Genomic DNA, 84666 nt, shown 5'->3' with positions numbered 1-84666 from the left:
GAGGTGAAGGGCTTGATCTACCTTCCAAGGTCGAGCCTTAAGGGTGGGCTCAAGCTGGTCTTCACCTCAATTGGTGGTAGCTAACCACCAATGAGAACAAGATACAAGGGTGGGCGGGTCTCCCGCCCGCGCGTTCAACCAGCTGATGAACAATCGCGCGGGCCACTTTACCGTAGTTTGAACGCGCGGTCGGCTGCGCGTGATCTGGTCCACTGGACCAGATCACGCCTACTAGAACAGCGACAAATTAGGCGACGGTTCCGGGGCCTTCTTCACCGTCTGCGGCGCTTCCCAGGTCTTCATGCGCGCCGCCGGATAATGGCGGAGAAAGCTGCGCGCCGTCTCCACGTCGCGGCAGGCCAGCCAGTCGTCGAGTTCTTCCGGCGCGAGGATGACCAGCGAGCGCTTCTCGTCGCCGGGCTTGTGCATGCGCGACATGAGCGGATGATCGTCGGCGTTGATCGTGATCTGCGTGAAGGCGGACTCGACCCGCCCGTCGGCTTCGGTCCATTCGCGCCACAGGCCGGCCACCAGGAAGGGGCTGTCGTCCTGCATGCCGATCGCATGCCGCAGCGCGCGCCCGCTTTCGTAGCAGGGCTCGTAGAACCAGGTCATCGGCACCGCGCACAGCTGCAGGCGGCGCCAGGCGGGCGCGAACGAGCGCCGTTCGCCGAGCGACTCGGCGCGCGCGTTCATCGTATCGAAGGGCTTGACGCCGGGCGGGATGTGGCGCCGCGGCACCATGCCGTAGCTGGCCAGGCAAGCCGCCGGGCTGCCGTCGCGGCCGCGGCGGATGATCGGCGCGCTGTAGTCCTTCCAGACTTCGTCGGGCCAGCGCCAGTCGGCCGGCAGCTCGCTGAAGGCACCGATTTTGCCGAACTTGCCGAGCTGTTCACGAGTAGGAGTATGGTAGTTGACGCACATGGTCCGTCCAGCATAGTGCAACTGCTAGAAATAGGCCAGCAGGCGCCCGCAGGCGATCACGGCACACCACAGGGCGAGCGAGAGCAGGGCGTGCAGCATGGCGCGCGGCGGCGCCCGCTCCGGCCAGGTGTCGAGGCGGCGGTAGGGCCCCGCATGGAAGGCCAGCGCGTTCAGGCCGGCCAGGCCGATCAGCGCCAGCTTGAGCAGGAACACGCGGTTGGCCAGCAGCGCCAGCGGATCGGCCACGAACAGCAGCAGCCCGGAGGGCGCGACCAGCAGCATGCTGCCGGCCGACCAGGGCAGGAGGTGGCGGGCCAGGTCCCGCACCGGCAGCTGGCGGCCGAAGCCGAGCACGCGCAGGTCGAACATCGCCACCGCGCCCACCAGTACGGCAAAACCGATGATGTGCAGGGTCTCGACGGCCGGGTACAGCCAGGCCCCCTCGCGCAGGGCCCGCGCCAGCGGCAGGGACGCGGCCCATTGGGCCGCATCGCCTGCGCCGGGCTGCATCAGCGCAGCTCCGTGGTCTTGTCCTTGATGGTGATGCGTTCGGCGCGCAGCTCGGCGGCATTGCTGCGGTGCGGATAGCCAACTACCGTGGCCTGGACGCCGACAGTGAGGTTTTCCTTCGGCAGGCCGCGGTTTTCCATGCGTCCCGGCGGCGCCAGCACCACCAGCCAGGTCTTGTCGGCCGCCTTCAGGCGCACGTAGCCGTGCGGCTGCATATAGCCGGATTCCTCGATGGTGCCGGACAGGGTCAGCGGCTTGTCGGCCTTGTATTCGCTCCAGCCGTGGTGGGCAAACGCGCTGGTGGTCACCAGGCCGGTCAACAGCGAGGCAAGCAAGAACGAGCGTTTCATGAACGAGCTCCCGTCAAGTAAAAAAGGCAAGCCATTGTACGCCCGCTGCCCGACGCACGGTCTCAGTTTTCGGCCAGGTGCGCGCGCAAGCGGCCGACCACGTCGAGCCGGTGCGGCCCCGGCCGCGCAACCAGGATCTCGCCCTGCCCGGCATATTCCTTCACCAGCGCACGGATATTGACGTCGTGCGTCACCAGTACCAGGTTGGTCTTGCTGCCCGCATTGCCGAAGGCGTCCACGCGCGCCAGGGTTTCGCGCAGCCTGGCGCGGGCGGCGGCCTCGGTGTCGCGGAACATGGAATCGAGCATCGGCGCCTCTTCCACGCGGCCGAAAGCGAGGCGGGCGGTGTCGAGGCAGCGGCACCAGCGGCTCGACAGCACCGGACCGAGCGGAATGCCGCGCTTGCGCAAGGCCGCGCCGATCGCGCGTGCGTCGCGCCGGCCCTCCTCGGACAGGTTGCGCTGGGTGCTGCACATGGCCAGCCGGAAGCCGGGCGGATCGCCGATGCCGGGATCGGTGACGGCATGCCGGATCAACAACACATAACCGCCCCCTTGCAGACGCTGCCACAGGTCGGCGTCGGCCGCTTTCAAGGAGCTGCTGGCAAAAAGCGCGATTGCTGCCAGGAAGGCGCGTCGCAGCATGGTGAACTCCTCGGATGGGCTGCCAACATTATCCTGCCGGGACGCATGGACGAGCGCACGGCTGCCGGTCAAGCTGGGCTGAGCGCAGATCGACGCTTCCATGCGCCCGGCGTGGACCGTCGACGGCGCCGCCGCTACACTGCCCGTGCAGTGCAGTGCACTGCGCCCTCAGGAGACGACATGCACAACACCTACCTGTCCGCCGCGCTGCTTGCGGCCTGCCTGGTCCAGCCCTCACTTGCCGCCGCCAATGAATCATGCGGCGAGCTCGCCACCGAGCTGGCCGCCATGGCGACGGCGAACCAGGCGCTGCGCCAGCGCATCGACTACCTGGCCCCCGAAAGCAAACCGCAGCAACGACTGGCCAGCCACGTCGCCCTGGTCGACCGGACCAACGCGCAGCGCCTGCAGGCCATCGTGGCGCGCTGCGGCTGGCCCTCGGCGGCCACCCATGGCGCACAGGCGGTCGAGCATGCCTGGCTCGTGGTCCGGCATGCGGAGCATGACAGGGCTTTCCAGAAACTGGTGCTAGACCTGATCGCGCAGGGAGACGGCGACGGCGTGGACCAGTCCTTCGCCTACCTGTACGACCGCATCGCGGTCCTGGAGAAGCGTCCGCAGCATTACGGGACGCAACTGTCGGCGCCGACGAAGGTCTACTGCGCCCTCGAATTCGATCGCATGGATGACCGCGCCCGGGTCGAGGCGCGCCGCGCGCGGCTCGGGATGGCGCCGCTGGATGACTACCGGCGCAGCGTGCTGGCGGCGCAGCGTTGCCCGGTTTCGCCCCAGCACGCCACGGATTACCACTACGGTCCGCCCGCCACGCAGGATCAAACGAAAGTGAAGGTCAGCTCTTCCGGCAGGCGCGACTTCGGCAGGCCGGCATTGAAGTCGGCCTCCGAGCGGTAGCCGAAGCTCGCCAGCACCACGCTGGCCAGGCCCTGCTCGTGCAGGCCGAATTCCGCGTCCAGGATGGCCTGGTCGAAGCCTTCCATCGGGGTGGCGTCGATGCCGAGCGAGGCTGCCCCCAGCAGGGCGGTGCCAAGCGCCAGGTAGACCTGCTTTTCGAGCCACTGCGGCATGTCGCGCGTGGTGTAGCGGTGGGTGCGCACATAGCCGCGCCGCCCCGCATCCTGGCCGTTTCTAGCGGCATCGTCGCGGAAGCGCCCGTCGCGCCCTTCCTGGGCCAGCAGGCGCTCCAGGTGGGCGTCGTCCATGTCGATGCGCGAGCAGAACACGATCACGTGCGAGGCGTCGAGGATCTTGGCGGTGTTGTAGCCGTAGCCGCCCTGCGTGGCCTTGGCCACGCGCGCCTTGCCTTCGGGCGTGCTGGCAACGATGAAATGCCAGGGCTGCGAATTCACCGACGAGGGGCTGTGGCGCAGCAGGCCGTACACCTGCTGCATCAGTTCTTCGGGCACGCGGCGTGCGCCGTCGTAGGCCTTGGTGGCGTGGCGCTGGCGGGCTGTTGCGAGAATATCCATCTTGTTCGATTCCGTGTAGGGCTTAGAAGTTTTCGAGCACGATCTTGCCGACTGCGCGGCCGCTTTCGATCAGGGCATGGGCGCGGCGCAGGTTCTCGGCGTTGATCACGCCGTAGTGTTCGCCCAGCGTGGTGCGCAGGCTGCCGTCGTCGATCATCTGCGCGACCAGATTCAGGAGCTTGTGCTGCTTGATCATGTCGTCCGTCTCGAACATCGAGCGCGTGAACATCAGTTCCCAGTGCAGCGAGATCGACTTGCGCTTGAGGGGCAGGGCGTCGAGCTGGGCCGGATCGTCGATCAGGGCGAACTGGCCCTGCGGCGCCAGCAGGTCGACGACGGCATCGTAATGCTGGTCGGTGTGCGTCAGGCTGATGACGATGTCCACCGCCGGGACGCCCAGCGCTTCGAGCTGCGCCCGCAGCGGCTGCGCGTGGTCGATGACATGATGGGCGCCGAGTTCGCGCACCCAGCTGCGGGTTTCTTCACGCGAGGCGGTGCCGATGACGCTCAAGGCGGTCAGCTTGCGCGCCAGCTGCACCAGGATCGAGCCGACCCCGCCGGCCGCGCCGATCACCAGCAGCGACTTCCCGGCGCCGCCGCCTTCGGCCAGCCGAAGGCGGTCGAACAGCAGCTCCCAGGCCGTGATCGCGGTCAGAGGCAGGGCGGCCGCCTGGGCGAAATCGAGCGTGGCCGGCTTGCGGCCGACGATGCGCTCGTCCACGGCCTGGTACTCGCTGTTCGAGCCCGGACGCACGAGCGAGCCGGCGTAGAACACTTCGTCGCCTTCCCTGAACAGGGTGACGGCGCTGCCGACGCCGCGCACGATGCCGCTGGCATCCCAGCCCAGCACCCGTGGCTCGGTCACGGCAGCGCCGCGGCGGATCTTGGTGTCGACCGGGTTGACCGAGACGGCGCGCACTTCCACCAGCAGGTCGTGCGGGCCGGGCGCAGGCATCGGCAGCTCGGTGTCCTGCAGTGCGGCAGGGTCGTCGATGGGCAGGCCGTGCTGGGTATACACTACTGCTTTCATGTTGAATCTCCGGTAAGTTTTAAGCCTGGATACGATTCTATGTAGCGGGCCGGTGCGGAAAAACCCGGCTGGAGCGATTTCACTTTCACAGTTGGAGAGAAAATGGTCAGGCTGGATGACCTGTCACTGTTCGTCCGGACTGCGGCCCTGGGCAGTTTTTCGAAGGCCGCGCGCGAGATCAACCTGCTGCCCGGGCAGGCCAGCGCGGCGATCGGCCGCCTGGAGCGCGAGCTCGACATCCGCCTGTTCGCGCGCTCCACGCGCAGCCTACGCCTGACAGAGGAAGGGCGGCGCTACCTTCCCTTTGCCCAGGATGCGCTGCAGGCCCTGCGCGACGGCTTCGAGGGCATCCGCGGCGATACCAACTGCCTCACCGGCACGCTGCAGATCGCCGCCCCGTCCGACTTCGGGCGCAACCTGCTGCTGCCCTGGATCTCGGAATTCCGGCGCGCCCATCCGGGGCTCGACATCCAGCTGCTGGTATCGGACCAGGTGGCCGACGTGTTCCGCGACCCGGTCGACATCGCCCTGCGCTACGGACAGATCGACGACGCCAGTTATGTCGCCCTGCCGGTCGCGCCCGGCAACCGCCGCGTGCTGGTGGCCTCGCCCGACTACATCGCCCGGCATGGGCGCCCTGCCACGCTCGACGCGCTGGCCGGCCACAACTGCCTGCAATACCGCCTGCGCGGCCGCACCTACGACCGCTGGTCCTTCCCGACGGCGGAGGGTGCGCGCCTGGTGCAGGTGTCGGGACGGCTGGTGAGCGACGACGCCGAAGTGGTGCGGCGCTGGGCCCTGGCCGGCGAAGGCATCGCCTATAAATCCTGGCTCGACGTCAGCGCCGACGTGGCGCAGGGTTGGCTGGAAGTGCTGCTGCCCGAGGTGCCGGGCGAGCCCACGCCGCTGCACCTGGTGTGCCCGCACCGCAGGCAGTTCTCGCCGGCGGTGAAGCTGCTGCACGCGCTGCTCGAGGAACGCTGCCGCCCGCTGGCGCGCACCGGCTAGGCGGCCTCGTTCATCTGCGCCACCAGCGCAGCGACGAGCGCCCCCGCCGGCATGGCGCGCGCCTGCGCGAAGTTGGCGCCGCCCCAGTTGACGGAATAGTCCTGGCTGCCCTGGCCGGACGCGGCGGCATGCAGCTGCTTGGCCGCATCGTAGGCAATCGGGTAGTCCGGCACCGGCGGATGTCCGGCTCCCCCCACCTCGGTGAACAGGCGGTTGACGATACCGCGCGCCGGCCGGCCCGAGATGACAGGCGTCAGTTCGGTCTGCAGCCCCGCGCCCGTGGCGATGAGGCTGCGATGATGCGCCGGCGCAGAGGATTCCGGACAGGCGATGAAGGCGCTGCCCATCTGGACCGCGCCGGCCCCGTGATACAGCGCGGTGCGGATATGCTTGCCGTCCATGATGCCGCCGGCCGCGACCAGCGGCAACGACAGCTTGTCGCGCAGCTGCTCCAGCAATTCGACCGTGGGCAGCGCCGGGTCGGGCGCGGACGGGTCGAACATGCCGCGGTGCCCGCCCGCCTCGATGCCCTGGGCGACGATCACGTCGATGCCGGCCGCCTCGATGCGGCGGGCCTCGTCGAGCGAGGTCGCGGTGGTGAACAGGACGATGCCGGCCGCCTTCAGGGCGTCGATCTTTTCCTGCGGCGGCAGGCCGAAATGGAAGCTGAGCACGGCGGGACGCTCGGCCAGCATCAGTTCGAACATGGCGTCGTCGTCGACGAAACTGCGGTAGATCTCGGTCAGCGCGGCAGGCGGCTCGGCGCCGAAGCGTTCGAAGTGCGGACGAAGCCACGCCAGCCAGGCCGCCTCGCGCGCCGCATCGGCCTGCGCAGGCGCATGGGTAAACACGTTGACCTGGAAAGGCCGCGCCGTCTTCTCGCGCACCGCGGCGATGGCGGCCCTGGCCTGCGCCGGCGTCATGGCGCCCACGGCGATCGAGCCCAGGCCTCCCGCTTCCGACACAGCGGCGGCCAGCGCCGGGGTCGACACACCCGCCATCGGGGCCTGGATGATGGGGTAGCGGATGTCCAGCAGCGACTGCAGCGCGTGAGGCATGATGCGGCTCCTTCGGATCGGGGTCGAATCATGAGTATAGCGAGACCCGTGCGCTCACGCTCCCCGCACCAGCAGCCAGGCCAGCACCAGCATCAGCGAGCCCGTGCAGGCTTCGATGGCGCGCCACACGGCCGGGCGGCCGAGCACGGAAGCGTAGCGCCGTGCGCCGAGGCCGAGCGCCGAGAACCACAGCACCGAGGCCGTCATGGCCCCCAGCGCAAAGGAAGGGCGGGCGTCGCCGGCCAGGCTGCTGCCCACGGCGCCGAGCAGCACCACGGTGTCGAGGTAGACGTGCGGATTGAGCAGCGACAGCGCCAGCACGGTGGCCAGCGCCCGTCCCAGGGTCTGCGACGTCGCCTCTGCCGACAGTTCGAGCACGGCGCCGCCTTGCAGGCTGCTCTTCCAGCAGCGCCAGCCGTACCAGACGAGGAACAGGGCGCCGCCGTAGCGCGCCACGGCCATCAGGGTGGGCGAGGCTTCCACCAGCGCGCCCAGGCCGGCGACGCCGAGCGCGATCAGGAGCACGTCGACAACGATGCAGGTAGCGACCGTCGCCGCCACGTGCCGGCCGCGCACGCCGGTGCGGATCACGTGCGCGTTCTGGGCGCCGATGGCCATGATCAGGCTGGCGCCAAGGCCCAGTCCCTGCAGGAAAACCGCTTGCGAAAACATGATGCTCCTCCACGAAAGCGACTATGCTCGCCCATGCCGCCCCTTAATTCAAATATATTCATGATTTCTAAACTTGGTTAAGCAAAACTGATGCAGATCGATCCTCGCCGCAGCGCCGCCTTCATCGCGGCAGTCGACACCGGCAGCCTGGAAGCGGCCGCCGTCCAGCTGGCCCTGAGCCCCTCGGCCGTCTCGCAGCGCATCTCGGCGCTGGAGCAGGACTTCGGCACGCCCCTGCTGGTGCGCAGCCGTCCCTGCCGCCCGACCGCACCGGGCACCCGGCTGCTGCAGTACCTGCGCCGCTCCACCCTGCTCGAGACGGAGTTCCTGGCCGACATGGGTATGGACGCCGGCCCGGCGCGGGTGGCGATCGCGGTCAACAACGACAGTCTCGCCACCTGGCTGCTGCCGGCGCTGGCGCCGATCCTGGCTGGCGAGGAACTGCTGGTTGAATGCGTACCCGACGACCAGGGCCACACCTTCGCGCTGCTGGAACAGGGCCGCGTGGTGGCCTGCGTGGCGGCCGAAGCTGCCCCGATGCACGGCTGCACCGTGCGCCCGCTGGGCCGGATGCGCTACCGGATGGTGGCGTCAAGGGCGTTTGCCGCGCAGTGGTTCGCCGACGGCTTCAACCGCGAGACGGCGCAGCGCGCCCCGGTAGTGGTGTTCGACCGCAAGGACTCGCTGCAGTCGGCCTTCCTGCTGCGCCATTTCGGCCTGCCGGAAGGGTCCTATCCCTTCCACTACGTGCCGGCCAGCGATCCCTTTGTTGCGGCGATCCGGATCGGCATGGGCTACGGCATGCTGCCGATGGAGCAGTGCGGCGCCATGCTGCAGGATGGATCGATGGTGGACCTGGCCCCCGCGCTATACGTGGACGTGCCGCTGTACTGGCACGCCTGGCGCATCCAGCCGCCGCGGCTCGAACGCCTGGGGGCGGCCTTGACGGAGGCGGCGTGCGCGGTGCTGCTGCCCCTGCCCTAGGCTAGGACCCGTGCACCAGTTTCAACCCGGCCCTGTTGGCGCGCTGTACGCCGCGCGCGGGCGCCACCGGCCACCACTGGGCCACGCCCCACAGCAGTTCCGGCACCAGGAACAGCCACACCAGGGGCAGCCCGCCGGCTGCCAGCGCCCACAGCATCCAGGCCGCGAACAGGAAGCGCCCGGCCCCGTCGTAGCGCCCGAGCGCCAGGCTCGGCTCCAGCAGGCGCCGCACGGACCATAGCAGCACCAGGCTGCCCATCAGGCAGGTGATCAGGATGTGGATCTGGGCGAAGGGCGCCAGCGGCGCGCCGCCCAGCCACAGGTTGAGCCGCGTGAGCTGCGGGTGCAACAGCGCGAAGGTCCAGGGCGTGGCGAAGGGCGCCACGATGAGGATGTCGAACAGGGCGCTGGCGCGCGTGATGCGGAGGTAAGTCGAGAGGGTGACGGTCGGCATGGCGGGCTCCTGCGGATGGATGACGCGTCCCCGATGCTGGCACGCCTTGCTTTCACGCTCCTTGCGATGGACGAAAAAAAGGCCGGACACTTGCGTATCCGGCCTGAAGATGGGAGAACTTGAAACCTGTGTCAGCGATCAGCTGCCGATACGGCCGCCGTCATTCTTGGTGATGACGATGGTCGCCGAGCGCGGGCGCTTGCCGGCGCCGTAGCCGGCGTTCGACGGCCACTGGCTGGTGTACTTGGTCGGATCGGCGATATTGGCGACCGCCGTGTTCTCGCCCGGGTGCTGGATGTTCACGAACAGCGCCTTGCCGTCCGGGGTCTCGGCGATGCCGGTGATCTCCGAGCCGACCGGGCCGACCAGGAAGCGCTTGAGCGTGTCCGCGGTGGCGGCCTTGCCGACGTAGGTGTCCACGTTCAGGGCCGTGCCGTTGGCGCGCTGGTGGCTCAGGGTGACTTTCTTGCCGTCGCCCACCTGGCCCGGCAGGCCTGCCAGCATCATGCAGTTGGTGACGTCGGTGTAGGCGCCGTCGTCGGTCTGGATCCAGCAGATGCCGGTGGACGGGGTGAAGGCCAGGCCGTCCGGGCTCGAGAAGTCCTGGTCGGCGGTGAGGCCGGACAGGTTCACGGTGCCGGCAGCGGCGCCGGCTTCGGCGCCGAACAGGTAGACGTCCCAGGTGAAGCTGGTGGCGGTCGAACCCGCCGCGCCTTCCTTGACACGGATGATGTGGCCGTTCGGGTTGCCCTGCTGCGCCGTCGTGCCCTTCATGTCGGTATAGACGCGCGGGTTGGCGGCATCCGGGGCGCTCTGGCTCGAGCTGCTCGGCTCGACGCGGCGGTTGCTGTTGTTGGTCAGCGTGAAATAGATGTCGCCGGTACCCGGGTGCACCGAGCACCATTCCGGACGGTCCATCATGGTCGCGCCCACGGCGTCGCCCGCCAGGCGGGCATTCACCAGCACGTCGGCCTGGTCGGCGAACTTGTAGGCGGCGTAGGCGGCGATGGCCGGATTGGTAATCGACAGCTCGATCCACTGGCCGCTGCCGTCGGCGGCGAACTTGGCCACGTACAGCTTGCCGCTGTCGAGGTATTTGTCGCCGGTGGCGATGCGGTCCGTCGGGGTGGCGTCGGCAGCGGCCCAGGTGGCGCTCGATACGAACTTGAAGATGTATTCGTTGCGCGAATCGTCGCCCATGTACACGGCCAGCGGCTGGCCTGCGACCGGCTTGCCGAACACGGCGCTCTCGTGGGCGAAACGGCCCAGCGCGGTGCGCTTCTTGATCGACTTGGTCTTGTCGTAGGCGTCCATCTCGACGATGTAGCCCATGCCGTTCATCTCGTTGCGGTAGTCGTCGCTGCCATTGCTCGACGCTCCACTTTTGCTGATGTTCCAGCGCTGGTACTTGTCTTCCGTACCGCCGGTCTCCCAGCCGTGGCGCGAGGCGGCGCCCTGGTTGCGGCCGTAGCGCTTGAGCGACACCACGCTCTTGTCGCCGCGCGCCGCGTCATCGGTCGCAGCGCGGGTAAAGTAGCCGGACCAGTTCTCTTCGCCCGACAGGTAGGTGTTCCACGGGGTCTTGCCGGTGCCGCAGTTGTTCAGCGTGCCACGGGTCCTGGTGCCGTTCGGCGAGTACTTGGTGATTGCCAGCGCATTGCCGCGCACCGGGCCGGACAGCTCGACCTCGGTCTGCTGGTGCACGCGGCGGTTGAAGCCGGACTCCTTCAGGTATTCCCATTTGTTGCCGTTGCGGCGCACTTCGACCACGGACAGGCCGTGCAGCGCCATTTCCTTGTCCACCTCGCCGGCCGGACGCGGCAGGCTCTGGGTGCCGCCGTTCGCGTGCACGAAGTGGGATGACAGTTTCTCGTCGGTGGTGGCTTCGTGGTTCATCGCCAGCAGGCCGCGGTCGGTGGCGGTGGTGGACGGGCCGTTGCTGGTGGAGACGGGGAAGAATTCCATGCCGTCGTGGTGATCGCCGGCGCGGTTTTCGAAGTCGCCGTCGGTGCCGTCGTTCTTGTAGGCGGCGCCGGTCGCGGTCAGCGGATCGCCCAGCGCATACAGGACGCTGGCGGTGTAGCCGGCCGGGACGACGACGCTGTCGGCCAGGCTCTTGGAGACGGCGGTGAAGCCGAGCAGCTTTTCCGGCGGCGGCGGCGGCGGGGTGGTGTTCACCGGCGGGGTGGCGGTGGCGGTATCGTTGTCAGAGCCGCCGCAGCCGCTCAGGCCGATGGCGCCCAACAGCGCGGATGCAGCAGTGGCGGCGCCGCCGCGCAGCAGGCTGCGGCGGCTCAGGCGGGCCTCGAGGACGGTGCTGAATTGTTCGTTCGACGAAACGTTCGACTCTCCGTCGTCATGGTCGACAGGGATGCGGGCGAGGTCGGTCGGCTTGTTCACGAGTAATCCTGTTCGTTGTTAGGAAATGTTCACGCATGGTAGGGAGGAAACATGACCAGCTTGTGACGGCCAGATAACAGTTTCATGACAAATTTGTCGAATTTAGCGACGCGGCAAAGGCGTGCAGCTATACTTTCGAGGGACTCGACAAGGACCCCCACCATGCAGGACAGCAGCGACGCCATCCACGCGCTCGACCCGGCCATGCTTGGCCAACAACTCTTCGAAGCCAGTCCCGACTGTGTCAAATTGCTCGACGCGGAAGGCCACATCGTCGCGATGAACGGCAACGGCTTGCGCGCCATGGAGATCGGCAGTCTCGACGCCTTGCGCGGCCGGCGCTGGCCGTCGCTATGGCCGGATGCCTGCCGCCCCGAGGTCGAGGCCGCGATGGCGGCGGCGCGTCACAAGGGCATCGGCCGCCTGCGCGCGTCCTGTCCCTCCGCAAACGGCGCCGTCAAGTGGTGGGACGTCACCATCAGCCCCGTCGGCGCGGCCGGCCTGCTGGCGACCTCGCGCGACATCACCGGCCAGGTTGCGGCGGAAGCCGAGCGCGAAGACCTGGTGCGCCAGTTGCGCACCGTGAGCGAACGCTTCCAGAAGATCGTCGGCCAGGCCGCCACCGGTGTGGTCCAGATGGACGCCGAGGCCCGCATCACCCTGGTCAACCAGAAGTACTGCAACATGGTGCAGCGCCGGGAATCGGAACTGCTGGGAGCGAGCGTGCTGGACGTGACCGCGCCGGACTCGGTGCCGGTGACGCTGGAAGCCGTGCAGCGTTTGCGCGCCGGCGAGCCCAGCGTCATCGTCGAGAAGGAATACCTGCGCCGCGACGGCAGCTTGATGCCGGCCACCAGCAGCGTGAATGCGCTGCGTGGCCCCGACGGCGAGTTCCAGGGGCTGGTGGCGATCGTGGTGGACACCACCGAGAGCCGGCGCGCCGCCGAGAAGCTGCGCGCCAGCGAAGAGCGCTACCGCACCGTGTTCGAATCGATGGACCAGGGTTTCTGCATCTTCGAGATGATCTTCGACGACCAGGGCCGTCCGGTGGACTACCGCTTCCTCGAGATGAACCCGATGTTCGAGACCCACACCGGCCTGCAAGGCGCGGTGGGACGCACGGCGAAGGAACTGATCCCGAACCTCGACGGCTACTGGTTCGAGACCTATGGCCGGGTCGCGCGAACCGGCGAAGCGGTGCGCTTCGAGAACGAAGCCCCGGCCATGGGCCGCTGGTTCGACGTATACGCCACCCGCCTGGGCGGGGCGGACAGCAACAAGGTGGCGCTGCTGTTCAGCGACATCACGGCGCGCAAACAGTCGGAGGCGACCCTGCTCGGCCTGGCCAAGGACCTGGCCCAGGCCGACCAGCGCAAGACCGAGTTCCTGGCCACGCTGGCGCACGAGCTGCGCAACCCGCTGGCGCCGATCCGCAGCGGCCTGTCCGTGATGCGCCTGAAGGGCGACGACGCCGCGTCGATGGCGCGGGTACGCGAGGTGATGGAACGCCAGGTCGGCCACATGGTGCACCTGATCGACGACCTGCTCGACATCGCCCGCATCAGCGGCGGCAAGCTGGAACTCAGGAAGGAAGGCGCCGACCTGCGCAGCGTGCTGTCCAGCGCCGTCGAAACCAGCCTGCCGCTGATCGAGAACGGCCGGCACGAACTCTCGGTGGAGGTGCCGGACGGCATAGTAGCGGCCGACGTCGACGTGAACCGCATCGCCCAGGTGGTGGCCAACCTGCTCAACAACGCAGCCAAGTACACCCCGGCGGGTGGGCGCATCGGCCTGTCGCTGCGCACCGACGGACAGGAGGCCGTAATCGCCGTCTCCGACAACGGGGTCGGTATTCCGCAGGATGCACTGACTTCCGTATTCGAGATGTTCAGCCAGATCGGCCACCACCTGGAGCGCTCGCAGGGCGGCCTCGGGATCGGCCTGTCGCTGGTGCGCCGGCTGGTGGACATGCATGGCGGCGCGGTATCGGCCGCCAGCGGCGGCGCACAGGCCGGCAGCGTGTTCACCGTGCGCCTGCCGCTCGCCGGCGGTCCGGCGGACGCGGCCGCTGAACCGGCAAGCGACGACCCCGGCGAGGCGGCGGGCGAAGGCACCAAGATCCTGGTGGTGGACGACAACGTCGATGCCGCCATGACGCTGTCGATGATCCTGGAAGCCTGCGGCTACGTCACCCGGGTGGCGCACGACGGCCCCGAGGCGCTGGAAGCCGCGAAGGAGTTCCGTCCCCAGGTGGCCTTCCTCGACATCGGCATGCCGGGCATGGACGGCTACGACACCGCCCGCGCCATGCGCCAGGTAGGCGGCTTGCAAGACATGACCCTGGTCGCCCTCACCGGCTGGGGCGCCGAGAGCGACCGCCTCAAGTCGAACGAGGCCGGCTTCGACCGGCACCTGACCAAGCCGGTGCAGCTGGACGTGGTGCAGGCACTGCTGGCCAAGCTGGCGGCCTGACGCCGTTCAGCCCTGGCGCTGGCCGAGGGCGATGCAGGCTGCGCCGGCCAGCGCCAGCGCCACCCCGGCGTAGTCGCTCCACACCGGCTTGATCCCGTCCACGACATACAGCCATGCCAGCGCCGTGGCGATGTACACGGCGCCGTAACTGGCGTAGACGCGGCCGCTGGCGGCCGGGTGCAGGCTCAGGAGCCAGACGAAGGCGGCCAGGCTGAGGGCGGCCGGCGCCAGCAGCCAGGCGGAACCCTTCCCGCTCAGCCACAGCAGGGGCAGGTAGCAGCCGAGCAGCTCGGCGACGGCGGTGACAACAAACAGGCCGGACATGCGGCCGAAGGACAATACATCGAGGGACATCGCGGCAGGGGTCTTGTGGATAAGCTCCCATCTTATCCTCAGTGATCTTCAGCAGGCCTGCGCCTCGAAGCATTGCCGGCTTTCCGCATCCGCCGGGAAGAAGCATTCCAGCCGCAGTTCGTGCACCGTGGCGTCGTGACCTGGGCATGGCGTGCGGCGGCGTCGGCTTCGTTCCAGGCGGCCAGGTAATCGCCGCATGGGGGCGGGGCGTGCCTGCGCCATGGATTTGCGATGTGGCGTATCCTTTCCGCGATGGCATGGATGCCGACAACCGATCTGGTGAACACCTTGAGCGAGCAAACACTTTCAGCAATCAAGCTCGGCGCGCAGCAGCTGGCGGACGTGGTCACCCTGCCCGCGCAGCAGCGCTACGGGCGCTTCGTGCAGCAGGTGGCCGATACCGGCGAGGTGTGGGGACTGTACCGCGATGGCTGGGCGCTGGCGAAAACCGACGACGGCACCCTGGTCTTCGCCATGTGGCCGGCCAGCGAATTCGCCGACCTGTGCGCCGAATTCGAATGGGACGGCTACGAGCCGCAAGCCTTCCCGCTGGACGACCTGATGACCGACCTGCTGCCCCAGCTAGAGGAAGACGGCGTCCTGCCCGGCATTTTCTACACGCCCGGCGACCGCGGGCTGACGCCGAACGCCGCCACGCTGCGGGTCGACCTGGAAAGCGAGCTAAGTAACAGGTAGGGTGGTCGGCTTCGCCGACCGCGCGTTCAAACCGGCATGAACAAGCCTCTACGTCACATCACCCGCAAACTATCACCGCGCGGTCGGCAGAGCCGACCACCCTACGACAAGCTTAATTCGTAGCGCACGTCGCGCCGGTCCTCGGTCTGCAATCCCTCGACCAGGTAGGCATCCCAGCCCAGCCTGCCGTCCTCGCCTTCCAGGCGCACGTTGCGCACGTCGGCTGCCAGCAGCACCAGTTCCACCTCGTATTCGAGCGACAGGCCGGTAAACAGCGCCAGCATGCTGCGCAGGGCGCGCGCCGCCAGTCCGCCCGGCAGGAAGTCGTTGAAGCCGGCCCGGTCCAGCGGCCCGACCACCAGCCGCAGCCGCAGGTCGCGCTGCCACACCCGCGCCCCGGCGATCGCGCCGCCCCCGAGCACGGGGTTGTCGCCGCCCAGGATGCTTTGCTGGTCGGGCGGCACCTCGTACCAGCAGCCGACGAACTGCTCGGCCACGACCTGCTGGCCGAAGTAATCCGACAGTACGCGCGCCAGTTGCACGCTCGATGCAGGCCGATGGCGGACGGAGGCCGCGAAATAGGCGATCGATTCGTCCAGCACCGCGCCGTCCTCGCTGCCCGACAGGCGTCGCCGCAGCGCGCCGCCACCCAGCCCGGCCAGGCTCAGGAGCAGGGGCAGGAAGGCGTCGTGGCCGTCGAGCTGGTACTGCAGCGCCAGCCGGTACTTGCGCCAGGCTTCGTAGAACAGCGCCAGTGTGCGGTTCGAGAAAGTGTCGAGGAAGGCGCGCGCCCCTTCCGCCTCGGGTTCGCCCTTGTCGAGCGACTGCTGCTCGGCGATGCGCTCGGTGTAGTGCAGGGGCAGCACGCCGTGCCCGCCCAGCAGGCCCATGAAGGACGGCGTCAGGCGCACGTAACGGAGCGCGCCCTTGTCCAGCGCCGCGGCCAGGGCCGCCGGCTGGGCGTCGATATCGCCTGGTTCGGCATGGATGGCCTCGACCTGGCTGGGCGGGAAGCCCAGCAACACCGAGTTCTGGAAGCGCAGGAACTGCGCCACCAGGCCCTGCGCCGGCTTGCCGCGGCGGCGCAGCCACAGCTCGAGCAGGCGCACCGCCTGGAAGTACTCGAAGCGGTAGGGCTCGCGGAACAGGCGCTCGATTACAGCAGGCTCAATTCGCCGCTGCGGGGCTGGCATGTGAATAAGTCCTCTCCGGATTTGCTCGATACGATCACCAGCCGGGTAAAGCTGTTGGCATGTACGTACAGGGCCAGGAAACGCTCGATCACCTGGGCGAACGCATGGATGCCGCTGCCCACGAAGGCTTCCTCGTCGATGCTCAGGCGCACCTCGACACCGCGCACGAGGCAGGTGAAGGGATTGCCGGCCAGCCAGGCCGTGGTGGGACGCTGGGCAATCGCCTTGATGCCGCCGATCTGGCGCTGCGAGGATGGTGAACGCGGCAGGTCGTACAGCGCCAGCATCTCGCGAAAGGCCTCGACGCCGCCGTCGGCCAGCGACAGGTGGTTCAGCGCCAGGTGCGAGATCAGGCGCCAGTGGGCGCCGCGCCCCCGCCCGAAGCGATGGGAAGCGGTGGGCTTGCGCAGGAAGGAAATGGCGCGTTCGTTCGAACCGCCTTCGAGGAACAGGTCGCCGCCCTGCTGGCCATAGGGGAGCAGGGCCGGCAGGTCGCGGTTGGTGCAGGTGAGCTCGATGTTGAGCGTGTCGGTTTCCACCTCGGCCGGGTCGAAGTCGATGTCGACGAGCGCCACTTGCGTCTCGAAGCCGGGGCTGTTGTCGGCCAGCGCTTCGTCGCGCCGGATGGCGTAGTAGTGGCCGGCGTCTTCCGGTGTCTGCGCGTGCTTCAGCGCATAGAAGGGGCGGAACTGCACCAGCGTTTCGCCCTGCGGCGTCTGCCGGACCAGGTTCAGCGACTCGATGGCGTAAACCTCGTAAGCGAAGGCGCGCCGGGCGTCGGCCAGCACCGGATAGCTGGCCGTGGTGTGGGTGACGCGGATCGGTTCGCCGCGCTGGCGGAACAGGTTGATCACCGGCGTGCAGCCCAGCAGCACGTTGTTGGTGGACAGGGTGCCGAGCATGCGCGCCAGGTTCGAGTCGGCGCGCAGGCCGCTCAAGGCCAGGTGCAGGGTGTATGTGCGCGCGCCGGGCGCGTGTGCGGCCAATGCGCGCAGGTCGATGTCGATGAAATTGAATTTCTCGGGAAAGCAGAAGTACTCGGTGAGCAGGCGGTAGGCGGCATGCGAGCGCGCCGGGAAGTCGATCAGCGACTCGTCGTCGCCGAAGCCGGCGGGCTGCACCGGAATGGCAGCCAACGGCGTCCAGCGCCCGCTGTGGTCGGCCTCGATGTAGGCCGCGACACCGCGCATGAAGATGGCGTCGCGCAGGGCGGCGCAGAACGAAGGTTCGCCGTCGAGGAAGACGCGTAGCAGGGGCAGGTCAAGCTGCGAGATGGCCCCCTGCTCGGAGGTAGAGGCGATCGTCAAGCTGATGCTGGACGTGGCGTTGCCCGGCAGGCGCACCGCCTCAGGCGCGTCGATGATGGCGGAAAAAACGGCGCGGGTCAGCGCCAGCGGCGCCACCGCGACCGGATACACGGTGCGGAAGGTGCAGGCCGCTCCACGCACCGGGCGGGTGCCCAGCTGGGTGCCGCGCGCGATGACGCCGGCGCCGGCCTGCTGGGCCGCCACGCCGGCGTCCATGCGCGCGATCGAGCAGGAGGGGAAAGGGCGCAGGTAGTGCGGATACAGCACTTCGAACAGCGCTTCGGTGAACTCGGGATAGTCGTCGTCCAGGCGCTTGGCGATGCGCGCGTTGAGCAGGGCGAACGATTCGATCATGCGTTCGGTATGCGGGTCTTCGCAGACTTCGCCGCTGATCAGGAGGCGCCCCGCGATGCGCGGGTAGCGTTCGGCGAACTCGCGCAGGTTGCGGCGCAGGTAACCGAGCTCGCTTTCGTAATACGGCAGCATCTGTTCCATGCTTACTGTCCACCCGAGTGAGCCAGCGCGGGGCGCGCGCCCTTGCCGGCCTTGCTGATGCTGTACTGCAGGGTCGAGGGCGTCAGCACCGCATCGAAATTCACCGGCTCCTGCGACACGCTCGCCACCAGCACGGCCGTGATCGAGAAGTTCAGGCGGTTGACCGAGTCGCCGTGCAGGTCCAGGCTGGCGCGCACGTTGCGCAGGCGCGGCTCATGACAGGCGATCGCCTTTTCGATGCTGGCGCAGATGGCGGCGCGGTCGGTCGGGCTCGAAAGGCACAGGTCGGCGAAGTCGCCCAGGCCGTAGCTGACCATCGAACGTGCGCACTCCGGATAGTCCTCGAGCGCCTCGTCCCTGATGGTCGAGCGCGTATTGAGCAGGGACTCGAGATCGCGCGCCACCGTGTCCTTCAGCTCTTCGATCGTCAGCCGCTGCGCCGCCTGCCTGGCGGCGCCTGCACCCGGCCCGCGGTTCGGCATACCCAGCAGACGGTCGAACAACCCCGGCGTGTATCCCTTCATCAGGCTCCCCTCCTGCCCTGCCTTGTGGATGGCGAAAACGAAATGCGATGTTGCCATGCCAGCCGGCACCAACCTTTGATCAACTTCACATAGGTAACCCTTTCCACTTGTTATGGTTTCTGGAGAGTCATCCACAAACAAGGGGCGGAGACATGACCAGCAAGGTTCTCTGGGGCGAAGGCCTGTTATTGCGGCCGCAGCACTTCCAGCGGCAAGACCATTACCACGAGCAGTGCCTCCACAAGAGCATCAAGGCAGTGCACCCCTATGCCTGGGGCGTCGAGGCGCTGCAGGTCGACCGCGAGGCCCTGGCCAACAGCATGCTGCGGCTGCTGGCCCTATCGGTGCGCTTCCAGGACGGCGAGCTGGTCGACGCGCCGGAGATCGATGCGCTGCCCGAGGCGGTGGACCTGGGCCTGCTGCCGCCCTCCACGCAGGGCATCACCTATTACGTGGCCCTGCCCGGTATGAAACCCTTCACCGGCAATTTCACGCCGCCCGGGCAGGCCAGCAATACGGCGCGCTTCGTGCAGGCCAACCAGGACACGCCCGACCTGTACACGCAAGCCGCGCCGGTGCAGCTGGCCTACCTGAACAAGGCGGTGCGGCTGGTGTCCGAGGCCGAGCCGCGCGATTCCTATGTCCACTTCCCGCTGCTGCGGCTGCGCCGCGCGTCCACCGGCGGCTTCGAGATGGACGACAGTTTCATCCCGCCGACGCTGTCGGTGGGCGCGGCGCCGGTGCTGTTCCAGCAGTTGCGGCGCCTGCTCGACGCGCTGCAGGCCAAGACGGCGGCCCTGTACGGCCACCAGCGCGAGCCGAGCCGCAACGTGGTGGAGTTCCGCTCGGGCGACATGTCCTCGTTCTGGCTGCTGCACACGGCCAGCTCGGCCTACGCGACGCTGACCCACCATTTCAACCATCCGGCGCTGCACCCGGAGCGCCTGTTCGAGCAGCTGCTCGACGTGGCCGGGGGCCTGATGACCTTCTCCAGGAGCTGGCTGCTGTCCGACCTGCCGGTCTACCAGCACAACGACCCGGGCCCGGGCTTCGCCAAGCTGCACACGATTATCCGCGAGCTGCTCGACACGGTGATCTCCTCGAAATACTTTGCCATCGCCCTCAACGAAGTGCGGCCGTCCTACCACATCGGGGCGCTCGACTCGGGCAAGATCGACGAGCGCACCACTTTCTATATTGCGGTGTCGGCCGCGATTCCCGCCGTCGAGCTGGTGGACGTGGTGCCGCTGCGCTTCAAGGTGGGCGCGCCGGACGACGTCGAGAAATTCGTGCTGTCGGCGCTGCCGGGTGTGCGCCTGCAGTACGCACCCCAGCTCCCTGCGGCGGTGCCGGTGCGTCCCGAAACCTGCTACTTCGTGCTGGAAGCGAAGGGAGCGATGTACGAGCGCATGCTCAAGGCGCAATCGATCTCGATCTACGTCCCGGCCGGCATGAAGGAACTGCGGCTCGAATTGCTGGCTGTCGCCGCATGAAGGCGGCGCAGGAGATTGCCTGCGCCACCAAGCTGGTCGCCGGCCAGCAGGCAAGGATCGACAGGGTTTGAATGGCGAACATGACAACAACGACGACAACCCCGGCACGCTTGACTGCCGCGTGGTTCAAACAAGGCGCAATTGTTATCACGACCTTTATCGTCTGCTGGGCAATCGCATCATGGTACTGGCGCCAGACAGACGAGGATCCCGGAACCGGCGAACTGGCACTGGTCCTGTTCCTCCTGCCCTTGGGCGTACTGTTAGCGCTATGGGGCAGTCGGAGGTTCATCGTGGCCCGTGCCGCGTCCATTGCTGCCAGCAGCTCCCTACCCGTTTCGTCCGCGTCGCCGACTGATGCAGCAGGCGCTACACCGATGCTGGCGATCGTCGCCACGGCATTGCGGTCCCCGCACGGCACATCGGCTGAAGAGCTCGCCAGCGCCATTGCCGATAACGCAGCGCGCGCGGACCTGGACAAGGAACTTGTCGATGACAATGGCTTCCGCGTGATGACGGCGCGCAGCGAGGACGCGCACGATGATGCGCTGCAGGACGAGATCGCCGATTGGCTGTCCAGCCAAGGCCTGCAGGTTCACCTCTCCGAAGAACAATGGCGCGGAGTTCACGCTGCTGGGCCCCGTCAGCGAACGCCGCCGCGACACCTCGGCCGACGACGCCCGCCCTGTCGATTCGGCGCCGCTGCTGGAATTGGTCGAACAGCTCGGCAAGACGGCGGCTGTGGATATCTCTCGGATCGGCATGGTCGTCGCCGACACCGCACACCGTCCCAAGCGCGTGCGGGAACTGACGGGCCTGAGCGCTCCGGCACTTCCACAGGTCGATGCCGCGGACGACATCACCCGCATTGGCCTCGGCAGTGGAAGCTGCGGCGCCGTGCCCTTCCTGACGGTACTGGCGCTGGCACGACACTACGCGCTCGAGCGCGGCGCACCTGTCCTCTGCATCGGCACCGAAGACCCTTACCTGCGCAGCGCTGCCCTGGTGCGTCCGCCAGCATAAGCCGCCGGGGACACCACGGCTCAAACGTTGAGGGAATTGACCACCAGCTTGCGCTTGCCGTTCGCCGCCAGCGGAATATCGCTCTCTTCCTGCAGCGAGATGTCGAAGAAACCACCCCAGCGTTTCTGCTGGGCGTCCAGCACGAAGGCGCGCTGTTCGTCATTCAGGCTGCCGTGGCGCGGCACCACGGCCAGCGTGATTTCTCCCTGCTTCTTCTGCCGCACCTGGTACAGGCGCACGAAGTCCCAGGTGACTTCGTCGATGACGATCGATAGTCCCGGAATGCGCTTGCCGTTCCGGTCCACCAGGAATTCGTGGCCGCGGCCCTCGATGCCCTGGCAGCGGCCATCCGCACCGATCAGCCCATAGTCATTGGTCCGGTAACGGATCAAGGGCATCACGTCGTTCCACAGCGAGGTGCCGACGATCTCGGGGCGCTCGCCATCCATGCGGTTCTCGTTATGGCCGTACAGCGGCTGGAACCGGTAATCGGATGTCCCCTGGTCGTCGACCTGCAGGAAGGCCAGGTTGGTGCGCTCCGAGAGGCCGTAATTCAGCGACACCGGCGCACCGAACAGCCGGCGGGTCGCGGCGAGCTGCGCCGGCGTCGCCGGTTCGGACGCCAGCAGCACGGCCTTCACTTGCACGTCGAGTTCGCCCGATTGCACCAGTTCCGCCAGCGCCGTCACCGAACTCGGGTAGCCGTGCACGTACTCCGGCCGGAAGCGCTTGATGGCCTCGACGATGGCCGCCTTGTGCTGTTCGTGGATGTGATAGGGCGAGAGCATCAGGCGGTTGCCGACCACGCGCACCGGTTCCTCGTGCGCCAGGCGGCGTGCATCGGCGCCGATGCGCAGGATGCGCGACTTGTCGAAGGAGAAGCCGAGCTTGCCCCACTCGTGGGTGAAAAAAGCTTTTTCGATGTCGGCCAGGCGCTTGGTGCGCCACAGGCCGATGCCCTGCCCGGACGAGCCGCCACTGGTCGCATACATCAGCTTTTCCGGGTCGAGGCGGCGGTCGAGGAAGTCGCGCTGCTGCGACATCACTTCTTCCTTGGCCAGGAAGGGGAAGGCAGCCAATACCTCGTGCACGGGTTCGTTCCTCGCTTCCTCGACGCTCAGCCTGACGCTGCGCTGGTAGTAGGGCACGTGTTCGAGCGCGTGCACGAGGATCTTGCGCAGCCGCCCCTCGGCCAGTTCGGCAATGGCGGCCTGGTCCTTCGACAGCATGTCGAGGACGCCGAAGAAGTCGGGGTGGTACAGCACGCGGCTCGGGATGTAGCGGCGCCAGGCGTAGTAGGGTTTGGCGAGCAGGTCGTGGATCGTCATGGCCTCACCCGTTCAGCACGCGCTTGAACTCTTCCGGCGACTTGTCGCCCAGCCCGAGTGCTTCCAGGGTCCTTGCCTCGGCGGCGAAGTCGCGGTCCAGCAGGCCGCTGGCGATGACGGTCAGGGCGTCGGCGGTCGGCGTCGGCACGCCCATCAGGCGGCCGATCGAGGACAGCAGCGCCAGGCCCATCGGCACGTCCTCGGTGATGAAGCGGGTCTGCAGCGTGGTCGGGCCTTTCGGGCCGCCTTCGCGCGCATAGCGGCGGAACACGGAAATCGAGGGCTGCGACAGGTCCTCTTCGTTGCGGAACTTGCACTCGTCAAAATAGGGCGAGGGCTTGCCGCCGGTGGCGGCGATGACGGCGTTCTTTTCGGCGTCGAGCTTGTACAGCAGATTCAGGACCGAGGGGGTGAAGGCCTCGCGGTACATCCAGAATTCGCCCTCCGAATGTTCGATGCGGCTGGCCGACAGCAGGGTGCCGATGGTGTGCACGATCAGGTTCGGATTGTGCATCGCGGACTCGACTACGTTGCTGCGCGTGGCGACATAGGTCGGGAACAGGCGGGCGGCGCGTTCCAGGCCCTCGGCGGCGCGATCGCGCGGCAGGAAGGCGAGGGCGTTGCGCGTGTTGCGGAACAGGACATTGACCACGCCGGGCTCGACGATGCGCGCGTCGTAGGGCAGGCTTTCGCCTTCGGCCAGCAGGAAGCCCTCCTTTTCCTGGTAGGGCAGGAAATAGCAGGAACCCATGTAGCCCGGCGCCAGCAGCACCAGCTGGTGCGCCTTCAGGTAGGGCCCGATCAGCGCGGCGATCTCGGCGTGGCACTGGGTTTGCGTGGTGATGATGATGGCGTCCGGCGTCTCGGCGAAGGCCTCGTCGACGTCGCGGGTGGCCAGGGCGATCGACGCGGTGCTGGTCTCGCCGCCTTTGGGATTGCTGATGAGCTTGATCGTGCGGGTTTCGCGCACGGTATCGAAATTCTGGTCATGCAGCGAGTGTGAGGTTTTGAGCAAGGCGACCCGGTGCCCGTCCTGCGCCAGGATCGCGCCGAGCGCGCATCCTGCATTGCCTGCACCTACCATTAACACGTTCATGCGTCCTCCATTCGACCGGGCGAAGGGCACGACGCGGCGAGCGTCAGTGCCAGGCGCCGCTGGCGCGGTGGCCCGGACATCGGTTCATCAAGGCGGCAACAGGGTATGAAGGAAGATCGCGCAAACGCTTCCCGGGAGAAGTCACAATGCTTCCCCGCGTCACCGCAAGAATTGAAAATTGTCAAGAAAGCAGCGGGTTAGGCCGCTCATCGATGAAATTAAGATAAGTTTGTTCAATTGGGAAGTCAACCGAAATCCGGCCTGGGTTCGTCAGCGGAAGACGTGTGGATAGGAGGGAAAAGAGACAACCTGTGAACGCCGGCACGCAAATCGACGTAAAGAAAGTACCCAGCATTGATTGCACATGCACTGTAGAGATAAGCCTTTATTATCTCGTCGCTCGATCTGAACAGTGATCCATGTTGAAGCTCAAAATCTATGCACACCGAGAGCTTCGGCATACACATTGTTACGACTTTAACAATTTGCCACGATCTTTGATTTACTTAAGCAACTATTCAAACTGGTTCAGCGCTCGGCGATGGAGTCGTCTACGAGACCTGTGCGTCCGACGCGTGGGGCGCGATACCGCCACAGGAGCAAGGCCACTCCTGCAATGCAGATGGTCCCAGGCACGCTGGCTTCCAGACCGAAGCCGGCGCCGGTGAGCCAGTCCGGTCCTGAAAGCGACTGCGTCAACAAGTGCGCAGTCTCGCTTCCGCTCACGCCGAAGCCGAGAACAGGGCCTTGAACGAGATTGGCGAAGACATGCATGCCGATTGGCAGGGCAAGCGAACCCGTGCGCAGGTATGCCAGCCCGAATGCCAGCGACGCGATGAAAATATTGAGCATGGCGATCCATCGGATGACGCCGCTCATGCCCTGATTGTTCATGTGCACCAACAAGAAGTGCGATGAACTGATGAGCAGAGCTGCATTCGGGCCGAGTCCGTCGCGAAGGCGCTGGAATACGAAACCACGGAAAAGCAGTTCTTCCAACACTGCCGCATACACGAGCGCAGCCACTCCTGCGGTAACGATGCTGTAGTGCGGTGAGATGCCGATTCGGGTCGCGCCGCTCACCAATAGCGTCATGGTCGTCAGAAGCCACAGCCCAGTGCCGATGGCAGCACCGGCCGCCAGCTGTCGCCACCACTGTCCATTCGGAAAGCCGGTCACCTCGAAAACCGGGCAACGGCGCAAGAACTGCACCAGCAATGTCACCACCACTACGGCGACAAGCTGCCATGACTCGGGGACCCGCCCTTCGGGCGCTAACTGGACAAGGCCGGCGACACTCATACCGAGGAGTACATAGAAAATCAGGATCCACCAGCCATGCCTTAGGCCATCATTCCCCATGAACAGTTTACGCACCATCATTCTGCTTCCTTTCTGGCCCGACGCGGACAAGTGTCGAGTGAGCGCGAATCGCCTTTGACACTTCAGCGGATCGATTTTTCTACTCGGCCTCATTCTGGAAATCCAGAATACGTGCGGGGTCGGTGTGGCACAAGGAGCGCCGGGCGCAATCCATTCCTGACGCAAACGCCATGAGCGCACGCGGGGTCCGGTCCAGTAGTCTGCTATGCAGGTCCGGTCTCGCCTGCGCAGAGTTCATGAACACAAGCACGCAACCAGCGATGAAGGGGATCCGCGTCCATGCGCGGGTGCCAGAGCATGCTGACGGTAAGGGGTGGCGTCTCGAACGGTAGGTCGAACGCATGCAGGTCGGCACGGAGGCTGCTGGTATGTCGCTTGGGCACGGTGGTAACCAGATCCGATCCCCGTATCAGCGCCAGTGCCGCCGAAAACCCGCTTACCGTCGCCACAATCTTTCTTTCCAGCCCAAGTCCATCCAGCACCTGGTCGACCAGGCCGGTGCGCCTGCCCTGGCGCGACACCAGCACATGTCGGGCGTTGGCATATTTAGCCGGGGTTAATTTGCCCTGGGTGAGCGGGTGGCCGTGGCGAACGACACCAACGAAACGATCCCGAAACAGGGCGCGCAGCCGCACTTCGGGGCCGGTTTCTTCGCTCAGCACGCCTGTTTCCAGATCCACCAGTCCTTGGCGCAATGCGGCACTTTCCTTGTCCACCTTCTGTACGAAGCGCAATACGACCCTAGGGGCGTCGGTAGCGACGCGTGCGAGCAGCGCTGACCCAAAATTTTCTACGAACCCATCGCTGGTCCGTAGGGTAAAGGTCCGGTTCACCTTTTGCAGGTCCAGCACCTTGGCCGGCCGAAGCACCGCTTCGACGTCCTGCGTGAGCTGGCTCACCGTATCGCGCAGTTCCAGCGCACGCGGCGTAGGTACCAGGCCCCGGCCGGCGCGTACCAGAAGCGGGTCGCCCGTCGTCTCGCGCAAGCGTGCCAGCGCGCGGCTCATGGCGGATGGGCTGAGATGCAGCCGGCGTCCGGCCCGGGCAACGCTTCCCTCCTGTAACAGCACATCGAGGGTGACAAGCAGATTGAAATCGGGTGTGGACATGATGACGGCCCCCGTGAACTAGCGTTGAACGCACGAATAACATGCAAATGCTGCGTCTATCGGCAGATATCAGGCGAGCATACCATAGGGTTTCGACCAACAAGAACGGATCGATCCGATGAAAACCACATTGATAGTCGCCTCCGACGAGGCAGGTCCGGCGAACTCCCGGCTGGCGCTCGCCTGCCTGTCGCTGACGATGCTGCTGCCCTCACTCGGCACAAGCATCGCCAACATTGCCCTGCCTACGCTGGCAGAAGCGTTTGCAGCGCCGTTCCAGCACGTGCAATGGATCGTGCTCGCCTATCTGCTCACAATCACGGCCTCGATCGTCAGCCTGGGACGACTCGGTGACCTGATCGGGCGCAGGTCGGTACTGCTCACGGGCATCGTCGTATTCATGATCGGCTCCGCGCTGTGTGCGCTCGCGCCGTCGTTTATCCTGCTTCTCGTCGGACGCGTAGTTCAGGGGCTGGGCGCTGCCGTCATGATGGCCCTGTCGATGGCACTGGTCAGCGAAGCAGTGCCCAAGGCTAAGACCGGCAGCGCGATGGGATTGCTGGCAACGATGTCCGCGTTCGGTACGGCCCTCGGACCGTCATTGGGCGGCCTGCTGATTGCCCACTACGGTTGGCAGGCGATTTTCCTGGTCAAGCTCCCGATCGGGCTGCTCACCGTGCTGCTTGCGAAACGCTGCCTTCCGCGTCCGGGCACGGTGCCAGAAGCGCGACGGGTGAAATTCGATCACCTCGGCACGATCATTCTCGCGCTTTCGCTGATCTCCTTTTCGTTTGCAATGACAGCAGGCAAGGACATGCTTGGTCTCGTCAATATCCTGCTGCTGATTGCCGCGCTCCTGGGCGCCGTGTTGTTTGCGCGCGTGGAAGCCTACGCGGTTTCCCCATTGATCGAGATCAGCGCCCTACGCGCCCCGCGACTGGGAAGAAGCTTTGTCATGAGCGCCCTTGTAGCAAACGTCGTGATGGCGACCCTGGTGGTTGGACCGTTCTACCTTTCCCGGACCATGGCACTCCCGGCGGCAAGCGTTGGCGCCCTGATGTCGACCGGACCTTTGGTCGCGGCGCTGGTGGGCATGCCGGCCGGACGCCTGGTGGACCGCTTTGGCAGCCATCGCATGACGGCGCTCGGCTTGCATGTCATGGCGCTCGGCACCCTCGGGCTCGCTTTACTGGACGTGGACTTGGGAAGCTGGGCGTATGTGCTGCCCCTGGTACTGATTACCGCTGGCTATGGGCTCTTCCAGGCATCCAACAACACTGCGGTCATGATCGACGTCGCCCCGGACAAGCGCGGCGTCATTTCAGGACTGCTCAGCCTGTCGCGCAACCTGGGCCTGGTTTCAGGCGCTTCCCTGATGGGAGCCCTGTTCGCCTTCGGTGTCGGCTCCCACGACATGGCACGGGCCACCCCGGGCGCCGTGGCGGATGGGATGCAGCTGACCTATGCCGTCGCCACCGGGCTGGTGCTCATCGCCATCGTGATCGCACGCTCTCTTCATCCGGCCGCCGGCAAGGGGCTGGAACAGCAGCGCACGTTGAAGGAGATGCCGTGATGTCCTGCAAACGAAGTCTGTTGTCTGCCCGGCTCGCCTTATGGACCTGTGTCGCGACCATGTCGGCCGCATGCGCCGCGGCGCCCGCTGCAGTCGAAGACGCAGCCGCAGCCGGCAAGACGGCCCCGACGCCGGCCGCCCCCTTTCCTGTGACGGCGGCCGGATGGGGGCCGGAACTGGGCAATGGCCTGATGGCCAGTCGCTGGGCCGAAGACTGGCGCGGCATGCGCGAGGCCGGGCGAGCGCCGTTTTTCAAGGCGCTACCCTTGGGCGGCCCGGCTGTGCTGACGCTCAGCGGCGAAAGCAGGCTCCGCGCCGATACGGTCCGCAACGCCCGGCTTCAGCACGGCCAGGATCATGAACAGGTTTTGTTGCGCGGCATCGTTGGCGCCGAGCTGCGGCTCAACCAGAGCATTCGCTTCTATGGTGAAGCCGGAACTGCCCAGGTGCGCGGCCAGCGCGATATCGCGGGCGCGAATTTCCAGAATGCGCTCTCGGTGCAACAGGCCCTGCTCGATGCACGATTCACCTCCGGCGGCCTGTTGATAGGAACGATGCTCGGGCGCCAGGAGTTCGCCGACGGGCCCCGTCAGCTGATCAGCCTGAGCGATGGCCCCAACCTGCATCGCAGCTGGAACGGGGTGCGCCTGTACGTGCACGGAAACAAGGCCCGCTTCGGCGCCTTTGCTTTGCGCGCCACGCGCCTGGGACGGGGCGGCCTGGATGAAGCGCCCGACAGCGGGGAACGCTTGAGCGGGGTGAACGGGAGCGTGCAGCTTGCTGCAGGCAGCGGAAACACCCGCTATGCCGAACCATTCTGGTATCGCACCGACAACGCGCATGCCCGCGTGGGCGGACGCACGGGGCTGGACGAACGCGACACACTCGGCCTGCGGGTCTGGGGGCGGCAAGGGGATCTGCGCTTCGACTGGACTGCCGCTCACCAAAGCGGCAAGGCGCTCGGCCGCGATATCGACGCATGGGGCGTGTTTACCGTGCAAAGCCTTGGCTTGTCGCGCGACGCCTGGAAGCCGCGTCTCACCGTGCGCGTCGATGCGGCATCGGGAGGTGGAAGTACCGGTACAAGCAAGCTCAGGACCTTCAACCAGCTATACGCCAGCTCGAGCTATCTCGGGGAAGGGCAATTCCTGAGCCTGAGTAACATGGTCATGCTTGCACCTGGCCTGAGCTTCACGCCGGGCGCGCGCTCCAGCCTCTCGGTGGAATACGGCCTCGTGCAACGGCTGAAGGAGGGAGATGCCGCTTACGCCGGGGGCATGCGGCCGTACGCCGGCACCCAATCCCTCCGGGGTCGCGAGGTGGGCAGCATCGTGCGCCTCGTGGCCTCGTGGTCGATCGCGCCGCGATGGACACTGTTCATGAACTATGAAGAGATGCACGCGGGTGACCTGCTCCGGCAGGCGGGCCTGTCGTCAGGGCGCTATGCCTACCTGGGTGCCAGCTACCGCTACTGAACGGCCAGGACCGGCATGGCTGACAAGCCCGGCTAGTTTGTTCCGAATCGAAAAGTCGTCGTGCTGCTCAAGGTCGATCCTGGCCGGAGAACGGTCGTGGGAAAAGTGGGGATATTCGGACTGTCCGGAAAATGCTGGGTTTCCAGCGCCAGGCCGCCGCCCTTCCACAAGGGACGTCCTTCGGCATCGCGCAAGCTTCCGTCGAAGCCGTTCCCGGAAAATACCACCAGCCCCGGCTCGGACGTGAACACCTCCAGGGTGCGGCCGGACGCCGGATCCGTCAGCGTTGCGGCATGGGTCCCTGTCAGGACGAAGCTGTGATCCAGTCCATTGCTTGGCTTGACGCGTTGGTCGTCGCCGTTGACGACCGGGCCCAGCCTGCGTCCACCGCGCAGGTCCAGGGCGCCGCTGACGGGAGCGATCTGGCCGGTAGGTATCCGCTTGCTGTCGGTCGGCAGCCAGCCATCGGCATGGACCTGCAGGATGTGCCCATACACGTCGGGAGAATCGGACAGGTTGAAAAACGCGTGATGGGTCAGGTTGACCACCGTCGCCTTGTCCGTGCTGGCCTGGTAACTGATGCGCAGCTCCCTGTCGGCAAGCTGGTAGCGTGCCTTCACCGAGAGATTTCCTGGAAAGCCGTTATCGCCGTCGGGACTGTGCAAGGACAGCGCAACACCGCAGTCGGTCTCGCTAGAAGCCCACAAGCGGCTTCCAAACCCCCGTGGTCCACCATGGATCGAGATGCCGTCCGGCCGCGTGGCCAGCCGGTAGCGCACCCCATCGAGCGTGAATCCGCCCTGGCTGATGCGTCCGGCAAAGCGTCCGACGATGCTCGAGAAATTACTCCTGCGCTCATACGAGGACAGCCCGTCCAGGTTACGAACGACGTTCCTGATATTGCCGGCACGGTCGGGTGCCTTGATCGAATGAATGATGCCGCCGTAATCGAGGAGCGTGACTTCGATGTGCCGGTTGCGCATGGTGTAAGCAAGCACCTGCTCGCCGGACGACAGGCTGCCGAAGACATGCGAGCGCACCGTGCATGCGTCCGGCGTCGCCGCCCTGGCGCCTGCACCGCAGGAGAACAGTGCGATGCTCAACAATACGGAACCCCACCCGTGACGCCGGCGTTTCATCGGGATCCCGACAGCGTGATCGATTGCTTCAAACGGATATCGTCCGAGGCGCTGCCGATCATCAGTTCAAAGCGTCCAGGTTCGGCGACACGCTCGAGTCGCTGGTTGATGAAACTCAGCGTGTCATGGTCGATCGTGAAACTGACGCGTTGCTGTTGGCCAGGCTGCAGCGCGATGCGTTGGAAACCCTTCAGCTCCTTCAAGGGCCGTACGGTCGAGGCGACCAGGTCGCGCAGGTACAACTGCACGACTTCGGCGCCGGCCCGCGCACCGCTATTCACCAGGTCGAAGGAGAGCGTGATGCGGCCATCGGGCGCCATGCTGGTACTGGATACACGCAGGTCGCGGTAGGTGAAGCTGGTGTAGCTCAGTCCGTGGCCGAACGCGTAGCGCGGAAGGTTGGGCGAATCGATGTAGGCGGACTTGTAGACGATGTTGCCGTCGCTTCGCACCGGGCGTCCCGTCTGGTATTGCTGGTAGCTGATCGGAATCTGCCCCATATTGCGCGGAAACGTCATGGGCAGCTTGGCGGACGGATTGACATCCCCAAACAACACGTCGGCAATCGCATGGCCGCCCTCGCTGCCGGGATGCCAGGCGTACAGGATGGCGGGGGCGTGGTCGGCCACGTTCTCGAAGATGAGCGGCCGTCCGGCAATCACGACGACGATGGGTGCCTTGCCGATCGCGCGCAAGGCGTCGAACAGCTCGCCCTGGCGCCCAGGCAGGCCGAGATGCGCGCGCGATTTCGCCTCGCCCGACATGTCCCAGCTTTCTCCGACGGCCAGCACGGCGATATCGGACGCAGCAGCGAGCTTCAATGCGGCATCGAAGTCCTCGGCGCTGGCGCATGCCACGTCGCAGCCGCGCGCATGGCTTACCCGTATGGCTTGCCCGGCGCGCTGGCGTATGGCGTCCACCAGGCTTGCCATCTTGCCGGCATTCGAGTGCACGATCCAGCCGCCTTCGAGATCCCGCCTGGCGTCGGCCAGCGGCCCGATCACCGCGATCGACTTGACGCCGGGCCGGATGGGCAAGCTGCCGGCATCGTTCTTGAGCAGCACGATCGACTTCGCAGCGGTACTGCGCGCCGCCTGCCGGTGGCGAGGATCGCCCAACGCCGCTTTTTCGCGTGCGGGATCGGAGAAGCGGTAGGGGTCGTCGAACAGGCCCAGTTCGAACTTCTTGGTGAGGATGCGCCGCACGGCATCGTCGACCAGGGCAAGGTCCACTGTCCCGTTCTTCACCTGGCTTGCAAGATGGGCGGAATAGGCACTGCTTTCCATGTCCATGTCGCTTCCCGCGATGAGCGCCTTCGCCGCCGCATCCGGCAAGTCGTTCGCGAAACCATGGACGACCATCTCGCGCACCGATCCCCAGTCGCTCACGACGAAACCCTTGAATCCCCATTGGCCCTTGAGCAGCGCGCGTTGCAGGGCGGCGCTGCCCGTGGCCGGTACGCCATTCAGCGTGTTGAAGGCGTTCATGAAGGTGGCGGCGCCGGCGTCGAGGGCCGACTTGAACGGGGGAAGGTAGGTCTCATGCAACTGCTGTTCGCTCATGTCGACCGCGTTGTAGTCGCGGCCCGCGACCGGCGCGCCATAGGCGGCGAAATGCTTGGCGGTGGCCATTACCGATGCCAGCCCGCCCAGCCGTGCTCCCTGAAAACCGCGTACCCGGGCAGCGGCGATGCGCGCGCCCAGGTAAGTGTCTTCGCCGGCGCCTTCCATCACCCTTCCCCAGCGTGGATCACGGCCGATATCGACCATCGGCGCAAAGGTCCAGTGGATGCCCGAAGCCGCGGCTTCGCGCGCCGCGATGCGCGCCGATTCCTCGATCGCCTCGAGATCCCAGGAAGCGGCTTCGCCCAGGGGGACGAGAAAGACGGTCTGGTAACCATGGATGACGTCGAGCCCGAACAACAAAGGGATCCGCAGGCGCGATTGCATGGCCAGGGCCTGCACGCGCCGGGTCTGCTCCGCGCCCTTGATGTTCAGCATCGAGCCTATCTTGCCGCTCCGGATATCGCGTTCGATATTCCTTACCGTATCGCTGTCCGGACCGGTATTGAACTCCTTCCCGGATAGCTGGTTGAGCTGGCCGATTTTCTCCTCGAGCGTCATCTGGCGCAGCAGTGCCTCGACCCGCTGGCCTGCATCGGCGTCGGCCGCACGCGCATCCGGACCCGCAAGCGTGACCAGCACGAGGGCGGCCAGCGCCCCTGCGCATGGGCTTTTCCATCGTTCGCCCAGGCGGCGAACCCGGTTCGTCTTCATCGGCATGACCATCGAAACCCTGTTCTAGAAGTTAGCGGACCAGGCATGGGCGCCGGTTGTCGAACTTCCACCCCGGGATCAGGAACTGCATCGCCTCCGCATCGTTGCGCGCTCCCAGGTCCAGCGCCTGGTACATCCGGTGCGCCTCGTCGAGCTGCCCGGGATCGAGCTCGATACCGAGGCCGGGCTCGGAAGGAAGCTGGACCATCCCGTCCATGATGCGCAGCGGTTCCCTGGTGAGGCGCTGGCCGTCCTGCCAGATCCAGTGGGTGTCGATCGCCGTCATCCTTCCCGGCGCCGCCGCGGCGACGTGCGTGAACATGGCCAGCGAGATGTCGAAGTGGTTGTTCGAATGGGAACCCCAGGTCAGGCCGAACATCTCGCACAGTTGCGCGACCCGTACCGAGCCCTGCATCGTCCAGAAGTGCGGATCGGCCAAGGGGATATCGACCGACTGCAGCTGGATGGAATGGGCCATTTGCCGCCAGTCGGTGGCTACCATGTTGGTGGCGGTGCGCAGGCCGGTCTCGCGCCGGAACTCCGCCATGACTTCGCGCCCGGAGAAACCGTTTTCCGCGCCACAGGGATCTTCCGCGTAGGCCAGCACCTCGTGCTTGTCGCGGCACAGGCGGATCGCTTCGCGCAATGACCAGGCGCCGTTCGGATCGAGGGTGATGCGCGCCTCCGGGAAGCGCTCGTGGAGGGCCGTTACCGCGTCCATCTCCGCATCGCCCGACAGCACGCCTCCCTTGAGCTTGAAGTCCGTGAAGCCGTAGCGGGCATGCGCCGCCTCGGCCAGCCGCACCAGCGCCTCAGGCGACAATGCCTCTTCGTTACGCAAGCGGAACCATGGGCAGTCGGCATCCCGTTCGTCACGATAATCGAGGCTGGTCTTGCCGCGGTCTCCGATGTAGAACAGGTAACCGAGCATGGGAACGGCGCTACGCTGGATGCCTTCACCCAGCAGCGCCGCGACAGGCAGCTTCATGAAGTGCCCGAGCAGGTCGAGCAGTGCCGACTCGACCGCCGTCACGGCATGGATGGCGATGCGCAGGTCGAAGGTCTGCGTGCCGCGCCCGCCGGCGTCGCGTTCGGCGAAGGTACGGCGCATCGCATTCAATACCGCGTTGTAGTTGCCGATGTACTGGCCGACGACCAGCGGACGCGCATCCTCGAGCGTTTGCCGGATGCTTTCTCCGCCTGGAACTTCCCCTAAACCGGTGTGGCCCGCGCTATCGGTCAGCACCACCACATTACGTGTGAACCATGGCGCATGAGCACCGCTCAGGTTCAGCAACATGCTGTCGCGTCCGGCGACCGGAATGACGCGCATGCTGGTGATGACAGGGGTTCCCGCTTCCCGATGAGACATGAATGGCTCCTGTATGGCCGGACGGGCCACGATCGATACTGTTGTGTGTTTTACGGCTGCAAGGTGTGGAAATACTAAGTCCATCCTCGAAAAAACGCCAGCAAAACGTTTTCTCTCTGCCCACGTATCGCACGCCGCCAACCCCAAGCCGCATCTGCATTCCCATTCTTAACAACGCTATGTATCCTAGGTAAAACAACGAGGTTAAGCGTTTTCCTAATTTTGTTGACTTTGCCTTATCTTATGAAATACGATTGCCATAACTAAAAGAAATGACAGGAGACAGGCAAGATGCGGCAACTGTTGAGAATTTCCTGGTTTGGCGCACCACAGGCGCTCGTCCTTGGCGTCTTGCTGGCCAGCGGGGCAAGTGCGGCAAGCGCCGACGAGTCCAACGCGCAGCTTATCCGTCGAAGCATCGGTGTCGCCTCTTCGCAGTATGGCAAGATGCTCGCGGAGGTGCAGGCAAGGCCCGGCTTCCCGCGCACGCTGGAAAACGGCGAAGTCAAGATGGTCGAGGTCAGGGACTGGACCTCCGGGTTCTTCCCCGGCTCGCTGTGGTACCTCTACGAGGCCACCGGCAAGGCAACATGGCGCGCCGCCGCGGAGGACTACACCGCGCGCATGGCCCCCGCCAAGTTCGACAAGACCCAGCACGACCTCGGCTTCATGCTCGGCGCCAGCTACGGCCACGGCTACCGCCTCACCAACAACCCGGCCTACCGCGACGCCCTGCTGGCCGGCGCCACCACCCTGGTCACGCGTTTCAATCCCAAGGTCGGCAGCATTCAATCCTGGGACCTGTGGAAGAACAGCACCTGGGCCTTCCCGGTCATCGTCGACAACATGATGAACCTGGAACTCCTGACCTGGGCCACGCAGGCATCGAAAGAGCCGCGCTACCGCGAGATCGCGATCCAGCACGCCGACACCACGCTGAAACACCACTTCCGCCCCGATCACTCGAGCTACCACCTGGTCGACTACGACCCCGCGAGCGGCGCGGTGCGCGGCAAGGTCACGGTGCAGGGCAATGCCGACGCCTCGTCCTGGGCGCGCGGCCAGGCCTGGGGCCTGTACGGCTACACCATGATGTATCGCGAAACGAAGAAACCCGAATACCTGCAGCAGGCGCACAATATCGCGGCCTTCTTCATGCACCATCCGCGCCTGCCTGGCGACAAGGTGCCCTACTGGGATTTCGACGACCCGGCGATCCCGAATGCGCCGCGCGACTCGTCGGCCGCGGCCATCGTCAGCTCGGCCCTGCTGGAACTGGCCCGCTTCTCCGACAAGGACATGGCCAAGCGCTACCGCGACTTCGCCACCGCCCAGCTGCGCAGCCTGGCCTCGCCCGACTACCTGGCGGCGCCGGGCGAGAACGGCGGATTCCTGCTCAAGCATGCGACCGGCCACAAGCCGGCCGGGAAGGAAATCGACGTGCCGCTCAATTACGCGGATTACTACTTTCTTGAAGCGTTACTGCGCTTGAAAGCGGGGATGAAGGGCAGCTGAGAAAGACCGCCGGCGTACTGGAACCGCTCGCGGAAGCGTTGCGCGGCGCCACCCGAGCCGGACATTTTTTAAAAAAGAAGAGGAGACAGCGTTGAACAAGAACAGAATCGAAGGCTTCGACATCGTGGTGAAGCCGCTCGCGGCGGTGGTCGCACTGGCCGTGGCCCAATGGGCCATGCCCGCCTGGGCCCAGGAAACGGCGCCGGAGGCGCAGCCGGACCCGAACAGGCTGCAGTCGGTGGTCGTCACGGCCAACAAGCGCGTCGAAAAGCTCGAAAGCGTCCCGATGGCGATTTCGGTGCTCTCGGAAGAGCAACTCACCAGCAACAACGTGCGCGAGATCGAGGACGTCATCGCCCTCACGCCGTCGCTCACCCAGGCCTCGGGCACCACGGCGGCCAACAATGCGCTGTTCATGCGCGGCATCGGCACGGTCTCGGTCGGCATCGGCGTGGAATCCGACGTCTCGGTGATCCTGGACGACATCCCGATCGCGGTGCAGTTCCAGGCCTTCCGCGACCTGGCCGACGTGGCCCGCATCGAAGTGCTGAAGGGGCCGCAGAGCACCCTGTTCGGCAAGTCGGCGGTGGCCGGCGCGATCAACATCGTGACCAAGCCGATCAGCGGACCCGTGACCTACCGCGGCACCGCCTACTACACGAATGACAAGGAATGGCGCCTGGCCGCCTCGATGGGCGGGCGTTTCACCGAGACCTTCGGCATGCGCATCGCGGCCAACAAGAGCGACATGCCGGGCAACTTCACCAACCTGACCACTGGCAAGAAGGTCAACGGTTCCTCTGGCAAGACCATGATGGCGAAGTTCAGCTGGACCCCGATCCGGAACCTGGACATCGACTTCTCGCCGCAGTACAACGAGCAGGAGAACACCCGCGGCGTCACCGCGGTAAACGGCTTCTACCGCACCACCGGCTCGGCCGAGGCAGGCAACCTGACCCGCGTTCCGGTCGACATCAGCACCGCCTACCTGGGCGGCAACCCGCGGCTGCCGGCGACCTCGGTGCTCGCCGGAATCGACCCGACCAATCCGCGCAACCGCCTGGTGCGGCGCGACTTCCCGACCGGGATCAGCTCGCGCACCCATGGGGCCGGCCTGAAGTTCTCGTACACGCTGCCGAACGATGCGACCCTGATGTCGATCTCGTCCTACCAGCGCTACAAGGCCAACGATTCGCGCGACCAGGACTTCACCGACGTACCCACCCTGACGCGCCCGGGCGAGACCATCCCCTCGATCGGCAACAACCAGTTCGGCACCTACGACATCAATAGCAAGACCCAGGAAATCCGCCTGGTGTCGCCGGACCAGGGCAACTTCCGTTACGTGGCCGGCCTCTGGTGGGCGCGCAACGAAATCGAGCGCCATTTCATCCGCGGCTTCTGTATCGCGCCAACCAAGTGCGCCGCCAACTCGCCCTCGAGCCCGACCAACTACTACACCGATATCTACAACGTGAACAAGGCGGTGTTCGGCCAGGCTACCTGGGAGTTCGCACCCACCTGGACCGTCGTCGCCGGCCTGCGCCGCAACCTCGAGGAATCGGGCTTCAACTACGAACGCAACTTCTATACCGACCAGCTGGACCGCTCGACCTTCGTGCCGGGCCCGGTGGGGGTGGACGTGTTCTCGAGCAGCGGCAACGAAGACTGGGCCACCACGGGCAAGCTGAGCATCCAGAAGCAGCTCACCCCGGACGTGATGGTGTACGCCATGACCGCCACCGGCCACAAGGGCAAGGCCTATGACGTGACCAGCGGCCTGCAAGCGCGCGCCGCCTTCCCGGTCGACCCGGAGACCAGCCGCACCTACGAGATCGGTACCAAGGCCAACCTGCTCGACAACCGGCTGGCGGTTGCAGCCACGGTGTACAAGACCGATTTCAAGCACTACCAGCAGAATACTTCCTTCGTGCTGCCGGACGATCCGACCATCTATACCCAGCTGAATTCGATTCCGAAGATCCGTACCAAGGGCTTCGAGATCGACGCCAACATGCTGCTCACCCCGGGCTGGACGGTGAATGCGGCGCTGGCCTATACCCGCCCGAGCATCGTCGACTGGAAGAATGGCCCCTGCTACAACGACAACACCAACCCGGCGATCGGCAACACCGGCAAGGGCGAGAACGGCTCCATCGCTGGCCGCAACCGCGGCTGCTTCCCGATCCGCGAAGGCTCCACCACCGGCATCCAGGATCTGACGGGCGGCGTCTTCCCGGGCACGCCCAAGGTCAAGGTGAATATCGGCAGCAACTACGATCTGCGCTTCAGCTCGATGCCTTTCCGTGCTTTCGTGAACGGCAATGTGCGTTACCAGAGCGACTACCAGACGTCGATCGCCAACGATCCGCGCGCGGTCAACGATGGCTACACCATCGCCGACCTGGGCTTCGGCCTGCGTGAGAACAAGGACCGCTGGCGCCTGAGCTTCCGCGTGAACAACCTGTTCGACCGCTTCTACATTCCGAATGCGAATGCGAGCGGGCCGAGCTTCCGCGCAGGACCGACCTCGACCTCGCCGAACATCACGGTGGACAGCTGGGTGCCGCCGCGCGATGTGTTCCGCTATTACAGCGTGCGCCTGGATGTGAAGTTCTGAGTCGAACCTGCCTGATTGTGCTTGGCGTAGGGGTGATCTCGTCCAGTGGACGAGATCACGCTTTGCCGGCCGCGCGTTCAAACACAATCGACGTTGCGATAACGCGTCCGATAGTTGGACGCGCGGTCGGCAGTGATTCAGGCCAGTGGCCTGAATCACAAACCGACCACCCTACAAAAAAAGCGGCGCCTTTTACCGAAGTAGAAGGCGCCGCAAGCTTTTGAAACGGCCACCGTGCAGCGCACGGCGGCATTCGACAATGATCAGTCCTTGTAGATCGGCCCGGCCAACACGAAGGGCCCGCCCTGGTACGTCGCGGTGATGTCGTCCGCCGGCGGACGCGCCGCGCTCGCCGGGAAACGGTCGGCGAATTCGCGCGAGCTGCGCTGGGGGACGTAACCCAGGTGCGCCGCCAGGCGGTTGTCCCACCAGCGGGTCGAATTGTCCGATACGCCGAAGCTGATGGTGTGGCCGACGCGCGGCGTGAACAGAGCGCAGCGCACCAGCTCCACCAGGTCGTCGTAGGCAAGGAAGGTGGTCATCATGCGCGCATTGCGCGGTTCGTCGAAGGACGAGCCGATGCGCAGGCAGACGGTCTCGATGCCGAAACGGTCGTAGTAGTAGCGCGAGAGCGCTTCGCCGAAGCACTTCGATACGCCGTAGATGCAATCCGGGCGCAGCGGCGCGCTGGCGTCGATGACCTGGGTCGTGGGGTAGTAGCCGACCACGTGGCTGGAGCTGGCGTAGATGACGCGCTTGACGCCCTGTTTGTGGATGGCTTCGTACAGGTTGTGCAGGCCCACGATGTTGGCCTGCACGATGTGGCCGATCTCTTCCTCGACCGAGACGCCGCCGAAGTGCAGCACCGCATCCACGCCTTCGAGCAGCCGGAGGACCGCATCGCGGTCGGCCAGGTCGCAGCGCACCACCTCTTCGCCGGGGCCGGCGGCAGGGATGTCCCTGACGTCGCTGAGACGGACGACCTCGGCCCATGGCTTGATGCGCTCGCGCAGCATCGTGCCAAGGCCGCCCCCGGCGCCGGTCAGCAGCAGACGTTTGAAAGGCTTGGATGGTGGTGCTTCGTTCATGGAATGGCTCCAGGTTGTGTTAAACGTTTAACTTAGTATATCGTAATAGCCGGCAGCGTCAATGCCGGAACCGTTCCTCCACGGGTTTTGACGCATTTTCCCGCTGGCTTAGGGGATGTTGGCAAACCCACACATGTTAAGATGCTGCGTCAATAGCGATTACCCATCCATGAAAAGTTCCGCCCCGACCATTCGCGATGTAGCTGCCGCTGCCCAGGTATCCACGGCCACTGTGTCGAAGTACATCAATGGTGCGCAGCGTTTCTCGCCCAAGGTAGAAGCGGCGCTGGATGCGGCGATCGCCAGCCTCGGCTACAGGTCGAATCCGCTGGCCAAGTCGATGATCACCGGGCGCACCAACACCATCGGCCTGTCGGTGCTGGACGTGACCAATCCGCACTTCAGCAGCATCCTGAAAGGCGCCAACCGGGTCGCGCACGACCACGAATATTCGGTGGTGCTGGTCGACACCGAGGAAACCCCGAGCCGTGAGCGCCGCACCCTGGAAGACCTGAGCCGGCGCGTGGACGGCATGATCGTGTCCTCGCGTCTGCGCGAGCACGAAATGGCCTGGATGACCAGCATGGACAAGCCGCTGGTCTTCTTCGGCGCCCTCAACGAACTGCCGATTCCGAGCGTGGCCAGCGACGACCATGGCGGCGCCTTCCTGCTGGCCCAGCACCTGCGCATGCTGGGCCACCAGCGCATCGCCTACCTCGGTTTCTCGCGCTCGCGGCGCGACGAGGAACGCCTCGGCGGAATCCGCGAATGCCTGGCCGGCGCCGGCATGGAGGTGAGCGTGTTCGACTGCGAAAGCCCGTCCCTGGCCGAAGGGGAACGCATGTGCTCGCACATCGTGCTGGGCCCGAACCGCCCGGACGCACTGATCTGCTACAACGACCTGATGGCGCTAGGCTTCATGAAGGAAGCGGCCAACCTCGGGGTGTCGATCCCGCGCGACCTGTCGGTGGTCGGCTTCGACAACATCCCCTACGGGAAGTACGTGACGCCGGCACTCACCACCGTGGACCTGCAGAGCGAACGCATGGGCGCCACCGCGATGTCCAAGCTGCTGTCGGTGATCCGCGGCGAAGAGGTCGAGAAGCTCACCAAGGTGGCGCCCCAGCTGGTGCTGCGCGCGTCGACGCAGGCACGCGGCGCCTGATCCTCCGCCCCGGCACGGCAAAAAACCAGGCCTGCAATACTTTACATTCCGGCAGTGTTCGCCTATATTTAGGAAAACGTTTAACAACACCGGAGACCTCCCTCATGCGTCACGCCCTATCCCTGCTGGCGGCAGCATCGCTGCTGGCTGCTCCCGCGTATGCCCAGAGCACCCCGCCGCTGCAGCGCAGCGTCGAGCAGGCCTATCCGCAGCTCGACTACCTGTTCCAGAAGCTGGTGAAGGAAAAAGGCGGCACGACCATCGAGGGACGCGAGTCGTTCAAGGCCAAGGACAAATTCCTGCCCGGGAAGGTCGCCACCGGCCTGGCCGACCTGCTGCTGCACCTGCCGAAGGACGACCCACGCCTGCCCGGCATGCTGCGCGACTATGCCGACATCGCCGACCTCACCATCGGCATGGACAACGAAAGCTGGGGCATCTATTACTATATCGGCGCGCTGCATCGCCTGAAGCAGGCCGGCCTGCTCGAGCGCGCCGTGCGGCCCGCCACCCTGGAAGCCCTGCGCAAGCGCCTCGACTGGCGCACGTTTGTCCGCGTTCCGGGCTACGAGCTGATCGACCTGCCGACCAATTACTACGGCGTCGCCTTCAGCATCGCGCGACTGCGCATGCTGATGGGCTGGGAAGATGTCGGCGGCAGCGAGGTCCTGCTCGACAAGATGCTCAAGCACTACGCCGCCTACTCGGGCGACTACGGCTTCAGCGACGAGACCGATGGCCAGGGGCGCTTCGACCGCTACAGCATCCTGCTCGCGGCCGAGATCTGCGAGCGTTTCATCGAAACCGGCCTGCCGGTCACGCCGGAACTCAAGGCCCTGCTGCGCAAGTCGGCCGAGGTGGCCCTGAACAGCGCCACCGCCGACGGCACCGGCTTTACCATGGGCCGCAGCCTCGGCCCCTACGGCGAGACCGCGATGCTGGAAATCCTGTCGACCGCCGCCTACCTGGGGGTGCTGAGCCAAGAAGAGAAAGAATATGCCTACGCGTATTCCAGCCGCATCGCCGAGCGCTACATGAAGTTCTGGTACAACCCGCAGATGCGTTCGGTCGACATGTGGAACAACGGCCGCCGCACCGACACCTACCGCGGCAAGCACCGCATCCTCGGGGAGAATTTCTCGCTGCTGCACCAGCTGATCGCCACCAACGAGATGTGGAACAAGGCCGGCATGAAGGACGTCGTGCCGCGCAAGGACCTGGCGAGCTGGCTGGAACGCACGCGTCCGAAGTTCAGCCTGACGCGCTTCGCGCGGGGCGAGCACGATCGCGCGCTGGCGATCTGGCGCGACAAGGGCCATGTGTTCAGCCTGTCCCTGATCAACGGCGGCCAGGGCCAGCACGCCAACAGCCCGTATTATCCGCTGCCGTTCGCGCATGACGTCGTATCGGGCGTGGCCGACAGCGGTCCGGCCAATGGCCAGCTGCTGCCGAAGTTCACCCTCGCCGACGGCAGCGAACTGATCGCCACGGCCTGGCTGAAGGATATCCAGGCCACGCCGCGCGGCGCCGGTCAGCTGGTGAGCTACCGCCAGGACGCGCTGACGAAACTGGGCAAGAACCTGCCGGTGAAGGATGGGCGCATCCGCGTCGAGACGGAATACAGCCTGCAGCCGGGCGCGATCACGCGCACCGACCGCTATATTCCGAGCGGTCCACTGGACGTCTCGGCGCTGACCCTGGACTTTGCTTCGTTCTCGAACGGCGCCACGGTGGACGGCAATACGGTGCGCTTCAAGGAAGGCGCGGTGCAGGCCTTCGAAGTGGGCGGACTGTCGTCCTGCACGGCGCAACCCACGACCAGCGAACTGCATCGCGCGCCCTACGGCCAGATGAACACGATCGTCCGCTGCGCTACCGGCGCGTTCAGCATGCGCGAACCGCTGGTGGTGCGCTGGACCATCCGCTACCAGTAATCGTCCCTGCTGCTGTTAAATCCCTGCGCGACTCCTGGCGCGTTTCAACCGGACCCGCGGCTGCGCCGCCGGTCCGGCTTTTTTTGATGGCGGCACTCAGCGGCGCGGGTGTTCCAGCGGATTCGGCAGGCTGCGGTCTCCGCCCATGCGCGCATCCCAGTTATTCGCCGGCGGCGGCACGGTGGACAGCGGCTGCGCGGCGTGACGGTCGTAGATCGCGATCCAGCCCGGTACGCGCGCAGGCCGCTCCTGCACGCTGCCCGCCATGCGTTCGATGACCGACGGGTCGGCGACGCCGGCGGCCGCAAAGCGCACCAGCCGGTCCAGGGCCGGATGCTGGACGTCGAAGATCGAGGCCATCAGCACCAGCGGCGCGGCCGCATACAGGTGGTAATGCAGGGCCTTGGCGACGCGGGCCATCTCGAGAGGAAGCGAGCCGTCCGGCTGGATCTGGCCCATCGCATGCTCGAATACCTTGCGGCCCCAAGCCAGGTAGCGCGCCTCGCCCGTCACTGCGCCGACCGCGGTGATGGCGAGGCCTTCCCAGTAATAGTGATTATTGCGCACGCCCTTGTGAGCGTCGGCGTGCGCGATCGTCAGGTCGGCCAGGGAACGGAACCAGGCTTCGATGCGCTTGCGCTGCTCTGGGCTGGCCGTGGCCTGCACCCGTGCGTAGCTCAGCGCCAGGCCTCCCAGGGTCCACTTGCGTGTGTAGTAGGACTGGTTGGTGCTCATCTTTCCCAGCAGCGCTCCCTGGCTGGCCCAGGATTCCAGCCAGGCCAGCGCGCAGCGGGCGTCCGCCGCCTGGCCGCGCAGCTGCCAGTCGTTAGCGGCGCGCGCGACAGCGTGGAGGTAATCGTTTACTGGCTTGACCGCCGCTTCGTTGCGCGCCTTGAGGACGGGATCGATCAGCGAGCTTTTCGTGTCCGTGTAATAGCGTTTGGCGTCGATGTCATGCACAGGCGCGGGAGGAGGGGAGCAGGCAAGGGCGCCGCCGTGCGCCAGCGCCAGTGACAGCAGGGCGATCAGGTTCCGGTATCGGAAACATCCCGGCAGGGGCAGTGTGGCTTCACGGTGAGGGCTGCGCATCTGGACTCCTTAAGAAAACGTTTACCAATCCTAATTCGGGTCCTTGATCTTGTAAAGGCGGGCGCTGCCGGGGTGCATTAGCCCGGTACAGTGCGAAAATCTACAATGCGCCTAACGGAAGTGTCCGTGACGACGGGGGAATGTCACCTTGACGAGATAAGGAGCAAGCGCCCAGCTTGCTTCGTCAGCGCTGCCCTTGGCTCGCAGTTATGCGCTTGCTTCATTTCCGACGGGGATGAACAGTCCCCGCTTTTGGATGTTGAGGGCGACATTCGTGCTGAAGCGGCGCACATTCGGGTTTTCTCCCAATAGCCGTGCCATGAAATCGTCATAGTCCGTCACATCGCGGGCGGTGACGACGAGCATATAGTCCCAGTTCCCCGTGACATAGAAGGCCTGCTGAACCGCGTCTTCCCTCGACAGCCATGCTTTCAAGCGCGCCAGCAGCTCCGGCGTTTCTCTTTCGATCTCCAGTCCGACGATGAAAAAGGACGGACGACCGACCAGCAGCGGATCGACAACCGCCACAATCGAGCTGATGACCCGGTCTGCCTTCAGGCGTTTCAGGCGCCTCTGGATAGCCGATGCAGACAAGCCAAGCTTGCCGGCAAGCTGATCGGCTGTAACGTCGGCATTTTGCTGGAGCAGTACCAGCAATTCCCGATCAAAATCGTCCAGGTTGGCCATTTGCATAATTCCTTGTGTTTTGCGCGTAAATGCGCGGGAAAACCGCGTTGATTGCGAAAAAGCGAGTAAATACCGCTTTTAACGACTTTATAATGATAGAAAAATGAACGCAAGTTCAATAAGCCAATTATCGAGGAATTCAGCCAGTGCATCACATCATCAAGATCTGTTCTGCCATCTCTGCGCTCCTACTCTTCACACATCCGCTTCCGGTCATTGCGCGCGACAGTTCAGCGGACGTTTCGCCAACGAGTCTGCTTGCAGCGCCGGCCAATCCGGTCGCCTACTACAATGCAAGGAGGAAAGCGCGAGCCCTCCTGGATGCCAAGCTGGCAGCCGAGGCCGAGCCCCTGGTCGAGCAAATGACACGCGACTATCCGCGTGATGGCGACAACTGGCGCATGCTGGGCGACGTCAAGCGGCAGCTGCGAAAGCACTTCGAATCGGCGCTTGCCTACCGAAGGGCGGGAGAGTTGCTGGGTTGGGGCACGTCGGAAGACCTGGCGGCGGTAGCGGCGATGGGTTATCTGAATGCCGGGAACAAAGGTGCAGCGCTCGAGATGCTGCGCCATCACGTCTCTGGTGGCGGCGAGATGAATCGATCATGGCTGTATGAGCACAAGGAATTCGCTTCGCTGCGCGCCGACCCTGAATTCCTCGCCATTGCAGGACGGCCTGACGCCAGCGGCTGGTCCCGGAACGCCGGCTGGCGCCGGGACCTCGATTTCTTGCGGGATGAAGTAAAACGCCTGAATGCCGATTACCGCGGCCATGCCCTGCCAACCGAGTTCGAACGACGCTACCGTGAACTCAAGGACAAGGTGCCGCAGCTGGCCGACGAGGAGCTTCTGGTCGGAATGAACCGCATGCTTGCCGTTCTACGCCAGGGTCATACGGCAGTCTATGCACCCGCGGACAGCCGCATCCCGTTCAAAGGGCTGCCATTCCAGATGTATCTCTTTCCCGAAGGGATATTCATCATCGATGCAGACACGCAAAACAAGCACCTGATCGGCGCCCGTGTGATCGACATCGAAGGCGTACCTGTCATCGACGCCTTGAAACGGGTGAATGAAACGCAGAGCATCGATGGCCTGAATCAGTATGTGTTTCAGGGAGTGAATTTGCTGCACTCCCTTCCCTACCTCAAGGGGCTGGGAATAGCGAGCTCTACAGAGACAGTCCGGGTCACGCTCCAGCAACCGGGGAAAGCCCAACGGTCTTTCGTTTTGGCTGCTTCGGCCTTCCGGGAAAGCGCGAAGTTGGTGCCCTTGGACGGTGTGGAAAACCCCCTCTTTCTTCAGCAAGCCAAGAAGGTGTATTGGGATCAGGCCTTACCCGACCATGACACCCACTACGTGCAATTGAACGCGATTGCCAACGAAACAAAGGAAAGCCTGGCGGAATATGCATTGCGTCTGCGTAGCCGCTTATCGGAAACCTCGCCGAAAAACCTCATCATCGATATGCGCTTCAATCCCGGGGGATCGACCAACAGCCCAGGCTATGTTGAATTCCTGCGCACGGTAATCGGCTTCAGCATGCTGCCCGAGCGTCAGGTGCTTGTCATCATCGGACGCCGAACCTACTCCGCGGCCGGCAATATGATTACCGAACTTGAGCAACTGGCAAATGCTGTCTTCGTCGGCGAGGCAAGCAGCGAATGCTGCACGTTCTACGGCAGCCCTTCGGGCTTTGTCCTTCCCTACAGTAAGCTGCGGGGCACGGTGTCGACAAAGCGATGGAGCCTCAGCCGCAAAGGCAACGATTTTCGACGCGAGATGAGCCCCGACGCACCGGTGATCACGACGGCTCAAGCCTATTTCGCCGGCCGGGATCCGGTACTGGAAACGGCGCTTCGCCTGATCCAACAAGGCCGCGCTGGCCCTCAAGCACCCAACGCTGCCCCATAAGTCACCTTGTCCGTCGTATCCAGAAAAGCGCGTTTTGGCAGGCATTGCGCCCATAGTTTGCTCCAGGTTTTTCGTGCCGCAGTGCGGCTGAGTTGTTGAGGCCTGCCGAGTGAACCACCCCGAGTTTTGTGGAGGCTCCATTATTTAAGAAAATGGAGCTATGAAGAAGCAACCCACGTATTCCCCTGAAGTCATCGAGCGCGCTGTGCGCATGGTCAGCGTTGCTGGCAGTGAGTATGAGTCGCAGTGGGCAGCTATCACGTCGATCGCGGCCAAGATCGGCTGCACGCCGGAGACATTGCGCCGCTGGGTAATCGGACTTCACGTACGTCTCGACCTGGCAGGGTTTCGTTTATGTCGCCTTCGTCATCCACGTCTTCGCCCAGAGGATTGTTGGCTGGCGCGTCAGCAGCTCGATGCGGACCGACTTCGTACTCGATGCGCTGGAGCAGGCGCTGTACGCGCGTCAGCCCGAACGAAACGAGCTGGTCCATCATAGCGACAGGGGATCGCAATATAACCGGCCTCCACGAAAACCGGGGCGGTTCAATAAGAAGGGCCTCAACACAAAGTGTCGAGGCCCTTCGTTGTGTCAAACTTTATTTGTTTGAGTCAGACTTTATTTGTCTGTGTCAGACTTTATTTGTAGTTCACACTTCCTGTGGCTAACCGAGCCTGGCTTACTCCACCGTCACCGACTTCGCCAAATTGCGCGGCTTGTCCACATCGGTGCCACGCGCCAGCGCGGTGTGATACGCCAGCAGCTGCAGCGCCGCCACGTGCAGGATCGGCGACAGGTCGCCATAGTGCTCCGGCAGGCGGATCACGTGCAGGCCGTCGCCCGAGGTGATGCGCGAGTCGACGTCGGCGAACACGTACAGTTGGCCGCCGCGGGCGCGCACTTCCTGCATGTTCGACTTCAGCTTTTCCAGCAGTGCATCGTTCGGGGCGATCGTGACCACCGGCATCTCTTCGGTCACCAGCGCCAGTGGGCCATGCTTCAGTTCGCCGGCGGGATAGGCTTCGGCGTGGATGTACGAAATCTCCTTCAGCTTGAGCGCGCCTTCCAGGGCGATCGGGTAGTGCATGCCGCGGCCCAGGAACAGCGCGTTTTCCTTGCGCGCGAATTCTTCGGCCCAGGCCATGATCTGCGGCTCCAGCGCCAGCACCGCGCTCAGCGCGACCGGGAGGTGGCGCATCATCTTGAGGTGTTCGGCTTCTTCCGCGTCGGTCAGGCGGCCGTTCACCTGCGCCAGGGTCAGGGTCAGCAGGAACAGCGCGGCCAGCTGAGTCGTGAAGGCCTTGGTCGAGGCCACGCCCACTTCGACGCCGGCGCGGGTGATGTAGGCCAGCTTGCACTCGCGCACCATGGCGCTGGTCGAGACGTTACAGATGGTCAGCGTGTGCGGCATGCCGAGGCTGCGCGCGTGCTTCAGCGCGGCCAGGGTGTCGGCCGTCTCGCCACTCTGCGAGATGGTCACGACCAGGGTCTTCGGGTGCGGCACGCTGTCGCGGTAGCGGTATTCGCTGGCGATCTCGACGTTGACCGGGACCTTGGCGATGCATTCGATCCAGTATTTCGCGGTGAGACCGGCGTAATAGCTGGTGCCGCAGGCCAGGATCAGCACGCGGTCGATGTCCTTGAACACGCCATAGGCGCCGTCGCCGAACAGTTCCGGCATGATGCCGGTCACGCCTTCCAGCGTGTCGCCGATCACGCGCGGCTGTTCGAAGATTTCCTTCTGCATGTAATGGCGGTACGGGCCCAGCTCGGCTGCGCCGGTGTGGGCGTGCACGGTCTTGACTTCGCGCTCGGCCGGACGGCCGTCGACGTCGACGATCCAGTAGCGCGTCAGCTGCAGGTCGACCACGTCGCCTTCTTCGAGGTAGATGATCTGGTTGGTGGTGCCGGCCAGCGCCATCGCGTCGGAAGCGACGAAGTTTTCGCTCTCGCCCACGCCGACGATCAGCGGCGAACCCTGGCGGGCCGCGACCACGCGGTGCGGCTCTTCGCGCGAGAACACGGCGATGGCGTAGGCGCCGTGCAGGCGCTTGACGGCCTGCTGGACGGTGTCGAACAGGTCGCCGTTGTACATGTGGTCGACCAGGTGGGCGATGACTTCGGTGTCGGTCTGGCTGGTGAACTCGTATCCCAGGCCTTTCAGTTCGGCGCGCAGCTCGTCGTGGTTTTCAATGATGCCGTTGTGGACAAGTGCGATGCGGGCATTGTCTTCGCTGGGCGAGAAATGCGGGTGGGCATTGTGCGAAGCAGGGGCGCCGTGGGTGGCCCAGCGGGTGTGGGCGATGCCGGTGAAGCCGTCCAGGCGCGCGTCGCGCACCTGGTCTTCGAGCTCGGCTACGCGCGAGGTGCTGCGTGCACGGGTCAGTTTGCCGTCGAGGTGGACGGCGACGCCGCAAGAATCATAGCCGCGGTATTCCAGGCGTTTCAGCCCTTCGATCAGGACAGGAGTGATATTGCGCTTGGCGACTGCACCGACGATACCGCACATAGGTTGACCTCTTTAAGATTAGCAATTAGGCCTATCGTAGAGCAACTCATATGAAATAAGCTTTCAGTTTCCTCGCATATTTGTTAGATTATTTCACCACATCAGAACGATGAAATATTATTTCATTTAGTCTGTTTTTATTTATCTTTATTTCATACGATGCCAGAACAATCTTCCCTCGACGAGCTCGATCGTCGCATCCTGAACACATTGCAGGCTGATGCATCACATACGAATGCCGAATTGGCTGAACTCGTCCACGTTTCGCCGCCTACCTGTTTGCGCCGCGTAAAGCAATTGACCGATAGCGGCGTCATCGAACGGCAGGTGGCGATCGTCGACCCGGCCAAGGTGGGAGCAGGCCTCACCGCCATCGTCGAGATCACGCTCGACGTGCAGGCGGCCGAGCGCATGGAGGAATTCGAGGCGCTGGTGGCAAACGATGGCGCCGTGCTGCAGTGCTACCGCGTGTCGCCAGGCCCCGATTTCGTGCTGATCGTGCAGGTAGCCGACATGCCGGCCTACCATGCGCTGGCGCACCGCCTGTTCACGGCGCACGCCAACGTGCGCAATGTAAAAGCCTACTTTTCCACCCACCGCGCCAAGTTCGACACCCGGATCGCGGTCTAGCCCAAGTTGTGGATAAGTTTGTGGAAGAGCACCGGGAAAACCACAGGACAAGCCTGTGGTTTTCCTGTGATTTTCCTGTTGCCAGCCTGTAGATTTCCGGTGGATTACTTCTTGGCCTTCACCGGCCGCGTCCACCCTTCGATGGTCATCTGCTTGGGACGCGAGATGGTCAGCTTGCCCGCCGGCGCGTCCTTGGTAAGGGTCGTGCCCGCACCCAGGGTCGCGCCCTTGCCCACGGTGACCGGCGCCACCAGCTGGCTGTCGCTGCCGATGAAGGCGTCGTCTTCGATCACGGTGCGGAACTTGTTGGCGCCGTCGTAATTGCAGGTGATGGTGCCAGCGCCGATGTTTACGCGCGAACCCACCGTGGCGTCGCCCACGTAGGCCAGGTGGTTGGCCTTGCTGTGCGCGGCGACCTGGCTGTTCTTGATCTCGACGAAGTTACCCACATGGACGTCCTCGCCCAGCTCGGTGCCCGGACGCAGGCGCGCGTAGGGACCGATCTGCGACTTGTCGCCCACCACGGCGTCCTCGATGTGGCAGAAAGGCTTGATCTGGGCGCCCGCGCCGACCTTCGCGTTCACCAGCACGCAGTGCGGCTCGATCGTGACGCCGTCGGCCAGCTCGACGCGGCCCTCGAACACGCAGCCGACGTCGATGACGACGTCGCGGCCGCAGACCAGCTCACCGCGCACGTCGATGCGCGCCGGATCCATCAGGGTCACGCCTTTTTCCAGCAGGGCATGGGCGATGTTCAATTGGTGGCGGCGCTCGAGCTCGGCCAGCTGGACCTTGCTGTTGACGCCCGCCACTTCCCACTCCGCCGAAGGCTGGGCCGACACCACGGGCACACCGTCCGCGACCGCCTGGGCCACGATGTCGGTCAGGTAGTATTCGCCCTGCGCATTGGTGTTCGACAGCGCCGCCAGCCATTTTTTCAGGTGGGCGGTCGGGATGCACATGATGCCGCTATTGATCTCGCGGATCGCGCGCTCGGCTTCGCTGGCATCTTTTTCCTCGACGATGCACACGATGCTGCCGTTCTCGCGCACGATGCGGCCCAGGCCGAAGGGGTTGGCCTGCTCGACGGTCAGGATGGCGAGCTTGTCCTTGCCGGCAGCCTCGACCAGGCGGCCGAGCGAGGCGGCGGTGGTCAGCGGCACGTCGCCGTACAGCACCAGGGTCGGCACGCTCTCGTCCAGTTGCGGCATCGCCTGCATCACCGCATGACCGGTACCGAGCTGCGGCTGTTGCAGGGCGGTGTCGATCGTGATGCCGGTCTCGACGGCCAGTTGGCCGACCATGTCCGGCACCGCTGCGCCTCCGTGTCCGTAAATCACGCATAATTTACTCGGCGATAGGCTACGCGCCGCATCGATTACGTGCCGCAACAGCGGTTTCCCCGCCAGTGGATGCAAGACTTTCGGCAGCGCGGATTGCATGCGCTTTCCCATGCCGGCGGCGAGGATCACAACGTTCATAAGCCGTCCTAAAAAGTTGATAATATGAAAAATTTTAACACGCCCGCTACCCTGCTCCGGCGCACCATTGCACTGTTCCTGATCGCCTTGACGGTGCTTGCTGCAGGTTGCAGTTCGGTGCGTTTTACCTATAACCAGGGTGACACCTTACTGTATTGGTGGCTGGATTCCTATGCCGACCTGGAAGGCGAGCAGGCCGACATCGCCAAGCGCGACATCGACAAGCTGTTCCAGTGGCATCGCCAGACCCAGTTGCGCGATTACGCGGCACTGCTGGGCAATATGCAGCGCCAGCTGGCCGGCAACCCGACCCAGGGCGACCTGGTCAAGCTGTACCAGGAGATCCGCGTCCGGGGCGAGCGCCTCGCCAACCGCGCTGTGCCGGAAATGACCACCCTCGCACTGTCCATCAAACCGGAGCAGATTGCCGACATCGAGCGCAAGTTCAATTCGAAAAACGAGGAATACCGGCGCAAATTCGTGGCGGGCAGCATCGAGAAGCGCCAGCGCGCCCGTTATAAGAAAGCGATGGACCAGATGGAGCTCTGGTTCGGCAATTTCAGCAGCGAGCAGGAAGCCATCCTGCGCAAGGCCTCGGATGCCCGTCCCCTCGACAGCGAGGCCTGGCTGGAAGAGCGCATCTGGCGCCAGCGCCGCGTGTTGGCCCTGCTGCGCAAGTTCCAGCAGGAGAAGCCGAACCGCGAACAGGCGGCGGCCCAGATCACGGCAATGCAGCGCGAACTGTTCGGCCGCATCGAGTCGCCCGAGCGCAAGGCCTTCTACGACAATTACCTGGACCAGACCACGAAATTCATGATGACAGCCATCCGCATCGCTACCCCGGCGCAAAAGAAGCATGCGCAGGAACGCATGCAGGGTTGGATCAACGATTTCCAGACGCTGGCAGTCGGCAAATAGCGCGCGTTTGCGCAAAACGGGCGGGGCAGGGCGCGGCGTAGGGCGCCGGCGGGGGCCAAACCTGCCCATGCTATAGTGCCGCCCATGCAAAAGAAGTCCTCCAAACCGCAAGCCCACGGGGCTCCCCGCCTGGCGCCGCGCCAGGTCCGCATCATCGGCGGCGCCTGGAAACGCGCCCTGCTGCCAGTGCTCGACGCCGAAGGCCTGCGCCCGACGCCGGACCGCGTGCGCGAGACCGTGTTCAACTGGATCAACCACCAGCTCGGCGGCGACTGGGATGGCGCCGCCTTCCTCGACCTGTTCGCCGGCTCGGGCGCGCTCGGCTTCGAGGCGGCCAGCCGCGGCGCGGCCTCGGTCACGATGGTGGACAACCACGGTGCGGCGGCGCGCCAGCTGGAGGCCAACCGCGACAAGCTCAAGGCCGGCAACGTGAAAGTGCTGCGCGCCGACGCACTCACCCTGGTGCGCGACCTGGCTGCACGCGGCCAACGCTTCGACCTGATCTTCCTCGATCCGCCCTACCAGTTGGGCCTGCTCAGCCAGATCCTGCCGCTGTGCCCGGCCATCCTCGAGGACGGCGGCCTGGTCTATGCGGAGACGGGCGATCCGCTGCCGCTGGAAGGGGACGAGCTGCCGGACTGGCTGGCCGGCTGGGATGCCATCCGCGCGGACAAGGCCGGCATGGTCTACTATTACTTATTGAAGTTGCACGAAGAAGCGGCGTAAGCACTGCCGGGACCATCAAAACTGCACAAGCATTGGGCAAGGCCTGCCCTTCGCCGGGGCGGCTGCCGGATTTTCAGGCATAATGCGCGTTCTGACAGGGTGATTCTCCAAGGGAGCCGCAATGGTTGTAGCCGTTTATCCAGGTACTTTCGATCCGCTCACGCGGGGGCACGAAGACTTAGTGCGCCGTGCATCGGGCCTGTTCGACCGCCTGGTGGTAGGCGTGGCCGACAGCAAGAACAAGAAGCCCTTCTTTTCGCTCGACGAGCGCCTGGAAATCGCCAACGAAGTGCTGGGCCATTATCCGAACGTGCAGGTGGAGAGCTTTTCCGGCCTGCTGAAGGATTTCGTGCGCCAGCACGATGCCCGCGTGATCGTGCGCGGCCTGCGCGCCGTGTCCGACTTCGAGTACGAATTCCAGATGGCCGGCATGAACCGCTACCTCCTGCCTGACGTCGAAACCCTGTTCCTGACCCCGTCCGACCAGTACCAGTTCATCTCCGGCACCATCGTGCGCGAGATCGCGATGCTGGGCGGCGATGTATCGAAATTCGTCTTCCCCTCGGTGGACCGCTGGCTGCAGAAGAAGATCGCGGCCATCAAGGCAGCTTCGGCCACCTGAGCTGGCCTGAGCAGCAACAAGCAAGGAACGAGTCATACCATGGCACTGATGATTACCGACGATTGCATCAACTGCGACGTCTGCGAACCCGAATGCCCGAACGACGCCATTTCCATGGGCGCCGAGTTCTACCAGATCGATCCGCACAAGTGCACCGAGTGTGTCGGCCACTTCGAGGAGCCGACCTGCGCGGTGTTGTGCCCGGTCGCCTGCATTCCGCTGAACCCAAACTGGCGCGAATCGCGCGAAGAGCTGCAGGCGAAATACGAACGCCTGACCTCCACCAAGGCGAGCGCCTGATCCCCGAAGCCGGCTTCCAAGCCGGCTTTTTACTTTCCCCTATTGTTTGACGCAGGCGCTCCGCCTGCGAACCTGGGCAAGCGCCTTGCGTGACGCGCCGCTCGTCCGGCGTGCGTGCAGCATGCCATTCCCCTACCTGTCGCCTCATATCCGCCATCGCGTGCCAATTCGTCCGAATCGCCGGCTCGCACCCCGCCCCATGTCTACAACAAACTCGTCCTGGAAGGCGCCGAGCCGTCCCCCGCGGCCGACATCTGCACGGCGATTCGGCTCATGGAACTGCCTGCCGCAGAGGTCGACTGCGAGCGAAAAATTTTGCTGCGTACGTTCCAAAAAGCCTTCAAAGGCGGGGAGCACCCGACTTTTGCTCTCCGGCATAACCAATACTCATGATGTATCCAAGATTAACTGTGAACTTCGTGTAACCTCATCCAATTCTCATCCATATGAGCTTATATTATGCTCAACTGTTGATTTATCAGGAGCAAAATTGCCTTATCAAAGCGCGCTTCGGAGGGATAGGCATTTTCGATATATACGCTCGATCTCTGTACATGTCCTGACAAAATCGCTCAACATTCCTGCATCGCATCGAATAGCGAAATATCGCCACGCTCGGCCGTGTAACTCTTCGTGAACTTTGTTAAATCAAACGGCCGAGAAAACCCAGGTGACGAAGAGTCACCATCGGCGGCCAGCCGAATGGTCTGAATCACCATCGGCAAGCCGGCAAGAGTGAAAGGAAGCGGGAGTACGGGCGAAAAAAAACGCGGCGTCCGGATCGGAGGCCGCGTTCAAACGGAGGAAATCGGATTCAGAAGCGCTCGGCCAGGCGGGTCTTCGGCGGACGCGGGCGTACGGTCAGCAGGGCGGCGCGACCCAGTCCGACCAGCAGCGGACGGAAAAACACCGCAAGACCACCCAGCAGTGCGAGGCCGCTGGCGGCACGGACGACCTGGCCGACAGGAAGGGCGGCAACGGCGGTCTGGAGGAAGCTGATCGAGGCAGACATGATGGATAAATTGTTCAGTTGTGAGCAATATAGTGCGACGCAACATATAAATCTAATTTTGTTCACTGATGACGCTTATGCATTTTGTGAATACTTGATGTACACTTCCAGGCACCCCTGTATTGCCACCGATACGTTCCCATGAGCTTTCTCACGCTTGACCTGAACCTGCTGCGCGTTTTCGACGCAGTGATGACCGAGCAAAACCTCACCCGCGCCGCCGGACACCTGGCGATGACCCAGCCGGCGGTATCGAATGCGATCAAGCGCCTGCGCGAAAGCCTGGGAGACGAACTCCTGATCCGCACCGCCTACGGCGTCAAGCCGACCCCGCGTGCGGAAGCGCTATGGCCGGCCGTGCGCCAGGCCCTGGCGGCGCTGGAAGCGGCGGTGATGCCGGAAACCTTCGACGTATCGAAAGCACAGGCCACGTTCCGCATGGCGATGGCCGACGCCACCGCCGCGCTGTGGCTGCCTTCGCTGATGCGCTCGATCGAGCGGGAAGCACCGGGCGTCAACATCCGCATGGTGCCGCTCACCACGCGTGAGCCGCGGCCGATGCTGTTGCGCGGCGACATCGACCTGGCGGTGGGCTTCTTCCCCGGCGTGGCGGCCCAGCTATCGTACGAGACCGGCTCGCCGATCCGCCACGAGCGCCTGTATTCCGGCGTGTATGTGTGCGTGATGCGCAAGGACCATCCGCTGGCCAAGGAAAAGCTGGACCTCGACACCTACTGCAAGGCGAATCACCTGCTGGTGAGCTTCTCCGGACGCGCCCACGGCCTGGTCGACGAGGCGCTGGCGCAAATTGGCCGCGAACGCCGCATCCTGCTGACGGTGAACCAGTTCTTCACGGCAGGACGGGTGGTGGCGAATTCGGATCTGATCACGGTGCTGCCGAAGCACCTGATGGTCTCGACCGGCATGACGGATGCACTGGTCTGGCGCGAGCTGCCCTTCCAGCTGCCGCCCGTGCACCTCGACATGCTCTGGCACGAGCGCGACGGCCGCAGCCCGGCGCACCGCTGGCTGCGCAAGAACCTGGAAACCATGTCGGAGAGTGCGGCGCCGAAGACCGGCGCCCGCAAGGTCGTCTAAGCGAACGCGCTTCGATCTACTGTAGGGTGGTCGGCTTCGCCGACCGCGCGTTCAACTCCATGATGAATTGACGCGAATCGATCGTTTTCAAGCTGCTGAACGCGCGGTCGGCATAGCCGACCACCCTACAGCAGCCGTCTGATCAATCGGGATCAGCGGATCGGCAGCTTGGTCGTGTTCTTGACCTCTTCCATCACCGCATAGGTGTGCGTTTCGCGCACGCCTTTCTGCAGCAAGGTCTTGCCGAGAAATTCGCGGTAAGCAGCCATGTCCTTCACGCGCGCCTTGACCAGGTAGTCGAAGCCGCCGGCCACCATATGGCATTCCAGCACCTCGGGAATCATCTGGACGCTCTGTTTGAATGCATCGAAGACCTCGGGAGTGGTACGATCGAGTACCACTTCGATGAACACCAGCAGCGACACGTCCAGCAGCTGCGGGTTGAGCTGGGCGGTGTAGCCCATGATGTAGCCGGACTCGTGCAGCTTGCGCACGCGTTCCAGGCAGGCGGCGGGAGACAGGTTGACCCGCGCGGCCAGCTCGACGTTGCTGATTCGTCCGTCGTTCTGGAGTTCTGCCAGAATTTTCTTACTGATCTTATCAAGCATGGTCGTCTCCTGCCATGTAAATATTATTCGGTCAGATTGTCTCACCAAAAACTATCTTTTGCTAGTCTGTCGTAAAAACAGAATTAATCCAGAAGATTTCCTTCTACAATCGAATCATTCCATTGTGTTCCGGAGCACGCCGGCCGCCTTTCGCGCGGTGCGGCGTTTTTTGCTGCGCCGGGCATGACGTTCGATTTCCTTTTTAGAAGAGTCACCATGCAGACTGCCGCCGCCCTGGCGCCCACCACGGCCCCTACCTTCGTCCCTTTCGATGCGCTCCAGCAGGAGGTCAAGCGCGACCAGACGCCGCTGCGCCAGGCCATCACGAATGCCTACCGCCGCGCTGAAACCGAGGCCGTGCAATGGCTGCTGGCGCAGGGAGCGAGCGCCAACGGCGACGCCTACATGCTGGCCCACCGCCTGGTGTCGAGCGTGCGCGACAAGCGGACGCGTTCCTCGGGCGTGGACGCGCTGATGCACGAGTTCTCGCTGTCATCGGAAGAAGGGGTGGCCCTGATGTGCCTGGCCGAAGCGCTGCTGCGCATCCCGGACAGCGAAACCGCCGACCGCCTCATCGCCGACAAGATCAGCCGTGGCGACTGGAAGAAGCACCTGGGCGAATCGCCTTCGCTGTTCGTCAATGCGGCCACCTGGGGCCTGCTCATCACCGGCAAGCTGGTCTCGACCAACAGCGAGAAGAACCTGGGCTCGGCGCTCACCCGCCTCATCGCCAAGGGCGGCGAACCGCTGATCCGCAAGGGCGTGGACATGGCCATGCGCATGCTGGGCAACCAGTTCGTCACCGGCCAGACCATCGACGAAGCGCTTAAAAATAGCCGCGACAACGAAGCCCGCGGCTACCGCTACTCCTACGACATGCTGGGCGAAGCCGCGCTGACCGAGAGCGACGCGAAAAACTACTACGCCTCCTACGAAACCGCGATCCACGCGATCGGCAAGGCCTCGAACGGCCGCGGCATCAAGGACGGCCCGGGCATCTCGATCAAGCTGTCGGCCCTGCACCCGCGCTACAGCCGCGCCCAGTACTGGCGCGTGATGAACGAACTGCTGCCGCGCGTGCGCAGCCTGGTCCTGCTGGCCAAGCGCTACAACATCGGCATCAACATCGACGCCGAGGAAGCCGACCGCCTCGAGATCTCGCTCGACATGCTCGAATCGCTGGCCTTCGATCCCGAGCTGGCCGGCTTCGAAGGCATCGGCCTGGTGGTGCAGGCATATCAAAAGCGCTGCCCCTTCGTGATCGACTTCCTTGTAGACCTGGCCAAGCGCAGCGGCCGCAAGTTCATGGTGCGCCTGGTGAAGGGCGCCTACTGGGACGCCGAGATCAAGCGCGCCCAGGTGGACGGCATGCCCGGCTACCCGGTCTATACCCGCAAGGTGTACACCGATGTGTCTTATCTCACCTGCGCGCGCAAGCTCTTGAGCGCGAGCGACATCCTGTATCCGCAGTTCGCGACCCACAATGCGCACTCGCTGTCGGTGATCTACACCTGGGCCAAGGCCGACGGCATCAGCAACTACGAATTCCAGTGCCTGCACGGTATGGGCGAGACCCTGTACGACCAGGTCGTCGGCCCGCGCAAGCTCGACAAGGCCTGCCGCATCTACGCGCCGGTCGGTTCGCACGAGACCCTGCTGGCCTACCTGGTGCGCCGCCTGCTGGAAAACGGCGCCAACTCATCCTTCGTGAACCAGATCGTGGACGAGAACGTGGCAATCGACACCCTGCTGGCCGATCCCTTCGAGCAGGCGCGCGCCGCCGGCGGCAAACCGCACCCGGCCATCGCCCTGCCGCTGCAGCTGTTCGGCGCCGAACGCAAGAACTCCGCCGGTCTGGACCTGGTCAACGAGAACATGCTGACGTCCACCGCCGAAGGCCTGGCCAGGCAGCGCCGGCACAACGCCGGACCCGCCATCGCAGGCCCGGTGGACGCGAACGCCGCCATCGACATCGTCAACCCGGCACAATCGGCCGACGTGGTCGGCCAGGTCGTCGAGGCCTCGCGCGCCGATGTGGAGACCGCGCTGTCCGCCGCCGCCGCCTTTGCCGGCGAATGGGAAAGCACGAGCGTGGAAAGCCGCGCCGTCATCCTCGAGCGCACCGCCGACCTGTTCGAGCAGAATGGCCTTGAGCTGATGGCGCTGGCCGTGCGCGAAGCAGGCAAATCGCTGCCGAACGCGATCGCCGAGCTGCGCGAGGCGGTCGACTTCCTGCGCTATTACGCGGTCGAGATCCGCGCATCCAGGGCGGAAGGCGCACTCGGTCCTGTCAGCTGCATCAGCCCCTGGAACTTCCCGCTGGCGATCTTCACCGGCCAGGTGGCCGCCGCCCTCGTGGCCGGCAACGTGGTGCTGGCCAAGCCGGCGGAACAAACCCCCTTGATCGCGCACCGCGCGGTGGAACTCTTCCACGAAGCCGGCTGCCCGCGCGCCGCGCTGCAGCTGCTGCCGGGCCGCGGCGAAGTGGTGGGCGCCGCCCTGACGCTTGATACGCGTGTGAAAGGCGTGATCTTCACCGGCTCCACCGAAGTGGCCCAGCTGATCAACCGCACCCTCGCCAAACGCGCGGAACAGGAAGGCATCGACATCCCGCTGGTGGCCGAAACCGGCGGCCAGAACGCGCTGATCGTCGACTCGTCGGCGCTGCCGGAGCAGGTGGTGCAGGACGTGCTGTCCTCGGCTTTCGACTCGGCCGGCCAGCGCTGCTCGGCGCTGCGCGTGCTGTTCCTGCAGGAAGACATCGCAGACAAGACCATCACCATGCTCAAGGGCGCGATGCAGGAACTGCGCGTCGGCAGCCCGGACCGCCTGGCCACCGACATCGGCCCGGTGATTGATGCCGAAGCCCAGCGCAACCTGCTGGCCCACATCGAGCGCATGCGCGCCACCGCGCGCAGCCACTACGCGCTGGAGCTGCCGCGCAGCCTGACGGACTTCGGCACCTTCGTGCCGCCCACCGTGCTGGAAATCGGCTCGCTGGCGGAACTGAAGCACGAAGTCTTCGGCCCGGTGCTGCACATCGTGCGCTACCGCCGCGCCGACCTGCCAAAGGTGGTCGACACCATCAACGGCACCGGCTACGGCCTGACCCTGGGCGTGCATTCGCGCATCGACGAAACCATCGACTTCATCGTGGCGCGTGCGCATGTCGGCAACATCTACGTGAACCGCAACATCGTGGGCGCCGTCGTCGGCGTGCAGCCCTTCGGCGGCGAAGGCAAGTCGGGCACCGGTCCCAAGGCCGGCGGTCCGCTCTACCTGAAGCGCCTGCAGCGCCCGCAGTGTCATACTGCGCCGCTGATGGAACACAGCCGTACCTTCGACGCGGGCCTCGACGCGCTGCTCGGCTGGCTGCGCAACAAGGACCAGGCCGAACTGGCCGCGCTGGCCCAGGGCTATGGCCGCACGGCGCTGACCGGTATCGAGATCGCCCTGCCGGGTCCGACCGGCGAACGCAACACGCTGGCCTTCACCAGCCGCGGCATGGTGTTGTGCGCGCCGCACAGCGCTAGCGGCCTGCTGAACCAGGTGGCCGCCAGCCTGGCCACTGGCAACCGCGCCTTGGTGCTGGCCGCGCCCGGGCTGATCCCGGCCGATCTGCCGGCGCTGGTCAAGGAGCGCGTGCGCTTCGTTGGCGAGGACGAGATCGACGCGAGCGAATTCCAGATCGCGCTGCTGGAAGCGGGCCTGCAAGGCGCGCTGCGCACGAAGCTGGCGGCGCGCTCCGGCGCCATCGTCGGCATCGTCGACACCAGCGCGCACGAGCCGGTGGCCCTGTGGCGGCTGGTGGCGGAACGCGCGGTCTGCGTCAACACGACCGCGGCTGGCGGCAACGCAAGCCTGATGACGCTGGGAGTGTAATCATCACGGGGAGCGCGAGCTCCCCGTTTCTTTGTAGGGTGGTCGGCTCTGCCGACCGCGCGTCCAGCTCCGGCATGCATTGCCACAACGCGTCCGTGAGCTGAACGCGCGGTCGGCCAAGCCGACCACCCTACGCATCGTCGAAATAGCAGTAAGGTAGCAGCAGTCCCATTCTTATAAACGTGGAGGCAGACATGCTTGTTGGCGTACCAAAAGAGATCAAGAATCACGAGTACCGCGTCGGGCTCACCCCGCCCTCGGTGCGCGAACTGACCCTGCGCGGCATCGAGGTCGTCGTGCAGCAGGGCGCCGGCGCCCAGATCGGCCTGTCGGACGAACAGTACGTGGCGGCCGGCGCCACCATCGCGGGCACGGCGAAGGACATCTTCGATCGCGCCGACATGATCGTCAAGGTCAAGGAGCCGCAGCCGCTTGAGTGCGCGATGCTGCGCGAAGGCCAGGTGCTCTATACCTACCTGCACCTCGCGCCGGATCCGGAACAGACCGCCGCGCTGGTGAAATCGGGCGCGGTCTGCATCGCCTACGAAACCATCACCGGCGCGGGCGGCGGCCTGCCGCTGCTGGCGCCGATGAGCGAGGTGGCGGGACGCATGTCGATCCAGGCCGGCGCCAGCCACCTGGAGAAATCCAAGGGCGGCATGGGCCTGCTGCTGGGCGGCGTGCCGGGTGTCGCCCCAGGCCACGTGGTGATCATCGGCGCCGGCGTGGTCGGCACCAATGCGCTGCAGATGGCGGTCGGCACCGGCGCGCGCGTGACCGTGCTCGACAGGAACGTCGACCGCCTGCGCCAGCTCGACCTGGTCTACGGCAACCGTATCGCCACGCTCTACTCCAACGCGCATGCGATCGAAGAAGCGGTGCTGTCGGCCGATCTCGTCATCGGCGGCGTACTGGTGCCGGGCGCCGCGGCGCCGAAGCTGGTGACCCGCGACATGATCGGGCGCATGAAGAAGGGCGCGGTGGTGGTGGACGTGGCGATCGACCAGGGCGGCTGCTTCGAGACCTCGCATGCCACCACCCATGCTGACCCGACCTTTGTTGTCGACGGGGTGATCCACTACTGCGTGGCGAACATGCCGGGCGCGGTGGCGCGCACCTCCACCTTCGCCCTGAACAACGCCACCATCGGCCACGCCGTGGCGCTGGCCACCAAGGGCTGGCGCCAGGCGCTGGCGCTCGACCCCCACCTGCGCAACGGCCTGAATGTCTGCCAGGGCAAGGTGACCTACGAAGCCGTCGCCCGTGACCTGAGCTACGACTACGTGCCGGCGGAATCGCTGCTGGGCTAGAGCGGCGCAGCAGCCAGGTCCCGGCATACGCGCCGGGTAATGTGGAAAGCGTATTGCGCGGCCACCGATTTCACGAAACGCATGAAATCGGTGGCCGCGTTTGCATTGGCGTTGTCGGACACGGTGCGGATCACGGCGCAGGGCACGCCCAGCTCGTAACACACCTGCGCCACCGCGGCGCCCTCCATTTCGACCGCCACCAGCCCGGGGAGGGCCCCATTGAGGCCATTCAGGCGCGCGCAGTCGGTCATGAACTGGTCGCCGCTGGCCACCAGGCCGCGATGCACGCGCGGCTGCACCAGCCGGAATTCGCGCCGCTCGCCTTCGCTGACGGCGCCGGCCAGGTCCTGCTCGAGGAACTCATGGGCGGCGCGCGACAGGCGCAGCGACAGCTGCAGGTCCGGCTGGAAGTGCGTCAGGCCGGTAAGCGGCACCTCGAAACGCGGGAACAGCGGGCTGGCGTCCATGTCGTGCTGGACCAGCGCTTCGGCCACCACGATGTCGCCGACCCGGACGGTTCTGTCGCCGGCGCCGGCCACGCCGGTGAACAGGATGTGGGTAACTCCAAACTTTTCCACAAGCGTTGTCGCAGTCATGGCCGCCGCAACCTTGCCAATTCGCGACAGAACGCACACAGCGTCGATTTCCCACAGGGTTCCTGCCCAGTACTCGCGCATGCCATGGACGAGCCTGGCGGGCCCTTCCATGGCTTCCACGAGCCCTATCTGTTCCTCGAGCAGTGCGCTGATGATCCCGAGCCGCATATTTTTCCTTGTTTATGGCGATTTTGTCATGAAAGCAGCTTGCGAAAATAGACCACGCGCTCCGTTTCGTCGAATCCGAGCGCCTGGTGCATCGCATGGCTGGCCGTATTCTCGAGCAAGGCGTCGGATGCCATCTCGGTGCAGCCCTGTTTTCTCACCCATTGTTCGGCAGTCTTGACCAGCAGGGCGGCAATTCCCTGCCCGCGGCATGCCGGATCCACGTACAAGCCCTCCAGGAAACCGACCGGAGACGACGCCGTTCCGTTCACATAATCGCTGCGCAGCGCGACTTCGACGAGTCCCTGGGGCTCGCCGAGCACGGAGTACGCGATGAACTGTGCATAACGGCCGGGTTGTTCACACAGTTCCTGCATTTCCGGCAAGTGTTCGGCCTGGTCTGCAGGCCATAAGGCGATGCGCAGTTGCAGCCAGCCGGCTTGTTCAACGCTTGTGCACGCTTTGATCGAACTCATGAGGCAAGGGTTTTGTACGCTTGAGTGCGCATTTTGCTTGTCTTGGAGGCGTGAGGCCAGCAAAAAACCGTTTTTGACGGCGCTTGCAGGCTTTTCCACGGCCTTTGCGCTTCACGGTATTAGTTAACTAAAGTTTGTATACAAACTGGTAGTAGATAGTAAACGCGCCTTCTTCTGTTGATAACTCGAGTTTACTCCACAGTATCAACGGTTTACGGCTGCGTTTACCACCTGCACAAACCTTGTGTGGCGTTTGAACGAAAGGTGGACAGATCTGGAGGAAGACAAAAACCGGGCTGTTCTGCACATCCGGTCCTGTGGAAATACATCGACTTTTCCACAGTCGCGTCAATTGAGGACGGCATGAAGCGGCAAAAACGGCTGAACGGCAAGGCGAGCTTCCGTTCCTGGCGTTCGACCAGCTTTGCTTTGCGCATGCAGGCATTCCATTGGTGGACGGCGATTGCCAGGACAACGTTTATGGCTGGCAGGTTCAGGCGCTCCGTAGAGTCCTTCCATCCGCGTTCTTGTCTTTGTTGTTGTAGTAAACAAGTTTGTATACAAACTGGTAGTAATAGTAAACGCGCATGTTCTTGTGGATAAGAGCAGTTTTCTCCACAGCGTCAATGGTTTACGGCCGCTTCAACCTGCTGCACAAAGCTTGTTTTTGAACTGTAGGAAACTTGGACAGAATTCCGGCTGATGGATATAAGCTGCTGTTCTGCACATTCGTTCCTGTGGATATCCCATCTGTTTTCCACAGCCAGCAAGAACCCAGTGCAGTTGGCGGGCAGACTGCCGGCATCTCCCTGGCCCGGTGTGTTGACCAGCGATGTCGGCCATTGTGGTGAACCGTTTGTCCCCGGTCGTCCAGCTGGCATCGCGTGTGGTCGGTATGAATGGGGAAGGAGGTGCTTCGGCTGTGCTGTCCGCTCCGGGATCCAGTCCTGGTGTGCCAGGCATGCCACGATAGCGAAAAATTTTTTTTGCGAACTTCTCCAAAGGTTTACAACCAGAATGTATATACAGGGTAGTAGTAATGGTTAACGTCGGCCCCATCCTGTGGAAAAGCCGGTTAACGCCTGATAAATCATTCACTTAGCGATCGTATAAGGCGGTGCAGCACTAGCGCGTGGACGGCTTGCTAAAACTGGACAAGATTTTCAAGACCCATTTTGCCTCCAGTTCTGCACATTTCAGACCTGTGGATATCAAGAGGCTTATCCACAGGTGGCCTCTGGACTTCCGTTTACGATCTGGTAAGCTTGCCTCAACGAATGACAAACGGAGGGTCTGTGGATCTCGACGTGCTGTGTCGAATGCCCTTGCCGCGCCGGTCGGAAGAAGGCGGCTTGCGTCCGCTCCTCCTGGACCAGGGCTGTGCGGTGCGGGAACGCTAGCCCGTGGAATCGGCCGGCGAGTACGATTACATCATCGTCGGCGGCGGGACGTCCGGCTGTGTGCTGGCGAACCGGCTGTCGCGTCATCCGGAGATCGAGGTCCTGCTGGTGGAAGCGGGCGGCAGGGACGACTACATGTGGATCCACATCCCGGTCGGCTACCTGCATTGCATCGGCAATCCGCGCACCGACTGGCTGTTCCGCACCGAGTCCGATCCGGGACTCAACGGGCGGGCGCTGATCTACCCACGCGGCAAGGTCCTGGGCGGCAGCTCGTCGATCAACGGCATGATCTACATGCGCGGCCAGCCCGCCGACTACGAGCGCTGGGCCGAGATCACGGGCGACGACTCCTGGCGCTGGGACAGGGTGCTGCCGCTCTTCAAGCGCAGCGAGGATCACTACCTGGGTGCGAGCGAATTGCATGGCGCGGGCGGCGAGTGGCGGGTGGAAAAGCAGCGCTTGTCGTGGCGGATCCTGGATGCCTTTCGCGAGGCGGCGGCGCAGACCGGTATCCCGAAGATCGACGACCTGAATGCCGGCCGCGGAGAAGGATCGGCCTATTTCGAAGTCAACCAGCGGCGCGGCATCCGCCTGAACACAGCCAAGGCCTTCCTGAAGCCGGCGGCGGGACGGCCGAACCTGACGATCATGACCGGCTGCCACGTCGAGCACCTGCTGTTCGAAGACGGGCCGCAAGGGAAGCGCTGCACCGGCATTCGCTTCACCGGCGGCGGGCGCGCGTTCACGGCGAGGGCGCATCGGGAAACCCTGCTGGCGGCGGGCGCGGTGGGCTCGCCGCAGCTGCTGCAGCTGTCCGGCATCGGCGCGCCGGAGGAGCTGCAAGGCCACGGTATCGCGCCCGTGCACGCCTTGCCGGGCGTCGGCGCCAACTTGCAGGACCACCTGCAACTGCGGATGGTCTTCAAGGTGCAGGGCGTGAAAACCCTGAACACCAGCGCCACTAACCTGTTCGGCAAGACCCTGATCGGGCTCGAATACGCCCTGTTCCAGAGCGGGCCGATGTCGATGGCGCCTTCCCAGCTCGGTGCGTTCGCCAGGTCGTCGCCAGGCCTTGCCGCGCCGGATCTGCAGTACCACGTCCAGCCCCTGTCGCTCGACAAGTTCGGCGAGCCGCTGCACCGTTTCCCGGCTTTTACCGCCAGCGTGTGCAACTTGCAGCCGACGTCGACCGGGCATGTGCGCATCGCATCGGGCGACAGCTATGCGCCGCCCAGGATCACGCCGAACTACCTGAGCACCGAGGCGGACCGCAAGACGGCCGCGGCGGCGCTGGCGCTGACGCGCCGGATCGTGGCCGCGCCGGCGCTGGCCAGGTACCGGCCGGAGGAATACCTGCCCGGCCCGCAATACCAGACCGAGGAAGAGCTGGCGCGGGCGGCGGGCCTGGTCGGCACCACGATCTTCCATCCGGTGGGCACCTGCCGCATGGGCCGCGCGGACGATCCGCTGGCCGTCGTCGACAGCAGCCTGCGGGTGCGCGGCGTCACGGGACTGCGTGTCGTCGATGCGGCCATCATGCCCTTTATTACATCGGGGAACACGAATTCGCCCACCATCATGATCGCGGAAAAGGCTGCGCAGGACATCCTGGCCGGACACCGATGGCGCCGGGCACGGCCTCATGGACTGCCCGAGGCCTGATCTGGATTGTCTGGGTCTTGCCCTTGCGCCGTGGTATCGTTGGGAAATAGATGCGTTGCTCGAGCGTGGCCGCGGGTAGGCCGCGCGAGCGGCGCTATCCAGCCATGGGAGGGGGCATGAAGCTCGAATCGCATTTTGTCGACGTGCACGGCCTGCGCATGCATTACGTCAGCGCGGGCGAGGGCCCGGCCGTGATCCTGATGCACGGCTTTCCCGACACCCATGAGATCTGGCGGCACCAGATTCCCGCCCTGGCGGCCAGGGGTTTGCGAGTGATCGCGCCCGACATGCGCGGCTACGGCAAGACCGATGCCCCGGCCGGCGTGGGCGCCTATGCCGTCGAATTCCTCTGTGCGGACATCCTCGGCCTGATGGATGCGCTGGGGCTGGACAAGGCCGCGATCGTCGGCCACGACTGGGGTGGGCTGGTCGGCTGGCAGTTGTGCATGAATGCGCCGCATCGTGTCGGGCGCTTCGTGGCCCTGTCCACTGGACATCCCGCAGCCATCGCCAATGCCGGGGTCGGTCAGCAGATGCGTTTCTGGTACATCCTGGGTTTCCTGATGCCGGTGGTGGCGGAACATGCGATCCGCGCCAACGACTGGTTCTTCCTGCGCCAGATGACGCGCCGTCCCGACCAGCTGGCGATCTGGCGCGCCGCGCTGGAGCCGGAAGGGCGCCTGACGGCGGCCCTGAATTACTACCGCGCCAACCTCAAGCTGGGCCGCCCGCACCACTGGCGTCCGGTCGAAGTGCCGGTGATGGGTGTCTGGAGCGACCGCGACCCGGCGCTGGGCGAAAAGCAGATGCTCGATTCGCTGCACCACTGCCGGGCGGGCTTTCGCTACGAGCGCCTGAACGGAGCAGGGCACTGGATGCAACTGTCGGCCACCGAGCGCCTGAATGCCCTGCTGCTGGACTTCCTGCCCGCGTCCCGGCCCGAACCCAGCGTGCTATAGCGCCGCGGCGTAGATGGCGCGCGCGTCCGCGCGCGCGAGCTCGCGCGGGTTGTTGCCGAGTAGCCGGGTCTGCAGCATTGCGTCGTCCGCAAGGCGGTCGAGATCGGCTTCCTGGATGCCCACCTGGCGCAGGCGCGTCTCGATGCCTGCCTTCTCCGCTGTTTGTTGCATTGCACCAATGAGCGCTTGCGCGCGGGCTTCCTCGCTGCCGTTAGCCTGCGGCGCGACGACGCGCGCCAGTTCGGCATACAGCCCTGCTGCTTCAGGCAGGTTGAAGGCCATGACGTGCGGCAGCACGAGCGCGTTCGACAGGCCGTGCGGCACATGGAAAATGCCGCCGATCGGATAGGCCAGCGCGTGTACCGCCGCTACCGGCGCATTCGAGAAGGCTTGCCCCGCCAAGCAGGCGCCGAGCAGCATCGCCTGGCGCACGGCCAGGTTGCCGCCATCCTCGCAGGCGCGCAGCAGGTTGCCCGACAACAGGGACAGTGCTTCGCGTGCCAGCGCGTCCGACAACGGATTCTTCTTGTGCCGGCTGGTGTAGGCTTCGATCGCATGGACCATCGCATCGATCCCGGTCGCCGCGGTGACGGCGCGCGGCAACCCGAGGGTCAGCGCCGCGTCGAGCACGGCAAGGTCGGCATACAGCTGGGGCGCGACGATGCCGGTCTTGGTGGTAGCGCCGGTGGTCACGATGGCGATGTTGGTCACCTCCGAACCGGTGCCGGCGGTGGTGGGTACCTGAACCAGCGGCAGGCGTGATCCTTCGACCTTGCCGATGCCATAGATGTCGCCGAGGGCCTGAACAGATCCCGCCAGTACCGCCACCAGCTTGGCGGCGTCCATCGAGCTGCCGCCGCCGAAACCGACGACCAGGTCGGCCGCGTGGCGGCGCGCGGCCGCGACGGCGTCCAGGACGACGGCTTCCGGCGGGTCGGCCACGACGTCGGAGAAGACGGCGACAGCCATGCCTGCCTGTTCCAGGCTCAGTTGGGGAAGCTCGAGCAGGCCGGTGCGCACGAAGCCTGCGTCGGTCACGATGATGGGCCGGCGCGTGCCGGGAAAACGTTCCGCAATAAGCGCACCGAGGCGCGCCGTGGCGCCGGCTTCGGACAGGATGCTGGCGACGGTGTTAAAAGCGAAGGCGGTCATGGTAGGTGGGTGCTGTCGTAATCGCACCAGCTTACCCTATCTGTTGCCGCGCTTGGCCATAGTTTGATGCTGCTGGAGGAAGGGACTGCCGTACAATGCAGCCTCTGCATTCCTCCACGTTCTTCCCATGATTGATTTTGCTTGGCTCGGCGCCGCGGCGTTTACCGCCGGCCTGGTCGATGCCGTTGTCGGCGGCGGCGGCCTGATCCAGATTCCCGCCATTTTTTCCGTGTTGCCGAGAGAGGTGCCGGCAACCCTGCTGGGTACCAACAAGTTCGCCAGCATTTTCGGTACCAGCGCCGCCGCAGTGAACTATGCGCGCCGGGTGAAGGTGGCGTGGAGCACCGCGGCGCCGGCGGCCCTTGCCGCCTTTCTTCTTTCCTTTGCGGGCGCCTGGACGGTGACGCGGGTGCCGGGGGACTTTGTACGTACGCTGCTGCCGATAATCCTGGTAGCGGTCGCCGTGTACACGTTCACCAAGAAGGATCTTGGGTCGGTACACGCGCCGGTGCACAGTGGCCTCGCCGAGCGCTACTGGGCGATCGGCATCGGCGCCGCGATCGGTTTCTACGATGGTTTCTTTGGGCCGGGGACGGGAAGCTTCCTGATCTTCCTGTTCGTACGCTTCTTCGGCTTCGATTTCCTGAGCGCCTCGGCGGCGGCAAAGATCGTCAACGTTGCCTGCAACTTCTCGGCGCTGCTGTGGTTTGGGTACAGCGGGCACTTGCTGTGGCAGCTCGGCTTGATGATGGCAGCCTGCCAGGTGGTGGGCTCGCTGATCGGTACGCGGCTGGCGCTGAAGCATGGCAGCGGTTTCGTGCGCAAGTTGTTCCTTGTCGTCGTGTCGGCACTCATCGTCAAGACCGCATATGACGCCTTCACCAAGATAGGCTGGTGATTGTTTCACGTGGAACAGCGAAGCCGGGTTTTCCCGGCTTTTTGTTTTTGTTCCACGTGAAACATCCGGCGGCGATGTTAGCAACTGTTCCACGTGAAACAAATTCTGTCGTTTTCGGTCCCTCAAAAACTTCCGCGAGAAAAAAGAATCTATAATTGCGCATTAGTCTCCTCGCCCCACTCTCCATCATGTTATTTCCTACTGAATTCGACGTCATCGTCGTCGGCGGCGGCCATGCCGGTACCGAAGCTGCGCTAGCGTCCGCACGCACAGGTCAAACGACCCTGCTGCTGACCCATAACATCGAAACCCTCGGCGCGATGTCGTGCAATCCGTCGATTGGCGGCATCGGCAAAGGCCACCTCGTCAAGGAGGTCGACGCCCTCGGCGGCGCCATGGCAATTGCCACCGACGAGTCGGGTATCCAGTTCCGTATCCTGAATTCGTCCAAGGGTCCGGCCGTGCGCGCTACCCGCGCCCAGGCCGACCGTGTCCTGTACAAGGCGGCGATTCGCTCGCGCCTGGAAAACCAGCCGAACCTGTGGCTGTTCCAGCAGGCCGTGGAAGACCTGATGCTCGAAGGCGACCGCGTCGTCGGCGCCGTCACGCAGGTGGGACTGAAGTTCCGCGCTCGCGCCGTTGTGCTCACGGCCGGTACCTTCCTGGACGGGAAGATCCACGTTGGCCTGCAGAGTTATTCAGGCGGCCGCGCCGGCGACCCGCCGGCGGTGTCGCTGTCGAGCCGCCTGAAGGAAATGAAACTGCCGCAGGGCCGCCTGAAAACCGGCACGCCGCCGCGCATCGATGGACGCAGCATCGACTTCTCGGTGCTGTCGGAACAGCCGGGCGACCTCGACCCGGTGCCGGTGTTCTCGGTGATGGGCACGACCGCCATGCACCCGCGCCAGGTGCCGTGCTGGGTGACGCACACCAACGAGAAGACCCACGAGATCATCCGCAACGGCCTTGACCGCAGCCCGATGTACACCGGCGTCATCGAGGGTGTAGGACCGCGCTACTGCCCGTCGATCGAAGACAAGATCCACCGCTTCGCTTCAAAAGAGTCGCACCAGATCTTCCTGGAGCCGGAAGGCCTCACCACCAACGAGTTTTACCCGAACGGGATCTCGACCAGCCTGCCGTTCGATGTGCAGCTGGAACTGGTGCGCTCGATGCGCGGCATGGAAAACGCCTTCATCCTGCGTCCGGGCTACGCGATCGAATACGACTACTACGACCCGCGCGGCCTGAAGGCCTCGCTGGAGACCAAGGCGATCAAGGGCCTGTTCTTTGCCGGCCAGATCAACGGCACCACGGGCTACGAGGAAGCGGCCGCGCAGGGCCTGCTGGCCGGCCTGAACGCGGCGCTGCAGACCCAGGGCAAGGACGCCTGGACGCCGGGCCGCTCGGAAGCCTACCTCGGCGTGCTGGTCGACGACCTCACCACCCAGGGTGTGGCCGAACCCTACCGCATGTTCACCAGCCGCGCCGAGTACCGCCTGTCGCTGCGTGAAGACAATGCCGACATGCGCTTGACCGAGATCGGCCGCCAGCTCGGCATCGTCGGCGACGCCCAGTGGGCCGCGTTCGAGACGAAGCGCGAATCGGTGGCGCGCGAACTCGAGCGCCTGCGCTCGACCTGGGTCAACCCGCGCATCCTGGCTGCTGCCGAGTCCGAGCGCGTGGTGGGGCAGGCGATCGAACGCGAGTACAACCTGGCGGACCTGCTGCGCCGTCCGGGGGTGCAGTACGACAGCTTGATGAGCATGACGGGCGTCGAGGGCCTGCCCCTGGCCGGCCCGGGCGCGGCGGATCCGGCCGTGAAAGAGCAGGTCGAGATCCAGCTGAAATACGCCGGCTACATCGACCGCCAGGCACGCGAAGTCGAGCGCCACGACCACTACGAGAACCTGAAGCTGCCCGAGAACCTGAATTACCTGGAGATCGCTGCGCTGTCGATCGAGGTGCGCCAGAAGCTCGATAAACAGCGTCCGGAAACCCTGGGCCAGGCTTCGCGCATCTCGGGCGTGACGCCGGCGGCGATCTCGCTGCTGCTGGTGCACCTGAAAAAACGCGGCGCCAAAGGCTTTACCGGCGCGCCGGTGGAGCAGGCCGAATGAAATACTTCGACCGCGCCGCCCTGGCGCAGGTGCTTGCCGACGGCATCGCCGAGATGCAGCTCGACGTATCCGGCACCCAGCAGGACCAGTTGCTCGATTACCTCGCGCTGATGAACAAGTGGAACGGTGTCTACAACCTGACTTCCTTGCGCGACCCGATGCAGATGGTGACCCACCACCTGCTCGATTCGCTTGCCGCGGTGCCGGCCTTTGCCGGTGCCCGGAACGTGCTGGATGTCGGGGCAGGGGGCGGGTTGCCGGGCATCGTGCTGGCGATCAGCCGGCCGGACATGCAGGTATCGATGATCGACACGGTGCACAAGAAAACCGCCTTCCTCAAGCAGGTGAAGGCGGAGCTCGAGCTGGCCAACGTGACGGTGTACACGATGAAAGTACAGGATCTGGGGCTTGCCGCACCCCTGGGCGACAAGTTTGACGTCATTACCTCGCGCGCGTTCGCCGACCTGACGGATTTTTTGAACTGGTCGGGACACCTTCTGGCGGAGGGCGGCAGGTTCATCGCCCTGAAAGGCACTGCGCCAGCAGAAGAGCAGGAGCGCATACCGGCGCAGTGGAAAATCAGCGGTTTGCAGCCATTGCAGGTTCCAAGACTGGAAGCGGAGCGTCACCTCATCTTCGTCGAAAAGTCCTCCGCAGGTTCAGAATAAACAAAATAAACGGTATAAATAGTTTATATCGTTTATAAAATACGAACCGTTAAAATGGTTTGTACGATATGAACGGTATACCACCTTGGCTTCCACGGATAAGAATAGATGGCGAAGATTTTTTGCGTAGCGAACCAGAAGGGCGGGGTCGGCAAGACCACCACCACCGTCAACCTGTCGGCTGGCCTGGCCAAGCTGAACCAGCGCGTGCTGCTGGTCGACCTCGACCCGCAGGGCAATGCCACGATGGGTGCGGGCATCAACAAGGCTGCGCTGGAAGGCTCGATCTACCAGGTGCTGCTGGGCGAGGCGGACGTCGCCGGCGCACGCCTGCGTTCCGAGTCGGGGCGCTTCGACGTCCTGCCCGCCAACCGCGAGCTGGCCGGCGCCGAGGTGGAGATGGTGGCGCTCGAGAACCGTGAACGCCGCCTCAAGGACGCGCTGGCGGCGGTGGACAAGGACTACGACTTCATCCTGGTCGACTGCCCGCCGGCGCTGTCGCTCCTGACCCTGAACGGCCTGTGCTCGGCGCATGGCGTGATCATTCCGATGCAGTGCGAGTACTACGCGCTGGAGGGACTGTCCGACCTGGTCAATACGATCAAGAAGGTGCACGCCAACCTGAATACCGACCTGCGCATCATCGGCCTCCTGCGGGTGATGTTCGATCCGCGCATGACGCTGTCGCAGCAGGTGTCGAGTCAGCTCGAACAGCACTTCGGCGACAAGGTCTTCAAAACCATTATTCCGCGTAACGTGCGCCTGGCCGAGGCCCCCTCGTACGGGATGCCGGGCGTGGTGTTCGATCCTTCCTCGAAAGGCGCGCAGGCGTATATCGCCTTCGGCGCCGAGATGGTCGAGCGCATCAAGACGATGTGAACAATAAAACAAGTACTGAAAGCTGAGACTATATGGCTACCAAAAAACTCAAGGGCCTCGGACGCGGCCTCGACGCACTGCTCGGCGGCGACAGCCAGCCGGCCCCGGTCAAGGCGCCCTCGTCGCTACTGATTACCCAAGTGCAGGCCGGCAAGTACCAGCCACGCACCCGCATGGACGAAACCTCGCTGAGCGAGCTGGCCGCCTCGATCAAGACCCAGGGCATCATGCAGCCGGTGCTGGTGCGGCCGCTGGGGGAGGGCGCGCTTTCCGACGGCTCCGCCGTCGCCTACGAGATCATTGCCGGCGAACGGCGCTTCCGCGCCGCGCAGATGGCCGGCCTGGAAGAAATCCCGGTGCTGGTGCGCGAGGTCGACGACCAGTCGGCCGCGGCCATGGCCCTGATCGAGAACATCCAGCGCGAAGACCTGAACCCGCTCGAAGAAGCGCAAGGCATCCAGCGCCTGATCAACGATTTCGACTTCACCCACGAACAGGCTGCCGCAGCCGTTGGCCGTTCGCGCAGTGCCGTGTCGAACCTGTTGCGTCTGATTAATTTGGCCCAGCCGGTACAGACCATGCTGATGGCCGGCGACATTGACATGGGCCACGCTCGCGCCCTGCTGGCGGTGGACAGCGCGCAACAGATCACGCTGGCCAACCAGGTGATCGCCAAGCGCCTGTCGGTGCGCGAAACCGAGAAACTGGTAGCGCGCGCGCTCGAGGACAACGCGAACCCGGCGTCCCCCGCACGCGCCAAGGAAAAGTCGGGCGACATCGTGCGCCTCGAAGAAGAACTGTCGGACAAGCTGGCCACGCCGGTGATGTTCAAGATGGGTGCAAAAGGCAAGGGGCAGCTCATCATCGACTTCGCGGACCTCGACATCCTGGACGGCGTACTGGCGCGCCTGCGCGCCTGAATTGTGTCACTGCCGTAGGGTGTTCGGCTGTGCCGAACGCACGTTCAACTGACGTATGCATGCCACGTTCGCCCAGTGCGAAGTGTGTTTGGACGCGCGGTCGGCACAGCCGACCACCCTAGGAGGCTCATCAGTTAAGTGTCTGAAAAGATAGGAAAAACAGCATCCGAGTTGTTGCTCCCACCACATCTTTACGGACCAGTTATAAGCGCAGAATCGTTTGACTCGCGTCCGTATAACCACTTATAATCCCGCTGATTCATGTAATTACCACACCGTAACTATCCGATTGCGCAGCGAGAAAGCAGAACAATAATGTTGCGCATTGTCTCCCTGCAATTGATCGCAACGGTAGTCGTCGGCCTCGTCGCCGCACTGCTGGGGGGACGGGCTGCGATGTTTTCGGCAGTACTGGGCGGATTGTGTTGTGTCGTGCCCAACGGCATCATGGCAGTGCGCCTGTTTGCCGCTTCCGCAAGACCGGGTGGGGCCAACCCTGCCACGTTTTTCATCTGGGAATTTATAAAGATTGCAATCACGCTTGCCCTGCTGGCGGCAAGCGCGTGGCTGTACCGTGACCTGAACTGGCTGGCACTGATTGCCGGGTTCGTCATGGCACTGAAAAGTTACATATTCTTATTATTTAGGCATTGACAATGGCGAATCCAACCGTAGAAGGCGCAGTACAGCACGCGCCGACAGCAGGCGAGTACATCAAGCACCACCTGGGTCACCTGGCAAATGGTTACCAGAAAGGTCCGGTCGATTTCTCCGTCATCCATTACGACACCATGTTCTGGTCGGTCCTGATGGGCGTGACCGGGTGTTTGCTGATGTGGATGGCGGCGCGCCGCGCCACGTCCGGCGTGCCGGGGCGCTTCCAGGCCGCGGTCGAAATGCTGTTCGAGATGGTCGATAACCAGGCCAAGACCATCATCCACGGTGATCGCAGTTTCATCGCGCCAGCCGCGCTGACGGTGTTCGTCTGGGTCGTTCTGATGAACTCGCTGGACTTCCTGCCGGTCGACCTGTTCGCCGAAGGTTTCAAGTGGCTCGGCGTCGAGCACCTGTTCCCCTATCACCGCGTCGTGCCCACCGCGGACCTGAATGGCACCCTCGGCATCTCGCTCGGCGTGCTGGTCCTGATGCTGTACTACGGCATCAAGATCAAAGGCCTGGGCGGCTGGCTCCACGAATTGTTTGCAGCGCCGTTCGGCATCTGGATGGCACCGTTCAACCTGCTGCTCAACGTCATTGAGTACCTGGCAAAGATGGTGTCGCTTGCAATGCGACTGTTCGGCAACATGTTTGCCGGCGAACTGCTGTTCCTCCTGATCGCTTTGCTTGGCTCGACCGCCACCATCTTCGGTGTCGTTGGCCACGTGATTGCAGGCTCGATCTGGGCGATCTTCCACATCCTGATCGTCGTCCTGCAGGCATTCATCTTCATGATGCTGACCCTGGTGTACCTCGGTCAGGCCCACGAAGGCCACTGATCGGTGCCGCAAGGATTGAACAGATAGTGGTTGTAACGAAGTTGTCGTTTTTTATTTAGCTTTTTATTTAACTTTTTGGAGTAATCATGACTGACGCATCATTCATTGCACTGGCTTGCGGTTTAATCATCGGCCTCGGCGCTATCGGCGCATGTATCGGTATCGCTATCATGGGCGGTAAATACCTCGAAGCCTCGGCACGTCAGCCAGAACTGATGAACACCCTGCAAACCAAGATGTTCCTGCTGGCCGGTCTGATCGACGCGGCATTCCTGATCGGCGTCGGTATCGCCATGCTGTTCGCCTACGCTAATCCGTTCACCGGCTAAGCGGCACACGCAGGTTTTGAAGGGCCGAACCATCGCGGTTCGGCATCCGTTTTTGTGAGAAGGAATATACCGTGAACCTTAACGCAACCCTGTTTGCCCAGTTCGCCGTCTTCTTCATCCTTGCGATGTTCACGATGAAATTCGTGTGGCCACCGCTGATGAAAGCGCTCGACGAGCGCGCCGAGAAGATCGCCAACGGTCTGGCTGCGGCCGATCGTGGCAAGGCCGACCTGGCCGCTGCCGAAAAGCGCGTGCAGGTCGAACTGGCAGGCGCCCGTGACGAAGTCCAGAAGCGCATCACCGACGCCGAAAAGCGCGCCGCCCAGATCATCGAAGCAGCCAAGCAGACCGCCAACGAAGAAGCCGCCCGTATCGTCGCTGCCGCCCAGGCTGACGCCGAGCAGCAAGTGACCCGCGCCCGTGAAGAACTGCGTGGCCAGGTAGCCGCACTGGCAGTGCAGGGCGCCGAGCAGATCCTGAAGCGCGAAGTGAACCCAGCGGTCCATGCCGACCTGCTGTCGAAACTGTCGACCGAGCTCTGATCATGGCTGAACTCGCAACCGTCGCCCGTCCCTACGCCGAAGCGCTGTTCCGTGTCGCCCAGTCCGGCGACATGGCCGCCCTCTCGGCCGTTACTGCCGAGCTGGGCCAGATCGGCGCCAATCCGGACGTGCAGGCTTTCGCCAGCAACCCGAACGTCACGCCCGCCCAGCTGGCCGACACGATTGCGTCCCTGGTCAAGTCGCCGCTGAGCGCGCAAGCGCAAAACTTTATCGCGATGCTGGCCGAAAATGGCCGCGTCACCCTGCTGCCCGAAATCGCCGCCCAGTTCGCGGCCCTGAAGAACGCCAACGAAGGCGCCGCCGATGCGACGATCTTCAGCGCCTTCGAGATCTCGGGTGACCAGCTGGCCCAGCTGGTCGCTACGCTGGAAAAGAAATTTGGCCGCAAGCTGAACCCAACGGTGACAGTGGATGCATCGCTGATCGGTGGTGTGCGCGTGGTGGTCGGCGACGAAGTGCTCGATACCTCGGTTCGCGCCAAGCTGCAACAGATGCAAGTTGCGCTGACCGCGTAATCGTAAGTAAGCGGATCGTTAGACACTTGCCGGCGCCAGCGCCCTTGCCCTACGCATCAAAAACATTTGGAGTTAGCACTCATGCAACTTAATTCTTCTGAAATCAGCGAACTGATCAAGAGCCGCATCCAGGGTCTGGAAGGTTCGGCTGACGTTCGCAATCAAGGCACGGTGATCTCCGTCGCCGACGGTATCTGCCGCATCCATGGTCTGTCGGACGTGATGCAGGGCGAGATGCTGGAATTCCCCGGCAACACCTTCGGCCTGGCGATGAACCTCGAGCGCGACTCCGTCGGCGCCGTCATCCTGGGCGCCTACGAGCACATCTCGGAAGGCGACACCGTCAAGACCACCGGCCGCATCCTGGAAGTGCCGATCGGTCCGGAACTGCGTGGCCGCGTGGTCAACGCACTGGGCCAGCCGATCGACGGCAAGGGTCCGATCGCTACCACCCTGACCGCGCCGATCGAAAAGATCGCGCCGGGCGTCATCGCCCGTGAATCCGTCTCGCAGCCGATGCAGACCGGTATCAAGTCGATCGACGCGATGGTGCCGATCGGCCGTGGCCAGCGCGAGCTGATCATCGGCGACCGCCAGACCGGCAAGTCGGCTGTCGCAGTCGACGCGATCATCAACCAGAAGGGCCAGGGCGTCACCTGCGTGTATGTCGCGATCGGCCAGAAGGCATCGACCATCAAGAACATCGTCCGTTCGCTGGAACAGCACGGCGCGATGGAGTACACCATCGTGGTCGCCGCCTCCGCTTCGGAATCGGCAGCGATGCAGTACATCTCGGCCTACTCGGGCTGCGCGATGGGCGAATACTTCCGCGACCGCGGCGAAGACGCGCTGATCGTGTACGACGACCTGTCGAAGCAGGCAGTTGCCTACCGCCAGATTTCGCTGCTGCTGCGCCGTCCGCCGGGCCGCGAAGCTTACCCGGGCGACGTGTTCTACCTGCACAGCCGTCTGCTCGAGCGCGCAGCCCGCGTGAACGCCGACTACGTCGAGAAGTTCACCAACGGCGCCGTCACCGGCAAGACCGGTTCGCTGACCGCACTGCCGATCATCGAAACCCAGGCAGGCGACGTTTCGGCATTCGTGCCGACCAACGTGATTTCGATTACCGACGGCCAGATCTTCCTGGAGACCTCGCTGTTCAACGCCGGTATCCGTCCTGCGATCAACGCCGGTATCTCGGTGTCGCGCGTCGGTGGCGCCGCCCAGACCAAGGTCATCAAGGGCCTGTCGGGCGGTATCCGTACCGACCTGGCGCAGTACCGTGAACTGGCTGCATTCGCGCAGTTCGCATCGGACCTGGACGAATCGACCCGCAAGCAGCTGGACCGCGGCGCGCGCGTGACCGAGCTGCTGAAGCAGCCGCAGTTCTCGCCGCTGTCGACCTCGCTGATGGCCGCATCGCTGTTCGCCGTCAACAAGGGCTACCTGGACGACATCGAAGTCAAGAAAGTGCTGCCGTTCGAGCACGGCATGCACAACTTCCTGAAGTCGAGCCACGCTGCACTGCTGTCGAAGATCGACGAAACCAAGCAACTGGACAAGGACGGCGAAGCTGCGCTGGCCGCCGCCATTGCTGATTTCAAAAAATCCGGCGCATATTAATCGTCAAGCCGGCGTCGTGTGAGCACAGCGCCGGTGCGCGGAAGGAGTAAGGACTCATGGCAGTAGGCAAAGAGATTCGTGGCAAGATCAAGAGCGTAGAGAATACGAAGAAGATCACCAAGGCGATGGAAATGGTCGCCGCATCGAAAATGCGCAAGGCGCAGGACCGCATGCGCGCCGCCCGTCCCTACAGTGACAAGGTTCGTAACATCACCGCCAATCTTGCCGGCGCAAACCCGGAGTACACGCACCCGTTCATGGCGCAAGCCAAGGATGTGAAGGCGAAGGCCGTGGGTTTCATCGTCGTCACGACCGACAAGGGTCTGTGCGGCGGCATGAACACCAACGTGCTGCGCCAGGTGACGCTGAAGGCGCGCGAGATGGAGCAGGCAGGTAATACCGTCGAGGCGGTTGCCATCGGCAACAAGGGCCTGGGCTTCCTGAACCGCATGGGCATGAAGGTCGTGTCGCAGGCGACCCAGCTCGGCGACACCCCGCACCTGGACAAGCTGATCGGCCCGGTCAAAGTGATGCTGGACGCGTACCAGGAAGGCAAGCTCGACGCTGTCTACCTGTGCTACACCAAGTTCATCAACACCATGAAGCAGGAACCGATGGTCGAGCAACTGCTCCCGCTGCCGGCCAAGCACATGGAAGCGGACAAGGGCGGTATCAGCTGGGACTACATCTACGAACCCGAAGCGGCCGTCGTCATCGACGAACTGCTGGTGCGTTACGTGGAAGCGCTGGTGTACCAGGCGGTTGCAGAAAACCTGGCGTCCGAGCAATCGGCGCGCATGGTGGCGATGAAGGCAGCGAGCGACAACGCCGGTAGTGTCATCAGCGACCTGAAGCTGGTCTATAACAAGACCCGCCAGGCAGCGATTACCAAAGAACTCTCCGAGATCGTGTCGGGCGCAGCAGCGGTTTAAATCATTTGCGGGAAAGAGTTAAGCGAGCATAGCGAGCGGTACTCTGTCCCCAACTGACTATAACTGACTGAGTTTTTCACGATCAACGTATAAGAATTTAACTATATCTGAAGGAACGAAAATGGCTGATGGCAAAATCGTTCAGTGTATCGGCGCCGTGGTCGACGTGGAATTTCCGCGTAACGCCATGCCGAAAGTGTACGACGCACTGAAAATGGAAGGTTCGGAACTGACCCTGGAAGTCCAGCAGCAGCTGGGCGACGGCGTGGTCCGTACCATTGCACTGGGCAGTTCGGAAGGCCTGCGCCGCGGCATGATCATCCAGAACACCGGCAAGCCGATCATGGTCCCGGTCGGCACCCCGACCCTGGGCCGCATCATGGACGTGCTGGGCAACCCGATCGACGAATGCGGTCCGGTCAGCCACGAGCGCATGGCGTCGATCCACCGCGATGCACCGGCCTACGACGAGCTGTCGCCATCGACCGACCTGCTGGAAACCGGCATCAAGGTGATCGACCTGGTCTGCCCGTTCGCAAAAGGCGGCAAGGTCGGCCTGTTCGGCGGCGCCGGCGTCGGCAAGACCGTCAACATGATGGAACTGATCAACAACATCGCAAAAGCGCACTCGGGTCTGTCCGTGTTCGCCGGCGTGGGTGAGCGTACCCGTGAAGGTAACGACTTCTACCACGAGATGGCGGACGCCAAGGTCGTCGACCTGGAAAACCCGACCAACTCGAAAGTGGCGATGGTCTACGGCCAGATGAACGAACCGCCGGGCAACCGCCTGCGCGTCGCGCTGACCGGCCTGACCATGGCGGAAGCCTTCCGCGATGAAGGCAAGGACGTCCTGTTCTTCGTCGACAACATCTACCGTTACACCCTGGCCGGTACCGAAGTGTCGGCACTGCTGGGCCGTATGCCGTCCGCGGTGGGTTACCAGCCGACCCTGGCCGAAGAGATGGGCCGCCTGCAGGAGCGCATCACCTCGACCAAGACCGGTTCGATCACCTCGATCCAGGCCGTGTACGTCCCTGCGGATGACTTGACCGACCCGTCGCCGGCAACCACCTTCGCCCACCTGGACTCGACCGTCGTTCTGTCGCGTGACATCGCTTCGCTGGGTATCTACCCGGCAGTCGACCCGCTGGACTCGACCTCGCGCCAGCTGGACCCGCTGGTCGTCGGTGAAGAGCACTACAACACCGCGCGCGCCGTGCAGGGCACCCTGCAGCGCTACAAGGAACTGCGCGACATCATCGCGATTCTGGGCATGGACGAACTGGCGCCGGAAGACAAACTGGTCGTCGCCCGTGCACGCAAGATGCAGCGTTTCCTGTCGCAGCCTTTCCACGTCGCTGAAGTGTTCACCGGCTCGCCGGGCAAGTACGTTTCGCTGAAAGACACGATCAAGGGTTTCAAGATGATCGCGTCGGGCGAACTGGACCACCTGCCGGAGCAGGCCTTCTACATGGTCGGCACCATCGAGGAAGCAATCGAGAAAGCCAAGAAACTGGCTGCCTAAGCCGGCTTCCCTAGCTGAAGGACAGACATGGCAAACACTATGCAAGTGGACGTGGTTTCGGCCGAAGAGCAGATCTTCTCCGGCCAGGCTACCTTCGTCGCGCTGCCGGGTGAAGCGGGTGAGCTGGGTATCTACCCGAAGCACACCCCGCTGATCACGCGCATCAGGCCAGGTGCCGTCCGTATCCAGACGGCAGCTGGCGGCGAAGAGTTCGTCTTCGTCGCGGGCGGTATTCTCGAAGTGCAGCCGAACGGCGTGACCGTGCTGGCCGACACCGCGATCCGCGGTGGCGACCTGGACGAAGCGAAGGCACTGGAAGCAAAGAAGCAGGCCGAAGAGCTGATGCTGAACAAGGAATCGAAGATCGACTACGCGAAAGCCCAAGCCGAAATGGCCGCGGCAATCGCGCAGCTGGCGGCGATTCAGAAGCTGCGTTCGAAAGGACGCTGAGCATCCGCATCTGCGGTACAAAAAGGCAGCCTGCGGGCTGCCTTTTCCTTATGGGGGTCAGGTCTGACATTTGGACACAGGCTCTGCCTTGCCACACACTTGGTCCTTGCTTTGCAGGCATTTGGATCGTGCATACGGTCGAGCTCGTGTCCGAAAGTCAGACCTGACCCCGGGGTTGGTTTTGTACTTGTACTGGCGCAATTTTTAGCAACCGCGTATGCAGCAGGGTTAACCAGCGCACGGGTGGATAGTGTTTTCCGGCTTAGTATGGTTGCTTCAGCTTGAGAACCTGTCGGTGCGGACCATGGCAATTCCACCAGACCATCGTGAACAGCAACACGCCCTGGCGGCGGAAGACCGCTTCGGCCAGACCCTGTACCGCTTCCTCTTCTTCGACTGGCTGTTCCGCGACGTGAGTGCTGCGCGCGACCTCTACGAACGCCATGCCGCGCGCGAACACAACCGGCGCATGAGCCGCTACCTGCCGGTCTACATGCGGCGCTGGTCGGTCCTGGCCACTTTCGACTTCGCGCTCGGCTTCCTGTTCGAGCGCGTCATGTCCGCCACGCTGCTGTCGGCACTGTTCTTCACCGGCTCCTGCGTCACCGTCACCGGCATCCTCGTCATGACCGTCACCTGGCTGTTCCTCACCTACGCCAGGCTTCCCTAGACGCCCCGGAGCGGTCCCGTTCGCCCCCGGATAGCAACCATTCGCCCCATCCGCGCTTCCACTGGTCGGGGATCGATTGCGACAGCAGCACCCACGCACATACAGTCGCGGCACTCCACAACAAAAAAGGAATGCCGACCATGTTCATCCGCACCGCCCTCTGCACTGCCGCGCTGCTCCTGTGCGCGCCGCACGCTGTCCTTGCCGCCGATACCGCGCCAGCCAAGCCGCTGAGCAAGCGCGCCCTGGACGACCTGTCCTTCCGCCTGCACGCCACCGTCGCTCCCTATTTCCCTGCCGAAGCGCCTGGTGGCGTGGTCCTGGTCGTGAAGGATGGCCAGACCGTCCTGCGCCGCGCCTATGGCATGGCCGATACGACGAAGGGCACAAAGATGGCGCCCGAGATGACCCTTCGTATCGGCTCGATGACCAAGCAGTTCACCGCGGCCGCCATCCTGCTGCTGGCCGACGAGGGCAAGCTGTCGGTCGAGGACGAGATCACCAAATACCTGCCCGACTACCCGACCCAGGGCAAGAAGATCACCATCGAGCACCTGCTCACCCATACCTCGGGCATCGTCAGCTACACCGGCAAACTGGGTTTTCCGCAGCGAGCGCCACAAGACATTACGGTAGCCGCCCAGATCGACTCCTTCAAGAACGATCCGATGCAGTTCGAGCCGGGCAGCGCCTGGCGCTACAACAACTCGGGTTACTACCTGCTCGGCGCGATCATCGAAAAGGTCTCCGGCCAGCCCTACCACGCCTTCCTCGAGCAGCGCATCTTCGTGCCGCTCGGGATGGACAACACCGCCTACGAGGGTTACGAACGCCAGAAGTGGCCGAGCGCCGCCGGCCACTCGCCGCTCCCTAAAGGCTTCGGCCCGGCCCGCCAGCTCGGCAAGAACCAGTCCTACGCCGCAGGCGAGCTGGTCTCCACCGTGGACGACCTGGCGAAATGGGATGCGGCGGTCGGCACGAAGCTGCTCAAGCCGGCCACCTGGCAGCGCGCCTTCACGAACTACCGCCTGAGCGACGGCAAGGACAGCAACTATGGCTACGGCTGGGAGCTGACCCTGATCCAGGGCGAACCGACCATCGGCCACAGCGGTTCCACACGCGGCTTCCGCTCCTATGGCCTGCGCGTACCGAGCAAGGGCGTGTACGTGGCGGTGCTGACCAACGGCGACGCCGGCATGGTGGTGCCGGACGTGGTGGCGCGCAGGGCGGCAGCGGTTGCCATGGGCAAGCCGCTTCCGGAATTCAGGGAAGTGGCGCTCGATGCCGCCGCCATCGACCAGGTGGCCGGCGTGTACACCCTGGACAAGGACACGCAGCGCGTCTTCCGCCGCGACGGCGAGTTCCTCTCCCTGCAGCGTCCGGCCCGCGGGCCCCTGGTGCTGAAGCCCATGTCGGCCAACGAATTCTTCGTGCCGGATACGGCGGACTGGTTCGTGTTCCAGCGCGAGGGTGGCGGCAGCACGGGCAAGGTGACGGGCGTGACCTACCACGTGGACGGCAGGGCGCAGGCGCACGTGCGCAGCGGCGAGGCGCCGCCGCCGCGCATCGTGGCGAAGATCGCCGACGCGGCCTTCGATGCGCACGTAGGCCGCTACGAGATCCAGCCGGGCATGGCGTTCGACGTCACCCGCGAGGGCAGCCGCTATTTCGTGCTCCCGACCGGCCAGCGCCGCGTTGAAATCTTCCCGCTGAGCGAGACCCGCTTCTTCTCCCGCGATGTCGACGCCGAGATCAGCTTCGAGGGGCAAAGCATGATGTTCAAGCAGGGCAGCCGCAGTTTCAGCGGTCGCCGGATTTGACGGTCTGGTCCGCATAAACGGCTGTTCATCGCCCGGCCTTTGCCATCGGGGCAAGGCTGGGCATATCCTTTCGTTCAGTTTCCACAACAACGAAAGGGACCCGATCATGCTGTTTCGTACCGCCATGTGCGCTGCCGTGCTGCTCCTGTGCCAACCCCACGCCGTCCTGGCCCAGGATGCCGGCGCCGGGAGCGCGCTCGCCGAACACAAGCTGGCCGGCCGCATCGACGCCGTCCTCGCGCCCCATTTCAAGTCCGACGCGCCGGGCGCCACGGTCATCGTGGTCAAGGACGGCAAGCCGGTGCTGCGCCGCGCCTATGGCATGGCCGATACGGCGAAGGGCGTCAGGATGACGCCCGACATGGCGCTGCGCCTCGGTTCCATCACCAAGCAATTCACCTCGACCGCCATCCTGATGCTGGCGGAAGACGGCAAGCTGTCGCTCGACGACGACATCGCCAAGTACCTGCCGGACTTTCCCGACAAGGGCAAGCGGATCACCATCGAGCACCTGCTCACGCATACCTCGGGCATCCCGAGCTACACGGGCAAGCCGGGCTACGTCGCCGGCATGGCGCAGGACATGAGCGTGGCGCAGATGATCGACACCTTCAAGAACGACCCGCTCGAATTCGAACCGGGCAGCCAGTTCCGCTACAACAACTCGGGCTACTTCCTGCTCGGCGCGATCATCGAGAAGATCTCCGGCCAGACCTATGCCGGCTTCCTCGAGCAGCGCATCTTCAAGCCGCTCGGCATGCAGGATACCTATTACGAAGGCATGGGACGGAGCAAGGCGCCGGTGGCCGCCGGCCACAGCCGCACCGAGCAGGGCTTCGGTCCCGCAAGGCCGCTCAGCATGACCCAGCCCTATGCGGCCGGCTCGCTGGTGTCGACGGTGGACGACCTGGCGCGCTGGGACGCCGCGATCGCCGGGCGCCTGCTCAAGCCCGCCAACTGGCAGCGAGCGTTCACTTCGTACCGCCTGGCCAACGGCAAGACCACCGGCTACGGCTATGGCTGGGACGTCAACCCGGCGCGGGGCGAGAAGGCCATGGGCCATGGCGGCGGCATCAACGGCTTCTCCACGCACGCGCTGCGCTTCCCGGAACAGAAGGTGTATGTCGCGGTGCTGACCAACAGCGACAGCGGTCCGGCGAATCCGGCCGTGGTGGCGCGCAAGGCGGCTGCGGTCGCCATCGGCAAGCCTTACCGCGAGTTCAAGGAGGTGGCGCTGGACACCGCGGCGCTCGACGCCGTCGCCGGCAGCTACGCGGTGGAGAAGGGCGTGCAGCGCGTGTTTCGCCGCAGCGGCGAGGGCTTGATCATGCAGCGCAGCGACCGCCCGCCGGTGTCCGTGAAGGCCGCATCCGCCAATGAATTCTTCGTGCCCGGCGCCCTCGACTGGTTCAGCTTCCAGCGCGACGCGAACGGCAAGGTCACCGGCGTGATGCACCACGAGGATGGCAGTCCGGTGCTGAACCCGCGCAGCGGCGACGCGCCGCCGGCGCGCAAGGCGGTGAAGATCTCCAACGCGTCGTTTGACACCCGCGTCGGCCGCTACGAGCTGGTTCCGGGCTTCGTGCTGGAGCTGACGCGCGAGGGCGACCGTTACTTTACCCAGGCCACGGGGCAATCGAAGGTCGAGATCTTCCCGCTGAGCGAGACGGTCTTCTTTTCGGACCAGGTCAATGCCGAGATCAGCTTCGAGCCGGTGGCCGGACGCGAAGGGCAGACCCTGGTGCTGAAGCAGGGTGGGCGCAGCACCCCGGCCCGCAAGCTCTAAGAGGTGTAGGGTGTGTAAAGGCAAAGTTGAAATGTCCGCTTCTGGCAAAGTTGAAATGTCCGCTTGGTTGCCCAGGTTAGCGCGAGCTAACGCGCTTTTGAGCGGACATTTTCTTTGCTGCG

The 84666-nt window shown here is 64.3% G+C and carries 72 protein-coding genes and 1 pseudogene; 42 read left to right on the top strand and 31 right to left on the bottom strand.

The annotated features are described in order from the left end of the window. Positions 1 to 231: 231 nt before the first annotated feature. The 4 genes from AC56KL_RS21065 to AC56KL_RS21050 all read right to left on the bottom strand — a co-directional run bounded on the left by AC56KL_RS21065 (position 232) and on the right by AC56KL_RS21050 (position 2428). Entirely contained in the window at positions 232 to 924 is a 693-nt protein-coding gene (locus AC56KL_RS21065; protein WP_497182130.1) for an SOS response-associated peptidase, read from the bottom strand. A gap of 24 nt (positions 925 to 948) precedes the next feature. Continuing rightward, the gene (locus AC56KL_RS21060) at positions 949 to 1434 is read right to left on the bottom strand and encodes a DUF6644 family protein (protein WP_497182129.1); all 486 of its coding nucleotides are present in this window, start codon (positions 1432 to 1434) and stop codon (positions 949 to 951) included. Next, positions 1434 to 1784 carry a DUF6152 family protein gene (locus tag AC56KL_RS21055; RefSeq protein WP_497182128.1) on the bottom strand — a complete coding sequence of 117 codons (351 nt, stop codon included), beginning with the start codon at positions 1782 to 1784 and terminating at the stop codon, positions 1434 to 1436. The genes AC56KL_RS21060 and AC56KL_RS21055 overlap by 1 nt, the downstream gene beginning before the upstream one ends. Positions 1785 to 1846: 62 nt before the next feature. Next, entirely contained in the window at positions 1847 to 2428 is a 582-nt protein-coding gene (locus AC56KL_RS21050) for a histidine phosphatase family protein (protein ID WP_497182127.1), read from the bottom strand. A 180-nt stretch (positions 2429 to 2608) separates the two neighbouring features. On the opposite strand from AC56KL_RS21050, the gene AC56KL_RS21045 reads away from it, so the two are divergent. After that, positions 2609 to 3340 carry a DUF6624 domain-containing protein gene (locus AC56KL_RS21045; protein WP_497182126.1) on the top strand — a complete coding sequence of 244 codons (732 nt, stop codon included), beginning with the start codon at positions 2609 to 2611 and terminating at the stop codon, positions 3338 to 3340. Here the strand turns inward: AC56KL_RS21045 and nfsB are convergent. Further along, positions 3262 to 3915, bottom strand: a complete 654-nt coding sequence (nfsB, locus tag AC56KL_RS21040) for an oxygen-insensitive NAD(P)H nitroreductase (RefSeq protein ID WP_497182125.1) — start codon at positions 3913 to 3915, stop codon at positions 3262 to 3264. The genes AC56KL_RS21045 and nfsB overlap by 79 nt on opposite strands. A 22-nt stretch (positions 3916 to 3937) precedes the next feature. After that, the gene (locus AC56KL_RS21035; RefSeq protein WP_497182124.1) at positions 3938 to 4945 is read right to left on the bottom strand and encodes a zinc-binding alcohol dehydrogenase family protein; all 1008 of its coding nucleotides are present in this window, start codon (positions 4943 to 4945) and stop codon (positions 3938 to 3940) included. Between the two features lie 102 nt (positions 4946 to 5047). On the opposite strand from AC56KL_RS21035, the gene AC56KL_RS21030 reads away from it, so the two are divergent. After that, positions 5048 to 5953 (top strand): LysR family transcriptional regulator, encoded by a 906-nt coding sequence (locus AC56KL_RS21030; RefSeq protein WP_497182123.1) that lies wholly within the window; start codon positions 5048 to 5050, stop codon positions 5951 to 5953. Here the strand turns inward: AC56KL_RS21030 and AC56KL_RS21025 are convergent. Further along, entirely contained in the window at positions 5950 to 7011 is a 1062-nt protein-coding gene (locus tag AC56KL_RS21025; RefSeq protein ID WP_497182122.1) for an NAD(P)H-dependent flavin oxidoreductase, read from the bottom strand. The two genes, AC56KL_RS21030 and AC56KL_RS21025, sit on opposite strands and share 4 nt — an antisense overlap. Before the next feature lie 54 nt (positions 7012 to 7065). Then, entirely contained in the window at positions 7066 to 7683 is a 618-nt protein-coding gene (locus AC56KL_RS21020) for a LysE/ArgO family amino acid transporter (protein WP_497182121.1), read from the bottom strand. Positions 7684 to 7773: 90 nt separating this feature from the next. Here AC56KL_RS21020 and AC56KL_RS21015 point away from each other — a divergent pair, with 90 nt between their 5' ends. Further along, positions 7774 to 8667, top strand: coding sequence for a LysR family transcriptional regulator ArgP (locus AC56KL_RS21015; RefSeq protein ID WP_497182120.1), 894 nt, complete (start codon positions 7774 to 7776; stop codon positions 8665 to 8667). 1 nt (position 8668) lies between these two features. Here AC56KL_RS21015 and AC56KL_RS21010 read toward each other — a convergent pair whose 3' ends face one another. Continuing rightward, a complete protein-coding gene (locus AC56KL_RS21010) occupies positions 8669 to 9121 on the bottom strand; it encodes a hypothetical protein (protein WP_497182119.1) in 453 nt (150 codons plus the stop codon). A gap of 138 nt (positions 9122 to 9259) precedes the next feature. After that, a complete protein-coding gene (locus tag AC56KL_RS21005; RefSeq protein ID WP_497182118.1) occupies positions 9260 to 11521 on the bottom strand; it encodes a PhoX family protein in 2262 nt (753 codons plus the stop codon). 162 nt (positions 11522 to 11683) lie between these two features. On the opposite strand from AC56KL_RS21005, the gene AC56KL_RS21000 reads away from it, so the two are divergent. Continuing rightward, positions 11684 to 13993, top strand: coding sequence for a hybrid sensor histidine kinase/response regulator (locus AC56KL_RS21000; protein ID WP_497182117.1), 2310 nt, complete (start codon positions 11684 to 11686; stop codon positions 13991 to 13993). A gap of 6 nt (positions 13994 to 13999) precedes the next feature. Here the strand turns inward: AC56KL_RS21000 and AC56KL_RS20995 are convergent, their stop codons facing one another. Next, a complete protein-coding gene (locus AC56KL_RS20995) occupies positions 14000 to 14347 on the bottom strand; it encodes a YnfA family protein (protein WP_497182116.1) in 348 nt (115 codons plus the stop codon). Positions 14348 to 14608: 261 nt separating this feature from the next. Here AC56KL_RS20995 and AC56KL_RS20990 point away from each other — a divergent pair, with 261 nt between their 5' ends. After that, positions 14609 to 15043, top strand: a complete 435-nt coding sequence (locus AC56KL_RS20990; protein WP_497182115.1) for a DUF2750 domain-containing protein — start codon at positions 14609 to 14611, stop codon at positions 15041 to 15043. Positions 15044 to 15144: 101 nt separating this feature from the next. On the opposite strand, the gene tssG is transcribed toward AC56KL_RS20990, so the two are convergent. From tssG to tssE, 3 genes are read right to left on the bottom strand one after another with little or no spacing between them, the layout of a single operon-like run. Beyond that, positions 15145 to 16236, bottom strand: a complete 1092-nt coding sequence (gene tssG, locus AC56KL_RS20985) for a type VI secretion system baseplate subunit TssG (RefSeq protein ID WP_497182114.1) — start codon at positions 16234 to 16236, stop codon at positions 15145 to 15147. Beyond that, positions 16200 to 18038 (bottom strand): type VI secretion system baseplate subunit TssF, encoded by a 1839-nt coding sequence (gene tssF, locus AC56KL_RS20980; protein ID WP_497182113.1) that lies wholly within the window; start codon positions 18036 to 18038, stop codon positions 16200 to 16202. Before tssF ends, tssG begins: the two co-directional genes overlap by 37 nt. Before the next feature lie 2 nt (positions 18039 to 18040). After that, positions 18041 to 18562 (bottom strand): type VI secretion system baseplate subunit TssE, encoded by a 522-nt coding sequence (gene tssE, locus AC56KL_RS20975; protein ID WP_497182133.1) that lies wholly within the window; start codon positions 18560 to 18562, stop codon positions 18041 to 18043. 152 nt (positions 18563 to 18714) lie between these two features. On the opposite strand from tssE, the gene tssK reads away from it, so the two are divergent. Continuing rightward, on the top strand, positions 18715 to 20055 hold the full coding sequence (gene tssK / locus AC56KL_RS20970; RefSeq protein WP_497182112.1) for a type VI secretion system baseplate subunit TssK: 1341 nt from the start codon (positions 18715 to 18717) through the stop codon (positions 20053 to 20055). Between the two features lie 540 nt (positions 20056 to 20595). Beyond that, entirely contained in the window at positions 20596 to 21078 is a 483-nt protein-coding gene (locus AC56KL_RS20965) for a hypothetical protein (protein ID WP_497182111.1), read from the top strand. A 20-nt stretch (positions 21079 to 21098) separates the two neighbouring features. On the opposite strand, the gene AC56KL_RS20960 is transcribed toward AC56KL_RS20965, so the two are convergent. From AC56KL_RS20960 to AC56KL_RS20945, 4 genes are all read right to left on the bottom strand, one after another. Then, positions 21099 to 22406: a phenylacetate--CoA ligase family protein gene (locus AC56KL_RS20960; protein WP_497182110.1), complete on the bottom strand. Its 1308-nt coding sequence runs from the start codon at positions 22404 to 22406 to the stop codon at positions 21099 to 21101. 4 nt (positions 22407 to 22410) lie between these two features. Further along, complete coding sequence (locus AC56KL_RS20955) at positions 22411 to 23502, bottom strand: NAD/NADP octopine/nopaline dehydrogenase family protein (protein ID WP_497182109.1); 1092 nt, start codon at positions 23500 to 23502, stop codon at positions 22411 to 22413. Between the two features lie 528 nt (positions 23503 to 24030). Then, on the bottom strand, positions 24031 to 24885 hold the full coding sequence (locus tag AC56KL_RS20950) for a CPBP family intramembrane glutamic endopeptidase (RefSeq protein WP_497182108.1): 855 nt from the start codon (positions 24883 to 24885) through the stop codon (positions 24031 to 24033). Between the two features lie 203 nt (positions 24886 to 25088). Beyond that, positions 25089 to 25994 carry a LysR family transcriptional regulator gene (locus AC56KL_RS20945; protein WP_497182107.1) on the bottom strand — a complete coding sequence of 302 codons (906 nt, stop codon included), beginning with the start codon at positions 25992 to 25994 and terminating at the stop codon, positions 25089 to 25091. A gap of 118 nt (positions 25995 to 26112) precedes the next feature. Between AC56KL_RS20945 and AC56KL_RS20940 the strand changes: the two genes are divergently transcribed. Next, positions 26113 to 27567: an MFS transporter gene (locus AC56KL_RS20940; protein WP_497182106.1), complete on the top strand. Its 1455-nt coding sequence runs from the start codon at positions 26113 to 26115 to the stop codon at positions 27565 to 27567. Next, on the top strand, positions 27567 to 29042 hold the full coding sequence (locus AC56KL_RS20935) for an alginate export family protein (RefSeq protein WP_497182105.1): 1476 nt from the start codon (positions 27567 to 27569) through the stop codon (positions 29040 to 29042). The genes AC56KL_RS20940 and AC56KL_RS20935 overlap by 1 nt, the downstream gene beginning before the upstream one ends. Before the next feature lie 32 nt (positions 29043 to 29074). Here the strand turns inward: AC56KL_RS20935 and AC56KL_RS20930 are convergent, their stop codons facing one another. From AC56KL_RS20930 to gudD, 3 genes are read right to left on the bottom strand one after another with little or no spacing between them, the layout of a single operon-like run. Further along, entirely contained in the window at positions 29075 to 30148 is a 1074-nt protein-coding gene (locus AC56KL_RS20930) for an aldose epimerase family protein (protein ID WP_497182104.1), read from the bottom strand. Between the two features lie 29 nt (positions 30149 to 30177). Continuing rightward, entirely contained in the window at positions 30178 to 32463 is a 2286-nt protein-coding gene (gene bglX, locus AC56KL_RS20925; RefSeq protein WP_497182103.1) for a beta-glucosidase BglX, read from the bottom strand. 25 nt (positions 32464 to 32488) lie between these two features. Beyond that, on the bottom strand, positions 32489 to 33829 hold the full coding sequence (gudD, locus tag AC56KL_RS20920; RefSeq protein ID WP_497182102.1) for a glucarate dehydratase: 1341 nt from the start codon (positions 33827 to 33829) through the stop codon (positions 32489 to 32491). Between the two features lie 447 nt (positions 33830 to 34276). Between gudD and AC56KL_RS20915 the strand changes: the two genes are divergently transcribed. Together AC56KL_RS20915 and AC56KL_RS20910 are read left to right on the top strand one after the other, a co-directional pair. After that, positions 34277 to 35344, top strand: coding sequence for a glycoside hydrolase family 88 protein (locus tag AC56KL_RS20915; protein WP_497182101.1), 1068 nt, complete (start codon positions 34277 to 34279; stop codon positions 35342 to 35344). Positions 35345 to 35435: 91 nt separating this feature from the next. After that, a complete protein-coding gene (locus AC56KL_RS20910; RefSeq protein ID WP_497182100.1) occupies positions 35436 to 37964 on the top strand; it encodes a TonB-dependent receptor in 2529 nt (842 codons plus the stop codon). 263 nt (positions 37965 to 38227) lie between these two features. On the opposite strand, the gene AC56KL_RS20905 is transcribed toward AC56KL_RS20910, so the two are convergent. Beyond that, a complete protein-coding gene (locus AC56KL_RS20905; RefSeq protein WP_497182099.1) occupies positions 38228 to 39052 on the bottom strand; it encodes an NAD-dependent epimerase/dehydratase family protein in 825 nt (274 codons plus the stop codon). A gap of 169 nt (positions 39053 to 39221) precedes the next feature. Between AC56KL_RS20905 and AC56KL_RS20900 the strand changes: the two genes are divergently transcribed. Together AC56KL_RS20900 and AC56KL_RS20895 are read left to right on the top strand one after the other, a co-directional pair. Further along, positions 39222 to 40217, top strand: a complete 996-nt coding sequence (locus AC56KL_RS20900) for a LacI family DNA-binding transcriptional regulator (protein ID WP_497182098.1) — start codon at positions 39222 to 39224, stop codon at positions 40215 to 40217. 104 nt (positions 40218 to 40321) lie between these two features. Beyond that, a complete protein-coding gene (locus AC56KL_RS20895; protein ID WP_497182097.1) occupies positions 40322 to 42151 on the top strand; it encodes a hypothetical protein in 1830 nt (609 codons plus the stop codon). 96 nt (positions 42152 to 42247) lie between these two features. Here the strand turns inward: AC56KL_RS20895 and AC56KL_RS20890 are convergent, their stop codons facing one another. Together AC56KL_RS20890 and AC56KL_RS20885 are read right to left on the bottom strand one after the other, a co-directional pair. After that, on the bottom strand, positions 42248 to 43240 hold the full coding sequence (locus tag AC56KL_RS20890) for an alginate lyase family protein (protein ID WP_497182096.1): 993 nt from the start codon (positions 43238 to 43240) through the stop codon (positions 42248 to 42250). A gap of 207 nt (positions 43241 to 43447) precedes the next feature. Further along, positions 43448 to 43927 carry an Lrp/AsnC family transcriptional regulator gene (locus AC56KL_RS20885; protein ID WP_497182095.1) on the bottom strand — a complete coding sequence of 160 codons (480 nt, stop codon included), beginning with the start codon at positions 43925 to 43927 and terminating at the stop codon, positions 43448 to 43450. Between the two features lie 146 nt (positions 43928 to 44073). Here AC56KL_RS20885 and AC56KL_RS20880 point away from each other — a divergent pair, with 146 nt between their 5' ends. Continuing rightward, positions 44074 to 45840, top strand: a complete 1767-nt coding sequence (locus tag AC56KL_RS20880; protein WP_497182094.1) for a hypothetical protein — start codon at positions 44074 to 44076, stop codon at positions 45838 to 45840. Positions 45841 to 46154: 314 nt separating this feature from the next. Beyond that, positions 46155 to 46358: pseudogene (locus AC56KL_RS20875) on the top strand (DDE-type integrase/transposase/recombinase); the annotation flags it as partial. A 162-nt stretch (positions 46359 to 46520) separates the two neighbouring features. On the opposite strand, the gene glmS reads toward AC56KL_RS20875, so the two are convergent. Beyond that, the gene (gene glmS / locus AC56KL_RS20870; protein ID WP_497182093.1) at positions 46521 to 48350 is read right to left on the bottom strand and encodes a glutamine--fructose-6-phosphate transaminase (isomerizing); all 1830 of its coding nucleotides are present in this window, start codon (positions 48348 to 48350) and stop codon (positions 46521 to 46523) included. Positions 48351 to 48509: 159 nt separating this feature from the next. Between glmS and AC56KL_RS20865 the strand changes: the two genes are divergently transcribed. Next, positions 48510 to 48980 carry an Lrp/AsnC family transcriptional regulator gene (locus AC56KL_RS20865; RefSeq protein WP_497182092.1) on the top strand — a complete coding sequence of 157 codons (471 nt, stop codon included), beginning with the start codon at positions 48510 to 48512 and terminating at the stop codon, positions 48978 to 48980. A 104-nt stretch (positions 48981 to 49084) separates the two neighbouring features. On the opposite strand, the gene glmU is transcribed toward AC56KL_RS20865, so the two are convergent. Then, positions 49085 to 50461, bottom strand: a complete 1377-nt coding sequence (gene glmU, locus AC56KL_RS20860) for a bifunctional UDP-N-acetylglucosamine diphosphorylase/glucosamine-1-phosphate N-acetyltransferase GlmU (RefSeq protein WP_497182091.1) — start codon at positions 50459 to 50461, stop codon at positions 49085 to 49087. A 24-nt stretch (positions 50462 to 50485) separates the two neighbouring features. On the opposite strand from glmU, the gene AC56KL_RS20855 reads away from it, so the two are divergent. The 4 genes from AC56KL_RS20855 (at position 50486) to AC56KL_RS20840 (ending at position 53027) form a co-directional block, all read left to right on the top strand. Beyond that, complete coding sequence (locus AC56KL_RS20855) at positions 50486 to 51379, top strand: DUF6279 family lipoprotein (RefSeq protein ID WP_497182090.1); 894 nt, start codon at positions 50486 to 50488, stop codon at positions 51377 to 51379. A gap of 84 nt (positions 51380 to 51463) precedes the next feature. Beyond that, positions 51464 to 52105 carry a 16S rRNA (guanine(966)-N(2))-methyltransferase RsmD gene (gene rsmD, locus AC56KL_RS20850; RefSeq protein ID WP_497182089.1) on the top strand — a complete coding sequence of 214 codons (642 nt, stop codon included), beginning with the start codon at positions 51464 to 51466 and terminating at the stop codon, positions 52103 to 52105. 121 nt (positions 52106 to 52226) lie between these two features. Then, positions 52227 to 52727: a pantetheine-phosphate adenylyltransferase gene (gene coaD, locus AC56KL_RS20845; protein WP_497182088.1), complete on the top strand. Its 501-nt coding sequence runs from the start codon at positions 52227 to 52229 to the stop codon at positions 52725 to 52727. A 39-nt stretch (positions 52728 to 52766) separates the two neighbouring features. Next, positions 52767 to 53027, top strand: coding sequence for a YfhL family 4Fe-4S dicluster ferredoxin (locus AC56KL_RS20840; RefSeq protein WP_497182087.1), 261 nt, complete (start codon positions 52767 to 52769; stop codon positions 53025 to 53027). Between the two features lie 814 nt (positions 53028 to 53841). On the opposite strand, the gene AC56KL_RS20835 is transcribed toward AC56KL_RS20840, so the two are convergent. Continuing rightward, positions 53842 to 54039, bottom strand: coding sequence for a hypothetical protein (locus tag AC56KL_RS20835; RefSeq protein ID WP_497182086.1), 198 nt, complete (start codon positions 54037 to 54039; stop codon positions 53842 to 53844). A 141-nt stretch (positions 54040 to 54180) separates the two neighbouring features. On the opposite strand from AC56KL_RS20835, the gene AC56KL_RS20830 reads away from it, so the two are divergent. After that, on the top strand, positions 54181 to 55137 hold the full coding sequence (locus tag AC56KL_RS20830; protein ID WP_497182085.1) for a LysR family transcriptional regulator: 957 nt from the start codon (positions 54181 to 54183) through the stop codon (positions 55135 to 55137). Positions 55138 to 55289: 152 nt separating this feature from the next. Here the strand turns inward: AC56KL_RS20830 and AC56KL_RS20825 are convergent, their stop codons facing one another. After that, positions 55290 to 55745, bottom strand: coding sequence for an Lrp/AsnC ligand binding domain-containing protein (locus tag AC56KL_RS20825; protein ID WP_005664065.1), 456 nt, complete (start codon positions 55743 to 55745; stop codon positions 55290 to 55292). A gap of 216 nt (positions 55746 to 55961) precedes the next feature. Here AC56KL_RS20825 and putA point away from each other — a divergent pair, with 216 nt between their 5' ends. Then, positions 55962 to 59627, top strand: a complete 3666-nt coding sequence (putA, locus tag AC56KL_RS20820) for a trifunctional transcriptional regulator/proline dehydrogenase/L-glutamate gamma-semialdehyde dehydrogenase (protein ID WP_497182084.1) — start codon at positions 55962 to 55964, stop codon at positions 59625 to 59627. Between the two features lie 194 nt (positions 59628 to 59821). Continuing rightward, positions 59822 to 60937, top strand: a complete 1116-nt coding sequence (gene ald / locus AC56KL_RS20815; RefSeq protein WP_497182083.1) for an alanine dehydrogenase — start codon at positions 59822 to 59824, stop codon at positions 60935 to 60937. Here ald and AC56KL_RS20810 read toward each other — a convergent pair. Beyond that, on the bottom strand, positions 60934 to 61644 hold the full coding sequence (locus AC56KL_RS20810; RefSeq protein WP_497182132.1) for a 5'-methylthioadenosine/adenosylhomocysteine nucleosidase: 711 nt from the start codon (positions 61642 to 61644) through the stop codon (positions 60934 to 60936). The genes ald and AC56KL_RS20810 overlap by 4 nt on opposite strands. Positions 61645 to 61727: 83 nt before the next feature. After that, positions 61728 to 62174 carry an aminoglycoside 6'-N-acetyltransferase gene (gene aac(6') / locus AC56KL_RS20805; protein WP_497182131.1) on the bottom strand — a complete coding sequence of 149 codons (447 nt, stop codon included), beginning with the start codon at positions 62172 to 62174 and terminating at the stop codon, positions 61728 to 61730. Positions 62175 to 63577: 1403 nt separating this feature from the next. On the opposite strand from aac(6'), the gene AC56KL_RS20800 reads away from it, so the two are divergent. Both AC56KL_RS20800 and AC56KL_RS20795 read left to right on the top strand, forming a co-directional pair. Beyond that, on the top strand, positions 63578 to 65239 hold the full coding sequence (locus tag AC56KL_RS20800; protein ID WP_497182082.1) for a GMC family oxidoreductase: 1662 nt from the start codon (positions 63578 to 63580) through the stop codon (positions 65237 to 65239). A gap of 116 nt (positions 65240 to 65355) precedes the next feature. After that, positions 65356 to 66198 (top strand): alpha/beta fold hydrolase, encoded by an 843-nt coding sequence (locus tag AC56KL_RS20795; protein WP_497182081.1) that lies wholly within the window; start codon positions 65356 to 65358, stop codon positions 66196 to 66198. Here the strand turns inward: AC56KL_RS20795 and AC56KL_RS20790 are convergent. Continuing rightward, a complete protein-coding gene (locus AC56KL_RS20790; protein WP_497182080.1) occupies positions 66193 to 67350 on the bottom strand; it encodes an iron-containing alcohol dehydrogenase in 1158 nt (385 codons plus the stop codon). The genes AC56KL_RS20795 and AC56KL_RS20790 overlap by 6 nt on opposite strands. A 127-nt stretch (positions 67351 to 67477) precedes the next feature. On the opposite strand from AC56KL_RS20790, the gene AC56KL_RS20785 reads away from it, so the two are divergent. The 17 genes from AC56KL_RS20785 (at position 67478) to AC56KL_RS20705 (ending at position 84544) form a co-directional block, all read left to right on the top strand. Continuing rightward, positions 67478 to 68248 carry a sulfite exporter TauE/SafE family protein gene (locus tag AC56KL_RS20785; protein WP_497182079.1) on the top strand — a complete coding sequence of 257 codons (771 nt, stop codon included), beginning with the start codon at positions 67478 to 67480 and terminating at the stop codon, positions 68246 to 68248. 188 nt (positions 68249 to 68436) lie between these two features. Beyond that, on the top strand, positions 68437 to 70368 hold the full coding sequence (gene mnmG / locus AC56KL_RS20780; protein ID WP_497182078.1) for a tRNA uridine-5-carboxymethylaminomethyl(34) synthesis enzyme MnmG: 1932 nt from the start codon (positions 68437 to 68439) through the stop codon (positions 70366 to 70368). Then, positions 70365 to 71036 (top strand): 16S rRNA (guanine(527)-N(7))-methyltransferase RsmG, encoded by a 672-nt coding sequence (gene rsmG / locus AC56KL_RS20775; RefSeq protein WP_497182077.1) that lies wholly within the window; start codon positions 70365 to 70367, stop codon positions 71034 to 71036. Before mnmG ends, rsmG begins: the two co-directional genes overlap by 4 nt. Before the next feature lie 108 nt (positions 71037 to 71144). Further along, positions 71145 to 71915 carry a ParA family protein gene (locus AC56KL_RS20770; RefSeq protein WP_497182076.1) on the top strand — a complete coding sequence of 257 codons (771 nt, stop codon included), beginning with the start codon at positions 71145 to 71147 and terminating at the stop codon, positions 71913 to 71915. A 32-nt stretch (positions 71916 to 71947) separates the two neighbouring features. Continuing rightward, positions 71948 to 72835: a ParB/RepB/Spo0J family partition protein gene (locus AC56KL_RS20765; protein WP_497182075.1), complete on the top strand. Its 888-nt coding sequence runs from the start codon at positions 71948 to 71950 to the stop codon at positions 72833 to 72835. Between the two features lie 315 nt (positions 72836 to 73150). Continuing rightward, positions 73151 to 73489, top strand: coding sequence for an ATP synthase subunit I (locus tag AC56KL_RS20760; RefSeq protein ID WP_497182074.1), 339 nt, complete (start codon positions 73151 to 73153; stop codon positions 73487 to 73489). 2 nt (positions 73490 to 73491) lie between these two features. Continuing rightward, positions 73492 to 74331: a F0F1 ATP synthase subunit A gene (atpB, locus tag AC56KL_RS20755; RefSeq protein WP_497182073.1), complete on the top strand. Its 840-nt coding sequence runs from the start codon at positions 73492 to 73494 to the stop codon at positions 74329 to 74331. 86 nt (positions 74332 to 74417) lie between these two features. After that, a complete protein-coding gene (atpE, locus tag AC56KL_RS20750) occupies positions 74418 to 74660 on the top strand; it encodes a F0F1 ATP synthase subunit C (protein WP_497182072.1) in 243 nt (80 codons plus the stop codon). A gap of 71 nt (positions 74661 to 74731) precedes the next feature. Continuing rightward, positions 74732 to 75202, top strand: coding sequence for a F0F1 ATP synthase subunit B (locus AC56KL_RS20745; protein WP_497182071.1), 471 nt, complete (start codon positions 74732 to 74734; stop codon positions 75200 to 75202). A 2-nt stretch (positions 75203 to 75204) separates the two neighbouring features. Continuing rightward, a complete protein-coding gene (locus AC56KL_RS20740) occupies positions 75205 to 75738 on the top strand; it encodes a F0F1 ATP synthase subunit delta (RefSeq protein WP_497182070.1) in 534 nt (177 codons plus the stop codon). 81 nt (positions 75739 to 75819) lie between these two features. Beyond that, positions 75820 to 77361, top strand: a complete 1542-nt coding sequence (atpA, locus tag AC56KL_RS20735; RefSeq protein WP_497182069.1) for a F0F1 ATP synthase subunit alpha — start codon at positions 75820 to 75822, stop codon at positions 77359 to 77361. A 56-nt stretch (positions 77362 to 77417) separates the two neighbouring features. Beyond that, positions 77418 to 78293, top strand: a complete 876-nt coding sequence (gene atpG, locus AC56KL_RS20730) for a F0F1 ATP synthase subunit gamma (RefSeq protein ID WP_497182068.1) — start codon at positions 77418 to 77420, stop codon at positions 78291 to 78293. 121 nt (positions 78294 to 78414) lie between these two features. Then, positions 78415 to 79818 (top strand): F0F1 ATP synthase subunit beta, encoded by a 1404-nt coding sequence (gene atpD / locus AC56KL_RS20725; protein WP_497182067.1) that lies wholly within the window; start codon positions 78415 to 78417, stop codon positions 79816 to 79818. A 27-nt stretch (positions 79819 to 79845) separates the two neighbouring features. Then, positions 79846 to 80268 (top strand): F0F1 ATP synthase subunit epsilon, encoded by a 423-nt coding sequence (locus AC56KL_RS20720; RefSeq protein ID WP_497182066.1) that lies wholly within the window; start codon positions 79846 to 79848, stop codon positions 80266 to 80268. A 304-nt stretch (positions 80269 to 80572) separates the two neighbouring features. Beyond that, positions 80573 to 80938, top strand: a complete 366-nt coding sequence (locus AC56KL_RS20715; protein ID WP_497182065.1) for a hypothetical protein — start codon at positions 80573 to 80575, stop codon at positions 80936 to 80938. A gap of 140 nt (positions 80939 to 81078) precedes the next feature. Then, positions 81079 to 82758: a serine hydrolase gene (locus AC56KL_RS20710; RefSeq protein WP_497182064.1), complete on the top strand. Its 1680-nt coding sequence runs from the start codon at positions 81079 to 81081 to the stop codon at positions 82756 to 82758. Positions 82759 to 82864: 106 nt separating this feature from the next. Next, entirely contained in the window at positions 82865 to 84544 is a 1680-nt protein-coding gene (locus AC56KL_RS20705; RefSeq protein WP_497182063.1) for a serine hydrolase, read from the top strand. Positions 84545 to 84666: the final 122 nt, after the last annotated feature.

This window comes from Telluria sp. ZB4P34 (assembly GCF_059686055.1).
The sequence above is the reverse complement of the archived record's forward strand: the minus strand, read 5'-3'. Positions and strand labels throughout refer to the sequence as shown.

Excerpts from the sequence above, each read along its gene's own strand:
- AC56KL_RS21065 (WP_497182130.1), bottom strand. The coding sequence starts at position 924 with ATGTGCGTCAACTACCATACTCCTACTCGTGAACAGCTCGGCAAGTTC.
- AC56KL_RS21060 (WP_497182129.1), bottom strand. The coding sequence starts at position 1,434 with ATGCAGCCCGGCGCAGGCGATGCGGCCCAATGGGCCGCGTCCCTGCCG.
- AC56KL_RS21055 (WP_497182128.1), bottom strand. The coding sequence starts at position 1,784 with ATGAAACGCTCGTTCTTGCTTGCCTCGCTGTTGACCGGCCTGGTGACC.
- AC56KL_RS21050 (WP_497182127.1), bottom strand. The coding sequence starts at position 2,428 with ATGCTGCGACGCGCCTTCCTGGCAGCAATCGCGCTTTTTGCCAGCAGC.
- AC56KL_RS21045 (WP_497182126.1), top strand. The coding sequence starts at position 2,609 with ATGCACAACACCTACCTGTCCGCCGCGCTGCTTGCGGCCTGCCTGGTC.
- nfsB (WP_497182125.1), bottom strand. The coding sequence starts at position 3,915 with ATGGATATTCTCGCAACAGCCCGCCAGCGCCACGCCACCAAGGCCTAC.
- AC56KL_RS21035 (WP_497182124.1), bottom strand. The coding sequence starts at position 4,945 with ATGAAAGCAGTAGTGTATACCCAGCACGGCCTGCCCATCGACGACCCT.
- AC56KL_RS21030 (WP_497182123.1), top strand. The coding sequence starts at position 5,048 with ATGGTCAGGCTGGATGACCTGTCACTGTTCGTCCGGACTGCGGCCCTG.
- AC56KL_RS21025 (WP_497182122.1), bottom strand. The coding sequence starts at position 7,011 with ATGCCTCACGCGCTGCAGTCGCTGCTGGACATCCGCTACCCCATCATC.
- AC56KL_RS21020 (WP_497182121.1), bottom strand. The coding sequence starts at position 7,683 with ATGTTTTCGCAAGCGGTTTTCCTGCAGGGACTGGGCCTTGGCGCCAGC.
- AC56KL_RS21015 (WP_497182120.1), top strand. The coding sequence starts at position 7,774 with ATGCAGATCGATCCTCGCCGCAGCGCCGCCTTCATCGCGGCAGTCGAC.
- AC56KL_RS21010 (WP_497182119.1), bottom strand. The coding sequence starts at position 9,121 with ATGCCGACCGTCACCCTCTCGACTTACCTCCGCATCACGCGCGCCAGC.
- AC56KL_RS21000 (WP_497182117.1), top strand. The coding sequence starts at position 11,684 with ATGCAGGACAGCAGCGACGCCATCCACGCGCTCGACCCGGCCATGCTT.
- AC56KL_RS20995 (WP_497182116.1), bottom strand. The coding sequence starts at position 14,347 with ATGTCCCTCGATGTATTGTCCTTCGGCCGCATGTCCGGCCTGTTTGTT.
- AC56KL_RS20990 (WP_497182115.1), top strand. The coding sequence starts at position 14,609 with ATGCCGACAACCGATCTGGTGAACACCTTGAGCGAGCAAACACTTTCA.
- tssG (WP_497182114.1), bottom strand. The coding sequence starts at position 16,236 with ATGCCAGCCCCGCAGCGGCGAATTGAGCCTGCTGTAATCGAGCGCCTG.
- tssF (WP_497182113.1), bottom strand. The coding sequence starts at position 18,038 with ATGGAACAGATGCTGCCGTATTACGAAAGCGAGCTCGGTTACCTGCGC.
- tssE (WP_497182133.1), bottom strand. The coding sequence starts at position 18,562 with ATGAAGGGATACACGCCGGGGTTGTTCGACCGTCTGCTGGGTATGCCG.
- tssK (WP_497182112.1), top strand. The coding sequence starts at position 18,715 with ATGACCAGCAAGGTTCTCTGGGGCGAAGGCCTGTTATTGCGGCCGCAG.
- AC56KL_RS20965 (WP_497182111.1), top strand. The coding sequence starts at position 20,596 with ATGATGCGCTGCAGGACGAGATCGCCGATTGGCTGTCCAGCCAAGGCC.
- AC56KL_RS20960 (WP_497182110.1), bottom strand. The coding sequence starts at position 22,406 with ATGACGATCCACGACCTGCTCGCCAAACCCTACTACGCCTGGCGCCGC.
- AC56KL_RS20955 (WP_497182109.1), bottom strand. The coding sequence starts at position 23,502 with ATGAACGTGTTAATGGTAGGTGCAGGCAATGCAGGATGCGCGCTCGGC.
- AC56KL_RS20950 (WP_497182108.1), bottom strand. The coding sequence starts at position 24,885 with ATGATGGTGCGTAAACTGTTCATGGGGAATGATGGCCTAAGGCATGGC.
- AC56KL_RS20945 (WP_497182107.1), bottom strand. The coding sequence starts at position 25,994 with ATGTCCACACCCGATTTCAATCTGCTTGTCACCCTCGATGTGCTGTTA.
- AC56KL_RS20940 (WP_497182106.1), top strand. The coding sequence starts at position 26,113 with ATGAAAACCACATTGATAGTCGCCTCCGACGAGGCAGGTCCGGCGAAC.
- AC56KL_RS20935 (WP_497182105.1), top strand. The coding sequence starts at position 27,567 with ATGTCCTGCAAACGAAGTCTGTTGTCTGCCCGGCTCGCCTTATGGACC.
- bglX (WP_497182103.1), bottom strand. The coding sequence starts at position 32,463 with ATGCCGATGAAGACGAACCGGGTTCGCCGCCTGGGCGAACGATGGAAA.
- gudD (WP_497182102.1), bottom strand. The coding sequence starts at position 33,829 with ATGTCTCATCGGGAAGCGGGAACCCCTGTCATCACCAGCATGCGCGTC.
- AC56KL_RS20915 (WP_497182101.1), top strand. The coding sequence starts at position 34,277 with ATGCTCGCGGAGGTGCAGGCAAGGCCCGGCTTCCCGCGCACGCTGGAA.
- AC56KL_RS20905 (WP_497182099.1), bottom strand. The coding sequence starts at position 39,052 with ATGAACGAAGCACCACCATCCAAGCCTTTCAAACGTCTGCTGCTGACC.
- AC56KL_RS20900 (WP_497182098.1), top strand. The coding sequence starts at position 39,222 with ATGAAAAGTTCCGCCCCGACCATTCGCGATGTAGCTGCCGCTGCCCAG.
- AC56KL_RS20895 (WP_497182097.1), top strand. The coding sequence starts at position 40,322 with ATGCGTCACGCCCTATCCCTGCTGGCGGCAGCATCGCTGCTGGCTGCT.
- AC56KL_RS20890 (WP_497182096.1), bottom strand. The coding sequence starts at position 43,240 with ATGCGCAGCCCTCACCGTGAAGCCACACTGCCCCTGCCGGGATGTTTC.
- AC56KL_RS20885 (WP_497182095.1), bottom strand. The coding sequence starts at position 43,927 with ATGGCCAACCTGGACGATTTTGATCGGGAATTGCTGGTACTGCTCCAG.
- glmS (WP_497182093.1), bottom strand. The coding sequence starts at position 48,350 with ATGTGCGGTATCGTCGGTGCAGTCGCCAAGCGCAATATCACTCCTGTC.
- AC56KL_RS20865 (WP_497182092.1), top strand. The coding sequence starts at position 48,510 with ATGCCAGAACAATCTTCCCTCGACGAGCTCGATCGTCGCATCCTGAAC.
- glmU (WP_497182091.1), bottom strand. The coding sequence starts at position 50,461 with ATGAACGTTGTGATCCTCGCCGCCGGCATGGGAAAGCGCATGCAATCC.
- AC56KL_RS20855 (WP_497182090.1), top strand. The coding sequence starts at position 50,486 with ATGAAAAATTTTAACACGCCCGCTACCCTGCTCCGGCGCACCATTGCA.
- rsmD (WP_497182089.1), top strand. The coding sequence starts at position 51,464 with ATGCAAAAGAAGTCCTCCAAACCGCAAGCCCACGGGGCTCCCCGCCTG.
- coaD (WP_497182088.1), top strand. The coding sequence starts at position 52,227 with ATGGTTGTAGCCGTTTATCCAGGTACTTTCGATCCGCTCACGCGGGGG.
- AC56KL_RS20840 (WP_497182087.1), top strand. The coding sequence starts at position 52,767 with ATGGCACTGATGATTACCGACGATTGCATCAACTGCGACGTCTGCGAA.
- AC56KL_RS20835 (WP_497182086.1), bottom strand. The coding sequence starts at position 54,039 with ATGTCTGCCTCGATCAGCTTCCTCCAGACCGCCGTTGCCGCCCTTCCT.
- AC56KL_RS20830 (WP_497182085.1), top strand. The coding sequence starts at position 54,181 with ATGAGCTTTCTCACGCTTGACCTGAACCTGCTGCGCGTTTTCGACGCA.
- AC56KL_RS20825 (WP_005664065.1), bottom strand. The coding sequence starts at position 55,745 with ATGCTTGATAAGATCAGTAAGAAAATTCTGGCAGAACTCCAGAACGAC.
- putA (WP_497182084.1), top strand. The coding sequence starts at position 55,962 with ATGCAGACTGCCGCCGCCCTGGCGCCCACCACGGCCCCTACCTTCGTC.
- ald (WP_497182083.1), top strand. The coding sequence starts at position 59,822 with ATGCTTGTTGGCGTACCAAAAGAGATCAAGAATCACGAGTACCGCGTC.
- AC56KL_RS20810 (WP_497182132.1), bottom strand. The coding sequence starts at position 61,644 with ATGGAAGGGCCCGCCAGGCTCGTCCATGGCATGCGCGAGTACTGGGCA.
- AC56KL_RS20795 (WP_497182081.1), top strand. The coding sequence starts at position 65,356 with ATGAAGCTCGAATCGCATTTTGTCGACGTGCACGGCCTGCGCATGCAT.
- AC56KL_RS20790 (WP_497182080.1), bottom strand. The coding sequence starts at position 67,350 with ATGACCGCCTTCGCTTTTAACACCGTCGCCAGCATCCTGTCCGAAGCC.
- AC56KL_RS20785 (WP_497182079.1), top strand. The coding sequence starts at position 67,478 with ATGATTGATTTTGCTTGGCTCGGCGCCGCGGCGTTTACCGCCGGCCTG.
- mnmG (WP_497182078.1), top strand. The coding sequence starts at position 68,437 with ATGTTATTTCCTACTGAATTCGACGTCATCGTCGTCGGCGGCGGCCAT.
- rsmG (WP_497182077.1), top strand. The coding sequence starts at position 70,365 with ATGAAATACTTCGACCGCGCCGCCCTGGCGCAGGTGCTTGCCGACGGC.
- AC56KL_RS20770 (WP_497182076.1), top strand. The coding sequence starts at position 71,145 with ATGGCGAAGATTTTTTGCGTAGCGAACCAGAAGGGCGGGGTCGGCAAG.
- AC56KL_RS20765 (WP_497182075.1), top strand. The coding sequence starts at position 71,948 with ATGGCTACCAAAAAACTCAAGGGCCTCGGACGCGGCCTCGACGCACTG.
- AC56KL_RS20760 (WP_497182074.1), top strand. The coding sequence starts at position 73,151 with ATGTTGCGCATTGTCTCCCTGCAATTGATCGCAACGGTAGTCGTCGGC.
- atpB (WP_497182073.1), top strand. The coding sequence starts at position 73,492 with ATGGCGAATCCAACCGTAGAAGGCGCAGTACAGCACGCGCCGACAGCA.
- atpE (WP_497182072.1), top strand. The coding sequence starts at position 74,418 with ATGACTGACGCATCATTCATTGCACTGGCTTGCGGTTTAATCATCGGC.
- AC56KL_RS20740 (WP_497182070.1), top strand. The coding sequence starts at position 75,205 with ATGGCTGAACTCGCAACCGTCGCCCGTCCCTACGCCGAAGCGCTGTTC.
- atpA (WP_497182069.1), top strand. The coding sequence starts at position 75,820 with ATGCAACTTAATTCTTCTGAAATCAGCGAACTGATCAAGAGCCGCATC.
- atpG (WP_497182068.1), top strand. The coding sequence starts at position 77,418 with ATGGCAGTAGGCAAAGAGATTCGTGGCAAGATCAAGAGCGTAGAGAAT.
- atpD (WP_497182067.1), top strand. The coding sequence starts at position 78,415 with ATGGCTGATGGCAAAATCGTTCAGTGTATCGGCGCCGTGGTCGACGTG.
- AC56KL_RS20720 (WP_497182066.1), top strand. The coding sequence starts at position 79,846 with ATGGCAAACACTATGCAAGTGGACGTGGTTTCGGCCGAAGAGCAGATC.
- AC56KL_RS20715 (WP_497182065.1), top strand. The coding sequence starts at position 80,573 with ATGGCAATTCCACCAGACCATCGTGAACAGCAACACGCCCTGGCGGCG.
- AC56KL_RS20710 (WP_497182064.1), top strand. The coding sequence starts at position 81,079 with ATGTTCATCCGCACCGCCCTCTGCACTGCCGCGCTGCTCCTGTGCGCG.
- AC56KL_RS20705 (WP_497182063.1), top strand. The coding sequence starts at position 82,865 with ATGCTGTTTCGTACCGCCATGTGCGCTGCCGTGCTGCTCCTGTGCCAA.